The following is a 115,343-nucleotide window of genomic DNA, read 5'->3' as shown; positions in this document are numbered from 1 at the left end:
TTCATTACATGCTGCGTCACGATAACCGAAGGAGAAGTCATAACTGCGTTCTTCAAGCTCAATGGTCTCTAGTGTCCACTTACCTGCAGTCACTACAGCGCTGCCCAGTACCAAGGTGTGTGCAGCATCGCCATAAAGTACAACAGTGGTGCCATCTTCTACACCGCTACCGTTCAGCGTCAGCACCTGGCCATTAACCGGTGTTAAGGTACCGTCTTTTCTGGGTGTTAAATCCAACGGTTTAGTAAATCCATCTTTGTTAACGAAAGTACCGTCCAGGAAGCTACCACCGCCAGGAGGAGTCACATCCACCTCAAAGTTGATACCAGCGTTAATTGGGCCAGGAACACCTGATGCGCTGACAGGCTGAACGCGGATGTTATGCGCGCCTTCAGTCAGATCTTGCAGTTCATAGCTCCACTCGCCATTAGTGACCACGGCAGAACCAATTTTTGTGTTGCCATCCCAGATAATGACTTTAGAACCCTCTTCACCAGTACCGCGCACGGTTGGGGTTTTATCGTCGGTGATGCCACCTTCATGAATTATGCCGGTTTCGATGCCAACATCATCCCACAGTTCAAAATTGACAATTTCATCTGGTACTTGGGTATCAATGATCAAATCAATGGGGTCTGAACGATCGGAGGTGTTACCTGCTGGATCGGTGATATCAACGACGACTTCATATTCACCATCATCAATTGGATCCGTTGGTGTCACAGTCCAGTTGCCACCGGCATCAACGATACCGGTTCCAATGACTTTCTCATCACCCTTTTCGTCAATGATAACGACTTCAACGGTATCACCCGGGTTAGCGCCACCCCCCTTGAATTCAGGCTTGGTTTCGTCAATTGGCGTTCCTGGCTGCACCGGGCCATTGTCCCCACCGGTATTATCAATAATTTCAGGTACACCCGGTTTATTTGGTGGCGTGAGATCCACCACGATAATCACTGGAGTAGAGAAATCAGACTCTTTTCCAGTTGCAGGATCCTCGATTTTAATCTTCAGCTCATGCGAATTCTCATCCAGTGGATCCAGTTCGATTTCCCATGTGCCGTCAGCTTTCACCACAGTTGAATTAATTACATCATCACCGTCATAAACGTGAACAATCTCACCTTCTTTACCGGTTCCGCGCAGTACAGGCGTGTCATCATTGGTTGCATCACCGCTAAACAGAGGACGCTCGGTACTACCGTTATTAGCAACAATTTCACTGATTTCAGCTGGTGGTGGAGATGTGGTATCAACGATGAGGATAAATTCATCGGATTTAGCAGAAGCACTCCCCCCTTTTGAGACCGAGTCAACACGAAGGGAGTGCGAGCCTTCAGCCAGTTCCTGATCCACCTCATAGCTCCATTGGCCGCGACTATTAGCAACGGTGCTACCAATGAGCTGATTGCCATCCCAAATACGCACGATGGAACCGGCATCCGCTACGCCAGAGAGCTTAGGCGTGGTGTCATCGGTTTTATCTCCCGAATGCAATATAGCGGTTTTATCAAAATCATCAAAAGCTTCACTAATCTCTGGTGCGCTAGGTGCCGTTGCATCTAGCTTCAGGATGAAGTTGTCAGATTTCGGGCTCATACGACCATAGCTATCCTCGTATGCCGCGCTAAAGACATAAGTATCATCAGTAGTCAGCGTTGGGGTAAAGCTCCAGCGGCCATCATTGCCTGCTGTAACACTGCCAATTGGGGTAGCAGTGGTGCCATAGATGAATACCAGCGATCCCGGTTGAGCAACGCCTGACAAGGTTGGCGTTTTGTCATCGGTATATTGACCTGAAGTTAAATGGTCAATTTGGCCTTCATCATCAATGACGCGCAGAATTTGTGGCGCTTCAGGGTTTCCAGCTTCAATGTGGAAAATCATTTGCGTTGGTTCAAGACCCCAGTTACCTGCATCATCACGCGCACGATACTGGAAGAAGTAGACGCCATCAGGCAATGCATCAGAGCTGAATGACCATTTTCCGTCAGCATCGGCTGAGATGGTGGTTACCGTGTTGTTAATCGTAATCTCAATCAAGCTGAAAGGTTCAGCCGTTAAAGATGTGCTGATCACGTTGCTCTTTTGGTGTTTTTCAAACGCGTTTGAGAAAGTGCCAAAATCGTTAGTGTTTGATGCTGGCTCAATGTGATGCTGAACCTCTGACGCCGAATTTTCGGCCATGACTACGACGCCCGCTTCAATCTTAAGATTAAAAGCTGCAGATGCTGGGCTTTCGTGTTTACCCGCATCTTTTACGGTAGCGGTCAGGCTGTGGTCGCCATCGGCCAGATCTGGTGTAACGGTCCATGCACCCATGCTATTCACTTTCGCGGAAGCAATTGGAGTTGTGCCGTTATTATCGTAGATATAAACGGTTGAACCCGGTTCTCCTACACCTGAAAGTACTGGTTGAGCCTCATCAGTAATATCGCCTGGATTCAAATTACCTTTATCACTGCCGGTGTTATCAGCTACACGCCAAATTTCGGGGGCTACTGGCGGTTTGGTATCCAGATTAACAATTGACGAAGTTGCCGGTCCACGGTTACCTGCGTCATCAATAATGGTGATTTGAACGGTATGCATGCCTTCAGCCCACTCAGGAGGAGTGAATGACCACTTACCTTCTGCGTCAACTTTCACATAAGTCGTTACGCCGTCGATGATAATTTCAGCTTTTCCATTTTCACCTTTTGGAGCAGGGATATCTTTCCAGCCAAAATCTTTTTTGGTGATGGTATTTATTTCCTGTACTGCAATTTCATTGATGCTGTTATTAGCCATGATAACATTCCTTTTATGATATTTCGGTTTAAGGTTCCGGTTCCCTCCCGGAACTCAAACATTCTGAGCCAGTTAGTGAAATAGCTAACACAGGATATGTCTCAATTAATTGGGAATAAACAACAATTAATTGAATACAAATGTTTAAAAAATGGTTCGAATCATTAAATTTTAGACCGCGTGATAATTACAGGAAAGAATAAAATTATTTATTCTCTACACTGATTATTACTCGGCGCTCGCTTGCATAGCATAAACGCTGCTGTTTTAATGACCCAGAGCACTGTTTAGAAACCTGGCTTTCACCCATACTTTGCGATTGAATATTGTCATTACTTAAACCATTATTGACTAATAATTTCTTAATTGTATCAGCGCGGCGTTGGCCTAACTTTAGGTTACTCTCATTATCACCAATAGGATCGGTAAAACCTGTAACGATAATATGCGGATTCAATTTACCATTGCGTTTCATTTGATGCGCGAATTGCTGAATAGCGTTATGACCTTGAACAGAAATATCGTTACCGCTGGCACTGGCGAAATTAAATAACAGATCAGATGAAAACTCGTAATTATCGTAAGATTGAGCGGCGTCCACCTTACATGAGATAACGGACGAGGCGCGGGAAAGCAAATGCGCTTGCTGCCGGGCACCCATCAATTGTTGCTGCGCCACAGAGGTTTCTACAACATGTGGGCGGCCAGAGCCATCAAGACTTGCAGTAACATAGTAGGTTTTTCCCGCAGCCAATGAATCCCGCCACTGCTGTTGTTGTTTACCTTGATAGCGTGGCGCATCATCCGTGTAGCTTCCTAATGAATGCATACCTGGCTTAAGGCAAAACACCGTGAATCCACCCGATAAAAGGGCGGTTTGGAATTCACCATCCACATAGATATGTGCAGCCTTTTTATTATTATCAGCAGTGCGATAATAAACAACTTTGGTTTGATCGGACGCCGCTGCTGGCATTGATTGCCATGATTTCCCAAAAACAGTTTGCGCTTGAATTCCCGTCGTTACGGACAATGATGCAAGAACAGCGATAATAGAAATACGTTTAATCTTCATTACAACTCCCTGGAAGAAAGTGCCAAATGGCACTTTCTTTTATTCCAAATTAAAATTAGCAGTGTGGTGATTATTCAGATAAGTCACGAAGTTCCAGGTGATTATCAACTGAAGAGACATCTAACGAAACCACTCCATTAAGGGTGGAATGATTGACATTAAAATCAGACATAATGTTATTTAAAGCACTTTCATCAAGATGTTGAGACAGTACATTTCCTTCCTGGGATTCGCCAAACAGTGTGTCTTGCTGTTCTGAAAGTAGATCAGAAATATTAATTTGACCTATTGAATCAGGGAAAAGATCACCGGGATCAACAGCTCCTGGCGGTATAGTGTCAATTTTAACTTCAAATGCAGGTGTTTTAGCCGTTACAACACCTTCTGCATCTTTGAAAGCAGCCTCAATGCTATATATATCATCTGGAAGATCTGGTGTTGCGATGCTCCACTTTCCTTTATCATCAACTGTAGATGAAAGATAAAAGTGGTTATCAGCCCCATTTATCCAAATATAAACGATATCTCCGGCAACTCCGGTACCACCAACAAAGATGGTCGAATCATTTACTGCTTCACCGCTCGCAATAGGTGTCTTACCGATATGGAATTTTTGACCACCTTCCAACTTCTCATCGCGATAAACATCACCAATCACACCGGTTACTGGCACATTGGGATCGGGAATAACTTCATCACCGGGTACGGGATCGATGGGTGCATTTGGATCATTGATATCAACGACAACTTTTTCAGAAAGCTGAGATTCATTACCGGCGGGATCAACAACAATGATTTGGAATTCATGTTTACCATTTTCTAAAGATTTTTCCGGTGTAAAGGTCCACTCGCCTTTGTCATCAATAACGGTGCTTCCTATAACTTTGCCGTTGTCGATTATTTTGACGATATCACCTTTCTCACCCACACCAGAAAACGTCGGCGTGCTGTCTTCAGTTTCATCACTGTTTTCAATCGGTTTTTCATTGCTATCTTTAATTGCACCAATACCTTTATTTTCAGGCGCAATGGTATCAATCTCAACGATCCAGGCATCTGACGGCAAAGATTTATTACCTACCTGATCAACGACCACAATGCTGAAATCATGTTTTCCGTCGGCTAATTTTGGGCAGGTGAATTTCCAATTACCTTCACTATCCGTTTTCGCGGTGCCCTGCAATTGACCATTTTTCCAGATTTCAACCGTAGAGCCAGCTTCAGCTTTACCTGAAAGACCTGGCGTACTGTCTTTGGTCACGCCATCTTTTGTAATTTCTTTTGGTGGATTCGTACTGTCGTCGAACATGCCACCAATGGTACCTTTTGCTGGTGCAGTCAGATCAATGACAAAACCCCATGCTTCACTTGATTCGCCCACTACGCCTTTTTCATTGCGCTCACGGGTAGTAATGCTGTGGCTACCTGCGCCCAAGGCTTTTCCTGGTGTGAAAGACCAGGTGCCATTTTCACCAACGGTCGTTTCACCAATTTTGATGGTGCCATCCCATACTTCAATCACGTTTCCTTTGGTGCCAGTACCATTCAGAGTTGGCGTGGTGTCATCAGTTCGGCTACCTTTAGCGATCAGCCCAGTGATGCTACCTACATCGTCGAATATGCCATTCACCACCGGAACGCTTACATTACCGCCACCGTTGTCACCGCCACCTTTGCCGTCATCGCCACCTTTACCGCCGTCTCCGCCTTTACCACTCTTACCGCTATTGTTGCTGTCCTGATACTGTTCTTTCGCGGCTACGTAACCAAGGCCTGCGGCGGCGGCAATAGCAGCCAAACCACCCAAAGCAATCAGCGCTGGTGACCATTCAAAGCCCGAGGCCAGCGCATAACCAGAATCGGTATCAACAGTGCCTTCGCTCAGAGCTAGCGCGGCGGTTTCGCCATCGACAAGGGCTGCAGCTTCGTGGTCAGCATGTCCATCGGTTGCAACGTATTCATGCATTTCGCCATCTTCTGCTTTCCCTACGAGGGAACCCGATTTGGCGAAGAAGTCTTCGATGATCAAATCCGGGTTATTGCTATCTGAACCTTCCAGCATGACTAACAAGTTTTTTCCTACGCGTTTAACGGTAATGTTTTCTGGCGCAACGCCGTCATTACCCTGCGTAAGAAGATATTTGCCATTGGTAATAGCTTGAATTTTTGCTGATTTTCCATCTTTGCCAGCACGCATGACTTCTGCTTTTGTTATCGTTTTTTTGTCGATAACCGCAACACTTACGGGCGAAACGTTCATGATTAATCCCTTTAAAACATTTGATTTTGATTGCGCGTTTGCAAGCAAGAGCAGCAATCTCCCTGGCTTAGCCCAGCAGTGTGGGCTCAAAGTGAGCGACATAATCAGGAAAGAGAGATTTCCGAGACATAAGAAATGTCCCGTTAGGGCATAAAAAACTTCCCAACATTACCAAAAGGTAAGTTAGTTAATTAACCAACTGAAATTGTGAGTTTTTATGGTTGATAATGTGATAAGAGACGGGAAGTAATTGAATTAAAATAGGACTATAACAGATGATTTTCCTGAATTTTTTTGCGTAAAAAATCCAAAAAACAGGTAATGCGTGAGGTAAGGGATTGATTGCGATAATAGACCGCGTGGACAGGTAGACGTTGTTCACGGGTCTCGGTTTCTAAAACCGGGATTAGACGCCCGTTAACACGATCATCCCGACTGACAAAATCGGATAAACGCACGATACCTTGCCCGGCCAACGCCAGTTGACGCAGCGTTTCACCGCTGGAGGCAGATAGCGTGGGTTTAATACGCAGGAACTCCCCCTCACGCTGCCATACCGGCCAGACGTTATGCGCATCGAGCTGACTAAACCCCAGCAGTTGGTGATTCGCCAGCGCTTCCACGCTTTCAGGGGTGCCGAATTTATCGAGATAAGCCGGGCTGGCCAATAAGCGTATGGCGCTGCTTCCAAGAACACGCGCGCGTAGTGTCGAATCACGTAACTCGCCGATGCGAATGGCGATGTCTGTTTGCTGCTCCAGCAGGTCGATAACGATATCGTCAGTGTTCAGTTCCAGTTGAATATGCGGATACTGCTGACGAAACTCTGCCACTAGCGGCACAATAACGTGCAGGGTAAATGGCGTATTGGCATTGACGCGTAGGCGTCCGGAAGGAATATCCCGGCGCTGCGCGATTTGTTCTTCGGCCTGTTCGACTGAAGCGAGAATCTGCCGTGCGTGATCGAGAAAAATCATCCCCTCTTCGGTCAATGCCAGCCGACGCGTTGTGCGATGCATTAAGGTGGTTTGCAGCTTGCTTTCCAGGCGGCTTAGTGCACGGCTCACACCAGAGCTGGTTTGATCGAGTTGCTCTGCAGCTGACGTGATTGATCCCGTATCCACCACCGCAACCCAGGCACGCAACTCTTCCAGTGTGATTTTCAAATTTCCATCCTCAGAGAACAAGACCTGTCTTAGCGCGGTTTCTGACACTTTCGACTTAAATTACGCCACTTTATCAGCGGCAGGATATCACAATGCGCCATAAACCTCGGACCGATAGCGGTTTACGCCAGAAGCAAGCGGTAACCCAGTTACTGCAGCAAGGCCGACAGGAAGAAGCCTGGCGTAAAATCCGCGCGCATCTGACACTTGTCCCTTACGATGGCTGGTTTCTGCATGAAGCCGCGAGGCTTGCACGGCGCAGTGGCGATCTTGATTTGGCGCAGCGCTATTATCAGCGAGCGCTGAAGCTTGCGCCACAAGATGCGGGATTACTCAACGGTCTCGGCCTTACCCATTATGACGCCGGACGCTGGAGCGAGGCCGAAGCCTGTTATCAGGCGGCACTGAAATCACATGAGGGCTACGCCGCCTGTCACAATAATTATGCCATTCTGCTGCATAAACAGCGTCACTACCACCTTGCTTTAGAACAGTATCGATTAGCTTTACTGAGCCAGGCCGATTATACCGAAGCCCGCTATGGCATGAGTACATTGCTGGCACACATGGGCCAGTTGCAAGAAGCTGAAAGCCAAATGCAACAAGTGTTACATGTACGTCGCAGCGATCTACGCTGTCGCAATGCGCTCGGCATGGTGCAACTACAGCAAGGCAACTTTTCTGAGGGCTGGTCAAACTATCAGGCGCGTTATGCGCCGGACAATCCTGATCGCTTCTTTACTTTGCCTAAACTGCCAATGCGCTACTGGAAAGGAGAAGATCTGTGCGGTAAAACGCTGTTGGTGCGGACTGAGCAAGGAATGGGCGACGAGATACAATTCAGTCGCTTTCTCCCACGTTTGAAAACTGAAAAGCAGGCAGAAAGCGTGATCATGCTGGGAAGCAAAGCCTTGAAACCATTAATGGTCTCGATGCCGCATCTCGATCATTACCTTACGCGTGAAGAAGCACAGCACGCGTTGCCACAGGCAGATTATTGGTGCTCATTACTGGATTTACCGCAGCATTTCCTCAACTCATCACAACCCTTTGGCGCGCATCATCCCTATCTGTTCAGCCCCAAAGAACAGCAGGCAAAGTGGCCAATTCTGGGGAGCGGGAAAAAAATTGGTATCGTTTGGAAAGGATCCACCGGACATAAGAATGATAGTCAGCGATCGCTTGCACATCTATCACAACTCGCGCCTTTGTTTGACCTGCCTGATAACAACTGGATTAGTTTGCAAAAAGGTGCAGGTGAAGAGGACATTACTGATTTCCCGCACGTGCAGCCACTTGGTGCGCTGTTTAGCAGTTATCGGGACACTGCCGCCGTTATCGCCCAATTAGATTTAGTGATAGGCGTCGATACCTCAGTGATTCATCTGGCGGGAGCGATGGGGAAACCTTGCTGGGTAATGTTGCCTGCCTGGGCGCGCGACTGGCGCTGGTTAGCCAATCGCGAAGATTCGCCGTGGTATCCGCAAATGAGATTGTTTGCGCGCGGGCAGGATGAAGAGTGGAGCGCGGTAGTTGCGCGGATTAAGCAGGCGCTGCAGCAGCAATAAAAAAGGGACGCCGAGGCGTCCCTTTTTCTACACTTCGAGGTCGGCTAAATCGCCTTTCTCTTGCAGCCAGTTTCGGCGATCTTCCGAACGTTTCTTGGCCAGCAGCATATCCATTACACGCAGCGTTTGGTCGACATCCTCATCGCTTATGGTCAATTGCACCAGACGACGGGTATTAGGATCGAGCGTGGTTTCACGCAGCTGCAGCGGGTTCATTTCACCCAAGCCCTTAAAGCGCTGCACGTTCGGCTTACCTTTCTTACGCTTGAGCTGGTCCAGCACGCCCTCTTTCTCATCTTCATCTAAGGCGTAATAGACTTCTTTGCCGAGATCGATGCGATACAGCGGCGGCATGGCCACATATACATGGCCGTGCTGCACCAGCGAACGGAAATGCTTCACAAACAGCGCGCACAGCAGCGTGGCAATGTGCAAACCATCGGAATCCGCATCCGCGAGGATACAGATCTTGCCGTAACGCAGCTGGCTTAGATCTTCGCTGTCGGGATCGATACCGATCGCCACGGAAATATCATGCACTTCCTGCGAGGCCAGCACTTCGTCTGAAGAGACTTCCCAGGTGTTGAGGATCTTGCCTTTCAGCGGCATGATCGCCTGATAATCACGATCGCGCGCCTGCTTGGCGGATCCGCCCGCAGAATCCCCTTCGACGAGGAACAGTTCGGTTCGATTCAAATCCTGCGCGGTGCAGTCAGCCAGTTTGCCCGGCAGCGCCGGTCCGCTGGTGAGTTTTTTACGCACCACTTTCTTCGCGGCACGCATACGGCGCTGTGCGCTGGAGATCGCCAGCTCGGCCAGCATTTCAGCCGCCTGTACATTCTGGTTCAGCCACAGGCTGAAAGCATCTTTTACCACCGCTGAGACGAATGCCGCACACTGGCGTGACGACAGGCGCTCTTTCGTCTGACCCGCAAACTGTGGATCCTGCATCTTCACCGACAGTACGTACGCACAGCGATCCCAGATATCTTCCGCCGAGAGCTTCACGCCGCGTGGCAAAATATTGCGGTATTCGCAGAACTCACGCATGGCATCCAGCAATCCCTGACGCAAGCCGTTGACGTGCGTGCCGCCTTGCATGGTTGGGATCAGGTTGACATAGCTTTCCGTCAGCAGCTCACCGCCTTCCGGCAGCCACAGCAGCGCCCAGTCCACCGCTTCCACATCGCCGGCAAAACTGCCCACAAAAGGTTTTTCCGGTAGCGTCGGCAAGCCGTCAACCGCTTCACACAGATAATCGGTCAGGCCATCCTGATACATCCAGGTTTGTTCGGTATCGTTGACCTTGTCTTTAAAGACAATTTCAACGCCCGGACAGAGCACGGCTTTAGCTTTTAACAGATGTGATAAACGGGAAACGGAGAAACGCGGGCTATCAAAGAAGCTTTCATCTGGCCAGAAATGCACGCTGGTGCCGGTGTTGCGTTTACCGACGGTGCCGGTAACCGTAAGATCCTGCACTTTGTCGCCATTTTCGAAGGCAATCTGGTAGATTTCGCCGTTACGACGCACAGTAACTTCCACGCGCTTCGATAATGCGTTAACCACCGAGATGCCAACGCCGTGCAAGCCGCCTGAGAACTGATAGTTTTTATTGGAGAATTTGCCGCCCGCATGCAGGCGACAAAGAATCAGCTCAACCGCAGGCACGCCTTCTTCCGGATGGATATCCACCGGCATGCCACGACCGTCATCAATAACTTCCAATGACTGATCGGCATGAAGAATCACTTCCACACGTTTGGCGTGACCAGCCAGCGCCTCATCGACGCTGTTATCGATCACTTCCTGGCCCAGATGGTTTGGGCGCGTGGTATCGGTGTACATCCCCGGACGACGACGCACCGGTTCAAGGCCGGTCAGGACCTCAATGGCATCGGCATTATAGCTTGATTGGCTCATCGTAAATGTCTGATTAGCAATAGGAAAATGGCCCCACTTCGCAAAGCTACTGAGCGTTTAATCCCAGAAAATCAACTATCTGTGCGAAATGGCGTTCGAATCCGATATAGGCATGATTGCCGCCCTCTTCAACCGTCTGGCGGCATGCGCTGTAATACTCCAGCGCCTGGCGATAATCGAGTATTTCATCGCCGGTTTGTTGCAGCAGCCAAAGTAAATCAGGCGCTTCAAGAGGGTCAATCTGCATTACTTTCAGATCGTAAATGTGGCGAGACTCTAACACATATTGCTGGCCGGTGTAGGGATTACGGTTTTCGCCGAGATAATCCACCAGCAGCTCAAACGGCCGTACGGCGGGATTGACCACCACCGCTGGCAACATAAAACACTGCGACAGCCAGGTAGCAAAATAGCCGCCCAGCGACGATCCCACCAATCCCAGCGGTTCACCGGAATACTGCATCACCAGCTCTTCCAACATGCTGGCGGCGTCGGCCGGAAACGTCGGCAGTTGCGGCACCATCACATTGATGTGTGGATGCTGCTCGTTGAGCCAATGCTGTAGCTGGGTAGCTTTCGCCGATTGCGGGGAACTGTTGAAGCCATGCAGATAGATCAGCGCCGCCATTGCTTAGTAGCCCTCGGAATCAAGATCGGGGCGGAACATGTCGCTTTGCAGGCGGTTCACTTCGGTTTGCAGCACGCCGTCGGGCTGCAAGGTGAACCAGCGCCAGCCTGGCGCCAGCGTATCTATGGTGAAGTTGGTGCAATGCGGTTTGAACTGGACGCAGGTCGATGGCGAAGCCATTACGCGGCGACCATGCCAGTCGAGATCGAGTTCCTGATGAATATGACCGCACACCAGATTGCGCGCACGCGGGAAGTGTTGCAGTACTGCTTCCAGCTGATGTGGATTACGCAAGCTGTGCTGATCTAACCAGGTACAACCGGAAGCCAGAGGATGATGATGCAGCAGCACTAAGGTGTGACGTTCCGGATACTTGCTGAGCGCGGTATGCAGCCACTCAAGCTGGTATTCGCTTAACATGCCATGCGGCACGCCAAATACCTGGCTATCGAGCAGCACCAGCTGCCAGTGATCGCCTAACAGAACATGCTTGTCTGACTTAATACCCGCATCGGCTAGCGTATCCACCATCGCCGGCTGGAAATCGTGATTTCCCGGCAGCCAGACGCAAGGTTTCGGCAGACGATTAATGCCCGCTACAAAATGTTGGTAAGCTTCGACGGTGTGATCCTGAGCGAGATCGCCGGTGGCGATAATCAGATCATAATGCTGCTGTTGTGCCTCAATGGCATCCAGCACCGCATCAAAACTCGACCAGGTATTCACCCCAAGCAGCGATTGATGTTTTCCGGCAAAAAGATGGGTATCCGTGATTTGTAAAATCCTGATATCAGACCCATCTCGTGCAGGAAGAGTTAGCAGGCTATCCAAAGCGTTTCCTTAATCTCCACGCCATCGTTGCGTTTTTTTACGCTATCAGCAAACCGGTACTGCCACAGCGCCATGCGCTAAGCAGTAACGTAACCAATCCGCAAGGAACTGGTTAATCTGATGTTTTTCATCGCGCTGATGCAGTTTTTTATTAGGATAATCATAGCGCGCTTTAAATCGGTAGATCTGTTTAGTGGAACACACTTCAGCGACCATCGCATCATGGTAGAGCCGCACAGACATCGAAGGCAGGCTCCAGTAACTCACCGCGGGTGCCACCTGACGCACTTCAACTAAAGTGGTGTAACGGGTCGATTCCTCAATGGTGAGCTGATAGCTGGCGCCATTCACCTGATAAATCACCGATGCACCTGCCTCGTCATTACGCGGCAGCAGGCGACGCAGCTGGGCGAAATTGGTTTCGCACAGGCGCATCATTTCGGGAAAGTCAGGGGTATAGCGCTGTTTCATTTTAGCTTCCACTCTTCTCGTAGTTTTTCATGGTGCAACGCCAGCCATTGCAAGGCGATGACAGATGCCGCGTTATCAATAATCCCCTCTTCCACCCAGCGATAAGCCTGTTCGCGGCTCACCACATGGACAAGAATATCCTCATTCTCTTCCTCCAGCCCGTGATTTCCCTCTGCCAGGCTGGCATCCACTTCGCCCACCAGCACCGACAAACGTTCAGACGTTCCGCCGGGGCTGGCTAAGTAATTCACTATCGGTTTGACGCGACCAACCTTGAGGCCAGCTTCTTCTACCGCCTCACGACGTGCGACATCTTCTGGTGTTTCGCCAGGTTCGATGATGCCAGCCACCATTTCCAGCAGCCAGGGCGTTGGGCTGGAATCAAAAGCGGGAATGCGGATCTGTTCGATCAGCACCACTTCATCGCGTAAGGGATCATAGGGTAGCAGCACGGCGGCGTGTCCGCGCTCAAAAACTTCGCGCACCACTTCACCACTCATTTCGCCATTAAAACGACGGTGACGGAAACGGTAGCTGACGATGGAAAAAAAACCATCGTAACGCGTTTCGCGTGCAATAATTTCTACATCGTTTTTTGTGAAAGTCACAGGGGATTTTTTTGCACTCGCCATCGTCTGATTCCTTATGCAGATTGGGATGGAGCAAAGAAAAGCCAAGTCTACCGCTCCGTCCGAGTGGTTCTTTTTGAATTATTTACGTAAATTAGGGGAAGAAGGCACGTTCAGCCAACTTATCTCTGACGCCGCCTCTGTAGAATCGGCGATTATTTTTTTGGCTTACCTGCAGCACTACCCGTGCATTTTGCTGCAACAAAAGGAATGCAAATGAAAAAACTGCTCCCACTTTTTATTGGACTGAGCCTGGGCGGATTCAGCCTTGCCAGCCAGGCAGAAAACCTGTTGCAGGTCTATCAGCAGGCGCGCCTTAGCAACCCCGATCTGCGCTCTTCTGCGGCTAATCGCGACGCAGCATTTGAGAAAATCAATGAAGCGCGTAGTCCTTTATTGCCGCAGTTAGGCTTGGGCGCAGATTATACTTATAACAACGGCTACCGTGACAGCAGCGGACTTCATTCCAACACGACCAGCGCCTCTCTGCAATTAACTCAAACTATTTTCGACATGTCGAAATGGCGTGCGCTGTCGCTGCAGGAAAAACAAGCCGGTATTCAGGACGTCACTTATCAGGTTGCACAGCAAGATTTGATTTTGAATAGTGCAACTGCCTATTTCAACGTGTTGAAGGCGATCGATACGCTTTCTTACACCGAAGCACAGAAACAGTCGATTTACCGCGAATTAGATCAAACCACTCAGCGCTTCAACGTAGGTTTGGTTGCAATCACTGACGTGCAGAACGCCCGCGCACAGTATGACACCGTACTGGCCAACGAAGTGACCGCACGTAACAATCTTGATAACGCCGTGGAATCGCTGCGTCAGATTACCGGCATGGATTATCTGTCGCTGGCTTCTCTGAATATCGATCGTTTCAAAACTGCGCGTCCAGATGCCGTTGCCAGCCTGTTGAAAGAAGCAGAGAGCCGCAACCTGACCTTGCTGTCTGCGCGTCTGAGCCAGGATCTGGCACGTGAGCAGATTCGTTCAGCTGAAACCGGCCACATGCCAACGCTGGATTTGACCGCGTCAACGGGTATGTCGAACAGCAAATATGGCGGCAGCCGCGCTAATCAGAGCGCCGGCAGCACCGACTCGATCACCGGTTCTAACCAGGTTGGCCTGAGCTTCACCATGCCGCTGTATAGCGGCGGTTCGGTGACTTCACAGGTGAAACAAGCGCAGTACAACTATGTCGCGGCCAGCGAACAGCTGGAAGGCGCGCATCGTAGCGCAGTTCAGACGGTGCGTTCTTCATTCAATAACGTGAATGCTTCTATCAGCAGCATCGATGCTTACAAGCAGGCTGTGGTGTCTGCACAAAGTTCACTGGATGCGATGGAAGCCGGTTATCAGGTTGGTACGCGTACCATCGTTGATGTGCTGGATGCGACCACCACGCTGTTCAACGCTAAACAGCAGCTTTCTGATGCGCGTTATAGCTATCTGATTAACCAGCTGAATATCAAATATGCGCTGGGTACGCTGAACGAGCAGGATCTGCAGCAGCTGAACAGCACATTGGGCAAAGAGATCACCACGACACCAGAAGTGGTGGCGCCGGAAAATAACCAGCAGGCCGCGCGTGTGGATAACGGTCCGAAAGCGTCATCGCCTTCAGCCCCCGCACAAGCCCGTCCAGCTGCCGCACGCAGTAGCGGAAATCCATTCGGTAATTAATTCCCCAAGGGGCCGCATGCGGCCCCTTTCGCATTCAATCGTATAGCTACGTAAAGATGCTTTCCCCATCTGGCTCCGTGCTTCATTTTCCACCGCTCATCCCCTATCCTTTACCGCACCTTTGGGCACAGGATGAAAATAATGAAACGGACGAAAAATATTCGCCATGCCGCTTTTCGTAAAAGCTGGCAGGCACGCCACTTAACGCCAGTCGCCTTTGCCGTTAGCGCAGTGTTTATGCTGGCAGGCTGCGAGCAGAGTGATGAGAGGGTGTCGCTATATCAAAACGCAGATGATTGCGCCAAAGCCAATCCAGGCCAGAGCGCGCAATGTACCACTGCGTATAACAACGCACAGAAAGAAGCGGAACGTACCGCGCCGAAATACGCCACGCGCGAAGATTGTGTGGCTGAGTTTGGTGAGAATCAGTGCCAGCAAACGCCTGCACAAGCGGGCGTGGGCACCACCGCTAATAATGCCGAAGCGCAGCAAAGCGGGAGCTTCTGGATGCCATTGATGGCCGGTTACATGATGGGACGTATGATGAGCGGCGGCGCAGGCTTTGCCCAGCAGCCACTGTTCTCGCCAAAAAATCCGAACAGCCCGGCAAACGGAAAATTTGTCGACGCGTCGGGTAAAAACTACGGCAATGCGACATCAGGCCGTACCATCAACGTGCCGAAAACAGCAATGGCGCCGAAACCCGCTACCACTTCCACCATCACGCGTGGCGGCTTTGGTGACAGCGTGGCAAAACAAAACACCATGCAGCGCAGCAGTGCCTCTGGCACCGGCAGCCGCTCGCTGGGAGGCTAAGTCGCAGCATGCAACGTATTGCAATCCCTGAACGTCCAGACTGGCGTGAAAAAGCAGCTGAGTATGGTTTCCAGTTTCACACCATGTATGGTGAACCTTACTGGTGTGAAGATGCGTACTACCAATTCACGCTAGCGCAGGTTGAACAGCTGGAAGATACCACCGCCGAGCTGCACCAGATGTGTTTGCAAGCGGTGGAGAAAGTGGTGAGCAGTGACGAGCTGCTCACCCGATTCTGCATTCCTAAGCACACCTGGGATTTTGTGCGCGATTCCTGGAAGTTGCGCCAGCCGTCGCTCTATTCTCGCCTCGATCTGGCATGGGATGGCAAAGGTGACGCCAAGCTGCTGGAAAACAACGCCGACACGCCAACCTCGCTGTATGAAGCCGCCTTCTTTCAGTGGATTTGGCTGGAAGACCAGGTCAAAGCGGGCAACCTGCCGCAGGGCAGCGACCAGTTCAACAGCCTGCAAGAGAAGCTGATCGAGCGCTTCGCCACGCTGCATCAGCAGTTCGGGTTCAACTGGCTGCACTTCTCCTGCTGTCGTGATACCGAAGAAGATCGCGCCACGGTGCAATATTTGCAGGACTGCGCCACCGAAGCCGGATTGCCGAGCGAGTTTCTCTATATCGATGAGATTGGATTGGGTGAAAGAGGCCAGTTTACCGATGTAAACGATCAGGTCATCAGCAATCTGTTCAAGCTCTATCCGTGGGAATTCATGCTGCGCGAAGTGTTCTCCACCAAGCTGGCAGACGCGGGCGTGCGCTGGCTGGAGCCGGCATGGAAAAGCATCATCTCCAATAAAGCGCTGTTACCGCTGCTATGGGAAATGTTCCCCAATCATCCCAATTTGCTGCCCGCCTATTTTGCCGATGATAAGAACGCGCCGCAGATGGATAAATACGTGGTGAAACCGCTGTTTTCACGTGAAGGTGCCAATATTCGCATCATTGAGAACGGTCAGGAGATCGCGCGTGCGGACGGCCCGTATGGCGAGGAAGGCATGATTATCCAGCAGTTCTATCAGTTGCCGAAATTTGGTGACAGCTACACGTTGATCGGTAGCTGGCTGATTGACGATCAACCTGCCGGTATTGGCATACGTGAAGATCGTGCATTGATCACTCAGGATCTGTCGCGCTTCTATCCTCATACCTTTATTGAGTAAACGCTGCGCCGCCCGCAATCTTCGGGCGGCCACGCGAATTAACCAATCTGCACCGACATCATGCTGATCGCGCCCATCTCCATACCTTCTACGGGAATAGAGATCGCTTCATCAGCAGCACGCGCACCAAGAATATAGAGCAGCGGTAAATAGTGTTCCGGCGTAGGGTTTGCAAGCTGTGCATCCGGATGCTGCATAAAGTTCACCAATGGGTGATCCGCCGCTTCGCCCTGGAAATCCAGATTCTCACGTACAAACTGATCAAAGCTCTCCGCCCAGGGATACGCGGTTTCCGCACCCTGCCAGCGCAGCATACGCAGATTGTGCACTACGTTACCGCTGGCCACGATCATCACACCTTCATCTCGCAATAACGCCAGCTTTTGCCCCAATGCGTAGTGCCATTCGGCTGGTTTAGTAGCGTCGATACTCAATTGCACAACCGGAATGTCGGCTTCGGGATACATTTTTGCCAGCACGCCCCAGGAACCATGATCAAAACCCCACTCCTGATCGGCATGAACGGCGACCGGTGCAAGTAAATCAATCACTTGCTGGGCCAGCTCTGGCGATCCCGGCGCGGGATAACGCACATCAAACAGCGCCTTCGGGAAGCCGCCGAAATCATGGATGGTGCGCGGATTACTCATTGCCGTCACTGCCGTGCCGCGTGTATACCAGTGCGCCGAAACCGCGAGAATCGCGCGTGGACGCGGCAATGTTGCGCCCAACTGCTGCCAGGTTTGGGTATATCGATTTTCTTCCAGTACGTTCATGGGGCTGCCGTGGCCAAGGAACAGCGCAGGCATGCGTGTAGTGTTCATGGTTAATCCTCTGACGAAGTGTCGCTTTGTTAACCGTCACGATACGCGCTTTCGCGGGGGGATTAACGCTGATAAGTATGATGATCTCTGTCAGGGAATTTGAATGATAATTAGTGGGACATGCGAGACAAGATAGGTCTCAATATTGCAAACAATACTTTTAAATATCAGTAATATATTGCGCATATAAGACCGAGCGAGACCAGTCTTGTTACATCCAATGAATCGGCTTCTTACACTCCACTCGTTTTTGGAAATATGAGCATTGGAATGTATGTTAATTCAGGGAGCAATATTGTGCCTGGCGATGAATATCTACCATGAAGCACGTGGCGAACCGATTAAAGGACAAATAGCTGTGGGCACGGTGACCATGAACCGGGCGAATTGGGATGTCAAAGAGATCTGTCCTGTGGTGTACGCACCTAAGCAGTTCTCCTGGACGTCTCTCAAAAAGAATCCTTATCGTTATCCACCTAAGGAAGATAAAAGCTGGCAGCGCGCCAGAGAGTTGGCCAAAAAGATTGTTGAAGGTGAATTACAGGACGTGACCAAAGGTGCAACCTTTTTTCATGCGCACCACGTTAAACCCGCCTGGCGCCATGCCTTTGAACGTACCGTGGTGATTGGTAATCATGTGTTTTATGCCAATCGCTAAAACAAAAAAAGAGGCCGAATAGATCACTATCCGGCCTCTTTTCGTGTATCAATTCAGTTAGCTGGCGTGACGCGTCTCACGTTGACGGCGATACGCCACCAGATCTTCAATGGTGACAACCGGCATATCGTGTTGCTTAGCAAACACGATCGCTTCAGGCGCATGCGCCATGCTGCCATCATCATTGGTCAATTCGCACAGTACGCCCGCAGGTTTAAATCCTGCCAGCGTCACCAGATCGATAGTCGCTTCGGTATGTCCACCACGAGACAGAACGCCGCCTTCACGCGCGCGCAGCGGGAAGACATGGCCCGGACGGTTAAGGTCTGACGGCTTGGCGCCATCAGCGATTGCAGCGCGAATGGTAGTAATTCGATCGGTAGCAGAAACGCCGGTGGTAACACCGCTTGCGGCTTCAATCGTCACTGTAAAACCGGTGCCATAAGCGCTGGTGTTGGTTTCCACCATCATTGGTAGCTCAAGCTGCTGACGGCGTTCTTCGGTGATGCAAAGACAGACAATACCGCTGCCGTGACGGATGGTTAATGCCATCTGTTCAACGGTCATGGTTTCTGCCGGGAAGATCATGTCACCTTCGTTTTCACGATTTTCATCGTCGAGCACCATTACACCGCGGCCGTTGCGCAGCGCATCAATGGCGCGCTCTACACGCTGTTCAGGCGTGCCAAATTCAGAAAGAAGCGTCTGATTCATGGTAAAAAAACCTTATAAAATATGAGTTACCAGAACCAGGGCGTGCTTAGGAGTGCGTACAAAACACATGGCAAAAACGTGACGCGGGCAAAGCCCGGCTGATGTCGTTACCCTCTCCCATCCGGACTCTAACCGTCGGCTCCGGAATTACACCGGATCTGCTGACCTTTCACATTGCTGTCAAAGCGCTCGCGGGCTTTCAGCTACAGCTGATTTACCGCCGGTGGGGAATTTCGCCCCGCCCTGAGAATAAGCGAACAAACTATAACGCCAATCATCTGGACGGGCAATCGACAAAAGTGCAAATGCTTTTGCATTTCCTGCGTTGCGGATTTCAGGTTTAACCTTTTCGTTTCAGGTATTACACTTAATAGCTATTGAGTCCGAACACGCGCAGCTATCGGCCACCGTAACCAGGAAATAATCATGATCGACACGAAAAAAATTGAACAACTGGCTCGCCAGGTACATGAAGCTATGCCGAAAGGGATTCGCGATTTTGGCGATGATGTCGAAAAGAAAATCCGTCAGGTATTACAGGCGCAGTTGACGCGCATGGACCTGGTTAACCGTGAAGAGTTTGATGTGCAGACGCAGGTTCTGCTGCGTACGCGTGAGAAATTGGCTGCGCTGGAACAGCGCCTGGCGAAGTTAGAAAGTGAAAGTCCAGCGGCACCCGCGCCGGCGATCGTCACGCCAGATCCCGCTGGGAAAATTGATACCCCGCAGTAAGCTCATTGGCGGGAGCATAACTCCCGCCGATTCACACTTAATGACTGCGAATAGTTTTGATGATGTTGCTGGTTGAGATGCCATCTTCGAAGTTAAGCACACGCACGTCACCGCCGTTCGCCCACACTTCTTTGCTTCCCGCGATATCTTCCGGCTTGTAGTCGCCGCCTTTTACCAGCAGATCCGGCAGTACGCCAGCAATCAGACGCTGTGGCGTATCCTCTTCAAACAGTACAACCCAATCCACCGCTTCCAGCGCACCCAAGACAATCATGCGATTTTCTTGCGGATTGACCGGACGTGTTTCGCCTTTCAGACGCTTAGTCGAGGCATCACTGTTAACGGCCACAATCAGGCGATCGCCCAGCTTGCGCGCGTTCGCCAGATAAGAAACATGACCAGCGTGCAGGATGTCAAACACGCCATTGGTCATCACCACTTTCTCACCGCGCTGACGCGCCAGCGCAACAGCGGCTTTCAGCTCCGCTTCGGTCATCACACCAAATCCCGTTTCAGGACGGGCGTGAATGGCATTTTCCAGCTCAACCGTGCTGACAGTAGAAGTACCCAGCTTGCCAACGACGACGCCGGCAGCAGCATTGGCAAGGAAACAGGCTTCTTCCAGGCTGTCACCCGCCGCCAGCACCGCAGCCAGCACGCCAATTACCGTATCGCCTGCGCCGGTTACGTCATACACTTCCTGCGCCTGTGTAGGTAGATGTAGCGGTTCTTTGCCCGGTTGCAGCAGCGTCATACCGTTCTCTGAACGGGTGACCAGCAGCGCGGAGAGCTCATAATCAGCGATTAACTGCATGCCACGGCTGACAATCTCGTCCACAGTTTTGCATTTACCCACCACCGCTTCGAATTCAGACAGATTCGGCGTTAGCAGTGTAGCACCGCGATAACGTTCAAAATCAGTACCTTTGGGATCAATCAGCACCGGCACATTAGCTTCACGCGCCAGTTGAATCATGGTCTGTACGCTGTTCAGCGCGCCTTTAGCGTAATCAGACAGCACCAGCGCACCCGCTTGCGTCAGCGATTGGCGCATACGATCGTGAATCGGCTGCGGATCAATCTGCTCAAAACCCTCTTCGAAATCGAGGCGAATCAGCTGCTGATTGCGCGACAGCACGCGCAACTTAGTGATGGTTGGATGGCTTTGCACTGCCACAAAATCACAGTCGACATTAACCTTCTGCAGGGTTTCACTCAGCACGCGCGCGGCATCATCAGCGCCCGTCAAGCCAATCAGCCGTGATGCTGCACCGAGCGCAGCAATGTTCATAGCGACGTTTGCCGCGCCGCCTGGACGCTCTTCAATAGTATCCACTTTCACCACCGGCACTGGCGCTTCCGGGGAAATACGGCTGGTTGGGCCATACCAATAGCGATCTAACATCACATCGCCGACGACCAGCACAGTGGCCTTGCCAAAAGTGGGCAGTGTTACTTTCATTCAGAGACTCCAACACGGTCAAAATAATGCGCGGGATATTACCACATAAGCCATCAGGCTCACTGTTCCGCGCTGTCAGATTCGGTGCCGCTTAACCAACGCTGCCAACTGTTGTTGACCACCGCGCGCTCAGCGACAAAGGCTTCAGCTGCCACATGGCCCGGCAATTCCTGCAGCGCCAGATGGTGCAGCGCATCACGTAACGTGACGTAAGCATGCGTTAAAGCCTGCGCCTCTTCATCCGGCATAATGCCGTGACGCGCCATTAACTCGAAAATGCGGACGTTATCCGACCAACGCGTCAACGCTGGCTGATGGGCCGCGTAGCCTAAGACAAGATATTGCGCGATGAATTCAATATCGGTGATACCGCCCTCATCGGTCTTAATTTCCCAGCGACCTTTATGTTTATTGCTGAGATGCGCACGCATTTTTTCACGCATTTCGCGCACTTCTTTTTGCAACGTCTCGACTTCACGCGGCAGGCAAAGAATGCCACGCCGAATTTCATCAAAGCGTTCACATAGCGCAGGTTCGCCAAACACAATGCGCGCGCGCACCAGCGCCTGATGCTCCCAGGTCCACGCCTCGCTGCGCTGGTATTCGTTAAAGGCAGCAAAAGTACTGACCAGCATGCCCGCCGCGCCAGAAGGACGCAGCCGCGCATCCACTTCATACAAAATGCCGGACGACGTGCGCGTGCTAAACAGATGCATCACACGCTGCGCGAGGCGTAAATAGAACTGACGACCATCAATGACGCGCTCGCCATCGGTTTCCGCATCATCCGGACAATCATGCAGGAACACCAAATCAAGATCAGAGCTATAACCCAGCTCCCAACCACCGAGCTTGCCGTAACCGACAACCGCAAAACCGCGCTCGTTGTCGCTGGTGAGATGCGATGGGCGACCATAGCGCTGCACCATCATCTGCCAGGCTTGCTGTACCACCGATTCGATAATCGCTTCTGCCAGCCAGGTTAAGTGATCGCTCACTTTCATCACGGGCAGCGTTTCAGCAATATCGGCAGCAGCGATGCGCAGATGCTGCGCCTGTTTAAACTGGCGCAATGCTTCCAATTGCTGCTCTTCATCATCGGTGGGAATACGCAGCAGATACTGGCGCAATTCGTCGCGGTAAGCGTCGGTCGCGGTGGGTTGATACAGCGTTGCGGGATCGAGCAGCTCATCCAGCAGTAGCGGATAGCGCGCCAGCTGGCTGGCAACCATCGGTGATGCGGCACAAAGACGAATCAGATGACGCAGCGCGCCATGATATTCGGTGAGCAATTCCAGATAAGTGCTGCGCGTCAGCACGCCCAGCAACAGCGGTGTCAGACGGTTCAGCAGCACATCGGCATCTTCGCGCTGACAGACTTCACTGAGCAGACGCGGCATCAACTGATCAAGCGCCAGACGACCGCGCGGACCAATGGTGCGGCGGCTCACATCCTGGCGGAAGTTGTTCAACGCGTTGTAAAGCGCGTGACGCAGCGCATCGTCCAGCTGCGGCACAACCGGGATGAGATCGCTCTCTTCAAGTGCGTCCTGCCACAAACCAGCAAATTCGGCCAACTGCGGCTGATCGTCGACATCCGGCGCATCGTCGCCAATCAGCTCGTCAAAGATGGCGCGCACACCGGCCATTTGCAGCTCCAGCTGCGCCATCAGAACGCTCCAGTCTGCCGCGCCCATCGCCCAGGCTAAGCGCTGGCGGTCGAGTTCGTTCTCTGGCAGCGTTTGCGTCTGCTCATCATTAATACTTTGCAGCAGGTTTTCCAGCCGACGCAGGAACAGATAGGCTTCACGCAGATGCTCGATCTGTTTTTGACTTAACAAAGCCAGCTCGCCAATGGCTTCAAGCGTAGGGAGTAAGGAACGCAGTTGTAGTGAGCGCTCACGTCCACCGCGAATCAGCTGGAAGACCTGCACAATGAATTCTGTTTCACGAATGCCGCCGGCACCGAGCTTGATGTTGTCTTTCAAGCCGCGTCGACGCACTTCGCGCGCGATCATGCCCTTCATGTTACGCAGCGATTGAATCACGCTGAAATCGATATAGCGTCGATAGACGAATGGCCGCAGCATTTGCTGCAATTCCTGGCTCCAGTGACCGTGATCGTCGCCCATCAGGCGGGCTTTGACCATCGCATAGCGTTCCCAGTCGCGGCCCTGCTCCTGATAATAATCCTCCAGTGCCGCAAAGCTCAGCACCAGCGGACCGCTATCACCGAACGGGCGCAGACGCATATCCACGCGATAGACAAACCCATCCACCGTTGGCTGATCGAGCACTTTGATCAGCCGCTGCCCCATGCGCGTGAAGAATTGCGCATTGTCGATCTCACGTCGCCCACCTTGCGTAACGCCGTTTTCCGGCCAGGCAAAAATCAGATCGATATCAGAAGAGAAATTGAGTTCACAGCCGCCGAGTTTACCCATACCAAGAATCAACATCGGCTGAGCTTCACCGGCTTCATTGCATGGCGTACCGAAGTCGCGGCTGCAATCCTGCCAAACCCAGTCGCGTGCGGCAGCGATGAGAATTTCCGCCAGCGTACTGAGCTGCTGCAAACTTTGTTCGGTAGTGGCGTGTTGCAGCGCCTGCATCCAGGCGATGCGCACCAGCATGTGACGACGGAACAAACGCAGTTCGCGCATCAGGGAGGTTTCGTTATCAACGGCTTGCAGCACATCCTTCAGCCAGTTGGCATAGTGCTGCCACTCATCTGGCGTAGGCGCTTGCTGTTGCAGATGCTGCCACCATTCGGGATGCTGCTGCAGGTTATCGAGGATAAAGTCACTAAAAGTCAGCGCGCCCGCCTGTTCTGGCGTAAACGCTGAAGGTGGCAAATTAAGTCGCTCTGCCACATTAGCCAACTGCGCCTGCATTAGCGCCGGTAACGGTAACAACATCGTCTCTCCCTGATTGGATTTTTCGTTAGCGTTTGATTCCGCTATTAAGCCAGAACGGCGCTGGTTTAATCGCAAGATTCACCAGTTGCATTAAGCCGTGATTCTGTTTGACGCGAATGGCGTGCTGTAACTCCAGCCAGCCTTCCAGCCAAACATTCACCTCTTCCACCGGATAAGCACCCGCCAGCAGGTTCACCGCCAGCAGCTGGCGATTCAGGCGCGTCGCTTTATCCTGAAACTCATTGAACAGCTGTACGTCAACGAAGGTTTCACGGAGATCGGCTGAGATGCGGCTCAGCATAATATCGCTGAAGCGCTTGAACGATCCCTGCAGCTTACTTTTGCTCTTGTCGTCGAGCCAGTTTTGCCACTGCGACTCCACCAGCCAGTGAGTAAGCGCTAACTGGGCTTCAACGGAGGTCAACGAGAAACACGTGGCTTCTGCATTATTCTCTTCATCGGCCAGTAACTCTTCCTGACGGGTCAATTTCTGGCGCAGATCGCTGCTAGCCTTGCGAGGCACCAACGCGCCAAACAGTGAGAACGCCTGACGCAGCGTCTCCAGCGCATCAATCACCGCCGCTTTGGCCTCTTTATTACCACGCAGCCACACTTCTTCATGATATTGCCAATGATTCAGTGCCGCCGTCATCGCGTTGATCATGCCCTGCTCAACCGATGCCTTCGCGGCGATTTTCTGCAACGGCAAGGTACGGATTGGACGCGGTAAATTACCCTGCGCCAGCTGGTAACCGCGCGCGGCTTTGCTCAGGCTGCCGAGACGCAAGCCGCCCATCGCAATCAACGCTTCAGCGAATTTCAGCATGTCATCGCGCTGCCCACTTTTGAGCTCCAGCTCAACTTCATAAAGCGGTTCGCTAAATTCACCGGCAGCGACTTCGCCGCGGTCAAACGCCACTTCAATTTCACTGTCGCCAAATTGCACCAGCCAGGCTTCGCGCTGGAAATGGGTGCTGAACAGCGGCTGCAGGCGCGATTGCAGTGCGGCGATATCGGTGTCCTGCGGCCAGATCTCAGCCGGCAGGCGCGCGATATCCAGCTGCGGCTCGGCGAGATCAACATTATATTCAGGACGCTGATGCAAGCCGCCAACCGTTTTACCGGCGGCTTTCAGTGTCATTTCATAGCGTTGGTCAACGCCACGAATGCGCAGGCCCATGTCCCAACGACGCAATTGGTTGTCGTCGGTTTCATAATAGATATTGGTCAGCTCGCGCGCGGCGAAGTGCTGATGTGGCCACGCGGCAAGCTTTTCAGCCAGTTTTTCGGCGGCTTGCGGTGTAGCAATGAACTTTAATTCGATTTCGATGGTCATAATTTTTTATTCAATACGCTGCTGGCACTTACGAGTTTAATCTGGCGAAGAGTAATGCACCGGAAGCCCGCTGTCTCCGCTTTCTTGTACTTTTACGGCCCTTTTCGCACCGGATTGAGACCAGGATAGTTCTCATTCAGATTTTTGAGAAGCGTCTCCAGACTGTGCCGGTAATTTTACGCCATTAAGAAAAAACGACATCGAATGAAAAAAATCACACTTGCTGCCCTTTCTTTGCTGGCTTTCAGCGCCATCACGCCTGCTCATGCTGCTGACGAAAAGCGTTACATCTCCGATGAATTGTCCACTTGGGTGCGCAGCGGTCCAGGCGATCAATATCGCCTGATCGGTAAGCTGAACGCCGGAGAGGAAGTGACCTTGCTGCAGACCAATAGCGATTCTCAATATGGTCAGATTCGTGATGCAGAAGGCAAAACCAACTGGATTCCACTGTCGCAGCTGAGCGCCAATCCAAGCCTGCGTACCCGCGTGCCGCAGCTGGAGCAGCAGGTTAAAGACCTGACGGCCAAGCTGGCGAATATCGATAATAGCTGGAATCAGCGCACGTCCGAGATGCAGAACAAAGTCGCCAACAGCGACGGCACCATTGATGGTCTGAAAGCTGAGAATCAGAAGCTGAAAAATGAGCTGATTGTCGCGCAGAAGAAAGTGAGTGCCGCCAACGTACAGCTGGATGACAAACAGCGCACCATCATCATGCAGTGGTTTATGTATGGTGGCGGCGTGCTGGGCGTTGGTCTGCTCTTGGGTCTGTTGCTGCCGCATATGGTGCCGCGCCGTAAGAAAAACGATCGCTGGATGAACTAACGCGCCACGCAGATTTGTTCTTTTATTTAAGGGGATCGTAAGATGCCCTTTTAGGCGTGCCCGATATTTAGCCAAAGTATGCAACAATAAAGTAACAAGCGTGCTCAGCACGTAATTTCTGATTTGCCTCTGGAGTGGTTGAGTGAAGACGTTTCTGGTCGGTGGCGCAGTGCGCGATGCCTTACTGCGTTTGCCGGTAAAAGATAGAGATTGGGTGGTGGTTGGCGCGACGCCGGATTCGATGCTGGCGGAAGGTTATCAGCAGGTTGGCCGGGATTTTCCAGTTTTTTTGCATCCACGCAGCCGTGAAGAGTATGCGCTGGCGCGTACGGAACGCAAAAGCGGCAACGGTTACACCGGTTTTGTGACGCAGTTCGCGCCGGATGTTACGCTCGAGCAAGATCTGCAGCGCCGCGATCTCACCATCAATGCTATCGCCCAAAGTGATAGCGGCGAGCTGATTGATCCTTATGGCGGTCAGCGCGATTTGGCGCAACGCCAGCTGCGCCATGTTTCCGCCGCCTTTAACGAAGATCCGCTGCGTGTTCTGCGCGTGGCGCGTTTCGCCGCCCGCTTTGCCCATCTAAATTTCCGTATTGCCGATGAAACCCAGGCGCTGATGCGCGAAATGGCCGTCAGCGGCGAACTGGCACATCTCACCGCAGAACGCGTGTGGAAAGAGACGGAAAAAGCGTTGCTGACGCGCAATCCACAGGTCTATTTCCAGGTGCTGCGTGATTGCGGCGCGCTGCAGGTGCTGTTCCCGGAAATCGATAACCTGTATGGCATTCCGGCACCCATCAAATGGCATCCCGAAATTGATACCGGCATACATGCGCTGATGACGCTGGCGATGTCCGCCGCGCTTTCGGATCAACTTGATGTGCGTTTCGCCACGCTGTTTCACGATGTCGGTAAGGCGCTGACGCCACCGGAAAAATGGCCGAGCCATCATGGTCATGGCCTCGCGGGCGTGCCGATTGTTGAAGCGCTGTGCCAGCGCCTGCGCGTGCCGAATCAGGTGCGTGATTTGGCGTTAGTGGTGACCGAATTCCATGACGTGGTGCACACCATTGAACGCCAGTCTGCTGATGCGCTAATCGCGCTTTTTGATCGTATCGATGCCTGGCGCAAGCCCGATCGGGTGGAGAAAATGGCGCTGACCAGCGAAGCGGATGCGCGCGGGCGTGCGGGTCTGGAAAGCATGGCTTATCCGCAAGGCGACTATTTGCGTCTGGCGTTTACGCTGGCGCAAGCGGTGCCCACCAAAGATGTGGTGGCAGCAGGTTTTAAAGGGGTGGAAGTGCGGGAAGAGTTAACCCGTCGACGTGTTGCGGTTCTGCAGGCGGAATTGATTAACGCGCGGCCAGCGTAACCGGCCGCGCGGGCTGACTTACATAAAGATGGCGTAAACCACGGCCGCCACAATGAAGCGGTAAATAGCGAAAGAGACAAACGAAATACGCTTGATCAGCTCAAGGAACACTTTGATTGCCAGCAGCGCCACAACGAAGGCGGTGACAAAACCGACGGCAAACATCGGGAAATCCTGCATTGTCAGGAAGCCGAGGCTCTTGTAGAGATCCAGTCCGGTTGCACCAATCATCATCGGCACCGCCAGAATGAACGAGAACTCCGACGCCGCATAACGGCTCACGCCCATCAGCATACCGCCAGAAATCGTCGCACCTGAGCGCGAGAAGCCCGGCCACAGCGCCAGACACTGGAAGCAACCAATCATAAACGCCTGCAGATAAGTGATATCGTCAACGCCCACTGCTTTAGGTTGCTTTGGCTTGAAGTATTCCGCCACCAGCAGCAGCACACCACCAACCACCAGCGCATACATCACGTTAATCGGGTTAAACAGCGTTTTGATTTGATCGTGCAGCAGCAAACCAATCACCACCGCCGGCACCATGCCCAACAAAATATGAATCAGCGTCAGACGACCTGTACCGACACCTTCATGTTTGACCTCACCGAAGTGAATACCGATCAAACCAAACAGGCGGCGCCAGAACATCACGACCACAGCGAGGATGGAACCGAGTTGAATCACAACTTCGAAGGTTTCAGCGGTCTGGCCTTCAAAACCCAACAGATGACCAACAATTATCATGTGGCCCGTGGAAGAGACCGGCAGGAATTCCGTGAGGCCTTCTACAACCCCCAGGATTGCAGCTACCCAAAGCTGGTGAATGTCTGCCATCAAAATATTTCCTCTATCCGTTTTAAACAGTAAAAAGGCGGTCGCAAAGGGCTACCGCCTGAAATTATGCCAGCGTCACGCTGAAGGAAACCTTAAGAAATTCGGTAACTTCCTGCTGGTTAGCGCAACGGCCTCAAGTGAGACACACCATAATTTGGTTTGGTTTCATTGTGATGGCAATCACGGAAGTTTTATTTCGGAATAGTCCCGCGCTCAATACGCACGCCAACGCTGGCCGCCTGGGCTACAGCGCCCGGTTTGCCTACCTTTATACGTACTCCGGGGGTTTTGAAACGATTCATCAACAGATCGGCGATTTCTTCTGCCACCCTTTCAACCAGGGCAAAACGCTGACCTTGCAGATGATTGAGGATCACTTCGGTGACATCGGCGTAGCTCAGGCAATCGTTCACATCGTCGCTGGCCGCGGCCTGACGGTTGTCCCACGCCATTTCGACATCGAGCACCAGCTTCTGCTGCATGCCCTGTTCCCAGTCGTAAACGCCAATAGTCGTGAACACGGTAAGCTGCTCAATAAATACGATATCCATGATGTCAGTCTCTGTTTTTGGCTAAGCCGGATACCACTTCCGGCGGATTATGCGTATTATCCACGCTTATCGAGAACAAAACGACCCAAAAGGAACGGTACGACGCTATGAGTGCTATCGCGCTTGGTATGATTATTTTCGCGTATCTTTGCGGCTCGATTTCCAGTGCGATACTGGTCTGTAAACTGGCTGGTTTACCCGATCCGCGCTCGCAAGGCTCAGGCAATCCTGGCGCGACCAACGTTTTACGCATTGGTGGCAAAGCCGCCGCTGCCGCAGTGCTGATTTTCGATGTGGCAAAAGGCATGCTGCCAGTGTGGATCGCTTATCTGCTGCACGTTGCCCCGCTCTATCTTGGCCTCACGGCGATTGCCGCCTGTCTGGGCCACATCTATCCGGTGTTCTTTCGTTTTCGCGGCGGTAAAGGCGTGGCGACCGCCTTTGGTGCGATTGCGCCGATTGGCTGGGATTTGACGGGATTAATGACCGGCACCTGGCTGCTGACGGTGCTGCTGAGCGGCTATTCATCACTCGGCGCGATTGTCAGCGCGCTGATTGCACCGTTTTACGTGTGGTGGTTCAAACCGCAATTCACTTTCCCCGTTTCGATGCTTTCGTGCCTGATTCTGTTAAGACACCACGACAACATCCAGCGCCTGTGGCGCGGCCAGGAAAATAAGATCTGGAAGCGGAAGAAGAAGAAATAAAAAAACCGGCGCGAGGCCGGTTTTTTCGTTTTAGATGGCGGGTAATTCTGCCAGCGGCCAACGTGGTCGCACACTCACGCCGAGTCCACCACGGGTGCCGCCTTTGAGACGCACTATGCCAGCGTAAGCAATCATCGCGCCGTTATCAGTGCAAAACTCAGGGCGTGCATAAAACACTTCGCCGCCACGCTTTTGCATCATCTCAGCCATGCGCTCCCGCAGCGTGCGGTTCGCGCTGACGCCACCCGCAATCACCAAACGCTTGAAGCCGGTTTGCTCAAGCGCGCGTTTGCACTTGATCATTAAGGTATCAACCACCGCATCTTCAAACGCGCGAGCGATATCCGCGCGGGCTTGCTCATCGCCCTGATGCTCGCGAATGGTGTTCGCCGCAAAGGTTTTCAGGCCGGAGAAGCTAAAATCCAGCCCCGGACGATCGGTCATTGGCCGTGGGAAGCGGAAACGGTTTGGCGTGCCCTGCTGCGCCATACGCGACAGCATCGGTCCGCCCGGATAATCCAGCCCCAGCAGCTTGGCAGTTTTATCAAACGCTTCGCCTGCTGCATCGTCAATCGATTCGCCCAGTAAGGTGTATTCACCAATTCCGGTCACGCTGATCAATTGTGTATGGCCGCCGGAAACCAGCAGCGCGACAAACGGGAATTCCGGCGGATTCTCTTCCAGCATCGGCGCCAGAAGATGCCCTTCCATATGATGCACCGGCACCGCCGGCACATTCCAGGCGAATGCCAACGCTCGGCCAATGGTGGCGCCAACCAGCAGCGCCCCCACCAATCCGGGCCCGGCGGTGTAGGCGACGCCGTCAATCTGTTGTGGCTCAAGGCCCGCTTCTTTCAGTGCCGCCTGAATCAGCGGCACGGTTTTACGGACGTGGTCACGCGATGCCAGTTCCGGCACCACGCCGCCGTAATCGGCATGCAGTTTCACCTGGCTATATAGTTGATTTGCCAGCAGACCGGACGCATCGTCGTAAATCGCGATGCCGGTTTCATCGCAGGACGTTTCAATACCCAGAACTCGCATAGCTTTTATCACCCTCTTCGTGCGGCGCGCAGTGTAACACAGGCAATTCTCACGCCAGAGACTTTGCCCCTGAAAAAGTGTTTTTCTGTCGCACAAAGAGTGCGCTATACTCCACGGCCTGAAAAAACCGGCAGCCGCGATGGCATATGCCCCTGTTGGTTCTAAATTATACATGGTGCTTTACAAGTCGGCCGCGGCTGGAGTAAAATGCTGCACCATTTTGAAATGTGCTGGCGCCGCAGTCAGCAGCAAAAACCGAATTTTATCGAGGTAAGAGTTACATGCCGGTAATTAAAGTACGTGAAAACGAGCCGTTCGACGTAGCACTGCGTCGCTTCAAGCGTTCATGCGAGAAAGCAGGTGTTTTGGCAGAAGTTCGTAGCCGTGAGTTCTACGAGAAGCCTACCACTGAGCGTAAGCGCGCTAAAGCATCTGCAGTTAAGCGTCATGCCAAGAAACTGGCTCGCGAAAACGCACGCCGCACTCGTCTGTACTAATTTCTTGCGGAAGCTTGCTTCCGCCGCGTGATAAACGCAGACAGAGTCAAGTAAAAGGCCGTGCTTTCCGAAAGGAAGCGCGGCTTGTTGTCGTTTATGAGCTGAAAAATCGGGGCTTATGGCTGGACGAATTCCACGCATATTTATCAACGACTTACTTGCCCGCACGGACATCGTGGATATTATCGATGCCCGCGTTAAGCTGAAAAAGCAGGGTAAGAACTATCACGCGTGCTGTCCTTTTCATAACGAGAAAACCCCCTCTTTCACCGTAAGCGGTGAGAAGCAGTTCTATTACTGCTTCGGCTGTGGCGCCAAAGGCAACGCCATCGACTTCCTGATGAATCACGATCGTCTGGAATTTGTTGAGAGCGTTGAGGAGCTGGCCACGCTTCATGGCTTAGAAGTGCCGTATGAAGCGGGCAATGGTCCTAGCCAGATGGAGCGCCATCAACGTCAAAGTCTTTATCAGTTGCTGGATGGCCTGAACGGCTTCTATCAACAGAGCCTGCGTAATCCACAAGCGCAATCTGCACAGAACTATCTCGCCACGCGTGGTCTTAGTCAGGAAGTGATCGATCACTTCGCTATCGGCTATGCGCCTGCCGGTTGGGATAATGCACTGAAGCGCTTTGGCCAGCAGAAAGACGATCGCGAATCACTGATGGAAGCAGGCATGTTGGTCAGCAATGACTCAGGCCGCACCTACGATCGCTTCCGCGATCGCGTTATGTTCCCTATTCGCGATAAGCGTGGCCGCGTGATTGGTTTTGGTGGTCGCGTGCTGGGCAACGATACGCCGAAGTATCTGAACTCGCCTGAAACACCGATTTTCCATAAAGGCCGCCAGTTATACGGACTTTATGAAGCGCAGAAAAATCATCCGCAACCCACGCGTTTGCTGGTTGTCGAAGGTTATATGGACGTGGTGGCGCTGGCGCAGTTTGGCATCGATTATGCCGTTGCATCGCTGGGCACCTCGACCACCGCTGAACACGTTCAGCTGCTTTACCGCTCAACGGATACCGTGATTTGCTGTTACGACGGCGACCGCGCCGGACGTGAAGCGGCATGGCGTACGCTCGAAACCGCATTGCCTTACATGAATGATGGCCGTCAGCTACGCTTTATGTTTTTGCCTGATGGCGAAGATCCGGACACGCTGGTACGCAAAGAGGGCAAAGAAGCCTTTGAAGCACGAATGGAGCAGGCTACACCGCTCTCTACGTTTCTGTTCGACAGCCTGATGCCGCAAGTGGATTTGAGTACACGCGATGGCAAAACTAAGCTGGCGACACTGGCGTTACCGCTGATCAGTCAGATACCCGGTGAAACGCTGCGCATTTACATGCGTCAAACGTTGGGTAATAAACTCGGGATTCTTGACGATAACCAGTTAGACAAGCTGATGCCGAAGCTGGCGGAAAGCGGAGTGCTGCCAACTGCCCCACCGTTGAAGCGCACCACCATGCGCGTATTGATCGCGTTATTAGTGCAGAATCCGCAATTTGCCTCCATCGTGCCTACACTGGATGGACTGGAGCAGTCAAAAATGGCGGGTTTACCGCTATTTGTGGAGTTAGTCAGTCGTTGTACAGAGAATCCTGGCCTGACCACCGGACAGCTACTAGAGTTATATCGCGGAACAAATTTTAGCCAGCCCCTTGAAACACTGGCCACCTGGAACCACATGATAGTGGATGAAGAGGCGGAGGAAGTGTTCCAGGATTCACTGGCAAGTATTTACGATTCCGCGCTCGAACAGCGCCTTGAAGCGCTTATCGCACGCGAGCGAACGGATGGCCTAAGCGCCATCGAACGCCGCGAGTTCTGGGCTCTAAGCCAGGCATTAGCGAAAAAATAAGATTTTTACTTGGTTAGAACAGTTAGCGCTCTTTAAGCTCCTTTTCTGACTCATTCTACGGACAAGGCTTGTATATAAGCGAAACCGGAAAAAGGACCGTAGGCGTCGAAGTCAGTTTCGTTACCGCCAGCGCGCAGCAACCGGAGCGTACTGAAGTACGTGAGGATTGCGAGCACTGCCGGGGACGAAAATGACGAGTGAGCCAGGTCCGAACAGAATTCAAGCGGCTTAAGTGCCGATTATAGAAGGGCAAAGGCCCTGGCCGCGATGTAGGCAGCGGCAAAAACACAACGCCTTCACTGTTATTGTTGGCTTTCGCCGCCGACCGACACCAATCTAATTAACAGAAGTGTGGATACCGTCTTATGGAGCAAAACCCGCAGTCACAGCTTAAGCTACTTGTCACCCGTGGTAAGGAGCAAGGCTATTTGACCTATGCTGAGGTCAATGACCATCTGCCGGAAGATATCGTCGACTCCGATCAGATCGAAGACATCATCCAGATGATTAACGACATGGGTATTCAGGTTGTTGAAGAAGCGCCTGATGCTGATGATCTGATACTGAATGAAAACAGCTCCGATACTGACGAAGATGCCGCAGAAGCCGCCGCTCAGGTTTTATCCAGTGTTGAATCTGAAATTGGCCGTACCACCGACCCGGTGCGCATGTACATGCGCGAAATGGGTACCGTTGAACTGCTGACGCGCGAAGGCGAAATTGACATCGCTAAGCGCATCGAAGACGGTATCAACCAGGTCCAATGCTCTGTAGCCGAATATCCGGAAGCGATCACCTATCTGCTCGATCAGTACGATCGCGTAGAAGCGGGCGATGCTCGCCTGTCTGACTTGATCATCGGTTTCATCGATCCGAACGCAGAAGAAGATATCGCGCCGACAGCCACCAACGTCGGTTCTGAGTTATCACAGGAAGACCGCGATGACGACGAAGAAGAAGATGAAGACGATGACGACAGCTCTGATGACGATAACTCTATCGATCCAGAACTGGCTCGCGAGAAGTTTGGCGACCTGCGTACGCAGTACGAAACCACGCGCACCGTCATCAAAGCCAAAGGCCGCAGCCATGCTGACGCCGTAGCCGAAATCCAGAATCTCTCTGAAGTGTTCAAGCAGTTCCGTCTGGTACCGAAGCAGTTCGATTACCTGGTAAACAATATGCGTGAAATGATGGAGCGCGTGCGTACGCAAGAGCGCCTGATCATGAAGCTGTGTATTGAACTATGCAAAATGCCGAAGAAAAACTTCATCACGCTGTTTACCGGCAACGAAACCAACCCAAGCTGGTTCAAAGCCGCGCTGGCGATGAACAAGCCGTGGTCTGAGAAGCTGCTGGAAGTTGAAGATGATGTGAATCGTTCGCTGTACAAACTGCAGCAGATCGAAGAAGAAACCGGCTTGACCATCGAGCAGGTGAAGGACATCAACCGCCGCATGTCTATCGGTGAAGCGAAAGCGCGTCGTGCGAAGAAAGAGATGGTTGAAGCAAACTTACGTCTGGTTATCTCTATCGCCAAGAAATACACCAACCGTGGTCTGCAGTTCCTCGATCTGATTCAGGAAGGCAACATCGGCCTGATGAAAGCCGTTGATAAGTTTGAATACCGTCGTGGTTATAAGTTCTCAACTTACGCCACATGGTGGATCCGTCAGGCTATCACCCGCTCTATCGCTGACCAGGCGCGCACCATCCGTATTCCGGTGCATATGATTGAGACCATCAACAAACTCAACCGTATTTCGCGTCAGATGCTGCAGGAAATGGGTCGCGAACCGACGCCGGAAGAGCTGGCTGAACGTATGCTGATGCCTGAAGATAAGATCCGCAAGGTGCTGAAAATCGCTAAAGAGCCAATCTCTATGGAGACGCCGATTGGTGATGATGAAGATTCGCATCTGGGCGACTTTATCGAAGACACCACGTTGGAACTGCCGCTGGATTCCGCCACCTCGGAAAGCCTGCGCTCAGCGACTCACGACGTGCTGGCTGGCCTGACCGCGCGTGAAGCGAAAGTGTTACGTATGCGTTTCGGTATTGATATGAACACAGACCACACGCTGGAAGAGGTTGGCAAACAGTTTGACGTAACGCGTGAGCGTATTCGTCAGATTGAAGCCAAGGCGCTGCGTAAACTGCGTCACCCAAGCCGCTCAGAAGTACTGCGTAGCTTCCTCGACGATTAATCGTTGTCGAGACGAAAAAACCCCGGCTTGCCGGGGTTTTTTATTGCCTGAAGCGTCGCTCTATCGCGCGTTACTTTGCAGCCAATCATGCAGTTGGCGATAGGATGCGGCCATCTCTTCTAGCGTCGCACGATTTAACCCACTCGGATTAGGCAGCACCCACAAACGCGTTTCACCCAGTGTTAGCGGCTGCTCGCCCCACTCAACTTTGCGCTGACGAAATGCTTTCTGGAAGGCATCTTTGCCCAACACCGCCAATGCACGCGGTTGATAGTGCAAAATCTTTTGCTGCAAGCGTGAGCCACCGTCGCGTAATTCATCGCCATCCAACTCGTTAGCCTGCACCGTCGGACGCTCCACCAGCATGGTAATACCACATCCAGTTTCCAGCAGCCGCTGCTCCTGCTCGGGCTTGAATAACTCGCGCGTAAAGCCGGCCTGATATATCACTTTCCAAAAGCGATTGCCGGGATGCGCGAAGTGAAATCCAGTGTGCGCCGACGACTTGCCCGGATTGATGCCACAAAACAGCACCTGTAAATCAGGCGCAATGATGTCGCGGATATCGTGCTCGCTCATACAATCTCCAGTCCGGCGCGTTGTTTTACCGATCGACGACTGCTCGCCAGCATAGTGCGCGCTTCCTCGTCGTCCGGACAAGCACGTGCCATTGCCACCGCACCAACCATCTCAGCCAACATAGTGGTCGCCGCGTCATCCGCATGCGGATGATTAAGCTCATGTAGCGTCAACGCCAAGCGCTGCCGCATCGCTTCACGCTGCTGTGAAAACAACGTACGCGCCTCGACGGGTAAATGCGCCATCTCACTCACCAGCGCAGGCATCGGACAGCCTTCACCCGGCGTGTTGCAATGCTGCTCGGATAAATAGCTATCAATCAGCTGATTAAGTCGTTCAGCGGGATCGTTAATTGAGGTGATATCCGCAAAGCGGCGTGCCGAATCAGCAAACATCTCAGCGATCACCGCTTGCACCAGATCTTCGCGGGAGGCGAAATGGGCATAAAAGCCGCCGTGCGTTAAACCCACGCGCTTCATCAGCGCAGCTACGCCAATGCTTTCAGTGCCGTTCTCGCGCATCACCACCGAGGCTTCATCCAGAATGCGCTGTCTTGTACGCGCTTTATGGCTCAGCTTTTCCATCTTCATTGACTCCGACATCGTTGATGGCAATCAGTGTAATTATTACAACCATCATATTCTAGCTTGACGATAAATATTATGGTCGTCATATTAAAGCCCGTAAATATGATAACCATCATCTTAAGGAACATACCATGTCACAACAACTGGCTTTGATCACCGGCGCATCAAGCGGAATTGGCGCGACCTATGCAAAACAACTGGCCGCACGCGGCACAAACCTGATTCTGGTGGCACGCGATGAAGTCAGGCTCAATCTGTTGGCACAATCACTACGTGAAGCGCATGGCGTTGAAGTCAGCGTGCTGGCTGCCGACCTCACCAGCCACGATGATTTGCTAAGAGTTGATCGCGAAATCCAGCATAACAAAGCGATTACGCTGCTGGTAAACAATGCCGGCATGACTGTCGAAGGCGAATTCATTGACGGTGATATCGCGAAAATACAAACGATGCTGACGTTAAATATCCTTGCGCTGACTCAGCTGGCCCACAGTGCTGCACAGGCATTTCGTGCACGTCGCAATGGCACGATTGTGAATATTGCTTCGGTGCTAGCGCTGGTGAGCGAATCGGCCAATGGTGCCTACAACGCCAGTAAAGCGTATGTACTTTCCCTGACCCGTAATCTGCATCGTGAATTAGCGGAAAGCGGTGTGCGTATGCAAGCTGTGTTGCCAGGCTTAACGCGCACTGAAATCTTTGAGCGCGCAGGAAAATCCATTAACGATCTTCCCGCTGAGATGCTAATGGAAGTGGACGATTTAGTCTCGTCAGCGCTGCGTGGACTCGATGCCGGCGAGCTAGTGACGATCCCATCCGTGGAAGATGTGCAGCTTTGGCAGAACTACGAAGAGGCACGCATCGCCATATTGCCCTTCATCTCGCTCAACAAGCCTGCAACGCGCTATTTGTAGTATCGACAAACTTTCGAATGAGCCTGGTCTCAAAAAAACGCTGATGATTGGGCGCTTAATAAACGATAGTGCGTGGGATAGTAAAATTTTCTTTTTTAGATCAAGGAGTCAGCTATTGCTGTAATTTTCACCATCCGAATGGTGAACTCTGGATCACCCTAACAAGATACTCTATAATCCCCGCTCCGCTGGCCCCTTAGCTCAGTGGTTAGAGCAGGCGACTCATAATCGCTTGGTCGCTGGTTCAAACCCAGCAGGGGCCACCAATTTAGCGAATAAATTCATATTAATAAGCCACCTATCTCAAGGTGGCTTTTTTATTCTTCATTCAAAGTGGCGATTAAATGGCGTCACGTTTGCCAAAAGACTAATCCCGTTCCAACTCACTCACCTGCCATCTTACCGAACTGACGCCTTTCTCCAGACTAATGCGGCTCACCAGGCTTTCAAGCTGGTCGGTTAACGTCGGATTGCCAATCACCTCGGCATTTACTTCCATGCGATGCGGCGGATCCATATCTTCACTGTGCAGTGATTGTAGTCGTAGGCCGCTGCCGCCGAGCGTGTGCAGCATCAAGCTGCGGACCTGAACTTCATCCTGCGCGAGGCAGATGATTTGTACTTTATAGTGTTGAATCGCTTCTGCGGCTGAGACGATGGTTTGACGGTTAATTCCTAAAGCCAATTCACGCAGCAGAATATTCGCGCACAGTATCACCATGCAGCCGATCGTCGCCTCCAACAGCAATCCCATGCTGCACAGCACGCCAATGGCGGCGGTGCACCACAAGGTGGCGGCGGTATTCAATCCGCGAATATTTAAGCCATCCCGCATGATCACGCCACCGCCGAGGAAACCAATACCGGATACCACATAGGCCGCAACGCGCGACGCATCGGTGGCGATGCCCGGCACGCTTTGTGTCATCAGAACGAACAGACATGCGCCGGTGCTGACCAGCGCATTGGTGCGCAATCCGGTCATGCGTTGACGTAACTGGCGCTCACTGCCAATCAGTGCGCCCAAAACCAGCGCGACGGTGACGCGCAGTAAAAAGATTTTCCAATCCATGATAGACCTCACTCCGCAGCTCTTTATTTGCGGAACAACAGGTTAAAAATGGATTACAGACAGTGCGAATACCGCTGGGAATCAGCTGCATTATGCTTATGAAAAGGGGTGATTCTGGAAGGGAATCCACCGTCTTAACGCGCAGTTAAGACAGCGTGAAAGCTATCTTACCGCGAGGTCCTGCTGTAATCGTGTGGGACAAGTGTCCAATGCCGTTCTCCTCTTGGGTAAAAATTCGCCGCGATTCTAAAGTGGTTTGCGCCGCGTTGCCAACTCAAAAAGCCCGTTCGTTTACGTTGGGTTAAGGACAAGAAACCCGCCGAAGCGGGTTTATGTGCCAGTTTATCGTCCAGTTGTTAACCAACGACTCAACGTGCCCGAGTTAGCATACCCGCTGATAATGGCGGCATAGCTATCGAAACGGTTGCTGACTTCACTGACCTGGTTGTTGTACAGGTCGCTTTCTGCGCTCAGTACGTCCAGCAATGAACGGCGGCCTAAGTGATACCACTGATCAAAGAAGTCCTTACGAATACGGTCGGATTCCACAATCAGGTTTTTGTACAGCACGGCGCGTTCCGCTGTTGAGTGTGCATTCTGGCTGGCTGCGCGCACACGGTTTTCCAGATCGCGGCGCTGTTCTTGCACCTGCTGACGGCTCGCTTCGGCGCGTTTAATCGCCGCAATTTCCTGTGCATTGGTTGAACCGCCGCGGAATAAGCCCCAGCTCACGTTGAGGCCGGTTTGCCATGCCTGCTGGCGCCCAAGCTGATCTTCACGGGTGTTTTTGCTAACTGTCCAATTGAGCTTTGGCAGACCAGAAGCTTTGATCGCCTCCGCCTCTTTGAAGGCCGCTCGCTCTTCGGCGCTGGCGCGCAAGATCAGCGGATGGACATCCAGACTCGTCAGCTGGCGATTTAAATCGCCAAAGGAAAGTGCCCACTTATCACTGGCTGGTAAAGTCACGCGGCTGTTGCCCATCAGGCGATTCAGGGTGATTTCTATATCACGTGCGCGTGATTCGGCATTTTCCAGATAGCTTTGCGCTTGCAGCAAGCGCCCTTTCGCCTGCGTCAGTTCACTGCGACGTCCAGTATCTGATTGAACAATGCCGCTGAGCATTTTGGTCAGCTCTGCCATACGCCCCAGATATTGTTTGCTGATGGCAATGACGTGCTGCTGTTTATTCCACTCAATCAATGCATTACTTACCTGCATCGCCAGATCTTCACGCTGTGCCTGCACCGCCTGCAAGGCTGACTTAACGCGCTCTTCGCGGCTTTCAATAGTGCGACTGGTTTGGCCAAAGTCGATAAGGTTGGTCGCTACTGAAACACCTAATGATGGCGTATTCCCCTGGTATTCATAATTCTTCGTGCCACTGCCAAACTCTTTGGTGGCGGATGCGGCGCTGACATCAACCTGCGGCCAGCGCTGGCCTTTTGCTTCATCTACGCTGGCTTCAGCCGCATCGCCCTGAGCGATATAGGACTTCAGTGACGGACTGATACGCCAGGTAATGCGTGCAGCCGAAAGAAACTTTTGCCGAATTTCACTTTCGGCAACCGTTTCATTAGCCCCGCCCCTTAGCGTAACCGGAGAAGTCGTGACTGCAGCATCGGCTGAAGGCGTGCTTACAAAATTGATATTTGCCTGTGGGCTTTCCACTGGAGCATGAGTCGCTGTTTGCGCAGATTGTGGCTGACTCACGTTCCGCGCCGGTTGCAGCGGATTGAACGGCTGTGGCTCAGGACGACGCTGCTCCTCAGTCAGGAAACCGCCGCCCTGAATTTCAGCCGGCTGGCTCGGTTTGGCATTGATCGGTGCTGCACGTTCTATGACCTTAAACTGTTGCGGAGCTTCCGCTATCGCATGCGGTGCAATCGGCGCAACTGACGGCTGAACCGGCTGAGTAATAATAGTCGCAGGTTTCTGCCTTTCAGCGAAGAGCGGCTGCTGCGCTGGCACAGCGATCTCTGGTCGCGCAATGTTTACCGCAGGTGCCGGTGCCACATGAACCGGCAAGGGCTGAGTTCGCACCGCCGCTGGAGCCGGTACCGCTGGACGCTGGCCGCTCATCTCTGCAAACATCATTAACTCACTGGTAGAATCAGCCATTACGTTGACCGCCGGTGCCATCACCACCGCAATACAAACGGCAAGCAGAGAGAGATGACGCGCCTGTACGTAGCGCATCTTGTTATTATTTTTCATGATTATTAACGCTCGCGGAATGCTTCTTTAGCTTTCAGGACCGGCTTCAGCAGGTAATCGAGAATGGTTTTCTCACCCGTGCGCACCTCGACGGTGGCGATCATGCCGGGAATGATTGGCAGATCTTTGTTACCCGCATGCAGCGTGCTTTTGTCCGTCAGGATTAGTACGCGATAGTAGGTATCATCCGGGCGTCCACTGGCCGCTTTCTGATCGTCTTTCAGGGTATCTGGACTGATGTATTCAACGTGCCCATCAAGCCCGCCGTATATGGCAAAGTCGTAGGCCGTGATTTTCACCTTGGCCGGTAAACCAGGACGCAGGAAGGCGACATCAGACGGACGGATTTTCCCTTCCACCAGCAACTGCTCTTCCAGAGGAACGATTTCGAGGATGTGCTCACCTGGCTGAATAACCCCGCCAATCGTGTTTACCCGCACGTTTTTCACCGTACCGCGCACTGGCGCCACTATCGTGGTGCGATCAACGATATCGGCACGACCAATAAGGTTTTCGCTCACCTGGCTCAGTTCTAATTCCAGGCGTCCCAGCTCGGTGTGGGCATCAGATTGATAGCGGTTACGACGCTCAACAATTTGCGCCTGAATGTCATTGGCCTGACGCTGCATGCGCAGTAGTTCGACTTCCGACAAGAGCCCTTTGGCCGCTAACGGTTCAGCCAGATGAATCTCACGCATTGAAAGTGCGTAACTGCGTTGCAATGAGTTGATGCTGTCACTTAACGCACGTTTACGCGATTCATATGCTTTGGTTTCCTGCGCTACAACAGCCGGATCGCGCTTCACCTGCTCATCAAACGCCAGTGGCAGTGAATACGCTTCCGCACGCAGGCGCGCAATGCTGCCCTTTAGACCCACCACTTTGCTCAGGACTTCGCGATAGCTGGACTGGGCACGCGTTGGGTCAATCTTCAGCAGCACATCTCCGGGATCCACTACCGTACCTTCACGCACATTCATCTCTGCCAGAATGCCGCCTTCCAGGCTTTGAATGACCTGTTCACGACTGCGTGAGATGACTTTGCCATCGCCTTTGGTGATCTCTTCGACTCGTGCGTAATTGGCCCAGGTTAATCCTATGCCTAATACCGCGATGATAATCCACATCACCAGCTTGGAACCGGGCGTGGTTTGTGACAGCAGAGATGCCTGCACGTCATTCATAAATTCGGCATCAGCAGTGGACATACCTTTCTCGCTCTTACGCCATGGCATTAACTTGCTCATACTGCAGCCTCCTCTTGTGCTGCTTCTTTCGGCGCAGACACTGCCGAAGCATCGTTAGCGGGCGCTGACGCAGGTACTGCCGGTTCAGCAGCCTTACGCGGCTGCGGACGGGCTTTGTTTTTCCCTTCCAGCGCGGCAAGTACCTGATCTTTAGGACCGTCCGCGACCACTTTTCCTTCTTCCACTACGATGATGCGATCGACCAGCGCCAGAATGGATGGACGATGCGTTACCACGATCAGCGTGTGTCCTTCACTGGCACGACGTAAGTGCGTGAGGAACTGGTTTTCAGTCATGCTATCCATGGCGCTGGTTGGCTCATCCATCAGCAGCACTTTTGGACGCGTCAGCAGCGTTCTCGCCAGAGAAACCAACTGACGCTGACCACCTGACAGGCCTTCACCGCCCTCGCCGACCGTTAAATTGATCCCGCTTGGATGACGTGCGGCAACGTGATCCAGACCAGTAAGGTTCAGCACACGCAACAGCTCATTGGCAGTGGCGTCCGGGCGCCCAATCATCACGTTTTCGCGCAGCGTGCCATAAAACAGACGCGCATCCTGCCCGACAAAACCAACGGCTTTGCGCCAGTCCGCTGGATCAATCTGGTTTACGTCCAACCCATCGGCTGAAAGCTGACCTTTAACCGGCTGGTAGAGTCGCGCCATCACACGTAATAAGGTGGATTTACCGCTACCGATGCGACCGAGAATCGCGACGCGTTCTCCGGCTTTGATGCTCAACGAGATATCTTTGAGGATCTCCGGGTTCGGCTTCATTGGCGGTGCTGGATAGGAGAAGTTGACGTTAGTCAGCGTGATCTCACCACTCAACGGTGGATCAGTGAGATAGGTTTTGCTGCTGTCACGATCGACGGGCATCTCCATCAGTTTGTTCAGCGAAGTTAACGCGGCTTTTGCCTGCTGATAACGCACTGCCAAACCAATAACCTGGCCGAGCGGGCCGGTGGCGCGGCTGGCGAGCATCACGGTGGCGATCATCGCACCCATGGTGAACGTGCCTTCGTTGATCAGATAAACACCGGCAACCACCAACATCACGGTCTGGAACTGCTGCAGGAACGTCACCACGCCGGTTGCCAGCGTCGAGTAACGTTTTGATTTCATTGAGTTAGCTGATTGCAGTGCACTGAAGTTTTCCCAGCGGCGCTGCATGTGCGCTTCACCGCCCACCGCTTTCAGCGTTTCCATGCCTTCAACCGACTCGATCAATACGCCTTGCTTGAGCGAGGCGTCACGCAAGTTCTCTTTCATGATGCGTGCCAATGGCCACTGGATCGCGGCACTGACGATGATGATCAAAGGGATCATCATGAGCGGAATGATTGCTAACGGGCCGCTGATAAAGAAGATCACGCCAACAAACATCAGAATGAAGGGCAGATCGGAAATCGCCGCCAGCGTGGCGGAAGCCACGAAGTCACGTACCGATTCATATTCACGAATCTGGTTGGCGAAGGTACCGGAGGAAGCCGGTTTATGCTCCATCTGGATGGAAAGCGCCTGGCGGAACAGCATACTGCCGAGCACTAAATCGGCCTTTTTACCGGCCATGTCCAGTAGATGCGCACGTACGAAACGCGTAACGGCTTCAAAAACCATCGCAATGGTGACGCCAATGGCCAATGACCACAGCGTTACGAAGGCTTGATTGGGCACCACACGGTCATAGACGTTCATGGTGAAAAAGATGCTGGAAAGACCGAGGACGTTGATCAATACCGCCGCAATTGCGGCGCTGCGGTAATAGCGGCGATAGCGCCACAGCGTGGTAAACAGCCAATGGCCTTTCACCTCTGGCAACATTTCACTGGCGCGCTCATCAACCACCGCAGCAGGTTTCGCCATCACGGCGAAGCCGGCGTAGATCTCATTGAGTTCTGCCAGGCTCATCTCAACGGCTGAAGCGCTCACTTCTGGCATCACCAGTTGGAAACGCAATTCACGTTGATTCTCTTCGTTGGTGTGAATACGGCGTGACAGCACAATACAGCCGCCGCCCTCTTTGCGCAGCAGTATCATCGGCATTAACTGTTCCGGAAGATCCTGCAGACGTCGTTCGACCATACCGCCGGTAATGCCGGCATTTTCCAGCGCAGTCATGGCTTGTGATGGTGAGAGCAATGTCGCTTTTGGCAAACCCGCCACCAGCGCTTCTTCACTTTTCTCGCGTTTGTAGTGTTTGCAGATCCAAGCCACGCTTTTTAACAACGTGTCATCCACCCTGGTTTCAATACGAGCAACAGAACGCGCATCCTGCTCCACAGCATCCTGCTTCTGGTCGACCATTTCCCGACTCCTGTAAACCTGACAAAAAAACGGTGAGCACATTGCCCACCGTTGCACCTGTTTGAATTGGGAAAATTCTGACAGAAGGCAGGTTTTGAGCCGTCCAAGACTTGTCTCAAACGGTTATGAATAATTGTTTAAACTCGTGACTGAGCAGGCTGAGATAGACTGTTTTACAGTGTGTTATGCAGGAAAAAGCAGGGCTATTGATGGCTGTCCTGGGCGTGTTATCTTACTGGCTCGCTTTATCGCAATCGGACAAATAGCAATGGTAAAACAGCGTGTAGGGATCGTGTTTGGCGGCAAATCAGCCGAGCATGAAGTGTCATTACAATCAGCCAAAAACATCCTCGAAGCCATCGACAAGAGTAAGTATGACGTGGTGTTACTGGGGATCGATAAACAGGGTGAATGGCATCTCAATGATGCATCGGGATTCTTGCTCAACGCTGAGAATCCGAAGCTGATTGCCCTTAATCGTTCAGGTGAAAATATCGCGCTGGTACCAGGAAGTTCTTCCCAGCAGGTGATTACCCGTCAGCAGGCGCAGCCGCTATCACAACTGGATGTTATTTTCCCTATCGTGCACGGCACGCTGGGTGAAGATGGTTCGCTGCAGGGCTTATTACGCATGGCGAATCTGCCGTTTGTCGGTTCTGACGTGCTCGGTTCTGCAGTCAGCATGGACAAAGATTTCACCAAGCGCCTGTTACGTGATGCTGGGCTGAGCGTCGCTCCCTGGCTGAGCGTAACGCAGGCACAGCGCGCGAATATTAACGCTGAGGCCGTGATTGCCCGCTTTGGTCTGCCGCTGTTTATCAAACCGGCTAACCAGGGATCATCCGTCGGCGTGAGCAAAGTCGACAGCGTTGAAGCGTTCGATGTCGCACTGGATCTGGCCTTTACGTTCGATCGCAAAGTGTTGATCGAGCAAGGGATCAAAGGACGCGAGATTGAGTGTGCTGTGCTCGGCAACGATACGCCAGAAGCCAGCCCATGCGGCGAAGTGGTCGTCCACGATGCCTTTTACTCCTACGACACCAAATACATCAGCGAAAGCGGCGCTCAAGTGGTGGTGCCAGCAGCGATCAGCGATGAAGCCAGCGAGGCAATACGTCAGGTGGCGATTACCGCGTTTCAGGCGCTGGAGTGTTTTGGTATGGCGCGTGTTGACGTGTTCCTGACGGAAAGCGGCGAGATCATTGTCAATGAAGTGAATACCCTGCCAGGCTTCACCAACATCAGCATGTATCCGAAGCTATGGCAGGCTGCGGGCTTAAGCTACAGCGACCTGATTTCCCGTCTGATCGAGCTGGCACAGCAGCGTCATCAACAGACCAGCCAACTGAAAAGCAGCGTGTAAAAGGCGGACGTGGCTCAGGCCACGTCATTCATCATGCTGCGCGGTTCCATCGCCGGTGAGGTTTGATTTCGTCCATTGCGTTTGGAGAGATAGAGATTCTTATCCGCCGCTGACACTAAACGATTAATTACGCCAGGCCATTCACGTTCGCTCTGCGCACTGCCGCGCGCCAGGCCTAAACTGGCGGTGACCGTTACCGTGTTGCCCTGAATCCAGAACTTCTCTTTGACCATCGCCTGGCGCACTGTTTCAGCCAGTTGATAGAGCTGGCTGTGGCTACAATCGAACACCACCACCACAAACTCTTCACCACCAAATCGACACACCATGCCACGGTTACCAACCACACGCTGAATACGCCGCGCAATCTCTTCAAGCACGCAATCACCGGCATCGTGACCGAAGTTGTCGTTAATGGCTTTGAAATAGTCGACATCGAGCATCACTACGCCGGCTTCCCGCTGTAGCGAAAAAGGTTCATTTCTAAGACTTTCATACAGACCGGAACGCGACAGCAACTGGGTGAGGAAATCAAAATTAGCGCGCAAAGCAAGGCGATGATTCAGCTGGCGGATGGCATCCATGCTCACCGCCACAAGCAATGGACTGAGCGCAACGGTAGCAACGCCAAGGCGTGCCGAAGTGAGATGGCTAATCGGCAGCAGCGCATCGTCACCCTGAATATTCATGACGCCGTGCGACACCAGCACAATCTCGGTGATACCGGTTATCAGGATCACCAAACTGGTCAACGGAATCGGCAACACGATAGCGCACCAGATCAGGGCAGGAACCGGGAATGTCAGGCTGCCTGCCCCGCCAATTAATGCTCCAACGATCAGCGACAGGATGACCGCCGCCAGTGGCAGCAGTTTGCCGGGATGCAGCAAGGTGCGCGGTGAAACCGTGCGCAGCGGGCGTGCCAACATTACCGGCAGCAGCATCAGTGAAGTGGAGAACTGTTCGCTGAACCAGTCGCCCCACGCCACGATAAAGCGCGCATTGAAATCGATATCCTGCGCCCATGCGCCCCAGGTCGCACACGCCGCCGCGCCAAGAAAACAGGCGGGAAAAATGCGCATCGCATTAAATACCTGACTGTTAGCGGAAGGACGCTGCAAATGTTTGATCAGCATGCTGACCGCGACGAGGATAAACAGAATATTAGCAAAATTGACGGTAAACGCTGGCAGCGCCCAGCCGGAAAATACCGTGTCGTTAAAAACCATCGCACTAAAACACACCAGATAACTGGAGGTGGTGTGCAAAAACGGATTCCGCACGATCAGTCCAGCCACCAGTGCATTCACCGGCCAAAACAGAGAGAACTCTTCGGGAATGCGTAAATGGCTGCCGATAAAGCAGAAAAACAGCGTAATGAAGAACAGCGTGAGAGCATTCTTTTTAAAATTATTCTCTTCAAACAGCATAACGCGCATACGTCTGAACCCTGTAACCTGGAAAGTGCCGCCATCAGCCATAGGCATCAGCAAGCATTAAACCGGAAATAACCGTGCGATGATTCGGTAATTAAGCAAGTGTTCGTCATCCTACTCTGCGGCTGGGCGGCGCTCAACCTGCCATAAACAGCAGCGTCGGGCCAAATGGCATTGTGGAAACGCCAGAGAAAAAGGATAAAACTTGCGGCAATTATGCCTTGTAAATAAAAAAATCGGCTATCCGAGATATCCGATTTTTCATTTTAAAACCGCTATTCCAGCGCAGACTTATTGCTATTTCACCACAACAGGCCACTGACTCAGACGAATGCCACGTTCACGCGCGTTTTCACCAAAGTCTTTTAGCACCGCCTTAACGTCCGGATCCATATACTCGGCGTTATCGTTATCCACAACGACCACGCTATTTTCCGGAATTTCCGCCAGCAATCCCTGCAGTTTCGGATTGTGCATAAAGGTCAGATTTTGCTTGAGGCGTAAAACGTAGTGACCGTCATGACGCGTGAGCTGCAAGGCGTTGCGATGGCTTTTATAGATGCTGTAGAGAATTTGGGTAGCGATGCCAATTCCAATGCCGGCCAGCATGCCAAACACGATAATCCCGCCGATGGTGGCAAGGAATGGCACATATTGCTGCGGCCCCATGCGTATCTGCTCAATGAACAGGCGCGGTGTAGCCAGCTTATAACCGGTATAGAGCAGCACCGCCGCGAGGCTGGCAAGGGGAATCGCGTTGAGCAGATTACTGAACCACAGGCCGCAAATTAATAGCAGCACACCATGGATTAGAATCGACAGCTTAGTTTGCGCGCCAACGCTCACATTCACCGAGCTGCGCACGATCACCGCAGTAATCGGCATCGCGCCAAGGAAACCAGCCGTCAGGTTACCCATGCCCTGCGCAAACATCTCTTTGTTGGGTGAAGGTGCAGGATTTTGCGGACGCAGTTTCTTCAGCGCTTCCTGGCTGAGCAGCGTTTCAAGGCTCGCGACCAGCGCCAGCGTTATCGCCACCATCCACACAGCAGGGTTTTGCCACGCTTGCCAGTCTGGCGTTTCCAGCTCCGCCACCAGCGCCGACATGCTATCAAACGCAGGTAGCGTGATGCGCGGTAAGCCTTCTGCCAGCGCCGGGAACAGACGATCGCCAAACAGTGTGGCGGCACAGCCTACCAGCACCGCCACCAGCGGGCCGGGCATCCAGCTTAGCGCTTTAAACGATTTAATCAGCGGTGTGGTCCATAGCCAGAGAATCAATAATCCCGCGCCAGCAACCAGCATCGCACTGCGCGAAAATTGAAACTCCCCGTTAACCAACGACAGCAGCTCGACATCGCCCGCCGCGCCGAATGCTACCGGAATTTGCTGCATAATCAGCAGAATACCAATCGCCGCCAGCATGCCTTTAATCACGCTGCTCGGCACCAGCGCGATAAAGCGTCCGGCACGCAGTAAGCCAAACAGGCACTGCAACGCACCCGCCAGAATCAGCGCGGTGAGAAAGGCGGAAAAGCTTCCTAGCGTGGCGATCGATGCGACCACAATCGTCACCAAACCCGCCGCTGGACCGCTGACGGCAAAGCGCGACGGGCTGAGCGCAGTAACCAGCAAACCGCCAATCACACCGGTTAGCAGACCAGCAAAGGGGGGCAATCCACTTGCCTGCGCGATGCCAAGACAGAGCGGCAGCGCGACCAGAAACACCACTAATCCAGCCGGAATATCCTGACGAAGCGTGCTTAAATTCATGGCGTTGATTCCTCTGCAGATTGCTGAATTAACCGCGCGCGGCGCTGGAAAGCCAGACTGCTATTTATCGCTAATAAGGGTTTCAGGGTCGTCACAATAATCTTCTCTCAACGTTTTGAAATATCGCTTTCAGCTAAATAGCGACGTCATTAAACGCGGCTATGGAGAACAATTGAGGATGAAAGCAGAACTTCCTCACAGAAATTGTTTATAGACGCTTAAGCATAGTGTTGCATCAGGAATATTTGTGACGTCGACAAAATGCGTCTTTTTGTAAACAAAACTTCAGTAAATATATTAATTTGGTAAGTTTATGCAAGTGGGCAAGCATTGAGCGAAAACGATAAAAATGATTATTAACAGTTAAATAAGGGCATCTTTAAATATAATATTCGTGATGCAATTACAAAAATATACACGTAATAATGCTGTGCCTTTCAAGTGGCGATAAGAATTAAGCCTTTTGAGCTGGGAAGATTCCTAATTATAAAATTTATGATTAGCGTTATTCACTGCCATTTTGCCAGCAAGACAATATAATTCACTGCTCATTCTCATCAAATTAAGTAAGAGATCAGGAAAACCGTGAGGAGAATAATAGTTACGCAGGAGTGTAAATATAACTGGACCTGAAGTGGGCATGAATGCGCCTGCCTAAGCAGACGCTATTTCACCTGACGAATTATTTACCGTTCCACGCTTTCATACGCGCTTCACGCACCTGCAATTGCTGTTCAGGCGTCAGTTTGTTGTAGTTTTCTGCCATGCCACTTTCCCAGTCGCCATACAGCGGGTTGGGTAACACGATGAATTGGGTGCCAAAACGCTGATGGTTGAGGCTCACGAACTGCTGACGCTGCGCATTTCCCTGATGCCAGGTTGAACCGCCAAAGTCATTCAGGTTGTCGCCCACATACAGCACCACGTTGTAACCCGCGTTTTTCACCGCATCGAAGCGCTCTTGCTTGTTGGAATTGCCGGTGCTCAGGCGCACTGTTTTCTCGCTCACCCCGCTGAAGCCCAGCTTATTCAGGTTCTCCACGGTTGCGGCATAGTCTTTTTGATCGCGGTTGGAGATATAGAACATAGTGCCGCCGTGGCTGTTGACGTAGTTAGCAAACTCCACTGCGCCCGGCACGGCGGTGGCCTGACGCGCCTGCGTCCACGCTGACCAGGTTTTACCGGAGAAGGGCTGGCCATTTTTTGCCTGCCACGCGCTATAGGCGCTGTTATCAATCATGGTTTCATCCAAATCGACGATAACCGCTTTCGGTTTACCCGCCAGCGATGGCGCCTGATCAAAAGCCATGCGCGCGCTGTTAAACGCCTGCCAGCTCAATGCCTGATATTCGCCGGATTGCTGGAACCAGTTCACTGCCAGTACCGATTGCTGACCGAGCTGCTGCTGAGCCTGCTGTTTGGCAGGTTGCGCGCAACCGGTCAACGCCAACGCGATTAAGCCGGACGCCGCCAGCAAAGTGGTTTTCTTCATCATTTCATCCTTAAGTGATTAGGGGCAGTTTTTGTAAAGCTTTAAAAATGTAGCAGTTAACGTAAGCTGTGGGCAGCAGAAAGCAGCCGTTTGGTGAGAGGAGACACTTATGGCACAGCACCCGCACAGCGGTCCACGCTCGAGACTATTGGATGCGTTTTCCTGGCTGGAATACGCGTTTCAACCGGCGGGCCAGCCCGTTCCAGTCAATGCCGCTTACGGCCAACAGCGTCACAGCGCCAATGTGCTGCTGGCTAATCAAAACATCCCGCCTAAGCGTTGCGAATCAGATGGTTTGATTGGCGAAGATCATCTGCCGGTCGCGGTATATACCGCCGATTGTCTGCCGGTGTTATTTGCCGACCCGCAACAACAGCAAGTGGCGGCGGTGCACGCCGGATTAAAAGGCACACTCGGTGGCGTATTGAACAACGCGATTGATCGTCTGCTGGAACGCGGCGCCAGCCGTGAAACGCTGCGTGTGGCCATCGGTCCGGCGATCGGGCCGTGCTGCTATGAGCTGGGTAACGATCTGGTGACACAGATGCAGGATCGTGACGATCTTCCGCCGTTACCCTACTTCACTCAGCAGCCGCATAACGCACAAGCGATCCGTCCGCAGGCGCGGACTCAGCATGATGGAATCTGGTTTGATTTGCCTAATCTGGCGCGGCGCTTGTTGTTACAGCGGGGAATAGTGGCGGAACATATTGAGGTGCTAAACGTTTGTACTTACTGCATGGCGGAATCGGGTTCCAGCTATCGCTACAACACCCATTTTGACAGCGGCTATCAGTCACGTTTCTCGTGGATCCGCACGCGTGGTTGAGGGCTTCACATCCTTGTGAAGCCTTGTCGATCAGTGAATTATCGCATTGAGCGCCAGTACGCCGGCTAAACCGAGAATCGAGATCAGCGTTTCCATCACCGTCCAGGTTTTCAGGGTTTCCACCACGCTCAGGTTGAAGTAGCCTTTGAACAGCCAGAAGCCGGGATCGTTAACGTGTGAAGCGATCACGCTGCCGGAACCCACCGCCAGCACCATCAAGGCCGGATCGGCGTGCGTGGCCGCGATAATCGGCGTCACAATACCGGCGGTGGTGATGGCGGCCACCGTGGCCGAACCCAGCGCCACGCGCAGCATTGCCGCCACCGTCCAGCACATCAGCAGCGGTGAAAGAGACGATCCCTTCATCATATCGGCGATATAGTTACCCACGCCGCTGTCCACCAGCACTTGTTTGAACGCACCGCCGCCTGCGATGATAAAGATGATCATGGCGATGGCGGCAATCGATTCGCCGCACATATCCATCACTTCTTCCATCTTACGGCCATTGCGCAGCCCCAACGTCAGCACGGCGATTACTACCGCGATAAACAGCGCTACCGCTGGATTGCCGATGAATTCAAAGAACTGACGCAGCGCGTTCTCTTTCGGTGTGGTTAATTCGAAGACGGCGGCAATCGCCATCAGTACCACGGGAATCACTGTGGCAAAGATACTGATACCAAAGCCCGGCATCTCCTCTTCCGTGAAGATTTTTGGGTTATACAGCCCTTCCGGCGGTGACTTCTCAAAGCTTTTGAGGAACTTCGAGAAAACCGGTCCGGCAATAATCACCGTTGGAATGGTGATGATCATACCGTAGAGCAACGTTGTACCGAGATTGGCACCAAAGATGGTGGCAATCGCCGTTGGGCCCGGATGTGGCGGCAGGAAGCAGTGCGTGACCGAGAGCGCGGCGACCATCGGCACGCCGACGTACAGCAGCGGCAGACCGGCAGCTGCCACGATAGTGAACACCAGCGGCAGCAGCAGCACGAAACCGACTTCGTAGAACATCGCCAGCCCGACAATCAATCCGGTCACCACCAGCGCCCATTGCAGCCGCTCTTTACCAAACGCGGCGATCAGCGTGGTGGCAACGCGTTGTGCGGCACCGGTATCGGAAACCAGTCTCCCGAGCATGGCGCCGAAGCCGAGGATCATCGCTAATCCGCCTAACGTGGAGCCGATACCTTTCTGGATCGAGGCCATCACGTTCAGCGGCGTCATGCCTTCGGCGATACCGACCACCGCCGAGACAAACACCAACGCAATGAAACCATTGACCTTAAATACAATCATCAACACCAGCAGCAGTATCACACCCAGCACAATGATGGTTATTGGCATTTTTTATTATCCTTAGGAATACAGAGGGGTGATTAAGGTTTAGGCGCGGCCCGACGATAACGCCAGCCGCGTCCAGGTATCACACGGCGACGCGCATGCCACCGTCAACGAACAGCAGATGCCCGTTAACAAAGTTCGATGCACCGGAAGCGAGGAATACAGCCGCACCAATCAACTCTTCCGGCTTGCCCCAGCGTGCGGCTGGCGTACGCTTGGTGAGCCAGCCGGTAAAGGCAGGATCGTCTGCCAGCGCCTGGGTCATCTCAGTGACGAAATAGCCCGGCGCAATGGCGTTGACCTGAATATTGTGACGCGCCAGCTCCACGCACATGCCGCGCGTCAGCATAGTCACCGCGCCTTTGGAGGCCGCGTAAGGCGTGATGGTGTCGCGCCCTAATTCGCTCTGCATCGAACCGATATTGATGATTTTGCCCTGCTGACGCTCAACCATTTTTTTCGCCACGGTTTGCGAAACCAGGAATACGGCGGTCTGGTTTACCGCAATGACGTCATTCCAGTCCTGCTCCGGGAATTCCAGGAAAGGTCGGCGGCGCTGAATGCCGGCATTATTTACCAGCACATCAATCGCGCCCCACTCCGCTTCAATCTCATCCACCGCCTGCTTAACCTGCGCCGATTGCGTGACATCAAACGCTTTGGCGTGCGCGCGTAAGCCCAACTCACGCAGATGCGCGGCGCCCTTCTCTGCCCCTTCGAGCGTGGTGGCGTTGACAATCACTTCGGCACCGGCTTCCGCTAAGCCACGCGCCAGCAAAAACCCAATACCACGCGCCGAACCGGTAAGCAGCACACGCTTGCCTTCGAGAGAAAATAACTGGCTCATCACTGCTCCTTAAAAAGTTAACTGAACTTTAGCGGCACGGGTTTTATCGCCGGCAAACTGCAGCGCGGCATCAATATCCTGCAAGGCGAACTCACCACTGAACAGCGGCAACGGATTCACCACGCCAGTAGCTAGCCATTCGACGGCGGTGTTGAATTCATGGGTAAAGCGGAAGGAACCGACCAGATTTATCTCTTTGGCAATCAGCGCCATGATTGGGAAATTGGGGATGGTGCCGCCCATACCAACCTGCACCAGCGTGCCTTTGGCGCACACCACATCAAGGCAGCGCTGCAGCGAAGAAGGATGACCAGAGGCTTCAAACGCCACATCGAAATAGCCTTTGTCGGCGAGGTATGGCACGAAATCGCCCTCTGCGGCATGAATCACGTCGGTTGCGCCCATTTGCTGCGCCATCTCCAGTGAACGCTCGCTGATATCGCTGCACACAATGGAGGCGGCGCCACGCGCTTTTGCCGCCGCCGCAATCAGGCAGCCAATCGGACCCACGCCCGAAATGAACACGTGCTTGCCAGTGAGATCGCCCGCCTGCTGCGTAGCGTGAATGCAAACCGCAAGCGGCTCAGCAAATACCATGACCGTTTCGTCGGCATCCTGCGGGAACGGCACACATTGCGCGCTATCGACCACTTTATATTGAGTAAAACCGCCATCAACGTGCGGCACATACATGGCGCTGCCGAAGAAACGCATGGTGGTGCACTGATTTTCCTGATCGCGCTGGCAATATTTGCAGGTGCCGCAGGGCTTTGAGGGATTTACCGCGATTTTTTGCTCGGGTTTGAGATTCGGGTCATCGCTCTCAACCACGTAGCCAATCACTTCATGGCCAAGAATCATCGGCATTTTGATCTCAAAACTGCCGACCTTACCTTCCTGATAGTAATGCAGATCGGAGCCACAAATGCCGCCACGCGTGATGCGCACCAACGTACCTTTGCCGTCCCATTTCACCTGCTGCTGTGCAACGCTGACTTGTTTTTTTCCAGTGATCATGCCGGATTGCGTTTCGATATTCATAACGTCCCCATAAGTGCTGTAGCAATGGGCGCCATCAGACCGGGTTACGCAGCTTTAAACTGTGATGAAGATCACCTAAAGACATGTTACGGAAAGGTGTTACCTGGAACGTGAAGTATGCAATGCAGAGGAGGCTACTGGCGGCCGTATGTGGCCGCCTGTGAAGAAAATTAATAGCCTGACATCAGGTCGTGGCTGTATTTGAACAGCTCAGAATCGGAGCGCAAACCGAGTTTTTTCAGAGCCGATTGTTTTTGTCCGCTCACCGTTTTACGGCTGCGCTTAAACTTCACGGCAATTTGCGACACGCTTAAACCATCGAGAAAACAACGCACCACTTCCACTTCGCGCGGGCTGAGGGTTTTCACCTTCTCATACATGTTGCCTTTGCTGCTGAAATCAAGGCTTTCATCCAGTGACTCTTCACTCATGACATAGAGATTTTCCACTTCATAGGCGACTTCTTTTGACAGGAACAAACGTCCTTGTGCCACCTGACGAATAGCGTGTGTGATCTCTTGCATGTTGTGGCTCTTACCAATGAAGCCTTTTACACCCGCGCTCAGCACCATTTTGACGATGGCAGGACTCTCCATTGAAGAAGAGATCAGAATTTTTTGCTGCGGATAGTGATTACGCAGTTGCTTCACCAACGCCAAACCATCCAGTTCACGCTCGCCCAGCAGGAAATCCAGTACCAGCACATCAACCACGGTACTCCTTAGCTGATTAAATAATTCATTACTTGAAGCCCAGGTTCCCACCAAATGAATATCGGACTCATGTTTTAAACACAACTCGAAAACGGTACGGACCATTGGGTGATCATCAAGGACAGCCACACGCACTTGTTTATTATGTGCATATACCATTTATTTATTCCTTTATTACAGCATTAACTTTGTCCAATTCTGACCACCACAACTGCTTCAATAAATAAATGGTATCGATTACAGCAGTCGTGAAAGAGTAGCATTCACAACATCAGAATTTTAAATTGATAGAGTCACCCTAACAGCGGCCATTTTTATATGCCTCTTTAGGTTTATATTTTATCGTGATAAATTTTTACTTGCCTGCTCACGTAAAAGTGGGAAAAGTCTGACTTAACTCCTTAACAAGACCACATAAGAATTGTCTTGAAAGAAAATGAGCAATATAACTTACTGAATTTAATAATTAATTGTAGCCATATCGTAACACCACCTTCACAGACACTCTTTCACTAAAAATCAAATATTTGAGAATGGTCGCAAAATATTCTCAGCAAAAGAATAGAGCGAGCGAAAGATAACAATATCCTTATACTCGATAGTCCTGATTGACATTAATGAATATTTTAAGAAGGCTGCGTGCTAATCAACCTTAATACCTTTCGCTTGTTAGCTGTATTTTTTTTGGCTTTATTTTCATGTTCATTAATAGCATCAGAGAAAAAACTGCAATTACTGGCGCGATATGATACTGCTCAACCTGCTTTGCAACTGGCTGAGCCTATTACTTCAGAGTTTCGTAATCACGTACTCAAAGTTGCTGTAGCTGGGAAACCACAACCGCCTTTTTTTATGGATATGGATACGCGGCGATTCGAAGGCGTAAGTGCGGATTATCTCTCTCTAATTCAAAATATGCTGGATACCACGGTAGAAATCCATTATTACGCCAGCCACAGCGCGGCCCTGGAAGCCTTAACCAGCGGAGAAATGCATCTATTAGCGATCTATGTGGATCAACCCTCACTCGCAGAGCCGCAATCATTGATCGCCAGCGAACCCTGGATGCTGGATTACGCAGCGATAGGTTTTAATCCTGAAGAGCGCAATGAACTCAATCATGATGGACCTAATCGTATGGCCTGGTCAGGTTCAGCATTGCTGCGTGCGCATTTGGAAGAGATTTATAAGAGTGATGTTTTGGTGCGTTTTCCCGGTTACTACGATGCTGTCGCGGCGACGGTTTTTGGTCAATCAGAGCGAGTTTGGGGCAGCGCCGCCACACTTATGCACCTCAATCGCTTTATGTTCGCAAATGCGCTGGAAATCACGAAAGATGATCACTCTCTCGCGATGAATGTTAGCTTTGGCATTAGTCCGCGTTATCCACAACTTGCCGATGCGATCAATCTTGCCCTGACACAAATTCCGCTCTCTATTCGAATGCAAATAGCGAAGCGCTGGCAGCTTGATACGTACCATGTGCTGCAACGTAATCCACTTGCACTTTCCCATGAAGAGGAGAAGTGGCTACAGGAACACCCACTTATCAATACCGCACTACCGCAAACCCTCGCGCCACTCAGCAGTCGCAGCGGGGGTATGCCCTTTCGCGGCATGATCATTGACGTCTTAGATCTTATTGCCAACCTAAGTGGCATCACCTTCAATCCAGAAGTTCAGGAAGAAAGTAGCCGTAATCAAGCCGATAAGCATTCTCCACATCTATATGCACTAGAGATGCTTACCCATGAAATTCCTCCTCAGTTGGTTACCCGATCCTGGCTGGTTTCACACTGGGTTATTATTCGCCATAAGCGCCCCCGCAATATTATGGCTCGGAATACTTTCCCGTTTGGTTCTGCTCTCATGCTCAACAACAGGCAAATGAAAGATTGGATGCTGCTGCATTATCCCCATCTGAATCTCTCCTACGTCGATGACCCTTTACAGGCCTTACGCGCTTTGCAGACGCAAGAAATTGATGCGGTAGTGCTGCCAAAAATCTTTGCGGATAACTTGCTCCACAACCATTATGCAGATGACTTTATTGTCGAAACGACTTTGGGTGCCGAGCCGGCACGCTTTGTGATGCGCGTAGAGCCCGGTAATGAAATGCTGGTTAGCATCATTAATAAAGCATTAATCGCAATTCCGCCGGAAACGATGTTCAAATTACTGGCGCAGTGGCGTCAGTCAGATATGCCGTTTTTAAGTGCTTCCTGGCAGAACCACAAACAAATTATCTTGCTGATCGTATCAGTCTCAACCGGTTTGATAGCACTGATTCTTTTATGGAACCGCCATCTGCGTAGGGTCATTCAACAGCGTATTCAGGCCGAAAACGCGCTCAAAAATCAGCTCAATTTCACCCATACGCTGTTTAATGATTCGCCCGTTGCTATGTATATTCGCGACAAACAAACCCGGCTGGTGGATTGCAACAATGCCTACCTGAATTTTATGAATTTCCGGCGCGAAGAGGTCATCGGAAAACGACTTTCGGACGTTTTGACAGGCAATAACGCCAATATTCATAGTATTGAAGATGGCTATCAGAAAACGTTACTGGATGGCGAAGCCGTCATACGCGACATCCATATGGACTTTGATCAGCTTTCATTCCAGCTTTATCACTGGACGCTGCCGTTTCGCGATCGGCACGGTGATGTCGCAGGCGTTATCGGAGGCTGGCTGGATGTCACTGAACGCAATGCGCTGTTGCAGGAGTTACAGCTCGCCAAAGATGTGGCTGATAAAGCCAACCGCTCCAAAAGTGAATTTCTTGCCAGCATGAGCCATGAGATCCGCACGCCACTACACGCTATGATTGGCTTGTTGGAATTAGAAACTCGCTTACAACCACCGGATTCGCTATCAGAGAATATCCGCGTCGCCTATAACTCAGCACGCGCACTGCTGTCATTGATTGGTGATATTCTCGATCTGTCGAAAATCGAATCCGGCCTTTATCAGCCAACATTAGAAACAATCTATCTTCCTGATGTACTTGATCAAGCAGTCACGCTTTTTCGTAATAAAGCAGAGATTAAGGGCCTTGAATTGCGGATAGAAATGGATATTGCCGCTTACTGGGTGAAAACGGACCCATTAATGCTCAATCAAATCCTTTCTAATCTAATAAGCAACGCCATTAAGTTTTCCGACAACGGCACTGTTACGGTTGTCCTCATGCAGGGCATCGCGCAAGAGGAGGAGGGTTGCGAATTCGTGATTGAAGTTAGCGATCAAGGCTGTGGCATGACGGAAGATCAACAGCACGCCATTTTCGAACCTTTTGTACAGGTCGGCGATCGCCAGCAGCAGCAGATTGGCACCGGATTAGGACTAAGCATCTGTCGTAATCTGGCACATTTACTGGATGGTGAGTTAATTGTAGAAAGTTCGCCGGGTGAGGGCGCGGTATTCTCTTTTTACTTCCGTGCCTTGCCGGGTGAACCTCAGGATCAAACACAACCTCATTTGTCGCAGCCGCTGATGTCAGACAAGCTCTCGGTGATGATCATTGACGATCACGCCCCCAATCGATTGCTGCTCGGCAAACAGCTGGAACTGGCCGGACATCAAGTCATGGTGAGTGAAAGTGCAGCTGAAGCACTGACATTATGGCAACAGGATCCGTTACGCTTCGATCTTATCATTACTGACTGCAATATGCCCGGTATGAACGGTTTTCAGTTCACTGAGGCGCTACGGCAATACGAGCAGGATCATCAATTAACACCGATTATGTTATTCGGCCTGACTGCATCGGCTGAGCAGCATATCATGCAACGCTGCTTACAGGCGGGAATGAACGATTGTCTTTTCAAGCCGCTAAATTTAGAGAGCTTACTGACGCAGGTTGCACGCTGTACCCGTCGCAGTGCCCTACAACCAGAAATGCTAGTGACGTCAATAACTCCATTAGAACCGAGTATTGCCTCTTACCCGCAGCTTTTCACACAATTGGCCGAACAAGACAGCGAAGGTTGCCTGGCATTACTCACCAGCATACGAAGCAGTCACGATGAATTAGTGGCATCACTTCAGCAGACGGATGATGCCAATACATTGTCGCAGCTTGGACATAAACTTAAAGGAGGAGCAGCAATACTTAATGCTACCGTTCTGGTTGAATTGGGCCGCAAGCTGGAAAAGCACCTTGAGGAAGGGCACAATTCACAATCGTTAATTCAGCAAATTATCCAAGAGATGAAACGTGTCGACGAGTCATTGGATGAATTTGAGAAACATCGCTTGAAAAATCAGCAAGATTCCTAGAATCATAATCTTATCGAGACATTTCTCGGTTCGCCCTATTATTCTGCCGGACATAATGGCCGTCAGCGTCATCATTACGGTGCCGTTAAGGGAGATATATGTTTAATGCAAAAATCCTCATCGTTGATGAGCATCGTTTGGTTGCCGCCGGCGTGCAGGCTTTATTATTAATGAACGGTTTTAATTGTGTCACTACTGCGCACACAATTAACGAAGGCATAGATGATATTATTCATCATCACATCGACATACTCATATTGGCCCCGGACTTCAAAGAGAAAAACGGTATTGCTTTTTTGCGTGATATCGTTAAATCCAAGACCTGGATGAAAGTTATCCTAATTGGCCACAGTGGGAACAACCCTGTTTCATTACAGTCACTTAGCCAGGGAGTAAACGGATTCGTATCTACATATGATCCGATTCAAACGCTGATCGCTGCTATTGGCTGTGTATCTAACAATGTAAATTATCTTCCTGGTGACATTCTGGATAAACGTCAGCGTTACGTGAACGAACAAGATATGCTTTCGCGTTTAACAGATCGTGAAAACTTGATTTTACGGCAACTTGCACAGGGAAAGTCGAATAAAACCATAGCTTGTGAATTAGGATTGAATAACAAAACCATCAGCACCTATAAAACAAAAATATTCCAAAAACTTGAGTCAAAAAACCTGGTCGATATCATCGAACTCGCACGTCGTAATGGTGCGTGCTAAAAGAAAAATCAAGACTAGTCTTGCGGATAAACAGTGTAGTGACATGGCATGATGTGCCTTGTCCTTACCCTGGACAGTTTTTAAAAAGATTGAGTTATAAAGGAATTAACAACCACAGAGCTAATTTATTAGCCCCTTCTTCATGCTATTACAGGGCGAGTAGGTTTCTTCCCGTGCCTGGCGAAAGAAGTCCGATACTTTCGTCTGCGACTTACCGCCCTGCTTTTTTTTGATGCTTCTCACAGGCTGAACGCCACACACTTCCTTCCCTGCAAATTCCCGCTAGAGTTCACTCATCCGACCACTTTCTGAGTATGTGATCATGTCTGAACATTATGCCCATCTGTTCGCCCCGCTAGATTTGGGTTTCACCCACCTTAAAAACCGTTTCCTGATGGGGTCGATGCATACCGGATTGGAAGAACATGCTGAAGGTGCCGAACGTCTGGCTACCTTCTACGCTGAGCGCGCACGCGAAGGTGTGGCGCTGATTGTCACCGGCGGTATTGCGCCCAATCCGCAAGGCGTGGTGGCACATGGCGGAGCGATCCTAAACCAGGATAGTCAGTGCAACTGGCACCGTATCATCACCGATGCGGTGCATGCAGAAGGCGGGAAAATTGCGCTGCAGATTCTGCATGCTGGTCGCTACAGCTATCAACGCGATCTGGTTGCCCCTTCGGCGTTGCAGGCGCCGATAAATCCCTTTACACCGCAGGCGCTCAGCGATGCGGATATTCATCAAACCATTCAGGACTTCGCACACTGCGCCAAACTGGCGCAACAGGCCGGCTATGACGGCGTGGAGATTATGGGTTCGGAAGGTTATCTGATTAACCAGTTTTTGGTGGCACATACCAATCAGCGTGAGGATGACTGGGGCGGCGATGTGGCGCGGCGTCAGCGCTTTGCGTTAACTGTGACGCAAGCGGTGCGCGATGCTGTCGGCAGCGACTTCATCATCATCTTCCGCCTGTCGATGCTTGATTTGGTCAATAACGGCAGTTCGCTCGAGGAAACGCTGTCGCTGGCGCAAGCGCTGGAGCAGAACGGCGTTACGCTGTTTAATAGCGGTATTGGCTGGCATGAAGCGCGCATTCCTACCATCGCCACTTGCGTGCCGCGCGCCGGTTTTGCCTGGGTCACCCAGCATCTGCGCGAGCGCGTGTCGGTGCCGGTCATTGCCACTAACCGCATCAACCATCCCGATGTGGCTGAACAACTTCTGCGTGAAGGCATCGCCGATATGGTTTCGATGGCTCGCCCTTTCCTCGCCGATGCGGCTTTCGTTCGTAAAGCAGAAACCGGCCAGCCTGATGCCATCAATACCTGCATTGCCTGTAATCAGGCCTGCCTCGATCAAATCTTTGTCGGCAAAGTCACCTCTTGCCTGGTGAATCCACGCGCCTGCCATGAAACGCTGATGCCGGTGATCGCCACCGAACAGCCAAAGCAGTTAGCGGTGGTGGGCGCGGGACCTGCCGGCATGGCATTCGCGCTGCAGGCGGCCGAGCGCGGCCATCAGGTCACGCTGTACGAAGCCGACACACAAATTGGCGGGCAGTTTAATATCGCCCGACAGATTCCCGGCAAGGCCGAATTCAGCGAAACGCTGCGCTATTTCCGTCATCAGCTTGCTGCTGCGGGCGTGACGATTAAAACAGAACATCGCGTCACCACAGACGAACTGGAAACCGCTGACGAAGTGGTTATCGCCACCGGTATCTTGCCGCGCCAGCTGACGATTCCTGGCATCGATCATCCCAGCGTGCTGAGCTACCTCGATGTGATACGCGATAAAAAACCGGTGGGAAAACGCGTGGCGATTATCGGCGCGGGCGGCATTGGTTTTGATACCGCCGAGTTTCTGCTGCATCAATCCAGCCATGACGATTTCTACCAAAGCTGGGGCATCGACCGCAGCCTGCAGGCGCGTGGCGGTTTGATTGCGCCACAGCCACAGCCCGCCGATCGGCAAATCTGGCTGCTGCAACGCAAATCCGGCAAGCCGGGCGCAGGCTTAGCGAAAACCACTGGCTGGATCCACCGTGCCAGCTTGCAGGCGCACGGCGTGCAGATGTGGGGCGACGTCGAGTATTTGCAAATTGATGATGCCGGATTACATCTGCGTCATCAGGGCGAAGCGATAACGCTGGCGGTGGATAACGTTGTGATTTGTGCCGGACAGGAACCGCTGCGCCTGCTGGCGGACCAGCTCAGCGCGCGAGGTAAATCCGTTCGGGTGATTGGCGGTGCAGATGTGGCGCAGGAGCTGGATGCTCGCCGCGCCATAGCTCAGGCGACCGAACTGGCGCTGAGTATCTAATTAACGCAGTTTGACCGAACGCAGCACCACGAACTTGGCGTTAGACGCCACCAGTTCGCAGTTACCAAACAGCTTTTTCATTTTGACGTGATAGCCGAGGTGGCGGTTGCCGACGATGCGCAACTCGCCGCCGTACTGCAGGCAACGTTTGGCATCACGCAGCATTTGCCACGCCAAATGATCGGTCACCGCGTGCTGCTGATGGAACGGTGGATTGCACAGCACCGCGTGCAGGCGATCGGACGGGAAGCCACTCAGCACGTTGTTAACGCGGAACTGACAGCGCTCCATATCCTGGGGACGGTTCACTTCCACGTTCAGTTTGCTTGATGCCACCGCCATGTAGGATTCGTCATAAAACAGCACGTCCGCGTTCGGGTTCTGCTCCAGCGCCAGCAAACCAATCACGCCATTACCGCACCCCAGATCGAGAATCTCACCTTCAATGTCATAAGGCAGATGCTGCATAAAGAAGCGTGCGCCCACATCCAGCGACGCGCGGGAGAACACGTTGGAATGGTTATGGATCTGGTATGCAGAATCATCCAGCGGCCAAACGGTGGTTGCTGGCTGATCCGCTAATTGAGGCGCGGTGTAGCGGCTATAAATCAGACGCGCTTTTTTCCACGCCAGCGAGGTTTTGCTCTCGCCCAAAATGCGCTCGAACAGCTGCAACGTAGAGTTGTGAATATCTTTGGCTTTCGCCGCCGCCAGAATCAGCGTGTCTGGCGTGATCACTTCGCGCAATGCACGCAGTTGATGCTCCAGCAACGCCAGCGCTTTGGGAATTTTGATCATCACCACCGCCGGCGCGGCGGGCAGTGGCGCCAGGCTATCGATAAAGTGCACCTGATCTTCATCCATCTCATTGAGACGCAGGTTCTGTTTTGCCGCCTGTTCGCTCAGCAGCGAATCGCTAACGTGCCACACAGGACGTGCGCCCAGCCCGCAGGTCAGCGCACCAAAACTGTCGTTGAACACCAATACCGGGCCCTCTGGCAGCTCTTGCTGCAGCAGGTATTCATCGGCGGAATCCCACGCCTGTAGCGGGCTTTCCTCACGCATTGGCGGGAAGCGGTGCAGCGTCAGCGTGCGATTGGTCAGTTCAAGTTGGCTCATGGAATCTCCGGCGTGGTACACTTTGCGCGATTTTCGCCCTAAAAAGGGGGCGCAGTATACTGTCTTTCGCCGGGAATCCCAATGTCATTAATCTATCTGCAGGGTTACCCTGAAAACATCCTCGAGCAGGTTCAGACGCTGATCGAACATGAGCGTTTAGGTTCATTTCTCCAGCAACGCTATCCCGATACGCACAATATCGTCAGCGACCGGGCGCTCTATGATTACACCCAGGCGCTGAAAAACCGCTACATGCGCAGCGCGCCGCCGGTGAGCAAAGTGATTTGGGACAATAAGATCAAAGTAATGAAGCACGCGTTGGGGTTGCACACGGCGATTTCGCGCGTGCAAGGCGGCAATCTCAAAGCCAAAGCGGAGATTCGCATCTCCACTTTCTTCCGTCTCGCACCGGAAGCGTTTTTGCGCATGATCGTGGTGCACGAACTGGCGCACCTTAAAGAGAAAGAGCACGACAAAGCGTTTTACCAACTCTGCTGCCACATGGAACCGAATTATCATCAGCTGGAGTTTGACGCCCGCTTGTGGATGACCGACCAGGCGATGCGCGGCAACGCGGCTTAAAGAAACTCCTGCGCTTTTTGAATCAAACTGGTTTTGGTCAGTGCGCCCATAAAACGGCGCTCCTGCGGATTATTCAGCACCGGCAAGCGCTCAAGCGTGACGCGGGCGAAGGCTTCCCAGCCTTCGCGCATGCTTTGATTCTGATAAATGCAGGGAAAGTTATTGTCCATCACGCTACTAACGGGCGAATGCAGCGTGATCTCCTGCGACAATACCTTGCGTGAGATATCGTGAATCGACACCACACCGAGAAATTGACCTTCGCTATTAATCACATACACATAACGTTCACGCTTGAGTGAGCTCACCGCCAGCGCCTGCCCCACCGACTCTTCCGGCTGCAGCGCTGCGCCGGGAATGATCAGCTGGTCGACGCGCATGTTATCGAAATCATACTTGGCTTCGGAACGACTGAAATGGCTGCTCACCACCGGATAAGTACTGGACGATTGCAGGCGATAGACCACCATCGATGCCAGCACCGACGCGATCATGATCGGGAACAGCAGGCTGCTATTCAGCGTCATCTCTAACACCATCAGCATCGCCATTAACGGCGCCTGACTGACCGCCGCCAGCACCGCCGCCATGCCGATCGCCGCATACAGCAAGGTATTGCCAACCGGTAAATGCAGCATCACGCCCATCTGCGCCAGCGCCACGCCAAGCAGTGCGCCGATCAATAATGAAGGGGTAAACAGCCCGCCCACCGCGTTGGAGCCCACCGACAGCGTGGTCGCCAGCGTTTTTAACACCAGCAATCCCAGCAAACCCATCAGCAGATATTGGCCATCAATGATTTTGACGATCACTTCGTAACCATTACCGAGAATATCGGTGGAGATCAGCGCCAGAAAGCCCACTGCTAATCCACCCACACCCAGCCGTAGCGGCAGCGAACGCACCCGGCCAAACAGCGCCTTGCTGCGCGCAATCAGTTTGATCAGCAGCCAACCGGCGATACCGGCGACAAAACCAATCAGCAACGTCATCAGCAAGCTGCTGATATCCATCTGGAACAGCGCTTCGGATAACGGATAAAGCGCGCTGCGAAAACCCAGCGACCACATGGTCATTACCGCCACCGCCGACGAAACAATCAACGGAATCAAGCGTTGCAGCGCCGAGATGCCAAATGCGATTTCCGCCACAAATATCGCTGACGCCAGCGGCGCGTGATACACCGACGACAGCCCGGCGGCAGCGGCCATCGCCACGATATCGCTGTTGCGCAGATTGAGCGATTTGGGCAGCCAACGCCCGATTAAACTGCCGCTCAGCGCCGATAGCTGCACCATCGGCCCCTCTTTACCAATCGACGCGCCGCTGCCGATACTGGCAATCGATGACAGCGCACGGAACAGCGAAGTTTTGGTCGGCACCGCATCAAGGCGCGCGTTAATAACTTCCAGATAATCGGTCTGCACCGTTTCCTGTTTCTCAATCGCCACCGCATAGCGCAGGAAAAAACCGGCGATAACGCCACCCGCGCCCACCAGCAGCGGCCAGAAGATCCACGGCCAGACATGCATCGCCACGGTGATTTCGTTATCGCTGTTGAACAGCAGGCGGTTAATGACATCGATCACGCCGCGAAAAGCCAGCGTCACCAGCGAGGCCACGCATCCAACGGGGATGGCGATCAGTAATGTGGTCCAGTTCAGAGCATGTTTACTTCCACTCACCCACGCGTCCCCGCTAAGTCGGTTAAAAAGTTGTGCGGCATCATCATATTGGAATGCGGATCTCAGGATCAAATTTCGCCTGCCTGGCGCTCAGATGAACATGTTACTCTGCCGTTTTACTTTAGCAGGAGAGCAGCACGTGATTCGTTTCGCCATCGTGGGAACCAACTGGATTACCCGCCAGTTTATCGACGCCGCGCATGAAACCGGCAAGATGAAGCTGAGCGGCGTCTATTCGCGTAATCAGCAGCAGGCCGACGCTTTTGTGGTGGATTATCCTTGCAAGCTGACCTTCACCTCACTGGACGCACTTGCCGCCAGCAGTGAGATCGATGCGGTATATATCGCCAGTCCGAATGCGCTGCACAGTGAGCAGGCGATACTGTTTATGTCGCACGGCAAGCATGTGATTTGCGAAAAGCCGATGGCGTCTAACCTGCGTGAAGCCGAGGCGATGATTGCCTGCGCGCGCCAGCATCAGGTGGTGCTGTTCGAAGCCTTTAAAACCGCCAGCCTGCCGACGTTCCTGCAGCTGCAAAAAACGCTGCCGCAATTGGGCAAACTACGTAAAGCCCTGATCAACTATTGCCAGTACTCCTCGCGTTATCAGCGCTATCTGGATGGCGAGAATCCAAATACCTTTAATCCTCGCTGGTCGAACGGCTCCATCATGGATATCGGCTTTTACTGCCTCGCCGCCGCTGTCAACTTGTGGGGCGCGCCGCAGCAGGTCAAAGCGCAAGCTTCGCTACTGGAAAGTGGCGTTGATGCGCATGGCGTGGTGGTGCTGGGCTACGGCGATTTTGATGTCACGCTGTTGCACTCAAAAGTCAGCGATTCACTGATCCCGAGTGAGATTCAGGGCGAAGCGGGATCGCTGATAATTGAAAAGATCTCCGAATGCCAGCAACTGCGCTTTATCCCGCGCGGCGGCGAGAGCCAAAACCTGACGCAGCCGCAGCACATCAACACCATGCTGTATGAAGCCGAAACCTTCGCCAAATTGGTGGAAGCCGGTGAAGTTGAGCATGCGGGCTTAGAAACCTCGCGCATTACGGCGCAACTGCTCACGGAAATTCGCCGCCAGACCGGCGTGGTATTCCCGGCAGATCAGGCTGAAGTGTAAATATTGCAAAACATTTCTGGCGCCCTCTTGAAAGCGATTATCGAACTCCGTATGTTTAGCGCTGCAAAGGGGAGTAACTTGTAAGCTGATTGATCGTCATTACGATGCGCAACGCAATATGCGAAACGCATCCGGTCGTCAGGCAACCCGGAACCTATTCTGAGTTGTAAGTGAGACCTTGCCGGAAGGCGAGGTTTGCTTGCAGCACGATCAAAGCGGCTGACGTCTTCTGACTTCAGCCGCTTTTTTATTTCTGGAAAAGGATACGACTATGCACTCAGTTGGCACACCGTTACTTTGGGGCAGCTTTGCTGTCGTGGTGCTCATAATGCTGGCGATCGACCTGCTGTTACAGGGCCGACGCGGCGCACAAACCATGTCATTCAAACAAGCAGCGGTCTGGTCGCTGATTTGGGTCTCCGTTTCACTGCTGTTCAGCGCTGCCTTCTGGTGGTATCTCGACGGCACCGCCGGGCGCGAAGTCGCTACCGCGCAAACTCTCGCTTTCCTCACCGGCTATGTTTTAGAAAAAGCGCTGGCGGTGGATAACGTTTTTGTCTGGCTGATGCTGTTTAGCTACTTCGCCGTCCCAGCCAACCTGCAGCGCCGCGTGCTGATTTATGGCGTGTTGGGCGCGATTGTGCTGCGTACCATCATGATCTTCGCTGGCAGCTATTTGGTTACCCAGTTCAGTTGGATTCTTTACGTATTCGGCGCCTTCCTGCTGTTCACCGGCCTGAAAATGGCGCTGGCGAAAGAGGAAGATGACAGCACGGTTGGCGACAAGCCGGTGGTGCGCTGGCTGCGCAAGCATCTGCGCATGACCGATAGCCTTGACGGCGAGAAGTTCTTCACCCGTAAAAACGGCGTGCTGTTTGCTACGCCGCTGCTGCTGGTGTTGATCATGGTTGAACTGAGCGATGTGATTTTCGCCGTGGACAGCATTCCCGCCATCTTCGCGGTGACCACCGATCCGTTCATTGTGCTGACTTCAAACCTGTTCGCGATTCTCGGCCTGCGCGCCATGTACTTCCTGCTGGCTAACGTGGCGGAGCGCTTCTCGATGCTGAAATATGGCCTGGCGATTGTGCTGGTGTTTATCGGTATCAAGATGCTGATCGTTGAGTTCTATCACATTCCCGTCGGCATCTCGCTGACGGTGGTGGGCGTGATTCTCGGCGGTACGCTGCTGATCAACGCCTGGGTGAACCACAGAAACGACCAGAAGAAGATCTCACCATAATCTTCTGCAGGGGCGCTAATCGCCCCTGCTTTGTTTTGCCAGTGGCAACCTTAACCTTTTATATATCTGTCACACTTCCCATCATCAGCAGATCAAAAAACCGATCTGCCGCGCATGCACAGAATTTTCTCTTTCCTCATAAGCTCTTTTCCTTATACTCCGCCGGGCAAACCGTTGTGGGTGGTTGAACCGCGCACAATACTCATGACCGCAAATATAAAAAGACTGTGATATGCAAAACAACTTTATTGGACGTCTGGGCGCGCTGTTCGCAGGAAGCCTGGTAAAACAAATCATGATCGGCCTGGTGGCGGGCGTGGCGCTGGCGTGGTTCTCACGCGATGCCGCACTGGCCGTTGGCTTGCTGGGCGAGCTGTTCGTGCGTGCGCTGAAAGCCGTCGCGCCGCTGCTGGTTTTGGTGCTGGTGATTTCTTCGATCGCTAACCATCAGCAGGGACAGAAAACCAATATCCGCCCGATTATCATGCTGTATCTGCTCAGCACGTTCTTTGCTGCGGTTGTGGCAGTGATCTTCAGCCATCTGTTCCCTCAGACGCTGTCGATGAACGTCGGTGCCACGCAAATTACGCCGCCGTCGGGCATTGCCGAAGTGCTGCACGGTTTGCTGATGAGCATGGTGTCGAATCCGATTGAAGCGCTGATGAACGCCAATTACATCGGCATTCTGGTGTGGGCGCTGGGATTGGGCCTGGCGTTTCGTCATGCCAGCCCAAGCAGCAAAGCGTTTCTTAATGACGCGTCAAATGCCGCGACCTGGGTGGTGCGCTGCGTGATCCGCTGTGCGCCGCTGGGAATTTTTGGCCTTGTCGCTTCCATTCTTGCCTCAACCGGTTTTGATGCGCTGTGGGAATACGCCAATCTGCTGGCGCTGCTGCTCGGCTGCATGCTGATTATGGCGCTGGTGATCAACCCAATGCTGGTGTTCCAGAAAATTCGCCGCAACCCTTATCCGCTGGTGTTTACCTGCATGCGTGAGAGTGGCGTTACCGCATTCTTCACCCGCAGTTCCGCAGCCAATATCCCGGTGAATATGGCGCTGGCGAAGCGTCTCAATCTGGATGAAGACACTTACTCCGTATCGATCCCGCTGGGCGCCACCATCAGCATGGCCGGTGCTTCGATCACCATCACTGTGTTGACGTTGGCTGCAGTGCATACGCTGGGTATTTCGGTGGATGTGCCAACCGCGATTCTGTTGAGTCTGGTGGCGTCGCTGTGTGCCTGTGGCGCATCCGGCGTGGCGGGCGGTTCGCTGCTGCTGATCCCGGTAGCCTGCAATATGTTTGGTATTCCGAATGATTTGGCGATGCAGGTCGTGGCGGTGGGCTTCATTATTGGCGTGCTGCAGGATTCCGCCGAGACCGCGTTGAACTCCTCGACGGATATTCTGTTTACCGCCGCCGTATGCCAGGCTGAAGCCGAGCGCGAGCCGCGTCGTACGGTTTCAGAATCGGAATAAGGTGTGGTTGTTGAATGGGTCGCCATTAATGGCGACCCTACGGATAATTAGCGAGATTTTGTAGGGTCGCCATTCATGGCGACCTGGTTTTACAAGGTCACTCCGCTTTTAAAGATGGCTAATTCGCGGAAATCATTGGTTTCATTGCGCGCCGGTTGGCCATTGGCAATCGCCACAATCATATCGACGAAGTCCTCCAGCATCTCCGCCATACTCATCCCTTCAATCAAACGTCCGGCATTAAAATCGATCCAGTGCGGCTTCTTCTCGGCGAGCTGCGTATTGGTGGCGATTTTCACCGTCGGCACAAAACCGCCATACGGCGTGCCGCGTCCGGTGGTGAACAGCACCATATGACAGCCCGCACCCGCCAGCGCGCTAGTAGCGACCGCATCGTTGCCAGGCGCACTTAACAGATTGAGTCCCGGCGTATGCAAGCGCTCACCGTACTTCAGCACATCCACCACCTGGCTTTGTCCGGCCTTCTGCGTGCAGCCAAGCGACTTCTCTTCCAGCGTAGTGATGCCGCCGGCTTTGTTACCGGGTGAGGGATTCTCGTAGATCGGCTGCTGGTGATCGATAAAGTAGCGCTTGAAGTCGTTAATCATCGCCACAGTTTTTTCAAAGGTGGCTTCATCGCGGCAGCGACTCATCAGAATACGTTCTGCGCCAAACATCTCTGGCACTTCGGTCAGCACGGTGGTGCCGCCGTTGGCAATCATCTGGTCGGAGAAACAGCCCAGCATGGGATTGGCGGTGATGCCGGAAAAACCATCCGAACCGCCGCACTCCAGACCAAACTTCAGCTCGCTAAGTTTGCCAGGTTGACGCTGATCTTCGCGCATGGCGCGATAGAGTTCGTGCAGGCGTTCCAGCCCCGCTTCCACTTCATCATCCTGCTTCTGACACTCCATGAACTGCACGCGATCGCTATCGAAACCACCAAGCGTTTCACGGAACACATCGACCTGATTGTTCTCGCAGCCGAGGCCAATCACCAGCACCGCGCCGGCATTGGGATGGCGCACCATATTTTGCAGCATGGTGCGGGTGTTTTCATGATCCTGTCCAAGCTGCGAACAGCCAAACGGATGGCTGAACAGATGCACGCCATCAATGCCTTCAGCGTCATTGGTCTCTTTCATAAAGCGCGTCAGGATTTGCCGTGCGATGCCGTTAACACAGCCGACGGTGGGCAGAATCCATAACTCATTACGGATGCCCACTTCACCGCTGGCGCGGCGATAGATCTGCACGTCACGGTCGCCTGCTTGCGGCGGCAATTCGAGAAAATCGGGTTGATAGTCGTACTCATCCACGTCGCTCAAATTGGTGCGCGCATTGCTGGAGTGGATGATCTCGCCGGCCGCAATCGGCTGAGTGGCGTGCGCGATGGGCAAACCGTATTTGATCACCAGCGCGTCAGTGATTAAAGGCTGCAGCGCAAATTTATGGCCGCGCCCAACCTCCTGCTGCAAGGTGATCGTCTGTTGATTGATTTCGACCTGGGTATTGGCTGGTAAATCGCGCAACGCCACAGCAACGTTGTCGCGTGAATGTATTCTAATGGCATCTTGCATAGCGTTATCTCAGTTGTGTCAACGCCGTCCGCATCCCGTGGACGATGATGTTTTGCAGGTGCTGGCTGACCGCAGCGACTAATCCAGGCCGCTGCGTGAGATCTTCGCCCCAGTGATTGGCATCGCTGAGTACCGCGCGCACCAACTGTTCCGGAGTCTGTTTATCGTTGTGTACCGCTGGCCACAGTTCGGCATAACGCTGCAGCCAGTGTTCGTCGTCCTGCAGCGGCCAGTGACGTTCACCCTCTGCACCGCGATAAAAAGCCAGCAGTGCGGCAAAAGCGAAGGTCAGGCGCACCGGCCATTGCCCGTTTTGCTGCTGCGATAGGAATAATTGCGGCAGCAAACGGGTGCGGAATTTGGTCATGCCGTTGAGGGCGATGGAGAGCAACGCATGGCGAATAAAGGGATTGCGGAAGCGACGCTGCACCGCGTCGGCAAAGGCGTGCAGCTCATCGCGCGGCAGATCCAGCGTGGGGATCACCTCGTCGCGCAGCAGCGCATCGACAAAACCGGCCATCTGCGCGTCATCCATCGCTTCTCCCACGCTCTCCAGCCCGGCCTGAAACGCCACCGGCACCAGCGCGGTGTGTGCGCCGTTGAGGATCGCTACCTTTTGCGCTTTGTACGGCGTGATGTCGTCCACCAGCTTCACTTCCGGCGCCAGCGCGTGCAGCTGCAGCTCCTGCGCCAGTGCGTCCGGCCCCTGAATCACAAACTGGTAATAGACTTCGCCCGCCACCAGATAACGATCTTCGTAGCCCAGTGAAGCTTCGATCGCCGCGCTATCCGCCGGATAACCGGTGACAATACGATCCACCAGCGTGTTGTAGAACGCGCAGTGATCCTGTACCCAGCGGGCAAACGCCGGCGGCAGCTGCCAATGCTGGCTATAGCGCAGCACCAGCTCACGCAGCGTGTCGCCGTTGTAATCGATCAGTTCACAGGGCACCACCAGCCAGCCTTTATCACTGGCGCCGGCAAAATGGTTGAAGCGCGCCCACAGCAGCTGCGTCAGCTTGCCGGGGAAGGACGAGGCGGGCGTATCGTCCAGCCGATCCTGCTCTGCGAAGGCAATGCCCGCTTCCGTGGTATTGGAGAAGACAAAACGCATTTGTGGCGCGCGTGCCAGCGCGAGAAATTCGTCAACCTGTTGATACGGCTGGATTTCACGATTCACGCTGCGGATCAGGCGGTGTTCACTCACCTGCTCGCCCGCCGTGTTTAGCCCGCGAATCAGCGTGGTGTACAAGCCATCTTGCTGATTGAGTGTCTCTTCCACCACGCGATTGCGTGGCCGCACCACCACCACGCCCGCATCAGTGTCTTGATGCTGATTGAGCCAGTCGAGCTGCCAGTCGATGAAGGCGCGCAGGAAATTGCCTTCACCAAACTGGATAACCCGTTCGCTATAGTGCGCGCCGGGAAAGTCGTGACGGTTGAGTCGCTGCATCATCAGGCTCCCAGCTCAATGCCGAAGTAATCGCGCGCATTGTTGAAACTGATGTTCTGTACCATCTGCCCTAACAACGCTTCGTCGGCAGGCGCTTCGCCCCGCTCAACCCAGTTGCCGATCATCTGGCTCAACAGACGACGGAAATATTCGTGGCGCGTGTAGGAGAGGAAGCTGCGGCTGTCGGTCAGCATGCCGACAAAGCGGCTCAGCAGGCCGATTTGCGCCAGTTGCGTCATCTGGCGCTGCATGCCATCCAGCTGATCGTTAAACCACCACGCCGAACCAAACTGCATTTTGCCAGGTTCGCCTTCACCCTGGAAATTGCCCGCCATGGTCGCCAGTGCTTCGTTGTCGCGCGGGTTGAGGCAGTAAAGGATGGTTTTTGGCAGCGCGTTGTTGCGGTTCTGCGCATCCAACAGGCGCGCCAGCGGAATCGCCAGCGGCGCATCATTAATCGAATCGAAGCCAACATCCGGGCCGAGGATATCAAACTGGCGACGATTGGCGTTGCGCAGCGCACCAATATGATATTGCTGCGCCCAGCCACGGCGCGCATATTCGCTGCCGAGCCACACCAGCACGGCGGTTTTGAATTGAGCCGTCTCTTCGGCGGAAGGCGCTGCGCCTTGCAGTCGACGCGCCAGAATGCCGTCGAGCGTGGCATCATCCGCTTCCGCAAACAGCACCACATCCAACGCGTGATCAGAGATTTTGCAGCCATGCGCAGCGAAGTGATCGAGTCGCTGGCTTAAGGCGCGACGCAGATCGTCAAAGCGCAGCACGCTGACATCCGCCACCTGCTCTAAGCGCTGAATCCATGGCAGGAAGCTCTCCAGCTCAATGTTGAAGGCCTTGTCCGGACGCCAGCTCGGCAGCACTTTGACGTCAAAGCTGCTGTCCTGCGCCAGCTTACGGTGATGCTGCAAGTCGTCGAGCGGATCGTCGGTGGTGCCGACCATTTTCACCTTCATCTGCTGCATGATGCCGCGCGCGCTGAAGGCGTCCTGCGCCAGCAGTTCATTGCACTGCTGCCAGATACGTTCCGCGCTCTGTTCGTTCAACAGCACATCGGTAATGCCAAAAGGTCGACGTAATTCGAGATGCGTCCAGTGATAGAGCGGATTGCCGATGGTATGCGGCACGGTGCGCGCCCAGGCATTAAATTTCTCACGGTCGCTGGCATCGCCGGTACACAACGCTTCCGGCACGCCGTTAGCGCGCATCGCACGCCATTTGTAGTGATCGCCTTTCAGCCAGATGTCATATAGGTTGGTGAAGCGGTAATTATCGGCAATCTGCTGCGGCGGCAAGTGACAGTGATAGTCGAAAATCGGCTGGTCTTTGGCGTAGTCATGGTACAGACGACGGGCGAACTCGGTGTCGAGTAGAAAATCCTCACTCATAAAACGCGACATACCTGCTTCCTCATTTTGTAGCCAGATGGCTTTTAACTAAAAGTTATCATACCAATTTAGGCGAACGGCAAAATTGTTTGCGATCCGACTCACAATAATGACAGTTTCACTGTGGGTATATGGACGATTCTGTTGTGGATATTGCGTTAAATGGCTGTTTTAACGATCTTTCGTCCTATCACACACGCGCCGCAAGGTTTATGTGATGGCATTCAACTTTTGAAGCTGTATAACAAGTTAACCTCTCGCTCCGTTGCTAACGGGATTAATGGCACAGGCAAGGAACTGCGGGAGTGAGCAGCGCTGTTCACATCTTCCCGCTCCAGATAACTACAGCGGTAAAACCGCAACGACAGACTGGACGAGGTTAATAATGCGTAAGATCAAAGGGCTACGCTGGTACATGATTGGGCTGGTGACGCTGGGCACGGTGCTCGGCTACCTGACGCGCAATACCATTGCCGTTGCGGCGCCCACGCTGGAAACGCAGTTGGGTATCACCACGCAACAATATTCCTACATCGTCGCCGCCTACTCGGCGTGCTACACCATCATGCAGCCGGTGGCCGGTTATGTGCTGGACATGCTCGGCACCAAAATCGGTTATGCGGTGTTTGCCGTGCTGTGGGCGATCTTCTGTGCCGCGACCGCGATGGCGGGCAGCTGGGGCGGCTTTGCGCTGGCGCGCGGTGCGGTTGGCGCCGCCGAAGCAGCGATGATTCCGGCCGGCCTGAAAGCCAGTAGCGAGTGGTTCCCCGCCAAAGAGCGTTCGGTGGCGGTGGGCTATTTCAATGTGGGATCGTCGATTGGTGCGATGCTGGCGCCGCCGCTGGTGGTGTGGGCGATCGTGGCGCACAGCTGGCAAATGGCGTTCATTATTACCGGCGTGCTGAGCATGGTGTGGGCCATCTGCTGGCTGGTGTTTTACAAACATCCCAAACAGCAAACCAAGCTGAGTGATGAGGAGCGTCACTACATCATTGCCGGCCAGGAACTGCAGCATCAAACCGGTAATAACAAGAAGATGTCGGCGCGCCAGATCCTGCGCAATCGTCAGTTCTGGGGCATTGCGCTGCCGCGTTTCCTCGCCGAACCGGCGTGGGGAACCTTCAACGCGTGGATTCCGCTGTTTATGTTCAAGGTATACGGCTTCAACCTGAAAGAGATCGCCATGTTTGCCTGGATGCCGATGCTGTTCGCCGATCTCGGCTGTATTGTCGGTGGCTACTTGCCGCCGCTGTTCCAGCGCTGGTTTGGCGTCAATCTTATCGTCTCGCGCAAACTGGTGGTCACCATGGGCGCGGTGTTGATGATTGCGCCAGGCACCATCGGTTTGTTCACCAGTCCGTATGTCGCGATTGGGCTGCTGTGCGTCGGCGGGTTTGCCCATCAGGCGCTTTCTGGCGCGCTGATCACACTCTCTTCGGATGTGTTTGGCCGTAACGAAGTGGCTACCGCTAACGGCTTAACCGGCATGGCGGCCTGGACGGCGAGCACCATGTTTGCTTTGGTGGTCGGAGCGCTGGCCGATACGCTGGGCTTCAGCCCGCTGTTCGCGGCGCTGGCGGTGTTTGATCTGTTAGGCGCGGTGGTTATCTGGACGGTCCTGAAAAACCAGCCGGTTTCTGAACTCGACGATCGGTCAGCGGTGCAGTCCGCTGCGGTACGCACCTAAGCTCATCGGGCTGGCATCGGCCAGCCCATTTCCTCTGTGCGGCTGAAGTGGTATAACAACTCAACTTTCTCCCACAGCGGACCGCGCAATGGACCTGACCGAATCACGACGCCTCTATCAACAGCTCGCCAGCGAACTCAAACGCCGCATTGAAGCCGCCGATTACCGGGTTGGCGACAAGCTGCCTGCTGAACGTCTGATTGCGGAGGAGATGCAGGTGAGCCGTACCGTGGTGCGTGAAGCGATCATCATGCTGGAAGTGGAAGGTTACGTGGAGGTGCGCAAAGGTTCCGGCATTCACGTCATCAGCAGCCAGCAGCAGAACCGTGTGGTGACGTCCAGCCAGCTGGAGTTTGCCAATTTCGGCCCCTTCGAGTTATTACAGGCGCGCCAGCTGATTGAAAGCAACGTGGCTGAATTTGCCGCCACGCAGGTAACGCGTCAGGACATCGTGGCATTAATGGCGATTCAGGAGAAAGCGCGTCAGGAAGATCATTCGCGCGATTCTGCGTGGGATATGGAGTTTCACGTGCGCATCGCGCAATCAACGCAGAACAGCGCTTTAGCGGCGATTGTCGAGAAGATGTGGCTACATCGTCTGCACAATCCTTACTGGCTAAAGCTCCACGAACACATTGATGCCAAAAATATCACTAGCTGGTGTGACGATCACGACCAGATCCTCAAAGCTCTAATCCGCAAGGATCCCGCCGCCAGTAAGCTAGCAATGTGGCAACATCTGGAAAACACTAAGCAGATGCTGTTCAACGCCACCACCGACGATTTTGAGTTTAACGTCGACCGTTACATGTTTGCTGAAAATCCGGTCATCCTGCCTGAAGGTAGCGAAAATCCACGCTGATCCTGCTTATTTTTCAGCCGTTTTGTTGCCGAAAAAGTCAGTTAGTCTGCAATAGTGTCAGCTCATGTAAAGCTCCTTTGGACCACCTGCGTCTAAAGGTAAAACTCCTGTGCGGCAGGCACTTTCCCCTGTCTGGATAACGTTATTTTTGTTACAGTTATCGCCCTTTTATTACCCTTTGCGACAGGGCTTTTATAAAGTCGCTGATTTAACAATCAATTCTGGAAGGATCCGGAAACTCCTGCTCAGGCTGCTTATCTAAAATGTATAACCAACGCCAGTCTGCGCCTAAGCCCCTCACGGGCACGTTTAACAATGATGTTCAGGAATGATTGATGGATATTTTGCAAGCATTGCTGCATGCCTTATGGCAGCAGGATTACGAAATGCTCTCCGACCCGACGCTGGTTTGGGCCATTTATGGCGTGCTGTTCATGATTCTGTTTCTGGAAAATGGACTGCTGCCCGCCGCGTTTTTGCCCGGCGATAGTTTACTGATTCTGGTGGGTGTACTGATTGCTAAAGGCACCATGGGTTTCCCGCTGACACTGCTGATTCTGACCACCGGAGCCAGCCTTGGCTGCTGGGTAAGCTACATTCAGGGTCGCTGGCTCGGTAATACGCCTACCGTGCAAAAATGGTTATCGCACCTGCCTGCGCAATATCATCAACGCGCCCACCGACTGTTCCATCGCCATGGCTTGTCAGCATTGCTGGTGGGTCGCTTTATTGCCTTCGTCCGCACCTTGCTCCCGACCATCGCTGGGCTTTCTGGCCTGAGCAATGCGCGCTTTCAGTTCTTCAACTGGGTCAGCGGCTTCCTGTGGGTGCTGATTCTTACCGTGCTGGGCTTCGCGCTGGGCAAAACGCCGATTTTCCGTCGTTACGAAGATGAGCTGATGTTGTGCCTGATGCTGCTGCCACTGGTGCTGCTGGTAATTGGTTTGATCGGTTCTTTAGTGGTGATTTGGCGCAAACGTCAGTCGACGCGTAACGGGAATTCACAGTCATGATCAAATTCCGTGGATTCCCAAGGCGTTTCCTGCCTTGGGCGCTGGGTGGCGCGTTGGCGCTGCTGGCGATCTGTTTCGTTCCGACCCTGATGCAGCATGAAACCGTGGTGCAGATTCGTGTCGCCAACAGCGGCACCAATCTGCCCGATGGTTTTTATCTCTATCAGCAACTTTCCGCGCAGGGCGTGCGTATCAAAAGTATTACGCCTTCAGGCGATGCGCTGGTGATTCATTTTGAGAATGAAGAACAGAGCCTGGCGGCGCAGAAAGTGTTGAAGCGCCTGTTGCCACAAGGCTTTGTTGTTGCCGCTGGCCCGCAGGCCTCGCAGCAATATCCTGACGCCAGTCGCCCAACTTTTAGCTAAATTTCACCGCCTGACGTCAAGTCAGGCGGTGAGCTAATCCCCCGCTATCCCCGCGTCTTCTTTGAATTTTTTCGTCTGCTGTCTATCCTTAGAGATAGCGTAAGCCTAAGACATGCTGGGAAGCCTCTCTTGTCTACTCTCAGACAGGTCATCAACAATGGAAGGTCACAACCTGATGAAACATCAATTACTGCTAGGTGCTATTCTTTTTTCACTCTCGGGTTCGCTGCTGGCGGCTGAATCGCTCTGCCAACAAAAAGAGCAGGACATTCAGCGCGAGATCGATATGGCGAAACAGCACGACAACCAGCGCCGCGTTACCGGGCTGGAGCGCGCATTGACCGAAGTCCGCGCAGGCTGCACCGATGAGAAGCTGAAATCCGCACACAGTGAACGTATTGCTGATCAGAAGCACAAAATCGCCGAACGTGAGCGTGAGCTGAAAGAAGAGCGTCAGGATGGCGACAAGGACAAAATTGAGAAGCGCGAACGTAAGCTGGAAGAGGCGCAGAACGAACTGAAAAAGCTTGAAGCTGAACCTTATTAATCGGACTTAACTAAATGCTGTAAAAGGAGATTTCCATGGCTAAAGAAACAACATCTGAACATCTGCGCGCTGAATTGAAAAATCTGGCTGATACTCTGGAAGAAGTGCTGAGCAGCTCAGCAGATAAATCCAAAGGCGAGCTGGATAAGTTGCGTCATAAAGCGCGCGGCGCTATTGAAAGCTCCCGTGAACGTCTCGGCGATTCCGGCGAACGCATTGCACAAACCACGCGTGAAGCGGCGGAAAAAGCCGACGAATACGTACGCGATAATCCGTGGCACGGCGTAGGTATTGGTGCAGCGGTAGGTATTCTCATCGGCATTTTAATTTCACGGCGTTAATGATGAGTGATAGTCAGCAAAGCCACGGCCCCGGCAAAGGGGTCTTTAACATCGGTCAACGGGTCGTTACCACGCTGGTTAGCATGGTTGAGACGCGCGTCCGACTGGCGATTGTGGAACTGGAAGAGGAAAAGGCTAACCTGATTCAGATGCTGATGATGGTGGGCCTTACCATGCTGTTTACCGCTTTCGGTCTGATGAGCCTGATGGTATTGATCATCTGGGCGGTGGATGCACAATATCGCCTAATGGCGATTGCCATTACCACAGCGGTGCTATTTGCTCTGGCGCTGATCTTTGGTTTGTGGACATTGTACAAATCGCGCCAGTCAACGTTGTTGCGCCATACGCGTAAAGAACTGGACACCGATCGCAAACTGCTGGAGGAGCATCGCTCATGAGCCGCCGCGAACGTGAAGCACGCATTCACGAATTGCTCAATCAGGTGCAGCAGCAGCGGCTTGATCTCAGCGCCGACAGCCGCGACTGGCTGATCAGCACCGCGCAATACGATCGCGGCTGGTTAACCATCATTGGCATGCGTCGTTATCTGGCGATTGGCAGCAGTGCATTGGCCATCTGGTCGATTCGCAGCCCCAATCGCCTGCTGCGCTGGGCCAAACGTGGTTTCGGCGTCTGGAGCACCTGGCGCATGATCAAATCAACCCTGAATACTCGCTAATTCCTCTCTCTAAAACCGGATCTAGTCGATTCGGTTTCGCCCTCCTCAAATTTACTGAATAACATTGACAGTTTATCTCGCTTACAACTCTTTCAACCTGCGATTATCATCTCCCTCCATCAGCCCACTGAACTGAAACAACCGGTTCAAGGGGATTCAAAACCCGCAGGCCAACAACCTGCAACAAAAACCTTGTTGGAGTAGATGATGAAAAAATTCGAAGACTCAGGCCTGCTGGTAGCACGCGTATTAATGACCATTCTGTTTATCACCGCAGGCTGGGGCAAAATCACTGGCTACGCCGGTACCGCACAATACATGCAGGCGATGGGCGTCCCAGGCTTCCTGCTGCCGCTGGTTATTCTGCTGGAGTTCGGTGGCGGCCTGGCGATTCTGTTCGGTTTCCTGACGCGCTTTACCGCCCTGTTCACCGCTGGCTTTACTCTGCTGACCGCGTTCCTGTTCCACAGCAACTTCGCGGAAGGTGTTAACCAGCTGATGTTCATGAAAAACCTCTCCATCGCCGGTGGCTTCCTGGTGTTGGGTCTGGTAGGGCCAGGCGCTTACAGCATTGACCGTCTGATTCGTCAGCGCGTTCAGCCAGCGGCCGCACGCTAAGCAGCACAAGCGGTAGAGAACACATATACTGAATATCAGGGGCGGGGATTTTCCTCGCCCCTTTTTATTATGGAGGGCTTATGGGACAGCTGATTGATGGTGTCTGGCACGACACCTGGTACGATACGAAGTCAACCGGTGGCCGCTTCAAACGCACAGAAGCCGTCTGGCGCAACTGGGTTACCGCCGATGGCAGCGCCGGTCCAACCGGCAAAGCGGGCTTCGCCGCTGAGCGTGGCCGCTATCATCTTTACGTCTCGCTTGCCTGCCCGTGGGCGCATCGCACACTGTTGATGCTTAAGCTCAAGGGATTAGAAGAGATGATTTCAGTTTCGGTGGTGCATCCGCTGATGCTGGAGAACGGCTGGACCTTTGACGCCAGTTTCCCTGACGCCACCGGCGACGCGCTGTATCAAAAAGAGTTTCTTTATCAGATCTATCTGCACGCCGATGCACACTACTCCGGCCGCGTGACCGTGCCGGTGCTGTGGGATAAAACCCAGCAAACCATCGTCAGCAATGAATCCGCCGACATCATGCGCATGCTTAACAGCGCGTTCGATGCGCAAGGTGCCCGTGCGGGTGACTATTATCCGGCGGCGCTGCGCGACAAAATTGATGAAGTGAACAGCTGGGTGTACGACACGGTCAACAATGGCGTATATAAAAGCGGTTTTGCCACTTCGCAGGCGGCGTACGATGAATCGGTAACGGCGCTGTTCCATTCGTTAGCGCGTCTCGAACAGATTCTCGGCCAACACCGTTATCTCACAGGCGACCAACTGACCGAAGCGGATTTGCGCTTGTGGACCACGCTGGTGCGCTTCGATCCGGTGTACGTCACCCACTTTAAGTGCGATCGTCACCGCATCAGTGATTACCGCAATCTGAGCGGCTTCCTGCGCGACATCTATCAAATGCCGGGCATCGCCGACACGGTCAATTTGCCGCACATCCGCCATCACTACTATTGCAGCCACAAAACCATCAACCCAAGCGGCGTGATCTCGCTGGGCCCAGCCTTTGACTGGGATGAGCCACACGGCCGGGATTGATGCTCTTACCCTCTCCCAAGTGGGGAGGGAACCTTAGGCGAACTTAATCAGCACCATACCGAGCAACAACAATCCCACACCCAGCCAGCCAACCCGACTCAACCGCTGACCAAACAGAATCCAGCCCGCCGCCACGGTGGCAACCAATCCCAGCCCACCCCACAATGCGTAGGCTACCGTTAAATCAATGCCTTTCACCGCCTGCGCCAGCGCGCTGAACGCCGCCAGCACCGCCACCAGCGATAACACGCCAAACAGTGGACGGCGGAAACCGTTGGAGTATTTCAGGAAGATATTGGCGACGATCTCCAGGCCAATGGCCAGCGCCAGCCATGCGATATGCAGCCAGTTAAACGTTGCCATGGCGCAGCTCCTTGCGGCTCAGCGTGCCGGATTTGATCAGGACAATGCCGAGGATCAGCGTCAGCAGGCCGGCTACTTTGATGGCGGATAAGGCTTCATCGAACAACAGCACGCTAAACAGCGTAATAAACAGAATGCCAATGCCTTCCCACATGGCATACGCCACGCCAAGGGCAATACGTTTAATGGCGAAGGATAAACAAATATAAGAAAGTGCGATCATCACCAGCATAAAAATATAACCGGCGTTGCCACCGTTTACGCTGGCCCATTTCATTGAGACGGTGCCAATAATTTCCGCGGCGATCGCCAGCGCTAATAAAATCCAATACAGCATGATTTCTCTCCTGAACGAGAAATAAACGCCACCCACGCGAAAATAGGCGTGTTAGCAAAGTTAAATTAAAAAGTCAGAATAGGAGAGAACTGAACTAAAGCGCGAAGCGCCAGTGCTGATCGCAGATTGAGCAGTTTGATTCGAAGAGAGAGGAAGAGAGTAAAGCCTTATTTAGCGCGAACATTTTGTCCATAAAATTACAACTTATCCACGTTGTTGCTTCTCGTCAGTGTGGATTAAATTTGTCCTCAGTAGTTAAACACGCGCTTATTCTGGCATAGCGGCAATAATGTTTTTCAGGGATTTTCATTTCTTTACGTGGAGGCGTTTAATTAATGTTATTGGACTGATGCCCTCACCCTAGCCCTCTCCCACAGGAGAGGGAATAAGCCGCTGCGGTTTGAAAGATCGCTCGATCGGTCCCTTCTCCCGCCTGCGGGAGAAGGTTAGGATGAGGGCCAGCGCGCACCTGGCCCCAGAAAACACAAAACCCGCCGAAGCGGGTTTTGTGTTTAAAAAAGTCGAAACTGACCGATAAGCCGGGTTCTGTCGTGGACAGTCATTCATCTAGGCCAGCAATCGCTCACTGGCTCAAGCAGCCTACCCGGGTTCAGTACGGGCCGTACCTTGTGAACCCCTATTTGGCCTTGCTCCGGGTGGAGTTTACCGTGCCACGAACTGTTGCCAGCCGCGCGGTGCGCTCTTACCGCACCCTTTCACCCTTACCTGATCCCATTACTGGGCCATCGGCGGTTTGCTCTCTGTTGCACTGGTCGTAGGCTTGCGCCCCCCAGGCGTTACCTGGCACCCTGCCCTATGGAGCCCGGACTTTCCTCCCCTTTGCCCGTCTCCCCCCGAAAGAGGACGACGACAAAGCGGCGACTGTCTAGTCAGCTTCGGCGCGGGATAATAGGCGATCTGTCAGCGTTTGTCACGCCTCTTGCTGCTCCAGCGCGTACTTATAAAGCGCGTTCTTCTTCACACCATGAATTTCCGCCGTCAGCGCAGCGGCTTTCTTCAATGGCAGCTCTTTTTGCAGCAATGCCAACGTACGCAGCGCCTCCGCTGGCAACGCTTCTTCATCGGCTTTATGGCCTTCAACGATCAGCACCATTTCGCCTTTGCGACGGTTTTCATCTTCCAGTACCCACGCCAGCAGTTCGCCGACTGGCGCACCTTGAATAGATTCCCACGTTTTGGTGATCTCACGCGCCAGCACCACATAGCGCTCGCCGCCCCACACGCTGACCATGTCTTGCAGGCTATCGATCAGGCGATGAGTCGATTCATAGAAAATCAGCGTACGCGGCTCTTCACCCAGCGCACGCAGCACATCGCAACGTCCTTTGCTTTTGGCTGGTAGAAACCCTTCGTAACAGAAACGATCGGACGGTAACCCCGCCGCGCTTAATGCTGTAATCGCCGCGCAAGCGCCTGGCAACGGCACCACGCGCACGCCTGCTTCCCGGCAGCGACGCACCAAATGGTAGCCGGGATCGTTGATTAACGGCGTGCCGGCATCGGAGACCAGTGCGATGCTCTGGCCCTCTTGCAGCTTGGCTAGCAGCACCTCAGCTTTCTGCTGTTCGTTGTGGTCGTGAAGTGCGAAGAGTCGCGCATTGATGGCGAAATGTTGTAGCAACAGCCCGGTATGACGTGTATCTTCCGCTGCGACTAGATCGACGCTTGAGAGCACCGTCAACGCTCGTTGAGTGATATCACCCAGGTTACCGATCGGGGTAGGAACGATATAGAGCGTGCTGGCAGAAATCTCTGCCCGATCGAGTTGTTTCATTGTTTCATCCGAATTGCCGATTTAATATTGAGCATCTTGAAAAAAACATCACTGGATACAGTATGCTTCCTTCAAAAGTCGTACGTCATAAAGCAGGACGCTTAGTACCTGTTCTTCTCGCTGGGCTGATTTTAGCCGCCTGTAGTGGTCAGGGACCGCAACAAACCTCTAACGTCAATATTCAGGGTCCTGCGACTGGCCGATCTGACTATTATCTGCAACAGGTGCAGCAAAGCAGCGATGATAGCAAGACCGACTGGCAATTACTTGCCATCCGTGCCCTGTTGAAGGAAGGAAAGTATCCGCAGGCAGCGAATCAGCTTAATCAGCTGCCGCAGCAGTTAAGCGATGTGCAACAGCAAGAACTGCTGCTGCTGCGCGCGCAGATGCAGATTGGTCAGCAGAATTACAGCGGTGCACAACAACAGCTTGGTCAGGTGAAAGTCGGTGACCTGTCGCAGGATCAGCAGGTGCGCTACTACGCGTTGCAAATCGCAGCGGCGCAGAATCGCCCTTCACTCCCACTGCTGCGTGCCTATATTGCGCAGGAGCCGCTGCTGAAAGGCGCCGATCACCAAAGCAATATCGATGCAACCTGGCAAGCGCTGACGCAGATGACGCAGGATCAGATCAACAGTCTGGTGATCAATGCTAACGAAAATACGCTGCAAGGCTGGTTGGATCTGCTGAATACCTGGCGTGCAAACAGCCAGGATCCACAAATGTTGAAAGCGGCGATTCAGGACTGGCAGACGCGTTATCCGCAGAACCCAAGCGCGAAGACGCTGCCAACGCAGCTCAGCCAGGTGCAGAACTTCACTAAAGCATCGACCAGCACCATCGCGCTGCTGCTGCCGCTTAACGGCCAGGCGCAGGTGTTTGCTAACGCGATTCAAAAAGGTTTCAACGATGCGCGCAATGGCGTGCTCAACGCGCCGGCCCCGCAAGCCGCGTCAGCGCCTGCTGCAGCCGATGCCAATAGCGTTGTCAGCCCCGCCGTTGCCGGTAACACACCACCGCAAACCGAGCAGCCACAGCCAGCCGCACAACCGGCCGCAGCACAGGGCAACAGCAATGCGCAGGTAAAAGTGTATGACACCAGCAGCCAGCCGATTGCGCAGGTGATGCAGCAGGCTCAGCAAGATGGCGCTACGCTGGTGGTCGGCCCGCTCCTAAAAAATGACGTTGAAACCGTCGTTAATAGCAACACTCCGCTGAACGTGCTGGCGCTGAACGAACCCGAACAGATCCAGAACCATCCGAATATTTGTTACTTTGCGCTTTCTCCTGAAGACGAAGCGCGCGATGCCGCGCACCATATCTACGAACAAGGCAAACGCCAGCCGTTGTTGCTGGTGCCGCGCAGCAGCTATGGCGACCGTATTAGCAAAGCGTTCGCGCAAGAGTGGCAAACGCTGGGTGGTTCAACCGTACTGCAGCAGCGTTTTGGCGGCGTTGGCGAACTGAAGCAAGGCATCAACAGCGGTGCCGGTATCGCGTTAAGCGGCACGCCGCTGAACGTTGAGCCTGCGCAATCGCAGAGCGTGGCGATTGCGGGCCTTACGATTCCTGCGCCACAAACCAGCGCACCGGCACCAGCGGCCGATGCCAGCAGCGGTAACGTGGATGCGGTGTACATTGTCGCTAGCCAGGATGAGCTGCAGCTGATCAAGCCGATGATTGCGATGCGTACCAGCAGCCGCAACAACACCGCGCTGTACGCCAGTTCGCGCAGTGCGCAGGCGGGCGCAGGTCCTGACTTCCGTCTGGAGATGGATGGCCTGCAGTTCAGCGATATCCCGCTGTTGTCCGGCAGTAATCCGGGCCTGATGCAGCAGGCGGCGAAGTCGTTTAACAACGATTATTCGCTGGTTCGCCTCTACGCGATGGGCATTGATGCCTGGACGCTGGCGAATCACTTTAACCAGATGCGTCAGGTGCCAGGCTTTGCCATTGATGGCAACACCGGCAAGCTGAACGCCGACACGGATTGCGTGATCAACAGGAAGTTGGCATGGAACCAGTATCGTCAGGGACAGATCGTTCCGGTGCAGTAAACCGCCAGCGCATTGGCGCTGAGCAGGAACAACTGGCGCGCCGCTATCTGGAGCGCGCCGGGCTGCAGTGGTTCGCCAGCAATGTACGCTGTCGCAGCGGGGAAATTGACCTGATAATGCGCGACGCCGATTGCTGGGTATTTGTTGAAGTGCGCTATCGACGCGATGCGCGCTACGGCGGTGCCGCCGCCAGCGTAACGCGCCAGAAACAACAAAAGCTGCTGCGTGCCGCCGCACTCTGGTTGCTGGCGCGTGGCGGCAGTTTTGATACGGTGAATTGCCGTTTTGACATCATTGCCATTACCGGGCGTGAGCTGGAGTGGCTGCCCGATGCCTTTAATGCCGATGGATAGAACCAGGTGGTCTTGTGCAGGACAGAATTAAAGCGTGTTTTACCGAGAGTATTCAGACCCAAATCGCTGCTGCCGAAGCGCTGCCCGATGCGATTTCCCGCGCCGCGATGACGCTGGTGCAGTCGCTGCTGAACGGTAACAAAATCCTTAGCTGCGGTAACGGTGCGTCGTCGGCGAATGCCCAGCATTTTGCCGCCAGCATGATTAACCGTTTCGAGACGGAGCGCCCTAGCCTGCCTGCGCTGGCGCTGAGCGCAGATAATGTGATGCTGACGGCGATTGGTAACGATCGTCTGCACGATGAAATTTACGCCAAGCAGGTTCGAGCGCTTGGTCAGGCTGGTGATGTGCTGCTGGCCATTTCCACCCGTGGCAACACCCGCGATATCGTCAAAGCGGTTGAAGCTGCGGTTACCCGCGATATGACCATCGTTGCGTTAACCGGCCACGACGGCGGTGAGCTGGCGGGCCTGCTCGGTCCGCATGATGTGGAAATTCGCATTCCATCACATCGCAGTGCACGCATTCAGGAAATGCATATGTTGACGCTGAACTGCCTGTGCGATTTGATTGATAACACTTTATTCCCACACCAGGAATGACTGAAGGAGCTCAAATGAAAGCATTGAACGCTGTCGCCATTCTCTTAACCGCCATGCTGCTGCAAGGCTGTGTTGCCGTGGTTGCAGGCGGCGCTGCCGTCGCCACCAAAACCGCCACTGACCCGCGCACCGTGGGCACGCAGGTCGATGACGGCACGCTGGAGCTGCGCGTATCGAACGCACTGGCCAAAGATGAACAAATCAAAAACCAGGCGCGCGTGGTTGTCACCGCCTATCAGGGCAAAGTGCTGCTGACCGGCCAGTCGCCAACCCCAGATCTGGCAAGTCGTGCCAAACAGATCGCCATGGGCGTTGACGGTGCCACCGAGGTGTATAACGAAATTCGTAGCGGACAGAAAGTCAGCCTCGGCACCTCATCATCCGATACCTGGATCACCACCAAAATCCGCTCGCAGCTGTTAGGCAGCGATCAGGTGAAATCCTCGAACGTCAAAGTGACCACCGAAAACGGAGAAGTGTTCCTGTTGGGTCTGGTCACTGCAGAAGAAGCGAAAGCGGCGGCCGATGTTGCCAGCCGTGTGAGCGGCGTGAAGCACGTGACAACGGCCTTCACCATTCTCAAGTAAGCGTTAACGCAACGTATCAGGGCGACTTCGGTCGCCCTTTTTTGTGGGTGAGGGTTAGGCGGGAAGGTCAATCACCAGCGCGCGCAGCGGCGTTCTGGCCTGCAGGCTAATCTGGTTCTCATCGCTGAGGAACGCGCCGTCGCCGCAGCTCAGCGGCTGCTGATTGGCGCTGCTGGCCTGCACATCCAAAGAACCATGGATCGATTGCAGATAAGCGCGCGGCCCGTGCAATTTCACCGTGTACTGCTCGCCCGGCGCTAACGTCACCTGATGCACCCAAACCTGCTGACGCAGTTGCAAGCTGCCCTGCGCGCCATCGGGCGAGGCGATCAGCACGCTGGTTTGCTGCGGCAAATCGCGCTTCTGCAACAGCGGATTTTCACGCTCCGGGCAGGCGGCCAGCCACAGCTGCATGCGGGTTAACGGGCGATCTTTGCTGATGTTGATTTCGCTATAATTCACGCCCTGACGCGCAGAGAGCAGCATCGCCTCGCCTTCACGCGCCACCAGATGATTGCCTTCGCTGTCGCGATACTCGGCTTCACCTTGCAGCACCAGATTCAGCACATCGACCTGCGGATAGCTGCGCGGCTGGAACGCCGCGCCCGGTGCCAGAATTTCCTGGTTGAGCACGCGCAGTGACGCGTAGCCCATTAATTTTGGATCGAAATAGTGGCCAAATGAGAAGCTGTAGCGCGCCTGCAACCAACCGAAATCGGCCTGGCCACATGCGGACGCGCAGCGGGTTGTCATCATGATAATCCTCCGACGCGCTGCGGTGAGATTCGACCGCAGGCTTGATGGGATCATGGTAAAAGTCTGGACGCCGGATTGTAAGCCAGTTAATCTGCCTGGCATGTTCAAATTTACTGACAGAGAATCGGCATGGCAAAAGACCGCGCGTTAACCCTCGAAGCTTTACGTGTGATGGATGCTATTGACCGTCGTGGCAGCTTTGCCGCCGCGGCCGATGAACTGGGTCGCGTCCCTTCCGCGCTGAGTTACACCATGCAGAAGCTGGAAGAGGAGCTGGATGTGGTGCTGTTTGACCGCTCCGGCCACCGCACCAAGTTCACCAACGTGGGCCGTATGCTGCTGGAGCGTGGCCGCGTGCTGCTGGAAGCCGCCGATAAACTCACCACCGATGCCGAAGCGCTGGCGCGCGGTTGGGAAACGCATCTCACCATTGTTGCCGAGGCGCTGGTTCCTACCGAGCGTTTGTTCCCGCTGGTTGAGAAGCTGTCAGAAAAAGCCAATACGCAGATTTCGCTGATCACGGAAGTGTTAGCCGGTGCCTGGGAGCGGCTGGAACAGGGTCGTGCCGATATCGTGATTGCGCCCGATATGCACTTCCGCGCCTCCACCGAAATCAACACCCGCAAGCTGTACAGCATTATGAGCGTCTATGTTGCCAGCCCGGACCATCCAATTCATCAGGAAGCTGAGCCGCTATCAGAAGTGACACGCGTGAAGTATCGCGGCATCGCGGTGGCAGATACCGCGCGCGAGCGTCCGGTGCTGACGGTGCAGTTGCTGGATAAGCAGCAGCGTCTGACGGTAAGCAGCATGGATGATAAACGCCGCGCGCTGCTGGCCGGTTTGGGTGTGGCGACCATGCCGTATCCGATGGTGGAGCAGGATATCGCTGAAGGTCGTTTACGCGTGGTTAGCGCCGAGTATACGCGCGAAGTGGATATTATTATGGCGTGGCGCCGCGACAGTATGGGCGAAGCCAAAGCCTGGTGTTTGCGTGAGATTCCGAGGTTGTTGGCGAAGCGCGGGTAGATTCTGCACACGCAGTCCCCCACCTCGGTCCTCCCCCATAAATGGGGGAGGAAGATGCTGCCACATGTCAGTGATGAAGCTGCATTTGGGAGGAAGATGCTGCCATATGCCAGTGATGGAGCTGCATGTGGCAGCATCTCCTTCCCCCGCTTGCGGGGGAAGGCCGGGATGGGGGACAGCGCGCACAAACCCTACAACCGACTCAAACAATCGATCGCCACCGCTTTAAAACTGACAAAATCCGCGCAATCGCGCAGTCGCGTCATCGCTCTTTCGCGCAGGAAGGTGACGAACAGATCGTAAATCGCCATCGCCTCTTCGTATTCACTCTTGCTGATCGCCAGCAGGAAAATCACCGACGCCGTTTCCTCGCCCCAGCTTACGCCATGCGGTGCCAGCACCGTGTAGACCACGGTTTTCTGCGCCAGCAAGCCCAGTGAATGTGGCAGCGCGATGCCTTCGCCGAGCAGGGTGCTGACAATCGCTTCGCGCTCCTCGACCGACGGATAGAAATCCGCATCGACAAAACCTTCGCTCTCCAGCTGATCGCACAGCAGACGGAACAGATCCGACTGCGCCATCGGCTTATCCAGCACCATAAAGTGCTGCGCGTCGAAGTACTTCTCCAGCATGTAAGGGCGCGTGCGATCCACCAGCACCAGCTTGCCGAGCTGCTCCAGCTGGAACTCGGTTGGGAATGGCGACATCACCGCAATCGGCTTGTTCTTCTCACTCAATCGGGCGGTGGAGATGACAAAATCTTCATCAATATGCTCGCGCAGTTCATAGTCGCGCTGCGACAGCCGCGCCGTGACCACTAGCTGCGGATATTTGCGCAGCAGCAGCGCCTCAATCATGCGCAGCGTGGAGTTGCCACTGTCGCACACCAGCAGCACTTGCGGATGGCGTTGATAGCCAACGTCGTAATGCCTCTCCAGTCCGACGCCGATGTGCAACACCAAAAAGCCGATCTCGTTCTCACTGATGGTGTAAGGCGTGTATTTACCCCAGTTGGTAACAGCCGCCAGCGTCACATCGTAGGCCATTGGATAGTGCTGCTTGATGTTGCTTAACAGCGGATTGGGGATGTGAATTTGGTAGCGCACCCGCGTGATCATGGTTTTGATATGGGTGAGCAGATCGGCGCGCAGCTGTTCGTCGTGCTGCAGCCGATAGTTGTAATGGGTGTTGATGTAGTTCAGCAGGTAATCGACCAGCGCATCGGCGTCGTCGGCGTTAATGGTGCTGGGTGCCAGCGCCTGAATCTGGCGCGCGGCGATGTTGACCCGCAGCCAGTTCTCTTCCGCCTGTGAAATCGGTTTGCCGACCAGCGGACGCATCAGGTTGATCAGGTCGTGCGCCGCCTCGCGCACTTCATCGCCGACATCTTCGGCGCCGGGATCGTTGAGCGGGAAGCCTTCGCTGATGCGTCGTACCGCCACCGCGCAGTAGATTTGCAGATAGCGATCGCCTTCATCGCTGAGGCGAATGGCGTGCTGGGCGAAGCACTGTTGCAGCAAAGGTTCGAGCTGCGCCAGAATGCCGCTGTGCAGCGCTTCTACCGTCAGCAGCGGGCTGTCCGGCGTCTCCTGATCGATCTGCCACAGCAGGTCGGTTAAGCAGGTGCGGATCGCCGCCTCGCTGCCAAACAGCTTCATGCCGTAATGCGGTTTGGTTTCGATATTAAGGTGATAGCGGCCCAGCCATTCGCGAACGATCGCCATATCGCTTTGCAGCGTGGCGCGGCTGACAAACCACTCTTCCGACAGGTCTTCCAGCTTGATCGAATACGCCGCCGTCAGAAAACGCGTCAGCAGATAGCGCACGCGCTCCTGTGAGGTACGCGGCACGCGCAGCGGCGTGGCGCTCTCTTGCTGTAAGCGGCCAAAGCGCGCCGCATCATCAATTTTGAGTTGATATCCCGCGCCGCGCGCCAGCACAAACTGCGCGCCATGCTGTTCCAGCAGCGCGTTCAGCGCGGTGATATCGGTGCGCACCGTGCGCGTTGAAACGGAAAAGCGGCGTGCCAGCTCATCCTGCGGCAGCGTTTCATTTTGCAGCGCAGCGAAAAGCTGAGTCAGACGCTGATTGGGAAATCTCACGGAGCCTCACCTGTTACTCATTTGTTACAGCAGTTTCTTGCACGTTGCCAGAAGCTGACGCACATCGTCAATGCGCGTGTCGCCGCTTGCGCTATCGATAATCGAACTGTAGACGTGCGGGATCACTTTGCTAACGCCTGCATCGAGCGCAATACGCACAATCTCTTCGAAGTTGTTGAGATCGATGCCGCCGGTGGGTTCCAGCCAGAAGTCGTGACGCGCGCAGGCTTCCGCCACCGCACGATACTCATTCACCGCTTTCAGGCCGCCCATCGGGAAGTATTTCACCGAGCTGCCGCCCATGTCCTGCAACATGGCGATGGCGCTGTCGATCGGCACAATCGCTTCGGCGTTCTTTGCGCTGCGCGGTCCGGTGGAGATTTTCACAAGGCCCGGCGTGCCGGTGGGTGAAATCAAACCATTCACCACGGTTTGGTTCTGGCCGAGCAGCGCACGGCTGGTCGCCACGCCGGTGAATACCTGATTGACGTGCTGCGGTTGCAGCACCGCCGAGATCTCACTCACCATCGCTGACTGGTTCGGATCGCCCGCGCCCAACCCCACCGACAGGGCATTGTCGATCAGCGCCGCATACTCGCGCATATCGGCAATGGCGTCTTCATTGCTGGCGTAGTTTTTTGACAACACACCCACCAGCACATGGCCTTCAGCCGCCTGCCAGATCGCTTTGGCGTTCTGTTTCGAACCCGCCAGCACGTTAAGGCACAGGCGATCCTGATAGAAATTCGGGTTCAGACTCATGCGCGTTTTCCTCCGCTGATCAACGCCTGAATAGCGCTAAAGATGATGTGCAGCTGATCGGCGCTAACGCTGCGCACATCGGCTTCGATAATGCCTTCATTGGCTTTGTAGCCACGGAAATAGATAGCGATGTCGCCGGTTTTCAGCGCCTGCACCAGTTCGCCGGTCGGCCAGCCGGTGATCGCTTCATCAAACTTGATTTCGGCACGCGCAATATCGCGTCCCGCCGCATCCCACACCACACGCGCGCTGACGCCGTCCAGCGTGTTGAGGTTATCGATGAAAGGCGTCATGTTGGCGACCATCTCAGCGCCGGTGGTTTTTGGCTGCACCAGATAGTTTTCAATCGCCTGCGTCAGGCCAAGAATGCTCTCTTTGCCGACTTTCATCGCGCGGCCAATGCCGTTGCTCTGACGCTTCACCCACTCAACGTATTGCGTACGGCCAATCACTAAACCGCTGGTCGGCCCTTCAATCGCCTTGGCACCGCTGTAAATCACCAGATCCGCGCCCATTTGGTAGTAGCACTGCAAATCCTCTTCTGCTGCTGCATCGACGATCAATGGAATGCCGTGTTTGCGCGCCACAACCGCCGCCTGCTCCACGCTGAGATGGCTTTTCTGCACGCAGTGATGCGATTTGATGTACATCAGCGCCGCCGTGGTCGGCGTGATCGCCGCCGCCAGCTGCTCTGGCGAACATTCGTTGCTGTAACCGGCCTCGATCAAACGACCGCCGCCGAGCGCCACCATGCTGCCCACCGGTGCGCCGAAGTTCACGTTATGCCCTTTTGGCACCACGATATCGTGCGGCACGCTGAGCGGCGCGGCGTGCAAATTCTCCAGCAGCCAGTCGTTATCTTTCACAATCACCGCCGCCACGCTCTGCGCAATGCCCGCCGAGGCGCAGGACACTACCACCGCGCTTTCCACGTCCAGCAGTTTGGCAATGTAAGCGCCGGTCTTGTTGACCAGATCTTTCATTTCGAAGTAGTGATTCAGACCGTAGCTGACGGTATCCACCACATCCGAAGACGGCGTGGAAACGCCGAGAATGGTCATGCGGCCCGAGGCGTTGATGACCTGCTTCAGGTCATATTTTTCATAAATTGAAGACATGATTGGCTTTCCCTTCATCAGTCAGATGCCAGTGACCGGCGATAACCACGGCCTGCGGCAAAATGTGTTGCTGACCCAAAACCTGTTCGCCTTCAGCATCGACGAACGGGCGGGCTTCCTCTTTGACGGTAAAAATGGTCAGGTCGGCGTCATAACCGGCGGTTAAGCGCCCTTTGCCCGCCAGACGCAGGCCTGCAGCGGCATTAACGGTGACGCACTCGATGATTTGCGGCAGCGTCATGCCAATGCTGAAGAATTTCGACATCACGTGCGCCAGGCTATGTACCGGGCCATTGATGCGGTTACGGCAGTAAATGTCGGAGCTGATGGTGTCGGGCAGAATGCCCTGCGCGATCGCCTGACGCGCCACCTCAAAACTGAAGCTGGCGCCGCCGTGGCCGATATCCAGCTTCACGCCGCGCGCGATGGCATTTTTCACCGCCGCTTTCAGCTCGCCCTGCGGCGACAAGATACGATTCGGCTTGCCGTTAAAGCAGTGCGTAATGATGTCGCCGGAGGTCAGCAGATCGGCGATCTCTTCCAGCACCGGCGGGTTGTTGCCGATGTGCACCATCAGCGGCAAATTGCCGGCTGCCTGCTGAATCGCCTTGGCCCGCACCAGCGGCTGAATGCCGTTCTCGCCCACCACGCTGCTGCTCATGCGCGCTTTCAGGCCGACGATAAAGTCCGGACGGCGCTTCACCGCCTGCACCACCGCATCGCTATCGATTTGCGCCATATCGGCCAGCTCGTTTTGCGTCACAATGCCGGTGCGCGAGATGTTGATCAGCGCGCGCACTTCGGTGGTGGCCGAGCGCGTGAGCTGATAAAAGTCGTCGATGTCATCAGCGCCGGTGCTGCCAGCATCCACCACCGTGGTGACGCCTTGCGCCATGCCAATGGTGTCGGCGTCGTCGTGATAAATTGGGGATTTGGGATAACAGTGCACGTGGCTGTCAATCCACCCAGCGCTGACGTAGTAACGTCCCGCAAGATCGCGCTCCTGCTGTGCCGGGCCGCTCACCTCGCCGACGGCGGCGATTTTGCCGTGCTGAATGGCAATATCCACCAGCTGTTCGTCGCACAGGCGTGCGCGGCGCAGAATCAGATCAAACATGCTTACTCCTTACGTGTAGGGTCGCCATTCATGGCGACCGTCCAACATCAGAGAGAGATTGGGAACATCGCACCCAACACCATCGCGCCTAAAATCGCGCCGCCGGTGATCGGCTTATTCCACAGATAGAACAACAACGCACCCACCAGCGAACCGAGACCAATCGGAATCGACGCAGCCATGGCCGACAAGATAATCAACGGTCCAAGGAAACGGCCCGATGCGTTACCCGCGCCCATCATTACGTCTGCGCCGTAGGTTGAGTCGCTCTGATTGATGGTGAACTTACGCGCCAGGATGATCAGATAACCAATCGCTAAACCCACCACCAAACCGGTGGCCAGTGAAGCGGCGAAGTTGGCGACCGGGAACACGATGCCCGCACCTAGCAGCAACGCTGGCACGCCAAGGCCTACGCCGGTCTGGATCGCGCCGCCGATATCGAGAATCCCCACTAGCGAACCTTCGATAATGCGTGCGAACAGGAAGCTGGCACCGAATGCCGCTACCGCGCCGTATACGCCGGTTTCCATACCGGAACGCAGCATCGAGACAAACGCCACTTCGTTAAAAGCACCAATGCCGTACAGGTAATACATGTGCGTACCGGCAAACACGCCGGACGAGAGCAGGCCAACAAAAATCGGGAAAGACCAGTCGGCGTACCAGAACCCTTTGTTTTCGGTTTCGTTCATGCTGATGGCTCCTTATTTGCCGCTGACGCTGTTGTGGATCATATCCAGCCAGCCCGGAATACCCAGCTGGAAGGATTGCAGCAGTTTCATGTCGAAACCGCGGAAGAAGCCGCTCAAAGCAAACAGCAGCACGATGGCAAACATCATCACCTTGGTGACTTTGTTCCAGCCGCTCTCTTCCACACCTTTACCGATCAGGATACCCAGCACCAAACCCGGTACGGCGTTGCCCATGATCAGCTGCGCCAGGCCGCCGAAGATGGTGGCCCAGAAGCCAGATTTCTTACCGGCATCAATCGCTGCCAGCCAGAAGATCACTGGCATCACGGTGTTCACCAGCAGGTTCGCTGCCGGCACCAGCACTTTCACTGCGGTGACCTGCAAGGCCGCCGGAACGGCAGATGCGGTGCTGTTAAGGAAGGCCACCACAATCATGCCGATGATGCCGCAGGCAATCGCCATGCGTTTCGGATTGTGCAGCGTTTCCGCCACGTTGCGGTTTTTCACCATCAATGCCGCCGCGCCCCAGTTCGGCAAAATGCGGTGATCGACGTCCTGCGTGAAAGAACCCGCTGCAACGGATGATGCCCAGGCGTTAAAGAAGAAGCCGAGACCAAAGGAGAAGTGCGATGCGGGATCGCCTTCGCAGGAATTGAGTTCACCCAAGGTACGGAATGCGCCCATACCTTGCGTGGTCGGTGCGTGGAACATGCGCGCTGCGCCCGCTCCCACCCCGACGCCAACCAATCCACCAATGATTAACGACTTAAACAAAATGATTAAAAACATGTCGTCGTACCCTTGTTGTCATTTTTATTACGTCGCTATGAAGTCCACCTTGTCGGTGTCGATCACAGTGACGCTGACGGTAATGTCCAGCTCAACGCTGTAATTCCGTCGCTCACGCGCGAGGAAGAAGAACAAGAATTTTTCCTTGCGCACGCTCTCCTGCGCGCGCAGCACCCGCACATCCATGGGTTCAATGCGCAACAGAATCTTTTGGCTGGTGCGCAGCACTTGCTGCTGCACCTTGCTCAGCGCATCGGCAAAGGCTTTTGCTTTACTGTCGCCTTTGCCCTGCACCGTTACCTGCGTCTCGTATTGCTGTTTCATACTTAGCTGCCGTGTTTTTTAGTCCAGGCTTGCACCAGACGCTCACCCAGCTCTTCTTTATCCATAAAGCCGAAGCCCAGCACGGTGGCACCTTCATTGATGGCGGTCACGCCTTCGTCAATCGAACGCATGCCATGTTTAGCTTTGTAGCCATATTTGTTCTGTGCGGTAATCGCACCGGCGCCGCCGCTGCCGCAGAAGGAGATGCCGAAGTCAGCGTTTTCCGCTTTCATTACATCGCCCAGCTTCATGTCGGCTGCCACGCCAGGCACCACCACCGCGCGACCACCGGCTTTCTCGATGCCCGCAGCCACTTTCTGACCTTTACCCAGACGATCGCCAATCACTACAGTTACCATGTTGAATTCCATAAAATTTAAGCTTCGTTTGCACGTGCAACTTCGATATGTACGGATAACAGCCAGGCTTCCTCTTTTGGCAGATTGCCAAACAGATCAACCACCTGCTGCGCCAGCGCCATGGTTTCCGGCGAAATATCTTCAAACAGCTCAGCTTCTACTTCCGGCAGCGCTTCGCCCGTCAGGGAGCGCGATGCCATCGCCCGGACATGCGAAGCCAGCATCTGCTGCTGCACGGCGTTGGCTTCGATGTGATGCGCGGCGTAGATCGCTGCAATTTGGCTTAACACCTTATCCGCCAGCGCCTGGATCGCTTCCGGCGTGCTCTGTTTCAGCGGGACAGCTTCACTCCTCACCTTGTTACTCCTGTTTACAGCGGACAATTACAGATAATTCGCGTTGAAAAGAAATTACGCTTTCCGCTGCAGGCTGTTGAGACGCATCTTTTCCACCTCAAAGTGGAAATCCCACGGGCGAGTGTGCGCCAGATCTCAGGACGCACGAAGTGTGCGAAACCGGTCACAAAATGCGAGAAATGATGGATTTACGTGGAGTAAAGCGGTGAGAAGGCAAGAAGGAATAAGGCCAGCCGCAGGGCTGGCCGGTTTATCAGCGGAATTTCTTATGGTTGGCGTTGCGAATATCTTCCAGTTTCTTCGCTTCAGCCTTGGCTTCGTCCAGCTTGTTGGCTTGCGCCAGCTGATCAACCACATCGATCTGGGCAATCAGCGAATCCAGACCGGCGTGATAATCCTTGATCTGCGCGCTATCGGCCGCCTGGCCTTCCAGTTTTTCCGGCGTGGATTGCTTAGCATCCGTCGCCGCCTGACGCATTTTGCCCAACGCAGTATGCATTTCCTGCGCGTCAGAGGTTTTCTTCACCACGCTCAGACCATCTTTAAGCGCATCCATATCTTTTTCTAAATCGGCCGCAAACACGCTAGCCGAGGAGAACAACAGCGATAACGACAACACTGCAATCACATGCTTATTACGCATTGGTATTTCCTTTTATTATTGTCGGGCCAAAAAAAAAAGCAGCCTTGCGGGCTGCTTTCAGAAAGCGATGACTCTTATTGTCCGGCGATTTTCATCTCCGGCAGCAGCACCGAACCGCATTGTATATTGCTGCGGGTTTCAATGTCGTTACCGACGGTTACCATATTGAGCCACATATCCTTGAGGTTGCCAGCGATTGTGATCTCGCTCACAGGATATTGAATCTCACCGTTTTCCACCCAGAAACCGGATGCGCCGCGTGAATAGTCGCCGGTCATACCGTTGATGCTGGAGCCCATCATCTCGGTTACCACTAAACCGGTGCCCATCTGCTTCAGCATGCCGTCAAAGCTTTGGCCCTGACCGGCAATACGCCAGTTGTGGATGCCGCCCGCGTGGCCGGTGCTCTGCAAACCCAACTTGCGCGCCGAATAGCTGGTTAACAGCCAGTTCTGCAGCACGCCATCTTTGATGATGTCACGCGATTGGGTGCGCACGCCTTCGCTGTCGAATGGCGTGGATGCGAGGCCTTTCAGCAGGTGCGGATGCTCTTCGATGGTCAGCCACTCCGGCAGAATCTGCTTACCCAGCGAATCGAGCAGGAAGGTCGATTTGCGGTAGACACTGCTGCCGCTGATCATGCCGACCAGATGACCAAACAAACCGGTCGCCACTTCCGGCGCGAAAATCACCGGCGCTTTCATGGTCGAGAGCTTGCGCGGTGCCAGACGTGCCAGCACGCGGCGGGCGCACTCGGCTCCGACCCAATCGGCGCTTTTCAGATCGTCAAATGAGCGGCCAATGGTGTACGCGTAATCGCGTTCCATGTTGCCATCTTGCTCGGCAATCACACAGCTGGAGAGCGAATGGCGGCTTGAGCAGTAGCTCTGCAACATGCCGTGGCTGTTGCCGAACACTTTGATGCCAACGTGGCTGTTGAAGCTGCCGCCTTCGGTATTGGTGATGCGCTTGTCAGCTTGTAATGAAGCCTGTTCCGCCTGAGCGGCCAGTTCGATAGCGCGATCGGCATCGATCTCCCACGGATGGTAGAGATCGAGATCCGGCGCTTCAAACGCCAGCAGCTCGGGATCGGCCGGTGCGCCGAACGGATCCACCGAGGTGTAGCGCGCGATGTCGATCGCCGCCTGCACGGTGCGTTTGATCGCATCCGGGCTGAGATCGGTGGAGGAGGCGCTGCCTTTACGGTTTTGATGGTAGACGGTAATGCCGAGCGCACCATCGCTGTTGAATTCGACGTTTTCCACTTCGCCATAGCGGGTACTGACGCCGATGCCGGTGGTTTTCGTGACCGCCACTTCAGCGCCATCGGTGCTGGCTTTTGCCAGTTCCAACGCCTGCGCGACAGCCTGTTCCAACACTTTACGTTGTTCTGCAACCTGAGTAGATACGTTCATCGACCTGCCGTCTAATCTTAAGTATGAATTGTTTGAGTCTATCAGACTCAGAGAACAATTTCGCAGTCGCCCGATAAACTGGTAGGATTAGCCTCTTTTTTTTGGGAGCCAAGAGATGACCAAGCAGCCCGATGACTGGCTCGACGATGTGCCGGATAATAATGACGAAGAAGACGAAGAGATTATCTGGGTCAGCAAAAGCGAAATTAAACGCGATGCCGAAGAGCTGAAACGCCTTGGCGCCGAGTTAGTTGATCTGGGGAAAAACTCCCTGGACAAGATTCCACTCGATGAACAACTGCGCGACGCGATTGAACTGGCGCAGCGCATCAAGAAAGAAGGCCGCCGCCGTCAGCTGCAGCTGATTGGTAAAATGCTGCGTGCCCGCGATGAAGATCCGATTCGCCAGGCGCTGGATAAGCTGAAGAACCGCCACAACCAGCAGGTTGCGCTGTTCCATAAGCTGGAGATGTTGCGCGATCGTTTGATCGAGCAAGGTGATGACGCGGTCGCTGAGGTGTTTAACCTCTATCCGCACGCCGATCGTCAGCAACTGCGCAGCATGATCCGCAATGCGCAGAAAGAGAAAGCCACCAATAAGCCACCAAAATCTGCCCGCCAGATTTTCCAGTATCTGCGCGAGCTGGCAGAAGCTTGAGTTTGCTGCGGACATGAAAAAGGTCGGCATGAATGCCGACCCTACGATGTGCCGTTGTAGGGTGGCCATTTATGGCCACCGCACATTTACCGCCCTAACCGCTCCAGCAGTTTCTGGTGAATACCACCAAACCCGCCGTTACTCATCACCAGAATCGAATCACCTGGCTGGGCTTTCTTCGCCACCATTTCCACCAGCGTATCGATATCCGCGCTCCACTGCGCCGGCTGGATGCACGCCTCGGCGACATCGGAAACCTGCCACGGAATATGGTGCGGCTGGAACAGGAACACTTCATCGGCGCGACCCAGCGATGGTGCTAACTCGTTCTTGCTCACGCCCATCTTCATGGTATTTGAACGCGGTTCCAGCACCGCCAGAATGCGTGCCGTGCCGCCCACTTTGCTGCGCAGCGCCGCCAGCGTGGCGAGAATCGCCGTCGGATGGTGAGCAAAATCGTCGTACACCTTGATGGCGTTCACTTCACCACGCAGTTCGAGACGACGACGGGCATTAATGAAGCTGCTCAGCGCTTCACCCGCATCCACCGGTTTCACTCCAACATGACGCGCCGCTGCAATCGCCATCAGGCCATTGTGCATGTTGTGCTCGCCCACCAGCGCCCAATTCACTTCGCCGACTTTCTCGCCGTCGAGCCAGATCTCCCAATGTGACGAGTCCGGCGTCAGCTTTTTCGCCTGCCAGTGACCGTTATCGCCGACGGTTTCCTGCTCGCTCCAGCAGCCCATCGCCATCACTTGCTTGATGTTGTTGTCGTGCTCCGGCAGCAGGATCTTGCCTTGGCCCGGCACGATGCGGATCAAGTGATGGAACTGCTTTTGGATAGCGCGCAGATCGTCAAAGATATCCGCGTGATCGAATTCGAGGTTGTTGAGGATCAGCGTGCGCGGGCAGTAATGCACAAACTTGGAACGCTTGTCGAAGAACGCGCTGTCGTACTCATCCGCTTCGATGACGAAGAATGGACTTTTTCCTAATTTTGCCGAAACCTCGAAGTTTCCTGGCACACCACCGATGATAAAGCCCGGTTCCAGGCCGCAGGCCTCGAGAATCCACGCTGCCATGCCGGCTGTGGTGGTTTTGCCGTGGGTTCCCGCCACCGCCAGCACCCAACGATCGCGCAGCACGAAATCGTGCAACCATTGCGGGCCAGAGAGGTAAGGAATGTTGCGTTCCAGTACCGCTTCCACACAAGGATTGCCGCGCGTCATCGCGTTACCAATGATCACCAGATCCGGTTGCGGATCGAGCTGGCTGGCATCGTAACCTTCTGTCAATTCAATGCCTTGCTGCTCCAGCAACGTGCTCATCGGCGGATAGACATTGGCGTCTGAGCCGGTAACGTCATGTCCCAGCGAGCGTGCCAGCATCGCCAGTCCGCCCATGAAAGTGCCACAAATCCCGAGGATGTGAATACGCATAAAGAGATCCATTACTCAAAAGTTCGGCGCACAGTGTAACGCCGAGTTGAGAGGGAAGAAACGGATTAGGACTATGGTTTTTAAAGTTCAATCGGCTAAACTGCGCTCATACGTTGGTAGCTTGTTACAGCTGCTGCCACTCCATCGTAGATGCAGGGAATGTGTTATGAAAACGTTAGGCGAATTCATCGTCGAGAAGCAACACGACTTTCCACACGCCACAGGTGAACTGACGGCGCTGATTTCTTCCATTAAGCTTGGCGCTAAAATTATCCACCGCGACATCAACAAAGCGGGTCTGGTGGATATTCTGGGTGCCAGCGGCGTGGAAAACGTGCAGGGTGAGCAGCAGATGAAGCTTGATCTGTTTGCCAACGAAAAGCTGAAAGCCGCCCTGAAAGCACGCGGCGTGGTGGCCGGTATCGCGTCGGAAGAAGAAGACGAGTTCGTCATCTTTGAAGGCTCCGAGAATGGCAAATACGTTGTATTAATGGATCCGCTGGACGGTTCTTCAAACATCGACGTTAACGTTTCCGTCGGCACCATTTTCTCTATCTACCATCGCATCAGCGAGCCGGGCACGCCAATCACCGAAGCCGACTTCATGCAGCCGGGTAACAAGCAGGTTGCGGCGGGCTATGTGCCGTACGGTTCTTCCACCATGATGGTGTACACCACCGGCGTGGGCGTGCATGCGTTTACTTACGATCCGTCGCTCGGCGTGTTCTGCCTGAGCCACGAACGCATGACCTTCCCGGAGAAAGGTTACACCTACTCAATCAACGAAGGTAACTACATTCGCTTCCCGCAGGGCGTGAAGAAATACCTGAAGTTCTGTCAGGAAGAAGATATCGCCACCAAGCGCCCGTATACCTCGCGCTACATTGGTTCACTGGTGGCCGATTTCCACCGTAACCTGCTAAAAGGCGGCATCTACCTTTACCCCAGCACCGCCAGCCATCCGAAAGGTAAGCTGCGTCTGCTGTACGAATGCAACCCAATGGCCTTCCTGGCGGAGCAAGCGGGCGGTAAAGCCAGCGATGGTGCTAATCGCATCCTCGACATCCAGCCAGAAACGCTGCACCAGCGCTGCCCGTTTTTCTGCGGCAACGACGCAATGGTGGGCGACGTTGAACGCTTCATCCGTGAATATCCGGACGACCATTCAGCGTAATTTTTTCCCGCTGTACCAAGCCCGCCTTAGTGCGGGCTTTTTGTTTTCATATTTCTGATTTTGGCCTGGCGATCAATTAACGCGCCATCTTCCGCATAATAACGACTCGGCCAAATTTCTGCGGGCGAAATACCAATCGCTTCGGCAATTAATAATTCCCCTTTTGGCCACGGCCGCACTAATGCATTGGCGAGCGTGGTTGAACATAATCCAGATTGCCGCGACACCGCCGCCATTGACGTTCCTTTCTTTCGCAGAGCAGCAATAATATCGGCAGGATGCCAATCTTGTTTTGCATTATTCACGTAACTCTCCTTAGTCCGCTTATCTGTTCTATTTACGATACTACGTTACTCGTAGTATCTGACAAGCAGTAAATCTACGATTCTCGTAGCCATGAAATCGACCTCCTCTCTCCAGCTAACCTTCCAAAGACGCTTGAAACAAGCGCGTCTGGCTAAAGGTTTGTCGCAAAAAGGATTGGGGATTGCAGCGGGGATCGATGAGTTTGTTGCCAGCACGCGAATTAATCGTTACGAGAATGGAATTCATCAGGTTGATTTGGATACAGCGCAGCGATTGGCGGACGTATTAGAAATACCCGCCGCTTATTTTTACGCGGAAGATGATGCGCTCGCCGAAATCATTCGCACGCATAAAACTAATTAAATTCCAGCTTAATGATTCGCTACGTCTAAATACGTGCGGCGATAAATTAATTATTGGGTCGCTATTTATCGCGACCCAACTTATTTCACGCCTGTTAACTTTATTACGCCGCAGACACGCGGAATTGCGCCATCGAATCCTGCAACTGCTGCGACTGCGCTTCCAGCGATTGGGTTGCGGCGCTGGCTTCTTCGACTAACGCGGCGTTCTGCTGTGCAGCTTCATCCATCTGCGTTACCGCCTGATTCACCTGTTCGATACCGCGACTCTGCTCTTCCGAGGCGATAGAGATCTCTTTCATCAACGTGGTGACACGCATCACTTCGCTGGAGATCTCATCCATGGTTTCACCGGCGCGCGTGGCCATATCGCTGCCCTCTTGCACCCGCGTCTGCGATTCCGCGATCAGCTCGCGGATCTCTTTGGCGGCGGTAGCGCTGCGTCCGGCCAGCGTGCGTACTTCATTAGCGACCACGGCGAAGCCGCGCCCTTGCTCACCGGCACGCGCGGCTTCGACCGCGGCGTTCAGCGCCAGAATGTTGGTCTGGAAAGCAATGCCATCAATCACGCTGAGAATGTCGCCGATGCGATTGGAGCTTTGAGTGATCTCCTGCATCTTCTCCATCACGTAGCCGACCACTTCGGCACCACGATCGGCGCTGTCAGAGACATTGCTGGCAAGCTGATTGGCCTCTTTGGCATTGCTGGCATTGAGACGTACCGTCGCAGTAAGTTGCTCCATGCTGGCGGCGGTTTGCTCCAGCGAGGCGGCTGACTCTTCGGTACGCTGGGAAAGATGCACGGTGCCCGCCGCTAACTCGCGGCTGCCCACATCAATCTGCAAGCTGGCTTCGCGCACCTGACTGACCGAACTGCTGAGCGCCAGCTGCATATTCGCCAGCGCCTGATTGAGACGACCTAACTCATTCTTTCCGGCGGCTGGCAGCGGCTGTGATAAATCGCCCGCTGCAATTTGCTCCAGATGCAGAATTGCACCATCGAGTGGACGCAGCAGCAGACGACGCAGCAGTTGCCAGGCCAGCACAATCAGTAGCAAGGTCAGCGCCACGGAAACGCCAATCAGAATCTTCAGCTGCAGCTCATCATGCGCGGCCTGCGCCAGGCGCGCTGCCGAAACGTCATTGGCGTAGACGCTAAAATCATTCACTGCTTTCGAGTAATTGGCTGCCAGCGCCGACTGTTTGCCTTCCAGCACCTGATAATATTCATCGGTGTACTGCTTTTTCAGGGCATCAATCATCGGTGTGATGCCCTCTTTCTCGTACGCGTTATAGGTCGCGACGACGGCGTCAGCCAGGGTTTTGCCGTGAGCGGTGACCGTGCCGGCCTCCACAAAGGCCTGCAAATACTTATGAGAACTTTCTACTGCCGCCTGGGTTTGTTTGGTGACAACATCGCCGTCATCCAGTAAACCAATTTCAATTTTACGCACCGCCAATGCGGCGCTAGCACGCGCGCGCATCAGTTCGGAACGACTTTGATACAAGGCATTAAGCTCAATCCCCTGTATGCGGTTGAGCGCATCCAGTGATTGATTGCCTGCGTTGATGGCCGAGATGCCCATCGCGCTGACTGCCAGCAGCAGCAGCGTCATAAAAGCCAAAAGCGTGAGTAATGCTGTACGAATTGATAGCTGTTTGAACATGATTATCCCCGTTTGCAAGAAAAGGCAGAAATCCGCTGGCCCTAAAACGGAAAGATTATCGGCCGTTGATCGCAGAAACTTTATCCATTGTTGATGGTCAATTGGCTGACGATCACCCAGACTTCATTTTTACTGAACTCTGCCCCAGCAAAATTTAAGGAATGAAACGATGAAAAAATGGCTCCCGATGGCGTGTTTGTTGGTCAGTGGTTTTGCTGCAGCACAACAAAACCCTATCGATCAGCAGCTCGATCAGTGTCTGAAAGAGGAATCCAGCACCGCCGGCATGTCTCAATGCTACGGCACGGCCAATAAAGCCTGGGATAAAGAGATGAACGCGCAATACACCCAAGCGATGAAAAAATTAACCGGCGCGCCTAAAGACAAATTGCGCAACGCCCAGCGCGCGTGGCTGACGTATCGCGACAGCTGGCTGGATGCCAGCCGCAGCTATTTTGTTAGCAGTCAGGGCACGATGGCCGCGCTGTCGGTTGGTGCGCAGGGCGTGAGTCTGGTGCGCAATCAGGCGCTGATGTTGCAATCAATTAATAAAGGCAGTTGCGCCAACCCCGACGATTGTTGATTAATGTAAGCGTTTAATACGCTTAGCGCTGGCATCGGCCAGCGCGCCCATTCATCTGCAGGGAGAAACCATGGCTGCTTATGCCTCCACCATCATTCTTGTTTGCCTCGCCGTCCTCAGCTATTTCGTTCATAACAGCGCCGTTACCATTTCGATTCTGATCCTGCTGGCGATTAAGCTCACTCCGCTGTCGCAATTCTTTCCCTATGTGGAAAAACAGGGCATTCAGATTGGCATCATCATCCTCACCGTTGCGGTGATGGCGCCGCTGGCCAGCGGCACGCTGCCTGCTTCTTCGCTGTTGAAATCGTTCGCCAATTGGCAATCGATTATCGCGATTGTGGTGGGCGTTTTTGTCGCCTGGCTGGGCGGGCGCGGCGTGAACTTTATGAGCGTGCAGCCGTCGGTGATTGGTGGGCTGTTGATTGGTACGGTGATTGGCGTGGCCTTCTTCCGTGGTGTGCCGGTCGGACCACTGATTGCTGCGGGGATCGTCTCGCTGTTTGTCACCGCGAAGTAGCGCCTTGGAGCATTCCGAAACGCCAAAAAGGGGGCATACTTTCAGAGTCAGTTGGCTATAATAGCCGTCACTCAACATATGACTAATGAAGGAAAGCCAGATGAGTTTGAACCAGGTGCCTGCAGGTAAAGAGTTGCCAGAAGATATCTACGTTGTCATTGAGATCCCGGCTAATGCCGATCCGATCAAATATGAAGTCGACAAAGAGTCTGGCGCCCTGTTTGTAGACCGTTTCATGTCTACCGCCATGTTCTATCCGTGCAACTACGGTTACATCAACCACACGCTGTCTCTGGATGGTGATCCGGTTGACGTGCTGGTGCCAACCCCGTATCCGCTGGTGCCGGGCTCAGTGATTCGCTGCCGTCCCGTTGGCGTGCTGAAAATGACCGACGAGTCTGGCGAAGATGCCAAACTGGTTGCGGTTCCGCACACCAAGCTGAGCAAAGAGTACGATCACATCAAAGATGTGAACGACCTGCCAGAACTGCTGAAAGCACAGATCACCCACTTCTTCGAGCACTACAAAGATCTGGAAAAAGGCAAATGGGTGAAGGTTGACGGCTGGGACAACGCAGAAGCGGCCAAAGCTGAAATCATCGCCTCTTACGAGCGCGCGCAGAAGAAATAAGCCTCTTTCTGCCATGCATAAAAAAACACCGTCCAATGGACGGTGTTTTTATTTATGCCTCTGTTTCGCCATCTCGCCTTAACCAGTCACCGCTCGCGATATGCGTGCGACCCGCGACTGAGCGCTGATAGACATACAGCCAGGCACTGCCGTAAGGCGTCTGAATAAGCTGGCGTTTGTATTCGCCATTTTTGGTGCGCAAGGCATCAAGTTCGCCGAGCGTGCTGGCGTCAATGCGATACACCTCGCAATAGACGCTGCCTTCTCCTTCCACCACGCCCGGATAGTGACCCAGATTGTAGAGATCAAACCCCACAATCTGATGGTCGCCGAGCCACTGCGCATTCGTCATCCAATGACTGTTTCCCTGTTTGCGCCGTAAACTGCCATAGACAATTATTCGCATTGCTAAAACTCAAACTGATAGAGCAAATCCAGTGCCTGATCGAGACCCGACACGGCTTCTAAATAGAGTTTGGGCATCAGGCGATAACGCAAGGTTAAGGTCGCCAGTGAATCAAATATGCCAACACCGTATTTTACTTGTAGACCCGGCAACACGTAACCACTCACCTGCACCTGCTGGCTATCGCCTACGCCAGCGGTATCAACCGCGAGATTACTGACACCGAAGGTCTCGCCGATTTTACCCACAACCTGACCACTTTGCGCAACCCCCAATCCAACAAGCGCGGAAGTTAATGCGTTGCTGTCGCCATCGCTGTTGAGTCCCTGGCCGCGTAACAGGTAAGAAAGCGCTTCCTGCTGCGACATCGCCGGATCGGAGAACACTTCCACTTTCGGCTCATCCGCCAGCCCGGTTACCCGTAATCCGGCGGTGACATCATCTTCGGTGGCCTCTGGATTACGGATCGCCTCGAGATTGACGTAAGGCTGATCTGGCGGCCCAGCGAACTGCAGCTCACCTTTACGCACCACCAAATCCTGACCATACGCATGGAAGCGGCCGGATGGGATATTGATCTGGCCGTTTAAGCCTAAGCCATTTTTATCCTGCACCAGTTTGAGATCGCCATTCAGCTTGGCTTTCAGGCCAAACGCCGAGAGCCGTACATCATTGCCGACGTGGATCACCAGATTGCTGTTGATCGGAATCGCGGCGGTTTTCGGCTTAATCGGTTTGAGATTTTGATCCAGCATCACCTCATCAGAAGAGACGCCGGTGGCGCTTTCCGGCACTTCCTGCACGGTAATGCGTGCCCACGGAATATCCACTCTGCCGTCGAGGCTGAATGCGGCTGGCGTGGCCTCAAACACCAGATCCGGCGAGACATCCATGCGCACCATCGGCGGCACGGTGACGCGGATACGGCTGCCTTGCGCCGCCACGCGCGCGCGCCAGTTATCCAGCTGGCTCCAGTCGGCGTTACCGCTCAGGTTAAGATTGCCCTGCGCCGTCTGAATCATGCCGTTGAGCGTTGAACTCATGCCGTTGAACACCATGTTGAGATTGGCGGCGGTGAGATCGACCGGCATAAAGCTGCCATCGACATCCACATCGCTCAGCCCCAACTGACCAAACACCTGCGGCTGCTGCAGCGTGCCGCCAAGGCGCAGATTGCTGTTCAGATTGCCTTTGATTTTCTCGCCCTGCATCAGCGCCGGATTCAGCATCGCCAGCGAAATATTGCTGATGCCGATGTTGCCCGACAGCTGACGACGGTTCTCCGGATCGGCGATCTGCACATTGCCGCTCAGCTGGCCGTTGTTGACGATATGGATCAGCCAATCAAGCTGGGCGCGACCGTTACGCAGCGCGGCATTCAGGTTCAGCGTATCGAAGGCGATCGGCAAGGTGTTGCCCTGCACGTCCTGCTCCACTTTCACGCCGCTGCCTTTCAGCGCGACGGTGCCGGTTGGCAGCGCGCCGTCGGCGGTCCAGTTGACGCGCGCATCTCCGCTGAATACGCCGTTGAGTTTGGTGGCATCGGTGAGGAACGGTTTGATCATCGCCAGATCGAAGCGATTGAGCACCACATGCGCATGTCCGCTGGCACCGGCTTCAATCGGTTCCGGTACGCACAGCTGCGCGTTCGGGTTCTGCCAGCAGTGCGGCCCAATGGTGGCGCTTTGCTTGCTGTTGAGGTAATCAATTGCCATCGCGCGCGTCAGGCGCCATTCGCCCACTGGCGTGTCGAAACGCGTGTTGTTGAGATTGCCTTGCCAGCGCTCCGTTTTGCGATCAAAGCTGCCGTTCAGCGCCAATTGACCGGAAACCGGTTTGCCCTGCACTTCGAGCTTCAGTTGATGCTGCTTTTCGTTGCCGTCGGCGTTCAGCGTCAGCAGATTCACTTTCAGCGCGTCCTGCTGCAATTGTTCCACACGCAGTTGCAGCTTACCGGCGATCTGATCGCTGGATTTCACATCGCCCTGTAACGCCACGCGACGGATTTGCAGCTGCTGCCAGCGCAAACCGGTAGCGGTGAGATCGGCCAGCAGCTGCGGCGCCTGCAAGGTGCCGCGCGCTTTGATGGTGCCTTTGGCGACGCCGCCCAGACCCGGCAGCGCGTTATCCAGATTTGGCGCTTCAATGTTGGCATCGAGGTTAAGCGTGTCGCCGAGCTCGCCCTTCACGTCCAGATGGTTACGGCCCAGCGCAATGTTCAGGCCGGGCACTTTCCACTGGTTGTAGCTGTTGCCACTCAAGGTACCTTTGGCGCTCACCGCGTTCTGTTTGACGTTCCCTTTCAGCTCCAGCTGCGGCACGCTGAGCTGCCATGTTCCGCCGTACAGGCTGCCGCGCGTGGCAATTTTGCCATCCAGCTTCGCTGGCCAATCCGGGTACTGTTTGGCGGTGTTGATGCCGGACAGCGTCAATTCGCTGCGCCAGCTGATGGCTTTGCTCCAGTCCACCAGCGCCGTCAGATCGATATTGCCCTGCAGCGCCGCCACGCGCAGCTTATCGAGCTTGAACTGCTGCTCGTTGCCTTTGCCGTCCAGCGCAATGGTCGCGGGCGGCACGCCTTCGCCTTTCACTGCGGTGCGCAGCGACATCACGTAATCGGTGGCTTTGCCTTTGAACTGATAATCGAGATTATCCGCCTGATACTGCACCGCGCCGGTGAGCGGCCAGCGCAGCTGCGGGCTGGTGAGTTTCAGCGCCAGCGGCAAACCGGCGACCGCAAGTTGCGTGGTCGCATCCAGCTGCGCACGCACCGGACCGGAAAGATTCAGCCCGAGCTTCAACTCGTCACGCATCGCGCCCGCAAGGTTCATTTTGATCGTCTCGCCCTTGATCGGGTCGAGATTGAGCGTGCCGTTCAGCGCGAAATTCACCGGCCAGTTATCGGCCAACGTCGCTTCACCGCTGGCGTTCAGCTGCCCTTGCGGCGAATCGACATCGAAGGTTTCCAGCTGCAGATGACGATCGGCGGTTTTGGCTTTTAACAACAGACGCGTAATCGATACGTCGGTATCGCCGGTAATACGCAGCTGTTCACCCAGCAGTTCCTGCACGGTGATATCCAGCGGCAGCTGGAAGTCTGGCATGTCTGGTAACAGCGGCTTGGCGAACATCGCCTGCAGCGTTTCACCCAGCGGCTTTTCATCCGGCTGCGGCTGCTGCACTTTTGGCTGCACCACTTGCTCATCAACCACTTTGGCCGCTTTTGGCAGCGCAATCAGCAGGCTTTGGATATGGGTTGGCGTCAGCGTCAGCGCGCGATCCTGCCACTGCAGGCCAGTAGTGAAATCGAGCAGGGAAATCGCCGTGTCATCAACTTTAACGTTGATGTTATGCAGGCCGACTTTGCTCAGCGTAATCGGATACGGCGTGCTGAGATTGGTGCTGCCGCTCTGCTCTTCCGGCGGCGGTGCGCTGGCCGGCGCCATTTTTTTGCTATCCACCACCACGCTGACATCCTGCAGCGCGATGTCATTCACACACACCGACGAATGCAGCAGGCAGTTGAGATTCAGCGCCAGATGGAAACGTCCGGCATCCACGCTGACGCCCGGCATTTCATACTTCACGCCGCTGAGCGTCAGGTCGCGCCAGCCACCTTCAACCTGTTTGATCGACAAACCTGGCACCCAACGATCGGCGCCTTTCAGCAGCAGATGCAAACCCGGCGTGGTGCCCACCAGAAACGCGATGCTGCCAAACAGCAGCACCAGAAAAATACCGATGCCAATCAGGACCTTTTTCCACAGCTTCATAGTTCAGGCCCCAATCCTACATAAAATTGCAATCCATGCTCCTTGTCGTCACCAATTGGCCGCGCGATATCAAACTTGATCGGCCCTACCGGAGATGACCAGCGCACGCCGAAGCCGGCGCCGGTTTTCAGGTTACTCTGCTTGATGTCGTTGACCGCTTCACCGGAATCGACGAACACCGCGCCCCACCATTTGCCGGTCACGTTGTATTGATATTCAAGTGAGCCGGTGGCCATTTTTGAGGCGCCGGTCAGCTTGCCATTGTCATCACGTGGCGATACGTCTTTGTATTTGTAACCGCGAATACTGCGGTCGCCACCGGCGAAGAAGCGCAGATCCGGCGGCACTTTGTCGAAGTCGTTGGTTTCGATCCAGCCAACATTGCCGCGCGCCACAAAGCGATGCTTATCGGCGAGCGTGCGAATCCAGACGTTTTGCGCCTGCAGGATGACGAAATCAACGTCCGAACCCCATGTGGTATCCGACACGTCGACCGAGTAACGCTGCGAATCGCCCCACGTCGGCATCAAACCGCCGCGCGAACGGGTGCGGTTGAGGCTGACGCCCGGATAGAGCAGCATGGTGGTGTTGGTGACGCTGGCCTGGGTAAAGTGATCGAGGCTCCAGCGTAGGTTAATTGCTTTCTGCCAGCCGCTGCTGCTGTCCCAGTTACGCGACATCGCCAGCGTGGTGGTATCGGCTTTGGTGTCGTTGAGATCGGTGCGCTTTACGCCGCCAGAGAAGGTGTAATACTGCTCGAGCGGACTTTTCAGCAGCGGGACTTTGTAGCTGAGATCGAGCTGCTGCTCCGGCGCAGAGACGTAGGCGCTGGCGGCCAGGCTGTGGCCGCTGCTGTTGATCCACGGTTTTTTCCACGTGCCTTTAATGCGCGGCCCGACATCGGTGGAGTAACCAACGCCGGTTTCAATGGTGTTTTCCACGCGTGGCGATACCACCGCATTCAGCGGCAGCACTTTGGTTTGACGGCCTTTATCAAATTCAGGCGCAACCACCACCGAGTTGAACCAGCCGGTGGCCGATAAACGGCGGTTGAGTTCCGCCAGATCGCGCGAGCTATAGTGATCGCCCTTTTTGAACGGTACCAGATTATGCAGATAGGCTTCGTCAATTTGCGAACCCTGGAAACTCACATCGCCGAAACGGTAACGGGGGCCGCTGTCGTAATTGATGTCCCAGAAGGCTTCGCGCCGTTCGACTGATACGCCAAGCTGGCTTTGCTTAAAGTCACCGTCGAAGTAACCATTACGCAATGCCAGGCTGGAGAAGCCATTCTTAAATTTGTCGTAGTCGCCGTGATTGAGCTGCGTACCGACTTTCGGCGTGCCCTGTTTGACCCAGGCTTGATAATCCTTGTCGGTGCGGGCTTCACCTTCAATCACAATGGTGCTGCCGCCGATCTTGACCGGTTCGCCAGGCTTAACGTGCGCGATCAATACCGGGCGGCCACCTTGTGGCGGTGCCGGGCGCGATTCGAAATCGATCTCAGGTTCGTAATAACCGAGCGCACGCAGGCCTTCTTTGATCGCCTCTGCAACACGCGCGCGGAAGCGGCCGTCGTTCGACACTTCGTCACTGCCGATAGTGGACAAGCGTGCCCTGACGTTCTTCTGTAAATCCCCGCTAAGACCGTCCAGTTGCAAGCGCACTTTGGCTGCCTCAACGGCAGGTGCAGCAAGCAACAGGCTGGCCAAACAATAAATATGAAATCGTGGCACACGTACTCCTGTTAATAATGCCGGCCCCTATTCCGCAGGGGCGTTTATTCTCTGGAAGGGTATCACCACCGCGCGTGTACCCATCAGCATAGCCGCCTTTTTTCTGCCTATCGGCGTAAACCCAGCGACTAAGCCAAATTGTGACCTATTGTCGGTAAATGGCATAAACGATACAACAACCAAGCGGCGCTTCTGCTAATTAGAGCTGTTCACTCGGATTAATCCGAGCGCTTATCATGCCCCTATAGCGGCATGATAAGCGCTGCTGCTATAATCAGCGACCAGCAGGCCTCGCCTGCACCTTTTTCTGCCCCGACGTTAACCTTATCTTGTCGATATGGCGCAGACATTTTTGGCACGGATAGCCTGTTTGACTGGCAAGTACCGGATGTACGCCCACTCCCGCGCTGCCCAGGCCAAAAATGACAAGTGATTAACCCAACGGATCTTTTATGCTCGATAGCTTGCTTGTCATTCTTTTACTGATCGTCATCAGTTCATTTTTTTCCCTTTCGGAGATCTCGCTGGCAGCCGCCCGTAAGATCAAGCTGAAGTTGCTGGCTGACGAAGGCAACATCAATGCCCAGCGCGTGCTGAAGATGCAGGAACAACCTGGCATGTTCTTCACCGTGGTGCAGATTGGCCTGAATGCCGTCGCCATCCTCGGCGGTATCGTCGGCGATGCCGCCTTCTCGCCCGCCTTTAATAGCCTATTCAGCCGCTTCATGGCACCCGAATTGGCTGAACAGCTCAGCTTTATCTGCTCCTTCACTATTGTGACCAGCCTGTTCATTTTGTTTGCTGACCTGACACCAAAGCGCGTCGGCATGATTGCCCCGGAAGCGGTGGCGCTGCGCATCATCAACCCGATGCGCTTCTGCTTAGTGGTGCTGCGTCCGCTGGTGTGGCTGTTCAACGGCCTGGCGAACGTCTTCTTCCGCCTGTTCAAACTGCCGATGGTGCGGAAAGACGACATCACCTCCGACGATATTTATGCGGTGGTAGAAGCCGGTGCGCTGGCGGGTGTGCTGCGTAAGCAGGAACATGAGCTGATTGAGAACGTGTTTGAGCTGGAATCGCGTACCGTGCCGTCATCGATGACCTCGCGCGAGAACGTGGTGTGGTTCGATTTACACGAAGATGAAACCACGCTGAAAACCAAAATCGCTCAGCATCCGCACTCCAAATTCATTGTCTGCGATGGCGATATCGACCACATCGTGGGCTATGTCGATTCCAAAGAGCTGCTGCTGCGCGTACTCGGCAACCAAAGCCTGACGCTGAACAGCGGTGTGAATATTCGTTCTGCGCTGATCGTGCCGGATACGCTGACGCTCTCTGAAGCGCTGGAAAGCTTCAAAACCGCCGGTGAAGACTTCGCGGTGATCATGAATGAATACGCGTTGGTGGTCGGCATCATTACCCTAAATGACGTGATGACCACGCTGATGGGCGATTTGGTGGGCCAGGGTCAGGAAGAGCAGATTGTCGCGCGTGATGAGAACTCATGGTTGGTAGAGGGCGGCACGCCAATTGATGACGTGATGCGCGTGCTGGATATCGATGATTTCCCGCAGTCTGGCAATTACGAAACCATCGGCGGCTTCATGATGTACATGCTGCGCAAGATTCCGAAGCGTACCGACTTTGTGAAGTTTTCCGGTTACAAGTTTGAAGTGGTAGATATTGATAGCTACCGCATCGACCAGTTGCTGGTTACGCGTATTGATGAGCGTCCGCCGATGCTGAATGTGACCAAGAATGCGCTGGATGAAGCAGAGTCATCGTAGGGTCGCCATTCATGGCGATCAAGCTAACAACCGCACAAAAAACTGAGGGCGCCATCGGCGCCCTTTCTTATGCTTACTTAGTTGTACTCGGCTTGCAGCCGCAACACCTGGCGATTGATTTCTGACATCACGCTGAGATGCTGTTTATCTTTGACACGCGGCAACATCACTTTGCCCTTATCAAACTCGAACGCGCCCACATCCTTGATGTACAACCTTCCTCTAAATAGCGTTTTTACATATTTCGCAATTTGCAGCGGATTATAGCGCTGGAAGATCTTCATGCTGTTTAACTCCTGAAAATGTTTAATACGCTCCGTCGTGACCAAATTTGGTACGAACCCATGAAGCGCAAATCAAGCATAACTATAGAGCATCCTTTCTTACCCATGTTCCGAAAAGGTGAATTATTTACTGAATTGACACATCATTACAGAATACTCTGTTATCAGCCTCACGAAACCCAGTATAAACCTTCACTCATTATGGAATTGTGGCATAGGTTGCAAACCTGTTAACTCATTGCGACAGACGCATCATCCATGCCTAATATTGCAGAAACATGAATAACTGGTCGGATCACCAAGGAGTTTGATAAATGCATTTGAGACACACTGTGATAGCACTGGCGCTGCTGCTGCCTGGCCTGGCTTCGGCACATGCATTCAAACTGGGTGAACGCGTGCCCGCTGTTGGCGTTAACGACAAAGGAGAGCTGGTTTATCAACAAGATGAAGATAAGTTTAGCTACAAATCCTGGAATAGCGCGCAGCTGAGCGGAAAAGTTCGCGTCATCCTGCACATTGCCGGCCGCTCTTCGGCTAAAGAGCAGAACGCTGCGTTGATTGAAGCCATCAAAGCCGCGCATCTGCCGCACGATCGTTATCAAACCACCACTATCGTCAATACCGACGATGCGATTCCTGGTACCGGCATGTTTGTGCGCAGCAGCATTGAGAGCAATAAACAGCAGTATCCGTGGTCGCAGTTTATCGTCGATAGCAACGGCAGCGCGCGTCAGGCATGGCAACTGGAGAAAGGGGGATCGGCGATTGTGGTGCTGGATAACACCGCACATGTGCGTTACGTCAAAGATGGTCCGCTGACGCAGGATGAAGTGCAGCAGGCGATGAAGTTAATTCATGAGTTGTTGCAGAAGTGAGTAGAGGTCGCCATAAATGGCGACCCTTATATCTCGATCATTCTCCTCCGGGTGCTATGA

Annotated in this window: 102 protein-coding genes, 1 tRNA gene, 1 other RNA gene and 1 riboswitch (1 of these 105 running past the window's edge); of the genes, 46 read left to right on the top strand and 58 right to left on the bottom strand. The window is 53.7% G+C overall.

Translation table 11 applies throughout. From position 1 onward, the window contains the following. From RTM06_RS00520 to RTM06_RS00505, 4 genes are all read right to left on the bottom strand, one after another. Window positions 1–2,793, bottom strand: the 5' portion of a protein-coding gene (locus tag RTM06_RS00520) for an Ig-like domain-containing protein (protein ID WP_312179127.1). 360 nt of this gene lie to the left of the window's left edge; 2,793 of the gene's 3,153 nt are visible here — the first part of the coding sequence; it begins with the start codon at window positions 2,791–2,793; its stop codon lies off the left edge, out of view. A 205-nt stretch (window positions 2,794–2,998) separates the two neighbouring features. After that, on the bottom strand, window positions 2,999–3,868 hold the full coding sequence (locus RTM06_RS00515; protein WP_312179125.1) for an OmpA family protein: 870 nt from the start codon (window positions 3,866–3,868) through the stop codon (window positions 2,999–3,001). Between the two features lie 70 nt (window positions 3,869–3,938). Beyond that, window positions 3,939–6,128, bottom strand: coding sequence for an Ig-like domain-containing protein (locus RTM06_RS00510; protein ID WP_312179124.1), 2,190 nt, complete (start codon window positions 6,126–6,128; stop codon window positions 3,939–3,941). Between the two features lie 266 nt (window positions 6,129–6,394). Beyond that, a complete protein-coding gene (locus RTM06_RS00505) occupies window positions 6,395–7,294 on the bottom strand; it encodes a LysR substrate-binding domain-containing protein (RefSeq protein ID WP_256697461.1) in 900 nt (299 codons plus the stop codon). A 92-nt stretch (window positions 7,295–7,386) separates the two neighbouring features. Between RTM06_RS00505 and RTM06_RS00500 the strand changes: the two genes are divergently transcribed. After that, on the top strand, window positions 7,387–8,862 hold the full coding sequence (locus RTM06_RS00500) for a tetratricopeptide repeat protein (RefSeq protein ID WP_312179122.1): 1,476 nt from the start codon (window positions 7,387–7,389) through the stop codon (window positions 8,860–8,862). Between the two features lie 27 nt (window positions 8,863–8,889). Here RTM06_RS00500 and parE read toward each other — a convergent pair whose 3' ends face one another. The 5 genes from parE to nudF are packed head-to-tail and all read right to left on the bottom strand — an operon-like array spanning window position 8,890 to window position 13,347. Then, a complete protein-coding gene (gene parE, locus RTM06_RS00495; RefSeq protein ID WP_256697463.1) occupies window positions 8,890–10,785 on the bottom strand; it encodes a DNA topoisomerase IV subunit B in 1,896 nt (631 codons plus the stop codon). A 46-nt stretch (window positions 10,786–10,831) separates the two neighbouring features. Continuing rightward, window positions 10,832–11,413 (bottom strand): esterase YqiA, encoded by a 582-nt coding sequence (yqiA, locus tag RTM06_RS00490; protein ID WP_312179120.1) that lies wholly within the window; start codon window positions 11,411–11,413, stop codon window positions 10,832–10,834. Window positions 11,414–11,416: 3 nt separating this feature from the next. Then, a complete protein-coding gene (gene cpdA, locus RTM06_RS00485) occupies window positions 11,417–12,244 on the bottom strand; it encodes a 3',5'-cyclic-AMP phosphodiesterase (protein ID WP_293798306.1) in 828 nt (275 codons plus the stop codon). 45 nt (window positions 12,245–12,289) lie between these two features. Continuing rightward, window positions 12,290–12,715, bottom strand: a complete 426-nt coding sequence (locus RTM06_RS00480) for a DUF1249 family protein (RefSeq protein WP_008103400.1) — start codon at window positions 12,713–12,715, stop codon at window positions 12,290–12,292. Continuing rightward, entirely contained in the window at window positions 12,712–13,347 is a 636-nt protein-coding gene (gene nudF, locus RTM06_RS00475; RefSeq protein ID WP_008103402.1) for an ADP-ribose diphosphatase, read from the bottom strand. Before nudF ends, RTM06_RS00480 begins: the two co-directional genes overlap by 4 nt. 213 nt (window positions 13,348–13,560) lie before the next feature. Here nudF and tolC point away from each other — a divergent pair, with 213 nt between their 5' ends. The 3 genes from tolC (at window position 13,561) to RTM06_RS00460 (ending at window position 17,021) form a co-directional block, all read left to right on the top strand. Further along, the gene (tolC, locus tag RTM06_RS00470) at window positions 13,561–15,033 is read left to right on the top strand and encodes an outer membrane channel protein TolC (RefSeq protein ID WP_312179115.1); all 1,473 of its coding nucleotides are present in this window, start codon (window positions 13,561–13,563) and stop codon (window positions 15,031–15,033) included. Between the two features lie 141 nt (window positions 15,034–15,174). Then, the gene (locus RTM06_RS00465) at window positions 15,175–15,849 is read left to right on the top strand and encodes a DUF1190 family protein (RefSeq protein WP_312179113.1); all 675 of its coding nucleotides are present in this window, start codon (window positions 15,175–15,177) and stop codon (window positions 15,847–15,849) included. Window positions 15,850–15,857: 8 nt separating this feature from the next. Beyond that, the gene (locus RTM06_RS00460) at window positions 15,858–17,021 is read left to right on the top strand and encodes a glutathionylspermidine synthase family protein (protein WP_312179111.1); all 1,164 of its coding nucleotides are present in this window, start codon (window positions 15,858–15,860) and stop codon (window positions 17,019–17,021) included. 38 nt (window positions 17,022–17,059) lie between these two features. Here the strand turns inward: RTM06_RS00460 and ygiD are convergent, their stop codons facing one another. Then, window positions 17,060–17,845 carry a 4,5-DOPA dioxygenase extradiol gene (gene ygiD, locus RTM06_RS00455; RefSeq protein ID WP_312179109.1) on the bottom strand — a complete coding sequence of 262 codons (786 nt, stop codon included), beginning with the start codon at window positions 17,843–17,845 and terminating at the stop codon, window positions 17,060–17,062. 274 nt (window positions 17,846–18,119) lie between these two features. Between ygiD and RTM06_RS00450 the strand changes: the two genes are divergently transcribed. Then, entirely contained in the window at window positions 18,120–18,503 is a 384-nt protein-coding gene (locus RTM06_RS00450; RefSeq protein ID WP_008103414.1) for a cell wall hydrolase, read from the top strand. Between the two features lie 57 nt (window positions 18,504–18,560). On the opposite strand, the gene ribB is transcribed toward RTM06_RS00450, so the two are convergent. Continuing rightward, window positions 18,561–19,217, bottom strand: coding sequence for a 3,4-dihydroxy-2-butanone-4-phosphate synthase (ribB, locus tag RTM06_RS00445; protein ID WP_265298881.1), 657 nt, complete (start codon window positions 19,215–19,217; stop codon window positions 18,561–18,563). A gap of 105 nt (window positions 19,218–19,322) precedes the next feature. Continuing rightward, window positions 19,323–19,472: riboswitch (FMN riboswitch) on the bottom strand. 171 nt (window positions 19,473–19,643) lie between these two features. Here ribB and ubiK point away from each other — a divergent pair. Then, the gene (gene ubiK / locus RTM06_RS00440) at window positions 19,644–19,949 is read left to right on the top strand and encodes a ubiquinone biosynthesis accessory factor UbiK (protein WP_110867312.1); all 306 of its coding nucleotides are present in this window, start codon (window positions 19,644–19,646) and stop codon (window positions 19,947–19,949) included. Between the two features lie 37 nt (window positions 19,950–19,986). On the opposite strand, the gene hldE is transcribed toward ubiK, so the two are convergent. Genes hldE through RTM06_RS00425 form a run of 3 tightly spaced genes read right to left on the bottom strand, consistent with a single transcriptional unit; the run spans window position 19,987 to window position 25,665 of the window. Further along, window positions 19,987–21,411: a bifunctional D-glycero-beta-D-manno-heptose-7-phosphate kinase/D-glycero-beta-D-manno-heptose 1-phosphate adenylyltransferase HldE gene (gene hldE, locus RTM06_RS00435; protein ID WP_256697472.1), complete on the bottom strand. Its 1,425-nt coding sequence runs from the start codon at window positions 21,409–21,411 to the stop codon at window positions 19,987–19,989. Window positions 21,412–21,470: 59 nt separating this feature from the next. Then, window positions 21,471–24,329, bottom strand: coding sequence for a bifunctional [glutamate--ammonia ligase]-adenylyl-L-tyrosine phosphorylase/[glutamate--ammonia-ligase] adenylyltransferase (gene glnE / locus RTM06_RS00430; protein ID WP_312179101.1), 2,859 nt, complete (start codon window positions 24,327–24,329; stop codon window positions 21,471–21,473). A 25-nt stretch (window positions 24,330–24,354) separates the two neighbouring features. Further along, window positions 24,355–25,665 (bottom strand): inorganic triphosphatase, encoded by a 1,311-nt coding sequence (locus RTM06_RS00425; protein ID WP_312179099.1) that lies wholly within the window; start codon window positions 25,663–25,665, stop codon window positions 24,355–24,357. A gap of 204 nt (window positions 25,666–25,869) precedes the next feature. Between RTM06_RS00425 and RTM06_RS00420 the strand changes: the two genes are divergently transcribed. Then, a complete protein-coding gene (locus RTM06_RS00420) occupies window positions 25,870–26,493 on the top strand; it encodes a TIGR04211 family SH3 domain-containing protein (protein WP_097095975.1) in 624 nt (207 codons plus the stop codon). A gap of 142 nt (window positions 26,494–26,635) precedes the next feature. Then, window positions 26,636–27,868: a multifunctional CCA addition/repair protein gene (locus RTM06_RS00415; protein ID WP_312179095.1), complete on the top strand. Its 1,233-nt coding sequence runs from the start codon at window positions 26,636–26,638 to the stop codon at window positions 27,866–27,868. Window positions 27,869–27,886: 18 nt separating this feature from the next. On the opposite strand, the gene bacA is transcribed toward RTM06_RS00415, so the two are convergent. Both bacA and folB read right to left on the bottom strand, forming a co-directional pair. Then, window positions 27,887–28,705: an undecaprenyl-diphosphate phosphatase gene (gene bacA / locus RTM06_RS00410; RefSeq protein WP_008103429.1), complete on the bottom strand. Its 819-nt coding sequence runs from the start codon at window positions 28,703–28,705 to the stop codon at window positions 27,887–27,889. Window positions 28,706–28,896: 191 nt separating this feature from the next. Next, on the bottom strand, window positions 28,897–29,256 hold the full coding sequence (gene folB, locus RTM06_RS00405; protein ID WP_008103431.1) for a bifunctional dihydroneopterin aldolase/7,8-dihydroneopterin epimerase: 360 nt from the start codon (window positions 29,254–29,256) through the stop codon (window positions 28,897–28,899). A 107-nt stretch (window positions 29,257–29,363) separates the two neighbouring features. Between folB and plsY the strand changes: the two genes are divergently transcribed. Then, the gene (plsY, locus tag RTM06_RS00400; protein ID WP_061720459.1) at window positions 29,364–29,963 is read left to right on the top strand and encodes a glycerol-3-phosphate 1-O-acyltransferase PlsY; all 600 of its coding nucleotides are present in this window, start codon (window positions 29,364–29,366) and stop codon (window positions 29,961–29,963) included. Between the two features lie 30 nt (window positions 29,964–29,993). On the opposite strand, the gene tsaD is transcribed toward plsY, so the two are convergent. After that, window positions 29,994–31,007: a tRNA (adenosine(37)-N6)-threonylcarbamoyltransferase complex transferase subunit TsaD gene (gene tsaD, locus RTM06_RS00395; protein WP_312179091.1), complete on the bottom strand. Its 1,014-nt coding sequence runs from the start codon at window positions 31,005–31,007 to the stop codon at window positions 29,994–29,996. A 281-nt stretch (window positions 31,008–31,288) separates the two neighbouring features. Between tsaD and rpsU the strand changes: the two genes are divergently transcribed. From rpsU to rpoD, 3 genes are all read left to right on the top strand, one after another. Further along, a complete protein-coding gene (gene rpsU / locus RTM06_RS00390; protein WP_008103436.1) occupies window positions 31,289–31,504 on the top strand; it encodes a 30S ribosomal protein S21 in 216 nt (71 codons plus the stop codon). Window positions 31,505–31,622: 118 nt separating this feature from the next. Next, window positions 31,623–33,368 (top strand): DNA primase, encoded by a 1,746-nt coding sequence (dnaG, locus tag RTM06_RS00385; RefSeq protein ID WP_312179089.1) that lies wholly within the window; start codon window positions 31,623–31,625, stop codon window positions 33,366–33,368. A 365-nt stretch (window positions 33,369–33,733) separates the two neighbouring features. Continuing rightward, window positions 33,734–35,575 carry an RNA polymerase sigma factor RpoD gene (gene rpoD / locus RTM06_RS00380; protein ID WP_008103440.1) on the top strand — a complete coding sequence of 614 codons (1,842 nt, stop codon included), beginning with the start codon at window positions 33,734–33,736 and terminating at the stop codon, window positions 35,573–35,575. A gap of 60 nt (window positions 35,576–35,635) precedes the next feature. Here rpoD and mug read toward each other — a convergent pair whose 3' ends face one another. After that, window positions 35,636–36,154, bottom strand: coding sequence for a G/U mismatch-specific DNA glycosylase (gene mug, locus RTM06_RS00375; protein WP_312179088.1), 519 nt, complete (start codon window positions 36,152–36,154; stop codon window positions 35,636–35,638). Continuing rightward, window positions 36,151–36,738, bottom strand: a complete 588-nt coding sequence (locus tag RTM06_RS00370) for a TetR/AcrR family transcriptional regulator (protein ID WP_256697479.1) — start codon at window positions 36,736–36,738, stop codon at window positions 36,151–36,153. The genes mug and RTM06_RS00370 overlap by 4 nt, the downstream gene beginning before the upstream one ends. Window positions 36,739–36,872: 134 nt before the next feature. On the opposite strand from RTM06_RS00370, the gene RTM06_RS00365 reads away from it, so the two are divergent. Beyond that, complete coding sequence (locus tag RTM06_RS00365; RefSeq protein WP_312179085.1) at window positions 36,873–37,655, top strand: SDR family oxidoreductase; 783 nt, start codon at window positions 36,873–36,875, stop codon at window positions 37,653–37,655. 190 nt (window positions 37,656–37,845) lie between these two features. Continuing rightward, window positions 37,846–37,921: transfer RNA gene (locus RTM06_RS00360), tRNA-Ile, on the top strand. Between the two features lie 101 nt (window positions 37,922–38,022). Here the strand turns inward: RTM06_RS00360 and RTM06_RS00355 are convergent. From RTM06_RS00355 to RTM06_RS00340, 4 genes are all read right to left on the bottom strand, one after another. Then, the gene (locus tag RTM06_RS00355) at window positions 38,023–38,727 is read right to left on the bottom strand and encodes an MgtC/SapB family protein (protein ID WP_008103447.1); all 705 of its coding nucleotides are present in this window, start codon (window positions 38,725–38,727) and stop codon (window positions 38,023–38,025) included. Window positions 38,728–39,069: 342 nt separating this feature from the next. Beyond that, complete coding sequence (locus RTM06_RS00350; protein ID WP_312179082.1) at window positions 39,070–40,941, bottom strand: TolC family protein; 1,872 nt, start codon at window positions 40,939–40,941, stop codon at window positions 39,070–39,072. 5 nt (window positions 40,942–40,946) lie between these two features. Then, on the bottom strand, window positions 40,947–42,188 hold the full coding sequence (locus RTM06_RS00345) for an HlyD family type I secretion periplasmic adaptor subunit (RefSeq protein ID WP_312179080.1): 1,242 nt from the start codon (window positions 42,186–42,188) through the stop codon (window positions 40,947–40,949). After that, window positions 42,185–44,497, bottom strand: coding sequence for a type I secretion system permease/ATPase (locus tag RTM06_RS00340; protein WP_265298780.1), 2,313 nt, complete (start codon window positions 44,495–44,497; stop codon window positions 42,185–42,187). The genes RTM06_RS00345 and RTM06_RS00340 overlap by 4 nt, the downstream gene beginning before the upstream one ends. Window positions 44,498–44,765: 268 nt before the next feature. Between RTM06_RS00340 and ddlA the strand changes: the two genes are divergently transcribed. Then, window positions 44,766–45,860 (top strand): D-alanine--D-alanine ligase, encoded by a 1,095-nt coding sequence (gene ddlA, locus RTM06_RS00335; protein WP_256697532.1) that lies wholly within the window; start codon window positions 44,766–44,768, stop codon window positions 45,858–45,860. Window positions 45,861–45,874: 14 nt separating this feature from the next. Here ddlA and RTM06_RS00330 read toward each other — a convergent pair whose 3' ends face one another. From RTM06_RS00330 to RTM06_RS00320, 3 genes are all read right to left on the bottom strand, one after another. Continuing rightward, window positions 45,875–47,299 carry a sensor domain-containing diguanylate cyclase gene (locus tag RTM06_RS00330; protein WP_265298778.1) on the bottom strand — a complete coding sequence of 475 codons (1,425 nt, stop codon included), beginning with the start codon at window positions 47,297–47,299 and terminating at the stop codon, window positions 45,875–45,877. A 294-nt stretch (window positions 47,300–47,593) separates the two neighbouring features. Continuing rightward, the gene (locus tag RTM06_RS00325) at window positions 47,594–49,069 is read right to left on the bottom strand and encodes a SulP family inorganic anion transporter (RefSeq protein ID WP_312179076.1); all 1,476 of its coding nucleotides are present in this window, start codon (window positions 49,067–49,069) and stop codon (window positions 47,594–47,596) included. 682 nt (window positions 49,070–49,751) lie between these two features. Continuing rightward, a complete protein-coding gene (locus tag RTM06_RS00320; protein ID WP_256698452.1) occupies window positions 49,752–50,561 on the bottom strand; it encodes a 5'-nucleotidase, lipoprotein e(P4) family in 810 nt (269 codons plus the stop codon). 109 nt (window positions 50,562–50,670) lie between these two features. Between RTM06_RS00320 and RTM06_RS00315 the strand changes: the two genes are divergently transcribed. Continuing rightward, entirely contained in the window at window positions 50,671–51,390 is a 720-nt protein-coding gene (locus RTM06_RS00315) for a polyphenol oxidase family protein (protein ID WP_312179074.1), read from the top strand. A 30-nt stretch (window positions 51,391–51,420) separates the two neighbouring features. Here RTM06_RS00315 and RTM06_RS00310 read toward each other — a convergent pair whose 3' ends face one another. The 4 genes from RTM06_RS00310 to RTM06_RS00295 form a co-directional block, all read right to left on the bottom strand. Further along, window positions 51,421–52,740: a gluconate:H+ symporter gene (locus RTM06_RS00310; protein WP_312179072.1), complete on the bottom strand. Its 1,320-nt coding sequence runs from the start codon at window positions 52,738–52,740 to the stop codon at window positions 51,421–51,423. Between the two features lie 79 nt (window positions 52,741–52,819). Next, window positions 52,820–53,584, bottom strand: coding sequence for a gluconate 5-dehydrogenase (idnO, locus tag RTM06_RS00305; RefSeq protein ID WP_265298774.1), 765 nt, complete (start codon window positions 53,582–53,584; stop codon window positions 52,820–52,822). 9 nt (window positions 53,585–53,593) lie between these two features. Further along, window positions 53,594–54,625: an L-idonate 5-dehydrogenase gene (idnD, locus tag RTM06_RS00300; protein ID WP_312179069.1), complete on the bottom strand. Its 1,032-nt coding sequence runs from the start codon at window positions 54,623–54,625 to the stop codon at window positions 53,594–53,596. 170 nt (window positions 54,626–54,795) lie between these two features. After that, a complete protein-coding gene (locus RTM06_RS00295; protein ID WP_256697538.1) occupies window positions 54,796–55,497 on the bottom strand; it encodes a response regulator transcription factor in 702 nt (233 codons plus the stop codon). Between the two features lie 480 nt (window positions 55,498–55,977). On the opposite strand from RTM06_RS00295, the gene RTM06_RS00290 reads away from it, so the two are divergent. From RTM06_RS00290 to RTM06_RS00280, 3 genes are all read left to right on the top strand, one after another. After that, entirely contained in the window at window positions 55,978–59,622 is a 3,645-nt protein-coding gene (locus RTM06_RS00290; RefSeq protein WP_312179067.1) for an ATP-binding protein, read from the top strand. 98 nt (window positions 59,623–59,720) lie between these two features. Further along, complete coding sequence (locus RTM06_RS00285) at window positions 59,721–60,344, top strand: response regulator transcription factor (protein WP_256697541.1); 624 nt, start codon at window positions 59,721–59,723, stop codon at window positions 60,342–60,344. A 322-nt stretch (window positions 60,345–60,666) separates the two neighbouring features. Then, on the top strand, window positions 60,667–62,670 hold the full coding sequence (locus RTM06_RS00280) for an NADPH-dependent 2,4-dienoyl-CoA reductase (protein WP_312179063.1): 2,004 nt from the start codon (window positions 60,667–60,669) through the stop codon (window positions 62,668–62,670). Here the strand turns inward: RTM06_RS00280 and rlmG are convergent, their stop codons facing one another. Further along, complete coding sequence (gene rlmG / locus RTM06_RS00275) at window positions 62,671–63,789, bottom strand: 23S rRNA (guanine(1835)-N(2))-methyltransferase RlmG (protein WP_312179062.1); 1,119 nt, start codon at window positions 63,787–63,789, stop codon at window positions 62,671–62,673. Window positions 63,790–63,870: 81 nt separating this feature from the next. Here rlmG and RTM06_RS00270 point away from each other — a divergent pair, with 81 nt between their 5' ends. After that, window positions 63,871–64,371, top strand: coding sequence for a M48 family metallopeptidase (locus RTM06_RS00270; protein ID WP_312179060.1), 501 nt, complete (start codon window positions 63,871–63,873; stop codon window positions 64,369–64,371). Here the strand turns inward: RTM06_RS00270 and RTM06_RS00265 are convergent. Next, entirely contained in the window at window positions 64,368–66,056 is a 1,689-nt protein-coding gene (locus RTM06_RS00265; protein WP_312179058.1) for a chloride channel protein, read from the bottom strand. The two genes, RTM06_RS00270 and RTM06_RS00265, sit on opposite strands and share 4 nt — an antisense overlap. A gap of 139 nt (window positions 66,057–66,195) precedes the next feature. On the opposite strand from RTM06_RS00265, the gene RTM06_RS00260 reads away from it, so the two are divergent. The 3 genes from RTM06_RS00260 to sstT all read left to right on the top strand — a co-directional run bounded on the left by RTM06_RS00260 (window position 66,196) and on the right by sstT (window position 69,905). Further along, a complete protein-coding gene (locus RTM06_RS00260; protein ID WP_312179269.1) occupies window positions 66,196–67,182 on the top strand; it encodes a Gfo/Idh/MocA family oxidoreductase in 987 nt (328 codons plus the stop codon). Between the two features lie 271 nt (window positions 67,183–67,453). Continuing rightward, window positions 67,454–68,425 (top strand): TerC family protein, encoded by a 972-nt coding sequence (locus RTM06_RS00255; RefSeq protein ID WP_008103489.1) that lies wholly within the window; start codon window positions 67,454–67,456, stop codon window positions 68,423–68,425. A 232-nt stretch (window positions 68,426–68,657) separates the two neighbouring features. After that, window positions 68,658–69,905, top strand: coding sequence for a serine/threonine transporter SstT (sstT, locus tag RTM06_RS00250; RefSeq protein ID WP_256697548.1), 1,248 nt, complete (start codon window positions 68,658–68,660; stop codon window positions 69,903–69,905). Between the two features lie 89 nt (window positions 69,906–69,994). Here sstT and RTM06_RS00245 read toward each other — a convergent pair whose 3' ends face one another. Genes RTM06_RS00245 through uxaC form a run of 3 tightly spaced genes read right to left on the bottom strand, consistent with a single transcriptional unit; the run spans window position 69,995 to window position 74,356 of the window. Continuing rightward, complete coding sequence (locus RTM06_RS00245; protein ID WP_312179055.1) at window positions 69,995–71,485, bottom strand: altronate dehydratase family protein; 1,491 nt, start codon at window positions 71,483–71,485, stop codon at window positions 69,995–69,997. A gap of 4 nt (window positions 71,486–71,489) precedes the next feature. Next, window positions 71,490–72,938, bottom strand: coding sequence for a tagaturonate reductase (locus tag RTM06_RS00240; RefSeq protein ID WP_312179267.1), 1,449 nt, complete (start codon window positions 72,936–72,938; stop codon window positions 71,490–71,492). Window positions 72,939–72,940: 2 nt separating this feature from the next. Further along, window positions 72,941–74,356: a glucuronate isomerase gene (uxaC, locus tag RTM06_RS00235; RefSeq protein WP_312179053.1), complete on the bottom strand. Its 1,416-nt coding sequence runs from the start codon at window positions 74,354–74,356 to the stop codon at window positions 72,941–72,943. A gap of 373 nt (window positions 74,357–74,729) precedes the next feature. On the opposite strand from uxaC, the gene RTM06_RS00230 reads away from it, so the two are divergent. The 10 genes from RTM06_RS00230 to RTM06_RS00185 all read left to right on the top strand — a co-directional run bounded on the left by RTM06_RS00230 (window position 74,730) and on the right by RTM06_RS00185 (window position 81,514). Beyond that, window positions 74,730–76,031, top strand: coding sequence for an MFS transporter (locus RTM06_RS00230; RefSeq protein ID WP_256697551.1), 1,302 nt, complete (start codon window positions 74,730–74,732; stop codon window positions 76,029–76,031). A gap of 88 nt (window positions 76,032–76,119) precedes the next feature. Continuing rightward, on the top strand, window positions 76,120–76,893 hold the full coding sequence (exuR, locus tag RTM06_RS00225) for a transcriptional regulator ExuR (protein WP_008103503.1): 774 nt from the start codon (window positions 76,120–76,122) through the stop codon (window positions 76,891–76,893). Between the two features lie 335 nt (window positions 76,894–77,228). After that, on the top strand, window positions 77,229–77,906 hold the full coding sequence (locus RTM06_RS00220) for a DedA family protein (RefSeq protein ID WP_265298750.1): 678 nt from the start codon (window positions 77,229–77,231) through the stop codon (window positions 77,904–77,906). Continuing rightward, entirely contained in the window at window positions 77,903–78,271 is a 369-nt protein-coding gene (gene mzrA / locus RTM06_RS00215; protein WP_256697553.1) for an EnvZ/OmpR regulon moderator MzrA, read from the top strand. The genes RTM06_RS00220 and mzrA overlap by 4 nt, the downstream gene beginning before the upstream one ends. A gap of 175 nt (window positions 78,272–78,446) precedes the next feature. Then, on the top strand, window positions 78,447–78,818 hold the full coding sequence (locus RTM06_RS00210; protein ID WP_312179049.1) for a DUF1090 domain-containing protein: 372 nt from the start codon (window positions 78,447–78,449) through the stop codon (window positions 78,816–78,818). Window positions 78,819–78,853: 35 nt separating this feature from the next. After that, a complete protein-coding gene (locus tag RTM06_RS00205; protein ID WP_007890363.1) occupies window positions 78,854–79,159 on the top strand; it encodes a YqjD family protein in 306 nt (101 codons plus the stop codon). Between the two features lie 2 nt (window positions 79,160–79,161). Next, window positions 79,162–79,560: a phage holin family protein gene (locus RTM06_RS00200; protein WP_192236531.1), complete on the top strand. Its 399-nt coding sequence runs from the start codon at window positions 79,162–79,164 to the stop codon at window positions 79,558–79,560. Further along, window positions 79,557–79,841: a YqjK-like family protein gene (locus tag RTM06_RS00195; protein WP_256697554.1), complete on the top strand. Its 285-nt coding sequence runs from the start codon at window positions 79,557–79,559 to the stop codon at window positions 79,839–79,841. Before RTM06_RS00200 ends, RTM06_RS00195 begins: the two co-directional genes overlap by 4 nt. A gap of 207 nt (window positions 79,842–80,048) precedes the next feature. After that, window positions 80,049–80,459 (top strand): DoxX family protein, encoded by a 411-nt coding sequence (locus RTM06_RS00190; RefSeq protein WP_064738422.1) that lies wholly within the window; start codon window positions 80,049–80,051, stop codon window positions 80,457–80,459. A gap of 80 nt (window positions 80,460–80,539) precedes the next feature. After that, window positions 80,540–81,514: a glutathione S-transferase family protein gene (locus RTM06_RS00185; protein WP_312179045.1), complete on the top strand. Its 975-nt coding sequence runs from the start codon at window positions 80,540–80,542 to the stop codon at window positions 81,512–81,514. A gap of 33 nt (window positions 81,515–81,547) precedes the next feature. Here RTM06_RS00185 and mdtI read toward each other — a convergent pair whose 3' ends face one another. The 4 genes from mdtI to rsmI form a co-directional block, all read right to left on the bottom strand. After that, window positions 81,548–81,877: a multidrug/spermidine efflux SMR transporter subunit MdtI gene (gene mdtI, locus RTM06_RS00180; RefSeq protein ID WP_061720161.1), complete on the bottom strand. Its 330-nt coding sequence runs from the start codon at window positions 81,875–81,877 to the stop codon at window positions 81,548–81,550. Next, entirely contained in the window at window positions 81,864–82,214 is a 351-nt protein-coding gene (gene mdtJ, locus RTM06_RS00175) for a multidrug/spermidine efflux SMR transporter subunit MdtJ (RefSeq protein ID WP_101762902.1), read from the bottom strand. The genes mdtI and mdtJ overlap by 14 nt, the downstream gene beginning before the upstream one ends. Window positions 82,215–82,733: 519 nt before the next feature. Next, window positions 82,734–83,112, bottom strand: an RNA gene (rnpB, locus tag RTM06_RS00170) — RNase P RNA component class A. A gap of 33 nt (window positions 83,113–83,145) precedes the next feature. Continuing rightward, window positions 83,146–84,009 carry a 16S rRNA (cytidine(1402)-2'-O)-methyltransferase gene (rsmI, locus tag RTM06_RS00165; protein WP_154154988.1) on the bottom strand — a complete coding sequence of 288 codons (864 nt, stop codon included), beginning with the start codon at window positions 84,007–84,009 and terminating at the stop codon, window positions 83,146–83,148. A 62-nt stretch (window positions 84,010–84,071) separates the two neighbouring features. Between rsmI and RTM06_RS00160 the strand changes: the two genes are divergently transcribed. From RTM06_RS00160 to dolP, 4 genes are read left to right on the top strand one after another with little or no spacing between them, the layout of a single operon-like run. Beyond that, on the top strand, window positions 84,072–86,066 hold the full coding sequence (locus RTM06_RS00160) for a penicillin-binding protein activator (RefSeq protein WP_312179041.1): 1,995 nt from the start codon (window positions 84,072–84,074) through the stop codon (window positions 86,064–86,066). Continuing rightward, the gene (locus RTM06_RS00155; RefSeq protein ID WP_008103534.1) at window positions 86,024–86,419 is read left to right on the top strand and encodes a YraN family protein; all 396 of its coding nucleotides are present in this window, start codon (window positions 86,024–86,026) and stop codon (window positions 86,417–86,419) included. The genes RTM06_RS00160 and RTM06_RS00155 overlap by 43 nt, the downstream gene beginning before the upstream one ends. Window positions 86,420–86,433: 14 nt before the next feature. Next, on the top strand, window positions 86,434–87,021 hold the full coding sequence (gene diaA / locus RTM06_RS00150; protein ID WP_007890352.1) for a DnaA initiator-associating protein DiaA: 588 nt from the start codon (window positions 86,434–86,436) through the stop codon (window positions 87,019–87,021). A gap of 14 nt (window positions 87,022–87,035) precedes the next feature. Continuing rightward, window positions 87,036–87,608 carry a division/outer membrane stress-associated lipid-binding lipoprotein gene (dolP, locus tag RTM06_RS00145; protein WP_008103536.1) on the top strand — a complete coding sequence of 191 codons (573 nt, stop codon included), beginning with the start codon at window positions 87,036–87,038 and terminating at the stop codon, window positions 87,606–87,608. 54 nt (window positions 87,609–87,662) lie between these two features. Here dolP and RTM06_RS00140 read toward each other — a convergent pair whose 3' ends face one another. Next, entirely contained in the window at window positions 87,663–88,364 is a 702-nt protein-coding gene (locus RTM06_RS00140) for a pirin family protein (RefSeq protein WP_008103538.1), read from the bottom strand. A gap of 129 nt (window positions 88,365–88,493) precedes the next feature. Between RTM06_RS00140 and RTM06_RS00135 the strand changes: the two genes are divergently transcribed. After that, entirely contained in the window at window positions 88,494–89,393 is a 900-nt protein-coding gene (locus RTM06_RS00135; RefSeq protein WP_008103540.1) for a LysR family transcriptional regulator, read from the top strand. Between the two features lie 191 nt (window positions 89,394–89,584). Here RTM06_RS00135 and RTM06_RS00130 read toward each other — a convergent pair whose 3' ends face one another. The 11 genes from RTM06_RS00130 to pmbA all read right to left on the bottom strand — a co-directional run bounded on the left by RTM06_RS00130 (window position 89,585) and on the right by pmbA (window position 99,073). Continuing rightward, window positions 89,585–91,495 carry a BglG family transcription antiterminator gene (locus tag RTM06_RS00130; RefSeq protein WP_312179034.1) on the bottom strand — a complete coding sequence of 637 codons (1,911 nt, stop codon included), beginning with the start codon at window positions 91,493–91,495 and terminating at the stop codon, window positions 89,585–89,587. A gap of 24 nt (window positions 91,496–91,519) precedes the next feature. Next, window positions 91,520–92,257, bottom strand: coding sequence for a 2-dehydro-3-deoxy-phosphogluconate aldolase (gene dagF / locus RTM06_RS00125; protein WP_312179032.1), 738 nt, complete (start codon window positions 92,255–92,257; stop codon window positions 91,520–91,522). Continuing rightward, window positions 92,254–93,375, bottom strand: coding sequence for a DgaE family pyridoxal phosphate-dependent ammonia lyase (locus tag RTM06_RS00120; RefSeq protein WP_312179030.1), 1,122 nt, complete (start codon window positions 93,373–93,375; stop codon window positions 92,254–92,256). Before RTM06_RS00120 ends, dagF begins: the two co-directional genes overlap by 4 nt. Further along, complete coding sequence (locus tag RTM06_RS00115; protein WP_312179028.1) at window positions 93,359–94,492, bottom strand: amidohydrolase/deacetylase family metallohydrolase; 1,134 nt, start codon at window positions 94,490–94,492, stop codon at window positions 93,359–93,361. The genes RTM06_RS00120 and RTM06_RS00115 overlap by 17 nt, the downstream gene beginning before the upstream one ends. 47 nt (window positions 94,493–94,539) lie before the next feature. After that, window positions 94,540–95,187: a DUF4310 family protein gene (locus RTM06_RS00110; RefSeq protein WP_008103548.1), complete on the bottom strand. Its 648-nt coding sequence runs from the start codon at window positions 95,185–95,187 to the stop codon at window positions 94,540–94,542. A gap of 12 nt (window positions 95,188–95,199) precedes the next feature. Then, window positions 95,200–95,976, bottom strand: coding sequence for a DUF4311 domain-containing protein (locus tag RTM06_RS00105; protein ID WP_007892190.1), 777 nt, complete (start codon window positions 95,974–95,976; stop codon window positions 95,200–95,202). A gap of 27 nt (window positions 95,977–96,003) precedes the next feature. After that, window positions 96,004–96,300, bottom strand: coding sequence for a DUF4312 family protein (locus tag RTM06_RS00100; RefSeq protein WP_256697562.1), 297 nt, complete (start codon window positions 96,298–96,300; stop codon window positions 96,004–96,006). A 2-nt stretch (window positions 96,301–96,302) separates the two neighbouring features. After that, window positions 96,303–96,659: an SFCGS family glycine-rich protein gene (locus RTM06_RS00095; protein WP_008103553.1), complete on the bottom strand. Its 357-nt coding sequence runs from the start codon at window positions 96,657–96,659 to the stop codon at window positions 96,303–96,305. Between the two features lie 17 nt (window positions 96,660–96,676). Further along, a complete protein-coding gene (locus RTM06_RS00090) occupies window positions 96,677–97,015 on the bottom strand; it encodes a glycine dehydrogenase (RefSeq protein WP_008103555.1) in 339 nt (112 codons plus the stop codon). A gap of 253 nt (window positions 97,016–97,268) precedes the next feature. Further along, window positions 97,269–97,658, bottom strand: a complete 390-nt coding sequence (gene cybC / locus RTM06_RS00085) for a cytochrome b562 (RefSeq protein WP_061720170.1) — start codon at window positions 97,656–97,658, stop codon at window positions 97,269–97,271. 74 nt (window positions 97,659–97,732) lie between these two features. After that, window positions 97,733–99,073: a metalloprotease PmbA gene (gene pmbA / locus RTM06_RS00080; RefSeq protein ID WP_293798220.1), complete on the bottom strand. Its 1,341-nt coding sequence runs from the start codon at window positions 99,071–99,073 to the stop codon at window positions 97,733–97,735. A gap of 115 nt (window positions 99,074–99,188) precedes the next feature. Here pmbA and yjgA point away from each other — a divergent pair, with 115 nt between their 5' ends. Further along, a complete protein-coding gene (gene yjgA / locus RTM06_RS00075) occupies window positions 99,189–99,731 on the top strand; it encodes a ribosome biogenesis factor YjgA (protein ID WP_154154971.1) in 543 nt (180 codons plus the stop codon). An 86-nt stretch (window positions 99,732–99,817) separates the two neighbouring features. On the opposite strand, the gene mpl is transcribed toward yjgA, so the two are convergent. Further along, the gene (mpl, locus tag RTM06_RS00070; protein ID WP_265298699.1) at window positions 99,818–101,173 is read right to left on the bottom strand and encodes a UDP-N-acetylmuramate:L-alanyl-gamma-D-glutamyl-meso-diaminopimelate ligase; all 1,356 of its coding nucleotides are present in this window, start codon (window positions 101,171–101,173) and stop codon (window positions 99,818–99,820) included. A 166-nt stretch (window positions 101,174–101,339) separates the two neighbouring features. On the opposite strand from mpl, the gene fbp reads away from it, so the two are divergent. After that, window positions 101,340–102,347, top strand: coding sequence for a class 1 fructose-bisphosphatase (gene fbp, locus RTM06_RS00065; RefSeq protein ID WP_312179017.1), 1,008 nt, complete (start codon window positions 101,340–101,342; stop codon window positions 102,345–102,347). 26 nt (window positions 102,348–102,373) lie between these two features. Here fbp and RTM06_RS00060 read toward each other — a convergent pair whose 3' ends face one another. Further along, window positions 102,374–102,652, bottom strand: coding sequence for a helix-turn-helix domain-containing protein (locus RTM06_RS00060; protein WP_036648151.1), 279 nt, complete (start codon window positions 102,650–102,652; stop codon window positions 102,374–102,376). 91 nt (window positions 102,653–102,743) lie between these two features. Between RTM06_RS00060 and RTM06_RS00055 the strand changes: the two genes are divergently transcribed. Beyond that, window positions 102,744–103,016 carry a helix-turn-helix domain-containing protein gene (locus RTM06_RS00055; RefSeq protein WP_265298695.1) on the top strand — a complete coding sequence of 91 codons (273 nt, stop codon included), beginning with the start codon at window positions 102,744–102,746 and terminating at the stop codon, window positions 103,014–103,016. 103 nt (window positions 103,017–103,119) lie between these two features. Here RTM06_RS00055 and RTM06_RS00050 read toward each other — a convergent pair whose 3' ends face one another. Continuing rightward, window positions 103,120–104,682: a methyl-accepting chemotaxis protein gene (locus RTM06_RS00050; RefSeq protein WP_312179013.1), complete on the bottom strand. Its 1,563-nt coding sequence runs from the start codon at window positions 104,680–104,682 to the stop codon at window positions 103,120–103,122. A 169-nt stretch (window positions 104,683–104,851) separates the two neighbouring features. Here RTM06_RS00050 and RTM06_RS00045 point away from each other — a divergent pair, with 169 nt between their 5' ends. The 3 genes from RTM06_RS00045 to ppa all read left to right on the top strand — a co-directional run bounded on the left by RTM06_RS00045 (window position 104,852) and on the right by ppa (window position 106,416). Beyond that, window positions 104,852–105,265, top strand: coding sequence for a lysozyme inhibitor LprI family protein (locus tag RTM06_RS00045; protein WP_312179011.1), 414 nt, complete (start codon window positions 104,852–104,854; stop codon window positions 105,263–105,265). Window positions 105,266–105,335: 70 nt separating this feature from the next. Next, window positions 105,336–105,785 (top strand): DUF441 domain-containing protein, encoded by a 450-nt coding sequence (locus tag RTM06_RS00040; protein WP_008103576.1) that lies wholly within the window; start codon window positions 105,336–105,338, stop codon window positions 105,783–105,785. 100 nt (window positions 105,786–105,885) lie between these two features. Next, entirely contained in the window at window positions 105,886–106,416 is a 531-nt protein-coding gene (gene ppa, locus RTM06_RS00035; RefSeq protein WP_007892166.1) for an inorganic diphosphatase, read from the top strand. 52 nt (window positions 106,417–106,468) lie between these two features. Here ppa and RTM06_RS00030 read toward each other — a convergent pair whose 3' ends face one another. The 3 genes from RTM06_RS00030 to RTM06_RS00020 are packed head-to-tail and all read right to left on the bottom strand — an operon-like array spanning window position 106,469 to window position 112,331. Continuing rightward, window positions 106,469–106,822, bottom strand: a complete 354-nt coding sequence (locus RTM06_RS00030; RefSeq protein WP_101762883.1) for a gamma-glutamylcyclotransferase — start codon at window positions 106,820–106,822, stop codon at window positions 106,469–106,471. A gap of 2 nt (window positions 106,823–106,824) precedes the next feature. Then, window positions 106,825–110,595, bottom strand: coding sequence for a translocation/assembly module TamB domain-containing protein (locus RTM06_RS00025; protein ID WP_312179006.1), 3,771 nt, complete (start codon window positions 110,593–110,595; stop codon window positions 106,825–106,827). After that, the gene (locus RTM06_RS00020) at window positions 110,592–112,331 is read right to left on the bottom strand and encodes an autotransporter assembly complex family protein (protein ID WP_265298685.1); all 1,740 of its coding nucleotides are present in this window, start codon (window positions 112,329–112,331) and stop codon (window positions 110,592–110,594) included. Before RTM06_RS00020 ends, RTM06_RS00025 begins: the two co-directional genes overlap by 4 nt. Before the next feature lie 452 nt (window positions 112,332–112,783). On the opposite strand from RTM06_RS00020, the gene RTM06_RS00015 reads away from it, so the two are divergent. Then, a complete protein-coding gene (locus RTM06_RS00015; RefSeq protein ID WP_256697574.1) occupies window positions 112,784–114,121 on the top strand; it encodes a hemolysin family protein in 1,338 nt (445 codons plus the stop codon). A gap of 77 nt (window positions 114,122–114,198) precedes the next feature. Here the strand turns inward: RTM06_RS00015 and RTM06_RS00010 are convergent, their stop codons facing one another. Then, window positions 114,199–114,405, bottom strand: coding sequence for a DUF1107 domain-containing protein (locus tag RTM06_RS00010; protein ID WP_007892150.1), 207 nt, complete (start codon window positions 114,403–114,405; stop codon window positions 114,199–114,201). A 314-nt stretch (window positions 114,406–114,719) separates the two neighbouring features. On the opposite strand from RTM06_RS00010, the gene RTM06_RS00005 reads away from it, so the two are divergent. Beyond that, window positions 114,720–115,283, top strand: coding sequence for a YtfJ family protein (locus tag RTM06_RS00005; protein WP_265298682.1), 564 nt, complete (start codon window positions 114,720–114,722; stop codon window positions 115,281–115,283). Window positions 115,284–115,343 lie beyond the last annotated feature (60 nt).

The organism is Pantoea sp. CTOTU46764 (genome assembly GCF_031974595.1).
Taxonomy (GTDB): Bacteria; Pseudomonadota; Gammaproteobacteria; order Enterobacterales; family Enterobacteriaceae; genus Pantoea; species Pantoea trifolii.
Note: the sequence above shows the minus strand (reverse complement) of the source record. Positions and strands in the feature narration are given on the sequence as shown.

Bases quoted from the DNA above. Each gene is read 5' to 3' on its own strand.
- RTM06_RS00515 (WP_312179125.1), bottom strand. From the start codon at position 3,868: ATGAAGATTAAACGTATTTCTATTATCGCTGTTCTTGCATCATTGTCC.
- RTM06_RS00510 (WP_312179124.1), bottom strand. From the start codon at position 6,128: ATGAACGTTTCGCCCGTAAGTGTTGCGGTTATCGACAAAAAAACGATA.
- RTM06_RS00500 (WP_312179122.1), top strand. From the start codon at position 7,387: ATGCGCCATAAACCTCGGACCGATAGCGGTTTACGCCAGAAGCAAGCG.
- parE (WP_256697463.1), bottom strand. From the start codon at position 10,785: ATGAGCCAATCAAGCTATAATGCCGATGCCATTGAGGTCCTGACCGGC.
- yqiA (WP_312179120.1), bottom strand. From the start codon at position 11,413: ATGGCGGCGCTGATCTATCTGCATGGCTTCAACAGTTCCCCGCAATCG.
- RTM06_RS00480 (WP_008103400.1), bottom strand. From the start codon at position 12,715: ATGAAACAGCGCTATACCCCTGACTTTCCCGAAATGATGCGCCTGTGC.
- nudF (WP_008103402.1), bottom strand. From the start codon at position 13,347: ATGGCGAGTGCAAAAAAATCCCCTGTGACTTTCACAAAAAACGATGTA.
- tolC (WP_312179115.1), top strand. From the start codon at position 13,561: ATGAAAAAACTGCTCCCACTTTTTATTGGACTGAGCCTGGGCGGATTC.
- RTM06_RS00465 (WP_312179113.1), top strand. From the start codon at position 15,175: ATGAAACGGACGAAAAATATTCGCCATGCCGCTTTTCGTAAAAGCTGG.
- RTM06_RS00460 (WP_312179111.1), top strand. From the start codon at position 15,858: ATGCAACGTATTGCAATCCCTGAACGTCCAGACTGGCGTGAAAAAGCA.
- ygiD (WP_312179109.1), bottom strand. From the start codon at position 17,845: ATGAACACTACACGCATGCCTGCGCTGTTCCTTGGCCACGGCAGCCCC.
- RTM06_RS00450 (WP_008103414.1), top strand. From the start codon at position 18,120: ATGTTAATTCAGGGAGCAATATTGTGCCTGGCGATGAATATCTACCAT.
- ribB (WP_265298881.1), bottom strand. From the start codon at position 19,217: ATGAATCAGACGCTTCTTTCTGAATTTGGCACGCCTGAACAGCGTGTA.
- ubiK (WP_110867312.1), top strand. From the start codon at position 19,644: ATGATCGACACGAAAAAAATTGAACAACTGGCTCGCCAGGTACATGAA.
- hldE (WP_256697472.1), bottom strand. From the start codon at position 21,411: ATGAAAGTAACACTGCCCACTTTTGGCAAGGCCACTGTGCTGGTCGTC.
- glnE (WP_312179101.1), bottom strand. From the start codon at position 24,329: ATGTTGTTACCGTTACCGGCGCTAATGCAGGCGCAGTTGGCTAATGTG.
- RTM06_RS00425 (WP_312179099.1), bottom strand. From the start codon at position 25,665: ATGACCATCGAAATCGAATTAAAGTTCATTGCTACACCGCAAGCCGCC.
- RTM06_RS00420 (WP_097095975.1), top strand. From the start codon at position 25,870: ATGAAAAAAATCACACTTGCTGCCCTTTCTTTGCTGGCTTTCAGCGCC.
- bacA (WP_008103429.1), bottom strand. From the start codon at position 28,705: ATGGCAGACATTCACCAGCTTTGGGTAGCTGCAATCCTGGGGGTTGTA.
- folB (WP_008103431.1), bottom strand. From the start codon at position 29,256: ATGGATATCGTATTTATTGAGCAGCTTACCGTGTTCACGACTATTGGC.
- plsY (WP_061720459.1), top strand. From the start codon at position 29,364: ATGAGTGCTATCGCGCTTGGTATGATTATTTTCGCGTATCTTTGCGGC.
- tsaD (WP_312179091.1), bottom strand. From the start codon at position 31,007: ATGCGAGTTCTGGGTATTGAAACGTCCTGCGATGAAACCGGCATCGCG.
- rpsU (WP_008103436.1), top strand. From the start codon at position 31,289: ATGCCGGTAATTAAAGTACGTGAAAACGAGCCGTTCGACGTAGCACTG.
- dnaG (WP_312179089.1), top strand. From the start codon at position 31,623: ATGGCTGGACGAATTCCACGCATATTTATCAACGACTTACTTGCCCGC.
- rpoD (WP_008103440.1), top strand. From the start codon at position 33,734: ATGGAGCAAAACCCGCAGTCACAGCTTAAGCTACTTGTCACCCGTGGT.
- mug (WP_312179088.1), bottom strand. From the start codon at position 36,154: ATGAGCGAGCACGATATCCGCGACATCATTGCGCCTGATTTACAGGTG.
- RTM06_RS00370 (WP_256697479.1), bottom strand. From the start codon at position 36,738: ATGGAAAAGCTGAGCCATAAAGCGCGTACAAGACAGCGCATTCTGGAT.
- RTM06_RS00365 (WP_312179085.1), top strand. From the start codon at position 36,873: ATGTCACAACAACTGGCTTTGATCACCGGCGCATCAAGCGGAATTGGC.
- RTM06_RS00355 (WP_008103447.1), bottom strand. From the start codon at position 38,727: ATGGATTGGAAAATCTTTTTACTGCGCGTCACCGTCGCGCTGGTTTTG.
- RTM06_RS00350 (WP_312179082.1), bottom strand. From the start codon at position 40,941: ATGAAAAATAATAACAAGATGCGCTACGTACAGGCGCGTCATCTCTCT.
- RTM06_RS00345 (WP_312179080.1), bottom strand. From the start codon at position 42,188: ATGAGCAAGTTAATGCCATGGCGTAAGAGCGAGAAAGGTATGTCCACT.
- RTM06_RS00340 (WP_265298780.1), bottom strand. From the start codon at position 44,497: ATGGTCGACCAGAAGCAGGATGCTGTGGAGCAGGATGCGCGTTCTGTT.
- ddlA (WP_256697532.1), top strand. From the start codon at position 44,766: ATGGTAAAACAGCGTGTAGGGATCGTGTTTGGCGGCAAATCAGCCGAG.
- RTM06_RS00330 (WP_265298778.1), bottom strand. From the start codon at position 47,299: ATGCGCGTTATGCTGTTTGAAGAGAATAATTTTAAAAAGAATGCTCTC.
- RTM06_RS00325 (WP_312179076.1), bottom strand. From the start codon at position 49,069: ATGAATTTAAGCACGCTTCGTCAGGATATTCCGGCTGGATTAGTGGTG.
- RTM06_RS00320 (WP_256698452.1), bottom strand. From the start codon at position 50,561: ATGAAGAAAACCACTTTGCTGGCGGCGTCCGGCTTAATCGCGTTGGCG.
- RTM06_RS00315 (WP_312179074.1), top strand. From the start codon at position 50,671: ATGGCACAGCACCCGCACAGCGGTCCACGCTCGAGACTATTGGATGCG.
- RTM06_RS00310 (WP_312179072.1), bottom strand. From the start codon at position 52,740: ATGCCAATAACCATCATTGTGCTGGGTGTGATACTGCTGCTGGTGTTG.
- idnO (WP_265298774.1), bottom strand. From the start codon at position 53,584: ATGAGCCAGTTATTTTCTCTCGAAGGCAAGCGTGTGCTGCTTACCGGT.
- idnD (WP_312179069.1), bottom strand. From the start codon at position 54,625: ATGAATATCGAAACGCAATCCGGCATGATCACTGGAAAAAAACAAGTC.
- RTM06_RS00295 (WP_256697538.1), bottom strand. From the start codon at position 55,497: ATGGTATATGCACATAATAAACAAGTGCGTGTGGCTGTCCTTGATGAT.
- RTM06_RS00285 (WP_256697541.1), top strand. From the start codon at position 59,721: ATGTTTAATGCAAAAATCCTCATCGTTGATGAGCATCGTTTGGTTGCC.
- RTM06_RS00280 (WP_312179063.1), top strand. From the start codon at position 60,667: ATGTCTGAACATTATGCCCATCTGTTCGCCCCGCTAGATTTGGGTTTC.
- rlmG (WP_312179062.1), bottom strand. From the start codon at position 63,789: ATGAGCCAACTTGAACTGACCAATCGCACGCTGACGCTGCACCGCTTC.
- RTM06_RS00270 (WP_312179060.1), top strand. From the start codon at position 63,871: ATGTCATTAATCTATCTGCAGGGTTACCCTGAAAACATCCTCGAGCAG.
- RTM06_RS00255 (WP_008103489.1), top strand. From the start codon at position 67,454: ATGCACTCAGTTGGCACACCGTTACTTTGGGGCAGCTTTGCTGTCGTG.
- sstT (WP_256697548.1), top strand. From the start codon at position 68,658: ATGCAAAACAACTTTATTGGACGTCTGGGCGCGCTGTTCGCAGGAAGC.
- RTM06_RS00245 (WP_312179055.1), bottom strand. From the start codon at position 71,485: ATGCAAGATGCCATTAGAATACATTCACGCGACAACGTTGCTGTGGCG.
- RTM06_RS00240 (WP_312179267.1), bottom strand. From the start codon at position 72,938: ATGCAGCGACTCAACCGTCACGACTTTCCCGGCGCGCACTATAGCGAA.
- uxaC (WP_312179053.1), bottom strand. From the start codon at position 74,356: ATGTCGCGTTTTATGAGTGAGGATTTTCTACTCGACACCGAGTTCGCC.
- RTM06_RS00230 (WP_256697551.1), top strand. From the start codon at position 74,730: ATGCGTAAGATCAAAGGGCTACGCTGGTACATGATTGGGCTGGTGACG.
- exuR (WP_008103503.1), top strand. From the start codon at position 76,120: ATGGACCTGACCGAATCACGACGCCTCTATCAACAGCTCGCCAGCGAA.
- RTM06_RS00220 (WP_265298750.1), top strand. From the start codon at position 77,229: ATGGATATTTTGCAAGCATTGCTGCATGCCTTATGGCAGCAGGATTAC.
- mzrA (WP_256697553.1), top strand. From the start codon at position 77,903: ATGATCAAATTCCGTGGATTCCCAAGGCGTTTCCTGCCTTGGGCGCTG.
- RTM06_RS00210 (WP_312179049.1), top strand. From the start codon at position 78,447: ATGAAACATCAATTACTGCTAGGTGCTATTCTTTTTTCACTCTCGGGT.
- RTM06_RS00205 (WP_007890363.1), top strand. From the start codon at position 78,854: ATGGCTAAAGAAACAACATCTGAACATCTGCGCGCTGAATTGAAAAAT.
- RTM06_RS00200 (WP_192236531.1), top strand. From the start codon at position 79,162: ATGAGTGATAGTCAGCAAAGCCACGGCCCCGGCAAAGGGGTCTTTAAC.
- RTM06_RS00195 (WP_256697554.1), top strand. From the start codon at position 79,557: ATGAGCCGCCGCGAACGTGAAGCACGCATTCACGAATTGCTCAATCAG.
- RTM06_RS00190 (WP_064738422.1), top strand. From the start codon at position 80,049: ATGAAAAAATTCGAAGACTCAGGCCTGCTGGTAGCACGCGTATTAATG.
- RTM06_RS00185 (WP_312179045.1), top strand. From the start codon at position 80,540: ATGGGACAGCTGATTGATGGTGTCTGGCACGACACCTGGTACGATACG.
- mdtI (WP_061720161.1), bottom strand. From the start codon at position 81,877: ATGGCAACGTTTAACTGGCTGCATATCGCATGGCTGGCGCTGGCCATT.
- mdtJ (WP_101762902.1), bottom strand. From the start codon at position 82,214: ATGCTGTATTGGATTTTATTAGCGCTGGCGATCGCCGCGGAAATTATT.
- rsmI (WP_154154988.1), bottom strand. From the start codon at position 84,009: ATGAAACAACTCGATCGGGCAGAGATTTCTGCCAGCACGCTCTATATC.
- RTM06_RS00160 (WP_312179041.1), top strand. From the start codon at position 84,072: ATGCTTCCTTCAAAAGTCGTACGTCATAAAGCAGGACGCTTAGTACCT.
- RTM06_RS00155 (WP_008103534.1), top strand. From the start codon at position 86,024: ATGGAACCAGTATCGTCAGGGACAGATCGTTCCGGTGCAGTAAACCGC.
- dolP (WP_008103536.1), top strand. From the start codon at position 87,036: ATGAAAGCATTGAACGCTGTCGCCATTCTCTTAACCGCCATGCTGCTG.
- RTM06_RS00140 (WP_008103538.1), bottom strand. From the start codon at position 88,364: ATGATGACAACCCGCTGCGCGTCCGCATGTGGCCAGGCCGATTTCGGT.
- RTM06_RS00135 (WP_008103540.1), top strand. From the start codon at position 88,494: ATGGCAAAAGACCGCGCGTTAACCCTCGAAGCTTTACGTGTGATGGAT.
- dagF (WP_312179032.1), bottom strand. From the start codon at position 92,257: ATGAGTCTGAACCCGAATTTCTATCAGGATCGCCTGTGCCTTAACGTG.
- RTM06_RS00120 (WP_312179030.1), bottom strand. From the start codon at position 93,375: ATGTCTTCAATTTATGAAAAATATGACCTGAAGCAGGTCATCAACGCC.
- RTM06_RS00115 (WP_312179028.1), bottom strand. From the start codon at position 94,492: ATGTTTGATCTGATTCTGCGCCGCGCACGCCTGTGCGACGAACAGCTG.
- RTM06_RS00110 (WP_008103548.1), bottom strand. From the start codon at position 95,187: ATGAACGAAACCGAAAACAAAGGGTTCTGGTACGCCGACTGGTCTTTC.
- RTM06_RS00105 (WP_007892190.1), bottom strand. From the start codon at position 95,976: ATGTTTTTAATCATTTTGTTTAAGTCGTTAATCATTGGTGGATTGGTT.
- RTM06_RS00100 (WP_256697562.1), bottom strand. From the start codon at position 96,300: ATGAAACAGCAATACGAGACGCAGGTAACGGTGCAGGGCAAAGGCGAC.
- RTM06_RS00095 (WP_008103553.1), bottom strand. From the start codon at position 96,659: ATGGTAACTGTAGTGATTGGCGATCGTCTGGGTAAAGGTCAGAAAGTG.
- cybC (WP_061720170.1), bottom strand. From the start codon at position 97,658: ATGCGTAATAAGCATGTGATTGCAGTGTTGTCGTTATCGCTGTTGTTC.
- pmbA (WP_293798220.1), bottom strand. From the start codon at position 99,073: ATGAACGTATCTACTCAGGTTGCAGAACAACGTAAAGTGTTGGAACAG.
- yjgA (WP_154154971.1), top strand. From the start codon at position 99,189: ATGACCAAGCAGCCCGATGACTGGCTCGACGATGTGCCGGATAATAAT.
- mpl (WP_265298699.1), bottom strand. From the start codon at position 101,173: ATGCGTATTCACATCCTCGGGATTTGTGGCACTTTCATGGGCGGACTG.
- fbp (WP_312179017.1), top strand. From the start codon at position 101,340: ATGAAAACGTTAGGCGAATTCATCGTCGAGAAGCAACACGACTTTCCA.
- RTM06_RS00055 (WP_265298695.1), top strand. From the start codon at position 102,744: ATGAAATCGACCTCCTCTCTCCAGCTAACCTTCCAAAGACGCTTGAAA.
- RTM06_RS00050 (WP_312179013.1), bottom strand. From the start codon at position 104,682: ATGTTCAAACAGCTATCAATTCGTACAGCATTACTCACGCTTTTGGCT.
- RTM06_RS00045 (WP_312179011.1), top strand. From the start codon at position 104,852: ATGAAAAAATGGCTCCCGATGGCGTGTTTGTTGGTCAGTGGTTTTGCT.
- RTM06_RS00040 (WP_008103576.1), top strand. From the start codon at position 105,336: ATGGCTGCTTATGCCTCCACCATCATTCTTGTTTGCCTCGCCGTCCTC.
- ppa (WP_007892166.1), top strand. From the start codon at position 105,886: ATGAGTTTGAACCAGGTGCCTGCAGGTAAAGAGTTGCCAGAAGATATC.
- RTM06_RS00030 (WP_101762883.1), bottom strand. From the start codon at position 106,822: ATGCGAATAATTGTCTATGGCAGTTTACGGCGCAAACAGGGAAACAGT.
- RTM06_RS00025 (WP_312179006.1), bottom strand. From the start codon at position 110,595: ATGAAGCTGTGGAAAAAGGTCCTGATTGGCATCGGTATTTTTCTGGTG.
- RTM06_RS00015 (WP_256697574.1), top strand. From the start codon at position 112,784: ATGCTCGATAGCTTGCTTGTCATTCTTTTACTGATCGTCATCAGTTCA.
- RTM06_RS00010 (WP_007892150.1), bottom strand. From the start codon at position 114,405: ATGAAGATCTTCCAGCGCTATAATCCGCTGCAAATTGCGAAATATGTA.
- RTM06_RS00005 (WP_265298682.1), top strand. From the start codon at position 114,720: ATGCATTTGAGACACACTGTGATAGCACTGGCGCTGCTGCTGCCTGGC.